Annotated in this window: 116 protein-coding genes, 1 tRNA gene, 2 pseudogenes and 1 riboswitch (1 of these 120 running past the window's edge); of the genes and pseudogenes, 54 read left to right on the plus strand and 65 right to left on the minus strand. The window is 71.9% G+C overall.

The window, feature by feature from the left end; genetic code table 11:
* The first annotated feature begins 306 nt into the window (after positions 1-306).
* Entirely contained in the window at positions 307-1644 is a 1338-nt protein-coding gene (mshA, locus tag AC0B9F_RS18410; protein WP_472003814.1) for a D-inositol-3-phosphate glycosyltransferase, read from the plus strand.
* Positions 1645-1678: 34 nt separating this feature from the next.
* Positions 1679-2239 carry a type III secretion system chaperone family protein gene (locus tag AC0B9F_RS18415; RefSeq protein ID WP_472003816.1) on the plus strand — a complete coding sequence of 187 codons (561 nt, stop codon included), beginning with the start codon at positions 1679-1681 and terminating at the stop codon, positions 2237-2239.
* Positions 2240-2256: 17 nt separating this feature from the next.
* Here the strand turns inward: AC0B9F_RS18415 and AC0B9F_RS18420 are convergent, their stop codons facing one another.
* Genes AC0B9F_RS18420 through AC0B9F_RS18430 form a run of 3 tightly spaced genes read right to left on the minus strand, consistent with a single transcriptional unit; the run spans position 2257 to position 4414 of the window.
* The gene (locus AC0B9F_RS18420) at positions 2257-2865 is read right to left on the minus strand and encodes a hypothetical protein (protein WP_472003818.1); all 609 of its coding nucleotides are present in this window, start codon (positions 2863-2865) and stop codon (positions 2257-2259) included.
* A gap of 60 nt (positions 2866-2925) precedes the next feature.
* Positions 2926-3582, minus strand: a complete 657-nt coding sequence (locus tag AC0B9F_RS18425; RefSeq protein WP_472003820.1) for a class I SAM-dependent methyltransferase — start codon at positions 3580-3582, stop codon at positions 2926-2928.
* Positions 3583-3610: 28 nt separating this feature from the next.
* The gene (locus AC0B9F_RS18430; protein WP_472003822.1) at positions 3611-4414 is read right to left on the minus strand and encodes a helix-turn-helix transcriptional regulator; all 804 of its coding nucleotides are present in this window, start codon (positions 4412-4414) and stop codon (positions 3611-3613) included.
* 49 nt (positions 4415-4463) lie between these two features.
* On the opposite strand from AC0B9F_RS18430, the gene AC0B9F_RS18435 reads away from it, so the two are divergent.
* A complete protein-coding gene (locus tag AC0B9F_RS18435) occupies positions 4464-4892 on the plus strand; it encodes a DUF2000 family protein (protein ID WP_472003824.1) in 429 nt (142 codons plus the stop codon).
* On the opposite strand, the gene AC0B9F_RS18440 is transcribed toward AC0B9F_RS18435, so the two are convergent.
* Complete coding sequence (locus tag AC0B9F_RS18440) at positions 4867-6135, minus strand: MDR family MFS transporter (protein ID WP_472003826.1); 1269 nt, start codon at positions 6133-6135, stop codon at positions 4867-4869. The genes AC0B9F_RS18435 and AC0B9F_RS18440 overlap by 26 nt on opposite strands.
* A 154-nt stretch (positions 6136-6289) precedes the next feature.
* On the opposite strand from AC0B9F_RS18440, the gene AC0B9F_RS18445 reads away from it, so the two are divergent.
* Positions 6290-7051: a phosphoglyceromutase gene (locus tag AC0B9F_RS18445; RefSeq protein WP_472003828.1), complete on the plus strand. Its 762-nt coding sequence runs from the start codon at positions 6290-6292 to the stop codon at positions 7049-7051.
* An 80-nt stretch (positions 7052-7131) separates the two neighbouring features.
* Here the strand turns inward: AC0B9F_RS18445 and AC0B9F_RS18450 are convergent, their stop codons facing one another.
* From AC0B9F_RS18450 to AC0B9F_RS18510, 13 genes are all read right to left on the minus strand, one after another.
* Positions 7132-7428, minus strand: coding sequence for a ribosomal protein L7/L12 (locus tag AC0B9F_RS18450; RefSeq protein ID WP_472003830.1), 297 nt, complete (start codon positions 7426-7428; stop codon positions 7132-7134).
* Positions 7429-7442: 14 nt separating this feature from the next.
* Positions 7443-8684 (minus strand): tyrosine-type recombinase/integrase, encoded by a 1242-nt coding sequence (locus tag AC0B9F_RS18455; RefSeq protein WP_472003832.1) that lies wholly within the window; start codon positions 8682-8684, stop codon positions 7443-7445.
* Positions 8684-8881, minus strand: a complete 198-nt coding sequence (locus AC0B9F_RS18460) for a helix-turn-helix transcriptional regulator (protein WP_472003834.1) — start codon at positions 8879-8881, stop codon at positions 8684-8686. The genes AC0B9F_RS18455 and AC0B9F_RS18460 overlap by 1 nt, the downstream gene beginning before the upstream one ends.
* Positions 8882-8883: 2 nt before the next feature.
* A complete protein-coding gene (gene repSA, locus AC0B9F_RS18465) occupies positions 8884-10257 on the minus strand; it encodes a replication initiator protein RepSA (protein WP_472003836.1) in 1374 nt (457 codons plus the stop codon).
* Positions 10250-10435 carry a hypothetical protein gene (locus AC0B9F_RS18470; RefSeq protein WP_472003838.1) on the minus strand — a complete coding sequence of 62 codons (186 nt, stop codon included), beginning with the start codon at positions 10433-10435 and terminating at the stop codon, positions 10250-10252. The genes repSA and AC0B9F_RS18470 overlap by 8 nt, the downstream gene beginning before the upstream one ends.
* A 90-nt stretch (positions 10436-10525) precedes the next feature.
* The gene (locus AC0B9F_RS18475) at positions 10526-10843 is read right to left on the minus strand and encodes a SpdD-like protein (protein ID WP_472003840.1); all 318 of its coding nucleotides are present in this window, start codon (positions 10841-10843) and stop codon (positions 10526-10528) included.
* A gap of 17 nt (positions 10844-10860) precedes the next feature.
* On the minus strand, positions 10861-11016 hold the full coding sequence (locus tag AC0B9F_RS18480; RefSeq protein WP_103784904.1) for a hypothetical protein: 156 nt from the start codon (positions 11014-11016) through the stop codon (positions 10861-10863).
* A gap of 12 nt (positions 11017-11028) precedes the next feature.
* The gene (locus AC0B9F_RS18485) at positions 11029-11220 is read right to left on the minus strand and encodes a mobile element transfer protein (protein WP_472003842.1); all 192 of its coding nucleotides are present in this window, start codon (positions 11218-11220) and stop codon (positions 11029-11031) included.
* A gap of 19 nt (positions 11221-11239) precedes the next feature.
* The gene (locus tag AC0B9F_RS18490; RefSeq protein ID WP_472003843.1) at positions 11240-11917 is read right to left on the minus strand and encodes a DUF2637 domain-containing protein; all 678 of its coding nucleotides are present in this window, start codon (positions 11915-11917) and stop codon (positions 11240-11242) included.
* Entirely contained in the window at positions 11917-12081 is a 165-nt protein-coding gene (locus AC0B9F_RS18495) for a hypothetical protein (RefSeq protein ID WP_472003845.1), read from the minus strand. The genes AC0B9F_RS18490 and AC0B9F_RS18495 overlap by 1 nt, the downstream gene beginning before the upstream one ends.
* Before the next feature lie 84 nt (positions 12082-12165).
* Positions 12166-13521, minus strand: coding sequence for an FtsK/SpoIIIE domain-containing protein (locus tag AC0B9F_RS18500; RefSeq protein ID WP_472003846.1), 1356 nt, complete (start codon positions 13519-13521; stop codon positions 12166-12168).
* Positions 13522-13523: 2 nt separating this feature from the next.
* Positions 13524-13880 carry an SCO3933 family regulatory protein gene (locus AC0B9F_RS18505; protein WP_472003848.1) on the minus strand — a complete coding sequence of 119 codons (357 nt, stop codon included), beginning with the start codon at positions 13878-13880 and terminating at the stop codon, positions 13524-13526.
* A 139-nt stretch (positions 13881-14019) separates the two neighbouring features.
* On the minus strand, positions 14020-14799 hold the full coding sequence (locus AC0B9F_RS18510) for a GntR family transcriptional regulator (RefSeq protein ID WP_472003850.1): 780 nt from the start codon (positions 14797-14799) through the stop codon (positions 14020-14022).
* An 18-nt stretch (positions 14800-14817) separates the two neighbouring features.
* On the opposite strand from AC0B9F_RS18510, the gene AC0B9F_RS18515 reads away from it, so the two are divergent.
* The gene (locus AC0B9F_RS18515) at positions 14818-15282 is read left to right on the plus strand and encodes an NUDIX hydrolase (protein ID WP_472003853.1); all 465 of its coding nucleotides are present in this window, start codon (positions 14818-14820) and stop codon (positions 15280-15282) included.
* A 325-nt stretch (positions 15283-15607) separates the two neighbouring features.
* Here the strand turns inward: AC0B9F_RS18515 and AC0B9F_RS18520 are convergent, their stop codons facing one another.
* Positions 15608-16759 (minus strand): hypothetical protein, encoded by a 1152-nt coding sequence (locus AC0B9F_RS18520; RefSeq protein WP_472003857.1) that lies wholly within the window; start codon positions 16757-16759, stop codon positions 15608-15610.
* Between the two features lie 283 nt (positions 16760-17042).
* On the opposite strand from AC0B9F_RS18520, the gene AC0B9F_RS18525 reads away from it, so the two are divergent.
* The 5 genes from AC0B9F_RS18525 to AC0B9F_RS18545 all read left to right on the plus strand — a co-directional run bounded on the left by AC0B9F_RS18525 (position 17043) and on the right by AC0B9F_RS18545 (position 19907).
* Positions 17043-17375, plus strand: coding sequence for a hypothetical protein (locus AC0B9F_RS18525; protein ID WP_472003860.1), 333 nt, complete (start codon positions 17043-17045; stop codon positions 17373-17375).
* A 715-nt stretch (positions 17376-18090) separates the two neighbouring features.
* On the plus strand, positions 18091-18312 hold the full coding sequence (locus AC0B9F_RS18530) for a hypothetical protein (RefSeq protein ID WP_472003862.1): 222 nt from the start codon (positions 18091-18093) through the stop codon (positions 18310-18312).
* Positions 18313-18393: 81 nt separating this feature from the next.
* The gene (locus tag AC0B9F_RS18535; RefSeq protein WP_472003864.1) at positions 18394-18564 is read left to right on the plus strand and encodes a hypothetical protein; all 171 of its coding nucleotides are present in this window, start codon (positions 18394-18396) and stop codon (positions 18562-18564) included.
* A gap of 31 nt (positions 18565-18595) precedes the next feature.
* Positions 18596-19501: an EamA family transporter gene (locus AC0B9F_RS18540; protein ID WP_472003866.1), complete on the plus strand. Its 906-nt coding sequence runs from the start codon at positions 18596-18598 to the stop codon at positions 19499-19501.
* A gap of 85 nt (positions 19502-19586) precedes the next feature.
* A complete protein-coding gene (locus AC0B9F_RS18545) occupies positions 19587-19907 on the plus strand; it encodes a GYD domain-containing protein (protein WP_472003868.1) in 321 nt (106 codons plus the stop codon).
* Positions 19908-19982: 75 nt separating this feature from the next.
* On the opposite strand, the pseudogene AC0B9F_RS18550 reads toward AC0B9F_RS18545, so the two are convergent.
* The 3 genes and pseudogenes from AC0B9F_RS18550 to phoU all read right to left on the minus strand — a co-directional run.
* Positions 19983-20093: pseudogene (locus tag AC0B9F_RS18550) on the minus strand (nickel-binding protein); the annotation flags it as partial.
* A gap of 124 nt (positions 20094-20217) precedes the next feature.
* Positions 20218-20382: a hypothetical protein gene (locus AC0B9F_RS18555; RefSeq protein ID WP_472003870.1), complete on the minus strand. Its 165-nt coding sequence runs from the start codon at positions 20380-20382 to the stop codon at positions 20218-20220.
* Positions 20383-20577: 195 nt separating this feature from the next.
* Positions 20578-21255, minus strand: coding sequence for a phosphate signaling complex protein PhoU (phoU, locus tag AC0B9F_RS18560; RefSeq protein ID WP_472003871.1), 678 nt, complete (start codon positions 21253-21255; stop codon positions 20578-20580).
* Between the two features lie 200 nt (positions 21256-21455).
* Here phoU and phoR point away from each other — a divergent pair, with 200 nt between their 5' ends.
* Together phoR and phoP are read left to right on the plus strand one after the other, a co-directional pair.
* Positions 21456-22754, plus strand: a complete 1299-nt coding sequence (gene phoR / locus AC0B9F_RS18565; protein ID WP_472003873.1) for a two-component system sensor histidine kinase PhoR — start codon at positions 21456-21458, stop codon at positions 22752-22754.
* A 5-nt stretch (positions 22755-22759) separates the two neighbouring features.
* The gene (phoP, locus tag AC0B9F_RS18570) at positions 22760-23431 is read left to right on the plus strand and encodes a two-component system response regulator PhoP (protein ID WP_465195177.1); all 672 of its coding nucleotides are present in this window, start codon (positions 22760-22762) and stop codon (positions 23429-23431) included.
* 113 nt (positions 23432-23544) lie between these two features.
* Here phoP and AC0B9F_RS18575 read toward each other — a convergent pair whose 3' ends face one another.
* Positions 23545-24213 carry a copper chaperone PCu(A)C domain-containing protein gene (locus AC0B9F_RS18575; protein WP_472003875.1) on the minus strand — a complete coding sequence of 223 codons (669 nt, stop codon included), beginning with the start codon at positions 24211-24213 and terminating at the stop codon, positions 23545-23547.
* Positions 24214-24927: 714 nt separating this feature from the next.
* Between AC0B9F_RS18575 and AC0B9F_RS18580 the strand changes: the two genes are divergently transcribed.
* From AC0B9F_RS18580 to AC0B9F_RS18605, 6 genes are all read left to right on the plus strand, one after another.
* On the plus strand, positions 24928-25410 hold the full coding sequence (locus AC0B9F_RS18580) for a CarD family transcriptional regulator (protein WP_003953493.1): 483 nt from the start codon (positions 24928-24930) through the stop codon (positions 25408-25410).
* Between the two features lie 345 nt (positions 25411-25755).
* Complete coding sequence (gene ispD, locus AC0B9F_RS18585; protein WP_472003877.1) at positions 25756-26508, plus strand: 2-C-methyl-D-erythritol 4-phosphate cytidylyltransferase; 753 nt, start codon at positions 25756-25758, stop codon at positions 26506-26508.
* A complete protein-coding gene (ispF, locus tag AC0B9F_RS18590; RefSeq protein ID WP_472003879.1) occupies positions 26498-27004 on the plus strand; it encodes a 2-C-methyl-D-erythritol 2,4-cyclodiphosphate synthase in 507 nt (168 codons plus the stop codon). The genes ispD and ispF overlap by 11 nt, the downstream gene beginning before the upstream one ends.
* Before the next feature lie 211 nt (positions 27005-27215).
* A complete protein-coding gene (cysS, locus tag AC0B9F_RS18595) occupies positions 27216-28613 on the plus strand; it encodes a cysteine--tRNA ligase (RefSeq protein ID WP_472003881.1) in 1398 nt (465 codons plus the stop codon).
* Between the two features lie 87 nt (positions 28614-28700).
* Entirely contained in the window at positions 28701-29645 is a 945-nt protein-coding gene (rlmB, locus tag AC0B9F_RS18600) for a 23S rRNA (guanosine(2251)-2'-O)-methyltransferase RlmB (RefSeq protein WP_472003882.1), read from the plus strand.
* A 118-nt stretch (positions 29646-29763) separates the two neighbouring features.
* The gene (locus AC0B9F_RS18605; RefSeq protein WP_472003883.1) at positions 29764-31506 is read left to right on the plus strand and encodes a DoxX family membrane protein; all 1743 of its coding nucleotides are present in this window, start codon (positions 29764-29766) and stop codon (positions 31504-31506) included.
* A 201-nt stretch (positions 31507-31707) separates the two neighbouring features.
* Here AC0B9F_RS18605 and AC0B9F_RS18610 read toward each other — a convergent pair whose 3' ends face one another.
* From AC0B9F_RS18610 to AC0B9F_RS18620, 3 genes are all read right to left on the minus strand, one after another.
* Positions 31708-32439, minus strand: coding sequence for a nucleotidyltransferase family protein (locus tag AC0B9F_RS18610; protein ID WP_472003885.1), 732 nt, complete (start codon positions 32437-32439; stop codon positions 31708-31710).
* Between the two features lie 337 nt (positions 32440-32776).
* Positions 32777-33235, minus strand: a complete 459-nt coding sequence (locus tag AC0B9F_RS18615) for a hypothetical protein (RefSeq protein ID WP_472003886.1) — start codon at positions 33233-33235, stop codon at positions 32777-32779.
* Positions 33236-33439: 204 nt separating this feature from the next.
* Positions 33440-34528, minus strand: a complete 1089-nt coding sequence (locus tag AC0B9F_RS18620; RefSeq protein WP_472003888.1) for an ABC transporter ATP-binding protein — start codon at positions 34526-34528, stop codon at positions 33440-33442.
* Positions 34529-34744: 216 nt separating this feature from the next.
* On the opposite strand from AC0B9F_RS18620, the gene AC0B9F_RS18625 reads away from it, so the two are divergent.
* Positions 34745-34817 (plus strand) — tRNA-Thr (locus tag AC0B9F_RS18625).
* Between the two features lie 42 nt (positions 34818-34859).
* On the opposite strand, the gene AC0B9F_RS18630 is transcribed toward AC0B9F_RS18625, so the two are convergent.
* Positions 34860-35336, minus strand: a complete 477-nt coding sequence (locus tag AC0B9F_RS18630) for a GNAT family N-acetyltransferase (protein WP_472003890.1) — start codon at positions 35334-35336, stop codon at positions 34860-34862.
* A 21-nt stretch (positions 35337-35357) separates the two neighbouring features.
* On the minus strand, positions 35358-36272 hold the full coding sequence (locus tag AC0B9F_RS18635; protein ID WP_472004554.1) for an aminoglycoside phosphotransferase family protein: 915 nt from the start codon (positions 36270-36272) through the stop codon (positions 35358-35360).
* Between the two features lie 22 nt (positions 36273-36294).
* Here AC0B9F_RS18635 and AC0B9F_RS18640 point away from each other — a divergent pair, with 22 nt between their 5' ends.
* Together AC0B9F_RS18640 and AC0B9F_RS18645 are read left to right on the plus strand one after the other, a co-directional pair.
* Positions 36295-36948, plus strand: a complete 654-nt coding sequence (locus tag AC0B9F_RS18640) for a rhomboid-like protein (protein WP_472003892.1) — start codon at positions 36295-36297, stop codon at positions 36946-36948.
* 11 nt (positions 36949-36959) lie between these two features.
* Positions 36960-38357 carry an NAD(P)/FAD-dependent oxidoreductase gene (locus AC0B9F_RS18645; protein WP_472003894.1) on the plus strand — a complete coding sequence of 466 codons (1398 nt, stop codon included), beginning with the start codon at positions 36960-36962 and terminating at the stop codon, positions 38355-38357.
* 9 nt (positions 38358-38366) lie between these two features.
* Here AC0B9F_RS18645 and AC0B9F_RS18650 read toward each other — a convergent pair whose 3' ends face one another.
* A complete protein-coding gene (locus tag AC0B9F_RS18650) occupies positions 38367-39863 on the minus strand; it encodes an MFS transporter (protein WP_472003896.1) in 1497 nt (498 codons plus the stop codon).
* 56 nt (positions 39864-39919) lie between these two features.
* Complete coding sequence (locus tag AC0B9F_RS18655) at positions 39920-40903, minus strand: zinc-binding dehydrogenase (RefSeq protein WP_472003898.1); 984 nt, start codon at positions 40901-40903, stop codon at positions 39920-39922.
* 179 nt (positions 40904-41082) lie between these two features.
* On the opposite strand from AC0B9F_RS18655, the gene AC0B9F_RS18660 reads away from it, so the two are divergent.
* The gene (locus tag AC0B9F_RS18660; RefSeq protein ID WP_472003900.1) at positions 41083-41748 is read left to right on the plus strand and encodes a pentapeptide repeat-containing protein; all 666 of its coding nucleotides are present in this window, start codon (positions 41083-41085) and stop codon (positions 41746-41748) included.
* Positions 41749-42052: 304 nt separating this feature from the next.
* Here AC0B9F_RS18660 and AC0B9F_RS18665 read toward each other — a convergent pair whose 3' ends face one another.
* Complete coding sequence (locus AC0B9F_RS18665; RefSeq protein WP_472003902.1) at positions 42053-42499, minus strand: hypothetical protein; 447 nt, start codon at positions 42497-42499, stop codon at positions 42053-42055.
* Between the two features lie 57 nt (positions 42500-42556).
* Entirely contained in the window at positions 42557-43057 is a 501-nt protein-coding gene (locus tag AC0B9F_RS18670) for a hypothetical protein (protein ID WP_472003904.1), read from the minus strand.
* Positions 43058-43170: 113 nt separating this feature from the next.
* Between AC0B9F_RS18670 and AC0B9F_RS18675 the strand changes: the two genes are divergently transcribed.
* A complete protein-coding gene (locus AC0B9F_RS18675; protein ID WP_472003906.1) occupies positions 43171-44601 on the plus strand; it encodes a M1 family metallopeptidase in 1431 nt (476 codons plus the stop codon).
* A gap of 128 nt (positions 44602-44729) precedes the next feature.
* Here AC0B9F_RS18675 and AC0B9F_RS18680 read toward each other — a convergent pair whose 3' ends face one another.
* A complete protein-coding gene (locus AC0B9F_RS18680; protein WP_472003908.1) occupies positions 44730-45257 on the minus strand; it encodes a GNAT family N-acetyltransferase in 528 nt (175 codons plus the stop codon).
* Positions 45258-45324: 67 nt separating this feature from the next.
* A complete protein-coding gene (locus AC0B9F_RS18685) occupies positions 45325-45900 on the minus strand; it encodes a TerD family protein (RefSeq protein WP_031170907.1) in 576 nt (191 codons plus the stop codon).
* 193 nt (positions 45901-46093) lie between these two features.
* Between AC0B9F_RS18685 and arfB the strand changes: the two genes are divergently transcribed.
* Entirely contained in the window at positions 46094-46534 is a 441-nt protein-coding gene (gene arfB / locus AC0B9F_RS18690) for an alternative ribosome rescue aminoacyl-tRNA hydrolase ArfB (RefSeq protein WP_472003910.1), read from the plus strand.
* Between the two features lie 66 nt (positions 46535-46600).
* On the opposite strand, the gene AC0B9F_RS18695 is transcribed toward arfB, so the two are convergent.
* Both AC0B9F_RS18695 and AC0B9F_RS18700 read right to left on the minus strand, forming a co-directional pair.
* A complete protein-coding gene (locus tag AC0B9F_RS18695) occupies positions 46601-47059 on the minus strand; it encodes a GNAT family N-acetyltransferase (protein ID WP_472003912.1) in 459 nt (152 codons plus the stop codon).
* Positions 47060-47425: 366 nt separating this feature from the next.
* Positions 47426-48010 (minus strand): flavin reductase family protein, encoded by a 585-nt coding sequence (locus AC0B9F_RS18700; RefSeq protein WP_472003914.1) that lies wholly within the window; start codon positions 48008-48010, stop codon positions 47426-47428.
* Positions 48011-48355: 345 nt separating this feature from the next.
* On the opposite strand from AC0B9F_RS18700, the gene cdgB reads away from it, so the two are divergent.
* Both cdgB and AC0B9F_RS18710 read left to right on the plus strand, forming a co-directional pair.
* Positions 48356-50032 carry a diguanylate cyclase CdgB gene (gene cdgB, locus AC0B9F_RS18705; protein WP_472003916.1) on the plus strand — a complete coding sequence of 559 codons (1677 nt, stop codon included), beginning with the start codon at positions 48356-48358 and terminating at the stop codon, positions 50030-50032.
* 141 nt (positions 50033-50173) lie between these two features.
* Positions 50174-51106: a carbohydrate-binding protein gene (locus AC0B9F_RS18710; protein WP_472003918.1), complete on the plus strand. Its 933-nt coding sequence runs from the start codon at positions 50174-50176 to the stop codon at positions 51104-51106.
* 6 nt (positions 51107-51112) lie between these two features.
* On the opposite strand, the gene AC0B9F_RS18715 is transcribed toward AC0B9F_RS18710, so the two are convergent.
* The 3 genes from AC0B9F_RS18715 to AC0B9F_RS18725 form a co-directional block, all read right to left on the minus strand.
* Positions 51113-52042, minus strand: a complete 930-nt coding sequence (locus AC0B9F_RS18715) for a 1-phosphofructokinase family hexose kinase (protein ID WP_472003920.1) — start codon at positions 52040-52042, stop codon at positions 51113-51115.
* A gap of 121 nt (positions 52043-52163) precedes the next feature.
* Positions 52164-53402, minus strand: a complete 1239-nt coding sequence (gene nagA / locus AC0B9F_RS18720; RefSeq protein WP_472003922.1) for an N-acetylglucosamine-6-phosphate deacetylase — start codon at positions 53400-53402, stop codon at positions 52164-52166.
* Positions 53402-54343: an ROK family protein gene (locus AC0B9F_RS18725; protein WP_472003924.1), complete on the minus strand. Its 942-nt coding sequence runs from the start codon at positions 54341-54343 to the stop codon at positions 53402-53404. The genes nagA and AC0B9F_RS18725 overlap by 1 nt, the downstream gene beginning before the upstream one ends.
* 126 nt (positions 54344-54469) lie before the next feature.
* Here AC0B9F_RS18725 and AC0B9F_RS18730 point away from each other — a divergent pair, with 126 nt between their 5' ends.
* From AC0B9F_RS18730 to otsB, 3 genes are all read left to right on the plus strand, one after another.
* Positions 54470-55738: an ABC transporter substrate-binding protein gene (locus AC0B9F_RS18730; protein ID WP_472004556.1), complete on the plus strand. Its 1269-nt coding sequence runs from the start codon at positions 54470-54472 to the stop codon at positions 55736-55738.
* Between the two features lie 124 nt (positions 55739-55862).
* Positions 55863-56111: a DUF3263 domain-containing protein gene (locus AC0B9F_RS18735; RefSeq protein ID WP_472003926.1), complete on the plus strand. Its 249-nt coding sequence runs from the start codon at positions 55863-55865 to the stop codon at positions 56109-56111.
* Positions 56112-56162: 51 nt separating this feature from the next.
* Complete coding sequence (gene otsB, locus AC0B9F_RS18740) at positions 56163-57026, plus strand: trehalose-phosphatase (RefSeq protein ID WP_472003928.1); 864 nt, start codon at positions 56163-56165, stop codon at positions 57024-57026.
* A 27-nt stretch (positions 57027-57053) separates the two neighbouring features.
* On the opposite strand, the gene AC0B9F_RS18745 is transcribed toward otsB, so the two are convergent.
* Entirely contained in the window at positions 57054-58454 is a 1401-nt protein-coding gene (locus tag AC0B9F_RS18745) for an alpha,alpha-trehalose-phosphate synthase (UDP-forming) (RefSeq protein WP_472003930.1), read from the minus strand.
* Between the two features lie 170 nt (positions 58455-58624).
* Here AC0B9F_RS18745 and AC0B9F_RS18750 point away from each other — a divergent pair, with 170 nt between their 5' ends.
* Positions 58625-59398: a hypothetical protein gene (locus tag AC0B9F_RS18750; RefSeq protein ID WP_472003932.1), complete on the plus strand. Its 774-nt coding sequence runs from the start codon at positions 58625-58627 to the stop codon at positions 59396-59398.
* Positions 59399-59518: 120 nt separating this feature from the next.
* Here AC0B9F_RS18750 and AC0B9F_RS18755 read toward each other — a convergent pair whose 3' ends face one another.
* Entirely contained in the window at positions 59519-60463 is a 945-nt protein-coding gene (locus AC0B9F_RS18755) for a glucosyl-3-phosphoglycerate synthase (protein ID WP_472003934.1), read from the minus strand.
* A 168-nt stretch (positions 60464-60631) separates the two neighbouring features.
* Positions 60632-60773, plus strand: a riboswitch (SAM riboswitch).
* Positions 60774-60791: 18 nt separating this feature from the next.
* Between AC0B9F_RS18755 and thrC the strand changes: the two genes are divergently transcribed.
* The 5 genes from thrC (at position 60792) to AC0B9F_RS18780 (ending at position 66338) form a co-directional block, all read left to right on the plus strand.
* Positions 60792-62069, plus strand: coding sequence for a threonine synthase (gene thrC / locus AC0B9F_RS18760; RefSeq protein ID WP_472003935.1), 1278 nt, complete (start codon positions 60792-60794; stop codon positions 62067-62069).
* An 80-nt stretch (positions 62070-62149) separates the two neighbouring features.
* Complete coding sequence (locus AC0B9F_RS18765; RefSeq protein ID WP_472003936.1) at positions 62150-62428, plus strand: MoaD/ThiS family protein; 279 nt, start codon at positions 62150-62152, stop codon at positions 62426-62428.
* Positions 62429-62837: 409 nt separating this feature from the next.
* Positions 62838-63041, plus strand: coding sequence for a cold-shock protein (locus AC0B9F_RS18770; protein ID WP_003949956.1), 204 nt, complete (start codon positions 62838-62840; stop codon positions 63039-63041).
* 332 nt (positions 63042-63373) lie between these two features.
* A complete protein-coding gene (groL, locus tag AC0B9F_RS18775) occupies positions 63374-64996 on the plus strand; it encodes a chaperonin GroEL (protein WP_472003937.1) in 1623 nt (540 codons plus the stop codon).
* A 214-nt stretch (positions 64997-65210) separates the two neighbouring features.
* Complete coding sequence (locus tag AC0B9F_RS18780; RefSeq protein WP_472003939.1) at positions 65211-66338, plus strand: NADH:flavin oxidoreductase; 1128 nt, start codon at positions 65211-65213, stop codon at positions 66336-66338.
* Positions 66339-66365: 27 nt separating this feature from the next.
* On the opposite strand, the gene AC0B9F_RS18785 is transcribed toward AC0B9F_RS18780, so the two are convergent.
* The 5 genes from AC0B9F_RS18785 to AC0B9F_RS18805 form a co-directional block, all read right to left on the minus strand.
* The gene (locus AC0B9F_RS18785; protein ID WP_472003940.1) at positions 66366-66941 is read right to left on the minus strand and encodes a hypothetical protein; all 576 of its coding nucleotides are present in this window, start codon (positions 66939-66941) and stop codon (positions 66366-66368) included.
* An 18-nt stretch (positions 66942-66959) separates the two neighbouring features.
* Complete coding sequence (locus AC0B9F_RS18790) at positions 66960-67166, minus strand: DUF397 domain-containing protein (protein WP_472003942.1); 207 nt, start codon at positions 67164-67166, stop codon at positions 66960-66962.
* On the minus strand, positions 67150-67992 hold the full coding sequence (locus AC0B9F_RS18795; RefSeq protein WP_472003944.1) for a helix-turn-helix domain-containing protein: 843 nt from the start codon (positions 67990-67992) through the stop codon (positions 67150-67152). Before AC0B9F_RS18795 ends, AC0B9F_RS18790 begins: the two co-directional genes overlap by 17 nt.
* A 49-nt stretch (positions 67993-68041) precedes the next feature.
* Positions 68042-68989, minus strand: coding sequence for an N-acetylmuramic acid 6-phosphate etherase (gene murQ / locus AC0B9F_RS18800; RefSeq protein WP_472003946.1), 948 nt, complete (start codon positions 68987-68989; stop codon positions 68042-68044).
* 152 nt (positions 68990-69141) lie between these two features.
* On the minus strand, positions 69142-70029 hold the full coding sequence (locus tag AC0B9F_RS18805; RefSeq protein ID WP_472003948.1) for a MurR/RpiR family transcriptional regulator: 888 nt from the start codon (positions 70027-70029) through the stop codon (positions 69142-69144).
* A gap of 55 nt (positions 70030-70084) precedes the next feature.
* On the opposite strand from AC0B9F_RS18805, the gene AC0B9F_RS18810 reads away from it, so the two are divergent.
* Positions 70085-70468 carry a hypothetical protein gene (locus AC0B9F_RS18810; RefSeq protein WP_472003950.1) on the plus strand — a complete coding sequence of 128 codons (384 nt, stop codon included), beginning with the start codon at positions 70085-70087 and terminating at the stop codon, positions 70466-70468.
* Complete coding sequence (locus AC0B9F_RS18815) at positions 70465-70734, plus strand: DUF4031 domain-containing protein (protein ID WP_472003952.1); 270 nt, start codon at positions 70465-70467, stop codon at positions 70732-70734. The genes AC0B9F_RS18810 and AC0B9F_RS18815 overlap by 4 nt, the downstream gene beginning before the upstream one ends.
* A 54-nt stretch (positions 70735-70788) precedes the next feature.
* Here AC0B9F_RS18815 and AC0B9F_RS18820 read toward each other — a convergent pair whose 3' ends face one another.
* Positions 70789-71856, minus strand: a complete 1068-nt coding sequence (locus AC0B9F_RS18820; protein WP_472003954.1) for a GNAT family N-acetyltransferase — start codon at positions 71854-71856, stop codon at positions 70789-70791.
* A 9-nt stretch (positions 71857-71865) separates the two neighbouring features.
* Positions 71866-72528, minus strand: coding sequence for an HD domain-containing protein (locus tag AC0B9F_RS18825; RefSeq protein WP_472003955.1), 663 nt, complete (start codon positions 72526-72528; stop codon positions 71866-71868).
* A gap of 47 nt (positions 72529-72575) precedes the next feature.
* Here AC0B9F_RS18825 and AC0B9F_RS18830 point away from each other — a divergent pair, with 47 nt between their 5' ends.
* The gene (locus tag AC0B9F_RS18830) at positions 72576-73238 is read left to right on the plus strand and encodes a maleylpyruvate isomerase family mycothiol-dependent enzyme (protein WP_472003957.1); all 663 of its coding nucleotides are present in this window, start codon (positions 72576-72578) and stop codon (positions 73236-73238) included.
* A gap of 207 nt (positions 73239-73445) precedes the next feature.
* Positions 73446-74138 (plus strand): copper homeostasis protein CutC, encoded by a 693-nt coding sequence (locus tag AC0B9F_RS18835; protein ID WP_472003959.1) that lies wholly within the window; start codon positions 73446-73448, stop codon positions 74136-74138.
* 80 nt (positions 74139-74218) lie between these two features.
* On the opposite strand, the gene AC0B9F_RS18840 is transcribed toward AC0B9F_RS18835, so the two are convergent.
* On the minus strand, positions 74219-76207 hold the full coding sequence (locus AC0B9F_RS18840) for a HelD family protein (protein ID WP_472004558.1): 1989 nt from the start codon (positions 76205-76207) through the stop codon (positions 74219-74221).
* Positions 76208-76565: 358 nt separating this feature from the next.
* Here AC0B9F_RS18840 and AC0B9F_RS18845 point away from each other — a divergent pair, with 358 nt between their 5' ends.
* Positions 76566-76781, plus strand: a complete 216-nt coding sequence (locus tag AC0B9F_RS18845; RefSeq protein ID WP_472003961.1) for a hypothetical protein — start codon at positions 76566-76568, stop codon at positions 76779-76781.
* 48 nt (positions 76782-76829) lie between these two features.
* Complete coding sequence (locus AC0B9F_RS18850) at positions 76830-77201, plus strand: hypothetical protein (protein WP_472003963.1); 372 nt, start codon at positions 76830-76832, stop codon at positions 77199-77201.
* Positions 77202-77237: 36 nt separating this feature from the next.
* On the opposite strand, the gene AC0B9F_RS18855 is transcribed toward AC0B9F_RS18850, so the two are convergent.
* Both AC0B9F_RS18855 and AC0B9F_RS18860 read right to left on the minus strand, forming a co-directional pair.
* Positions 77238-78884 (minus strand): DNA repair helicase XPB, encoded by a 1647-nt coding sequence (locus tag AC0B9F_RS18855; RefSeq protein ID WP_472003965.1) that lies wholly within the window; start codon positions 78882-78884, stop codon positions 77238-77240.
* Positions 78885-78973: 89 nt separating this feature from the next.
* Positions 78974-81487, minus strand: coding sequence for a helicase-associated domain-containing protein (locus tag AC0B9F_RS18860; protein WP_472003967.1), 2514 nt, complete (start codon positions 81485-81487; stop codon positions 78974-78976).
* 238 nt (positions 81488-81725) lie between these two features.
* On the opposite strand from AC0B9F_RS18860, the gene AC0B9F_RS18865 reads away from it, so the two are divergent.
* A complete protein-coding gene (locus AC0B9F_RS18865) occupies positions 81726-82700 on the plus strand; it encodes a hypothetical protein (protein ID WP_472003969.1) in 975 nt (324 codons plus the stop codon).
* An 88-nt stretch (positions 82701-82788) separates the two neighbouring features.
* Positions 82789-83442 carry an HAD family hydrolase gene (locus tag AC0B9F_RS18870; RefSeq protein ID WP_472003970.1) on the plus strand — a complete coding sequence of 218 codons (654 nt, stop codon included), beginning with the start codon at positions 82789-82791 and terminating at the stop codon, positions 83440-83442.
* On the opposite strand, the gene AC0B9F_RS18875 is transcribed toward AC0B9F_RS18870, so the two are convergent.
* Positions 83400-83669, minus strand: coding sequence for a hypothetical protein (locus tag AC0B9F_RS18875; protein WP_472003972.1), 270 nt, complete (start codon positions 83667-83669; stop codon positions 83400-83402). The two genes, AC0B9F_RS18870 and AC0B9F_RS18875, sit on opposite strands and share 43 nt — an antisense overlap.
* Before the next feature lie 151 nt (positions 83670-83820).
* Between AC0B9F_RS18875 and AC0B9F_RS18880 the strand changes: the two genes are divergently transcribed.
* A complete protein-coding gene (locus tag AC0B9F_RS18880) occupies positions 83821-84204 on the plus strand; it encodes a cold-shock protein (protein WP_472003974.1) in 384 nt (127 codons plus the stop codon).
* Positions 84205-84229: 25 nt separating this feature from the next.
* Here AC0B9F_RS18880 and AC0B9F_RS18885 read toward each other — a convergent pair whose 3' ends face one another.
* From AC0B9F_RS18885 to AC0B9F_RS18900, 4 genes are all read right to left on the minus strand, one after another.
* The gene (locus AC0B9F_RS18885) at positions 84230-85090 is read right to left on the minus strand and encodes a 1,4-dihydroxy-6-naphthoate synthase (RefSeq protein ID WP_472003976.1); all 861 of its coding nucleotides are present in this window, start codon (positions 85088-85090) and stop codon (positions 84230-84232) included.
* Positions 85080-85778 (minus strand): futalosine hydrolase, encoded by a 699-nt coding sequence (locus AC0B9F_RS18890; RefSeq protein ID WP_472004560.1) that lies wholly within the window; start codon positions 85776-85778, stop codon positions 85080-85082. The genes AC0B9F_RS18885 and AC0B9F_RS18890 overlap by 11 nt, the downstream gene beginning before the upstream one ends.
* A gap of 26 nt (positions 85779-85804) precedes the next feature.
* Positions 85805-86272, minus strand: a complete 468-nt coding sequence (locus AC0B9F_RS18895; RefSeq protein ID WP_472003977.1) for a DUF2771 domain-containing protein — start codon at positions 86270-86272, stop codon at positions 85805-85807.
* 88 nt (positions 86273-86360) lie between these two features.
* The gene (locus tag AC0B9F_RS18900) at positions 86361-87722 is read right to left on the minus strand and encodes an MFS transporter (protein WP_472003979.1); all 1362 of its coding nucleotides are present in this window, start codon (positions 87720-87722) and stop codon (positions 86361-86363) included.
* A 316-nt stretch (positions 87723-88038) separates the two neighbouring features.
* Here AC0B9F_RS18900 and AC0B9F_RS18905 point away from each other — a divergent pair, with 316 nt between their 5' ends.
* Positions 88039-88965, plus strand: coding sequence for a DUF3027 domain-containing protein (locus tag AC0B9F_RS18905; protein WP_472003981.1), 927 nt, complete (start codon positions 88039-88041; stop codon positions 88963-88965).
* Positions 88966-89350: 385 nt separating this feature from the next.
* Positions 89351-92470 (plus strand): sacsin N-terminal ATP-binding-like domain-containing protein, encoded by a 3120-nt coding sequence (locus AC0B9F_RS18910; protein ID WP_472003983.1) that lies wholly within the window; start codon positions 89351-89353, stop codon positions 92468-92470.
* Positions 92471-92597: 127 nt separating this feature from the next.
* Here the strand turns inward: AC0B9F_RS18910 and AC0B9F_RS18915 are convergent, their stop codons facing one another.
* Positions 92598-94994 carry a cation-translocating P-type ATPase gene (locus AC0B9F_RS18915; RefSeq protein ID WP_472003985.1) on the minus strand — a complete coding sequence of 799 codons (2397 nt, stop codon included), beginning with the start codon at positions 94992-94994 and terminating at the stop codon, positions 92598-92600.
* A gap of 70 nt (positions 94995-95064) precedes the next feature.
* On the minus strand, positions 95065-95334 hold the full coding sequence (locus AC0B9F_RS18920) for a DUF2530 domain-containing protein (RefSeq protein ID WP_472003987.1): 270 nt from the start codon (positions 95332-95334) through the stop codon (positions 95065-95067).
* A 114-nt stretch (positions 95335-95448) separates the two neighbouring features.
* Between AC0B9F_RS18920 and AC0B9F_RS18925 the strand changes: the two genes are divergently transcribed.
* A complete protein-coding gene (locus AC0B9F_RS18925; RefSeq protein ID WP_472003988.1) occupies positions 95449-96900 on the plus strand; it encodes an NCS2 family permease in 1452 nt (483 codons plus the stop codon).
* Positions 96901-96923: 23 nt separating this feature from the next.
* On the opposite strand, the gene AC0B9F_RS18930 is transcribed toward AC0B9F_RS18925, so the two are convergent.
* Positions 96924-97106: a ribbon-helix-helix protein, CopG family gene (locus tag AC0B9F_RS18930; RefSeq protein ID WP_110636649.1), complete on the minus strand. Its 183-nt coding sequence runs from the start codon at positions 97104-97106 to the stop codon at positions 96924-96926.
* A gap of 154 nt (positions 97107-97260) precedes the next feature.
* On the opposite strand from AC0B9F_RS18930, the gene AC0B9F_RS18935 reads away from it, so the two are divergent.
* Both AC0B9F_RS18935 and AC0B9F_RS18940 read left to right on the plus strand, forming a co-directional pair.
* A complete protein-coding gene (locus tag AC0B9F_RS18935) occupies positions 97261-97698 on the plus strand; it encodes a MarR family winged helix-turn-helix transcriptional regulator (protein ID WP_472003990.1) in 438 nt (145 codons plus the stop codon).
* A 108-nt stretch (positions 97699-97806) separates the two neighbouring features.
* Positions 97807-99081 carry an MFS transporter gene (locus AC0B9F_RS18940; RefSeq protein ID WP_472004562.1) on the plus strand — a complete coding sequence of 425 codons (1275 nt, stop codon included), beginning with the start codon at positions 97807-97809 and terminating at the stop codon, positions 99079-99081.
* Positions 99082-99088: 7 nt separating this feature from the next.
* Here the strand turns inward: AC0B9F_RS18940 and AC0B9F_RS18945 are convergent.
* Positions 99089-99166, minus strand: a pseudogene (locus AC0B9F_RS18945) (Uma2 family endonuclease); the annotation flags it as partial.
* 61 nt (positions 99167-99227) lie between these two features.
* On the opposite strand from AC0B9F_RS18945, the gene thpR reads away from it, so the two are divergent.
* Positions 99228-99800 (plus strand): RNA 2',3'-cyclic phosphodiesterase, encoded by a 573-nt coding sequence (thpR, locus tag AC0B9F_RS18950; protein ID WP_472003991.1) that lies wholly within the window; start codon positions 99228-99230, stop codon positions 99798-99800.
* 144 nt (positions 99801-99944) lie between these two features.
* On the opposite strand, the gene AC0B9F_RS18955 is transcribed toward thpR, so the two are convergent.
* Genes AC0B9F_RS18955 through AC0B9F_RS18965 form a run of 3 tightly spaced genes read right to left on the minus strand, consistent with a single transcriptional unit; the run spans position 99945 to position 101907 of the window.
* Positions 99945-100940: an aldo/keto reductase gene (locus AC0B9F_RS18955; RefSeq protein WP_472003994.1), complete on the minus strand. Its 996-nt coding sequence runs from the start codon at positions 100938-100940 to the stop codon at positions 99945-99947.
* 2 nt (positions 100941-100942) lie between these two features.
* Complete coding sequence (locus AC0B9F_RS18960) at positions 100943-101146, minus strand: DUF397 domain-containing protein (protein ID WP_472003996.1); 204 nt, start codon at positions 101144-101146, stop codon at positions 100943-100945.
* Positions 101143-101907, minus strand: coding sequence for a helix-turn-helix domain-containing protein (locus AC0B9F_RS18965; RefSeq protein WP_472003998.1), 765 nt, complete (start codon positions 101905-101907; stop codon positions 101143-101145). Before AC0B9F_RS18965 ends, AC0B9F_RS18960 begins: the two co-directional genes overlap by 4 nt.
* Before the next feature lie 122 nt (positions 101908-102029).
* Between AC0B9F_RS18965 and AC0B9F_RS18970 the strand changes: the two genes are divergently transcribed.
* Positions 102030-102461, plus strand: coding sequence for a hypothetical protein (locus AC0B9F_RS18970; protein ID WP_472004000.1), 432 nt, complete (start codon positions 102030-102032; stop codon positions 102459-102461).
* On the opposite strand, the gene AC0B9F_RS18975 is transcribed toward AC0B9F_RS18970, so the two are convergent.
* Positions 102433-103026 (minus strand): Uma2 family endonuclease, encoded by a 594-nt coding sequence (locus AC0B9F_RS18975; protein ID WP_472004002.1) that lies wholly within the window; start codon positions 103024-103026, stop codon positions 102433-102435. The two genes, AC0B9F_RS18970 and AC0B9F_RS18975, sit on opposite strands and share 29 nt — an antisense overlap.
* Before the next feature lie 72 nt (positions 103027-103098).
* Positions 103099-103773, minus strand: coding sequence for an SGNH/GDSL hydrolase family protein (locus AC0B9F_RS18980; protein WP_472004004.1), 675 nt, complete (start codon positions 103771-103773; stop codon positions 103099-103101).
* 100 nt (positions 103774-103873) lie between these two features.
* Here AC0B9F_RS18980 and AC0B9F_RS18985 point away from each other — a divergent pair, with 100 nt between their 5' ends.
* Positions 103874-104842 carry a WD40 repeat domain-containing protein gene (locus AC0B9F_RS18985; RefSeq protein WP_472004006.1) on the plus strand — a complete coding sequence of 323 codons (969 nt, stop codon included), beginning with the start codon at positions 103874-103876 and terminating at the stop codon, positions 104840-104842.
* Positions 104843-104919: 77 nt separating this feature from the next.
* Here the strand turns inward: AC0B9F_RS18985 and serC are convergent, their stop codons facing one another.
* Positions 104920-106038, minus strand: coding sequence for a phosphoserine transaminase (gene serC, locus AC0B9F_RS18990; protein ID WP_472004007.1), 1119 nt, complete (start codon positions 106036-106038; stop codon positions 104920-104922).
* 155 nt (positions 106039-106193) lie between these two features.
* On the opposite strand from serC, the gene AC0B9F_RS18995 reads away from it, so the two are divergent.
* Both AC0B9F_RS18995 and AC0B9F_RS19000 read left to right on the plus strand, forming a co-directional pair.
* Positions 106194-109100 carry an FAD-binding and (Fe-S)-binding domain-containing protein gene (locus AC0B9F_RS18995; RefSeq protein WP_472004009.1) on the plus strand — a complete coding sequence of 969 codons (2907 nt, stop codon included), beginning with the start codon at positions 106194-106196 and terminating at the stop codon, positions 109098-109100.
* 93 nt (positions 109101-109193) lie between these two features.
* A protein-coding gene (locus tag AC0B9F_RS19000) for an EamA family transporter (RefSeq protein ID WP_472004011.1) crosses the window boundary here: on the plus strand, positions 109194-110102 show its 5' portion. Its footprint extends 57 nt past the window's final position; the window shows 909 of its 966 coding nt (coding positions 1-909); its start codon is at positions 109194-109196; the stop codon falls past the right edge of the window.

Raw genomic sequence — 110102 nt, forward strand, 5'->3', positions numbered from 1 at the left:
CGCGACGCACGCCACGACGCAACCGCAACGGGCCGCCGCAGGCACAAAAGGGGCGCGGGGAACTGCGCGACCAGCCACAACGCACCCGCAGACGAAACACGACCCGGCGCCGCAGGCACAGGCACCCGCGACCACCCACAACGAACCCCGCACAGGCCACCGCCCCCCCCCCGACGCCCCCACCCCCCACCCGGTTGACCCGAAACCGATAACGACCAGGCAAAAATCACCCCCACAGGAATGGGAACCCGCCCCCCAACGTTCCCCCTGTCGGAGAACCGTGCCCGCAGCAAGGAGGATCGCCACGTGAGCCACTACGTCAGCAGGCTCGGGCGTCGCTCCCCGACCGCCGCCGCACGGCTCAGACTGCACCGCAGGCCCCGCCGCGTGGCCATGCTCTCCGTGCACACCTCCCCGCTCCACCAGCCCGGCACCGGCGACGCCGGCGGCATGAACGTCTACATCGTCGAGCTCGCGCAGCGCCTCGCCGCGATCAATATCGAGGTCGAGATCTTCACCCGGGCCACCTCCGGCGGCCTCGACCCCACCGTGGAGCTCGCCCCCGGCGTCCTCGTGCGGCACGTCGACGCCGGCCCCTACGAGGGCCTCGCCAAGGAGGACCTGCCCGCCCAGCTGTGCGCCTTCACGCACGGCGTCATGCAGGCCTGGGCCGGCCACCGTCCCGGCTACTACGACCTCGTGCACTCCCACTACTGGCTCTCCGGCCACGTCGGCTGGCTCGCCGCCCAGCGCTGGGGCGTCCCCCTGGTGCACGCCATGCACACCATGGCCAAGGTCAAGAACGCCAACCTCGCCGACGGCGACACCCCCGAGCCCGCCGCCCGCGTGATCGGCGAGACCCAGATCGTCTCCGCCGCCGACCGCCTCATCGCCAACACCGCCGAGGAGGCCGACGAACTGGTCCACCACTACGCCGCCGACCCCGGCAAGGTCGCCGTCGTCCACCCCGGCGTCAACCTCAGCCGCTTCCGCCCCGCCGACGGCCGCGCCGCCGCCCGCGCCCGCCTCGGCCTGCCCCCGGACGCCCTGATCCCGCTCTTCGCGGGCCGTATCCAGCCCCTGAAGGCACCCGACATCCTGCTGCGCGCGGTCGCCGCCCTCCTCGACGAGCGCCCCGAGCTGCGCTCCCGCATCCTCGTGCCCGTCGTCGGCGGCCCCAGCGGCAGCGGCCTCGCCAAGCCGGAGGGGCTGCAGAAGCTCGCCGCCCGCCTGGGCGTCGCCGACGTCGTACGGTTCCGGCCGCCCGTCGGCCAGGAGCAGCTCGCCGACTGGTTCCGGGCCGCGTCCGTGCTGGTCATGCCGTCCTACAGCGAGTCCTTCGGTCTGGTCGCCATAGAGGCGCAGGCGACCGGCACCCCGGTGCTCGCCGCGTCCGTCGGCGGCCTGCCGGTCGCGGTGCGGGACGGCGAGACCGGCTTCCTGGTCCAGGGGCACGACCCGGTGGCGTACGCGCGCGTGCTGGAGCGCTTCGCCGACGACCCGCAGCTCACGCCGCGCCTCGGCGGGGCAGCGGCCCGGCACGCCCAGTCCTTCGGCTGGGACACCGCGGCCGCCGCGACCGCCGACGTGTACACGGCCGCGCTGCAGGCCCACCGCCGTCGCGTACGCTCGCACCATGGGTGATGCACACAAGGCGGCTGACGCTGATGCACACAAGATGGCTGACGCTGATGCACACAACGCAGCCGAAGCGCACAAGCCGGCCGAAGCGCGCAACACAGCCGACGCACACAAGCCGGCCGCACAGATCATCGAGGACGCTCTCAAGGACGCCGAGCTGGAGTGGGAGAGCCCCGAGCCCGGCCACTTCGTCGTCAGGCTCCCCGGCACCCACAAGCTGTCCACGACGGTCTCACTGATCGTCGGCCGCCACTCCCTCTCCCTGAACGCCTTCGTCGTCCGTCACCCCGACGAGAACGAGGCCGCCGTCCACCGCTGGCTGCTGGAGCGCAACCTCAAGCTGTACGGCGTCGGTTACGCCGTCGACGGCCACGGCGACGTGTACGTCACCGGCCGGCTGCCGCTCGCCTGCGTGACCCCCGAGGAGATCGACCGCCTCCTGGGTCAGGTCCTGGAGGCGGCCGACGGGGCGTTCAACACGCTGCTGGAGCTGGGTTTCGCGTCCGCGATCCGCAAGGAGTACGCCTGGCGGGTGTCGCGCGGCGAGTCCACGCGCAACCTGGAGGCGTTCACCCACCTCACACAGCGGCCCAACTGACCAACTGACCAACTGACCTACTTGTGCTTCTTGGGCTTGTCGAGCTCGTCGGCGAGCGCGCGGAGCGCGTCGGCCAGGTCCTTCTTCGTCGGCAACTGGTCGACCTTGTGGTTCAGTTCGTCGATCTTGCGGTTCAGCTCGTCCAGGTCGACCGGCGCCGACGGGGTGGGGCTGGGCGGAGTGGTGTCCGGCGGAGTGGTCGGACTCGGGCCACCGTCGCCCCCACCGGAGGTGGTGACCCCGACGGACCCGCCGTCACTGCCCCCGCCGGACCCGTCGACCCCGCCGGACCCGCTCACGGACCCACCGTCGCCCCCGGCGGAACCCCCGTCCGCGCCGACGCTGTCACCCCCACCGGAGGTGACCCCGACCGACCCCCCGGCCGACCCCCCGGCCGAACCCCCGACCGAACCCCCGTCCACACCGCCGCTGTCACCCCCGGAGGTGTCCGCCGGAGTGCTGTACGACGCGGTGGGCGGGGTCGTGCCGCCGTCGCCGTCGGCCGCGAGCGCGGCGCCGACGGCGAGCGTGACCAGGGCCGCCGCCCCCGCGACGGCGGTCGTGACCCGACGGGCGCGCAGGGATCTGGTGGAAGAGGACGTGCGGGTGTCCTGAGTGTCATCCATGGCCGGAACGCTATCCGAACACACGTCCGGAAGAAGCGCTTCCGTCGATCTCGGTGTCCCTCAACTCCCCGTGTCCGGGAAGAGGTTGCCGTGCAGCGCGTGGTAGCCGACGAAGGTGAACATGCGCTGCCCCGGCGGTAACACCCCCGGCTCGCCGGTGAACCGGTGCTCGCCGACGCCGTAGGGGATGTCCGGGCCGGAGACCCACACCGGGTCGAACCCGCGCTTTTCCAGCCATGCGCACACGTTCGTCTCGTGGTGCCGCGTCCGCGTCCACACCACCGTGCCGCCCTTGCGGCACAGTTGTGTGCAGTGGTCGAGGGTGCGCTCGATGTCGGTGTCGGTGAGGTTGCCGAGCACCCCGCACAGCAGCACCAGATCGGCCGGCGCGCAGGCGGTGTAGTGGTCGGTGAGCGCGGCGTCCCCGCACACCACCTCGACCCCGTCCAGACCGGCCGCAGCGGCCGCCGCGCGGGCGAAGAGCACGTTGCGCTCGTCCAGCTCCACCAGCCGCGCCCGCACGTCGGCGCGCCGTGGGTGCCGGGCCAGGACGCCGATCAGGTCGCGCCCCTGCCCGGCGCACAGACTGACGGCCGTGAGCGGCCCCGGCGGCGCGTCGTCGAGCGCGTGCCGGACCCGCTCCTGGACGAGGGCGAGACGGCGGCCGAGATAGGAGTCGGGTACGTCGTACGCGTCATGCCACGCATGCCAGTCCATGAGCGCAGACTACGGAAGCGTGCCGTTTTCAACCATGGCGCAGAGTGGCGTATTTACCCGGCGTCACTCCGACCAACTTCCGGAAATGACGCGTCAGATGGGCCTGGTCGTAGAACCCGGCGGTGGCCGCCACCGCGCTCGCCGGCTGACCCTCCAGCAGCAGCCGCCGTGCCCGCTCCACCCGCCGGGACGTCAGGTACTGGTGCGGCGCGATGCCGTACGCGCTGCTGAACGCCCGCACCAGATGGGCGGGATGGGCCTGCACCGCCCGCGCCGCCTCCTCCAGGGTGAGCCCCTCGGGCACGCGCGCGTCGAGCAGTTCGCGCAGCCGGCGGGCGAGAACCGGGTCGGGGCGACGCGCCTCCTCGGTCACCGGGCGGGGCCGCAGATGGGCGCGCAGCCGCTCGGCGACGAGGGTCAGCCGGCTCTCCGCCTCCAGTTCCTCGCCGGGCCGGGCGAGCGCCGCGTGCACCTGTCCCACCCGTCGCCGCAGCAGGGGATCGCGCAGGTCGGGGGAGTCCGCGGCGGCCCCGATCAGGTCCTCGCCGAGCCGGGAGGAGTCGAGGTAGAGGACCCGCTTGCGGAAGCCGTCCGCGGTGGCGGGGGCACCGTTGTGCGCGACGTGCGGCGGCAGCAGGGACACCGTGTCGCGCAGGGTGCCGTGCTCGTGCCGCTCGATGTCGTAGCGCACCGCGCCGTCGTCGACGATCAGCAGCGTCCACGCGGCGTGGACGTGCATCGGGTAGGCGTACTCGGTGAAGTGGGCGTGGAAGACCTCGACGACCCCGGGGACGCGGGGCCGCCAGGCGGACACCTCACGCTGCGCGGCCATGCAAAGAACGTACAAGACGGGCCCGTACGACGTCGGCGAGTCTCATTCCATGAACGACGCCGAACCGATCCGCTTCGACACCAAGATCGCCGTCCTGCTGCGCGAGGACCTGGAGCCCTGGCAGCGCCTCAACGTCACCGCCTTCCTGGTCAGCGGCCTCGGCACACAGCTCCCCGAGGTGATCGGGGAGCCGTACGAGGACGCCGACGGGACGGGTTACCTGCCGATGTTCCGCCAGCCCGTCCTGGTCTTCCAGGGCACGAAGGAGACGCTGACGGCGGCCCACGCGCGCGTGCTCTCCCGCGCGCTGCCCCGTGCCGTCTTCACGTCGGACCTCTTCGCGACCGGCAACGACCGTGACAACCGGGCGGCGGTCCGCGCGGTGCCGTCGGCCGATCTGGACCTGGTGGGACTGGCCGTGTACGGGCCGCGCAACGCGGTGGACAAGGTGCTCAAGGGCGCGCGGATGCATCCGTGACCTCGGCGGTGGGCACCGGGGCGGGCTCCGGCTGCTCGCGGGGCAGGCGCCGCATCAGCACGGCGTACCCCGCGCCCGCCGCCGTCCCGACGACCGCGGTGAGCCCCCACAGCCACACCGCCCCGAACCGGTCGATGACCGCACCGGACATCAGCGGCGCGACCAGCGCGGCCAGGGACCACGACAGCGTGTACATGCCCTGGTAGCGCCCCCGCCCGTGCACCGGCGACAGCGCCACGACGAGACCGGTCTGCGTCGGCGCGTTGACGATCTCGGCGAGGGTCCACACGCACACGGTTAGCGCGAAGACGCCGACCGACCCGGCGAAGGCGGTGAGCCCGAAGCCGTACCCGGCGAGCAGGGAGGACACGACGAGCAGCCGCCGCGGGTCGCGGTGCTCGATGAACCGGGTGACGGGGATCTGGAGTACGACGATGAGGACGCCGTTGACCGCGATGGCGAGCCCGTAGTCGGCGGGCGTGAAGCCGGCGGTGCCCATGGCGATGGGCAGTCCGACCGAGCCCTGCTGGAAGATCAGCGCGACGAGGAAGGACAGCCCTACGACCCCCATGAACCGCCCGTCGCGCAGCACGGTCCCGAGGCCGACGTCCGGCGCCTTGGGTCCGTCGGCGCTCTGCACGGGCCGCGACTCGGGCAGCTTGAGGAAGACGACGATCGCGCACACCAGCGTCATCCCGGCCTCGATGAGGAAGCCGGCCAGATAGCTGACCTCGGCGATGAAACCGGCGGCCATGGAGGAGACGGCGAAGCCGAGGTTGATCGCCCAGTAGTTGAGCGAGAAGGCCCGTACCCGGTCCTCGGGCCGCACGATGTCGGCCATCATCGCCTGCACCGCGGGCCGGGAGGCGTTGGAGGCCATCCCGACGAGGAAGGCGACGCCGGCGATGGCGACGGGATCGGTCATGAAGCCGAGCAGCGCGACGCAGGCGGCCGTGGCGGTCTGCGCGACGAGCAGGGTGGGCCGCCGCCCGAGCCGGTCGGCCATGACCCCGGCGCCGAGCGAGGAGACGACCCCGCCCAGCCCGTGCAGGGAGGCGACGAGACCGGCGTAGGAGGCGGAGTAGCCGCGGTCGAGGGTGAGGTAGAGGGCCATGAAGGTGGCCACGAAGGCGCCGAGCCGGTTGACGAGGGTGCTGGTCCACAGCCACCAGAAGGCGCGGGGCAGCCCGGCGACGGACTCCCGTGCGGCACGTCTGAGGTCGGGCAGTGCGGCAGACGGCATGGCGGAGTCCCCCCGAGGGATGTAAGTGGCGCGACAAGTAACCGCAACTTACAAAGCCGATGCCGGGGAGACCACTCGATTAACAAACCCCGTCAACCGTCCGCGGCGCGAGCGCCCGCGTCGCCGCCGAGGGCCTTCGATTACGCTCATCCTTATGGCCGACGCACCGTACAAGCTGATCCTCCTCCGCCACGGCGAGAGCGAGTGGAACGAGAAGAACCTGTTCACCGGCTGGGTGGACGTCAACCTGACCGCGAAGGGCGAGAAGGAGGCGACGCGCGGCGGTGAGCTGCTCAAGGACGCCGGCCTGCTCCCCGACGTCGTCCACACCTCCCTCCAGAAGCGCGCCATCCGCACCGCCCAGCTCGCCCTGGAGTCCGCGGACCGCCACTGGATCCCGGTCCACCGCTCGTGGCGCCTGAACGAGCGCCACTACGGCGCCCTGCAGGGCAAGGACAAGGCGCAGACCCTCGCCGAGTTCGGCGAGGAGCAGTTCATGCTGTGGCGCCGCTCCTACGACACCCCGCCGCCGCCGCTGCCGGACGACTCGGAGTTCTCCCAGGCGCACGACGCCCGCTACGCGACGATCCCGCCGGAGCTGCGCCCGGACACGGAGTGCCTCAAGGACGTCGTCGTCCGTATGCTCCCCTACTGGTACGACGCCATCGTCCCCGACCTCCTGACCGGCCGCACGGTCCTGGTCGCCGCCCACGGCAACTCCCTGCGCGCCCTGGTCAAGCACCTGGACGGCATCTCGGACGCCGACATCGCGGGCCTGAACATCCCGACGGGCATCCCCCTGTACTACGAACTCGACGCCGACTTCCGCCCGGTCACCCCCGGCGGCACCTACCTCGACCCCGAGGCAGCCGCAGCAGCGATCGAGGCCGTGAAGAACCAGGGCAAGAAGAAGTAACCGCCCACGAGTAAGCCCCCTACCTGCGGTTTCTCCGCTGGGAGGGGGCTTTTCGCTGCCTCTGGGCCGTCTCTGGGCCGTCAGGGCGATGGGGCCGTGCGGTCTCCGGGCTCCGGCTCCTGTCTCCACTCCGCTCTGGCTCCGGCGCTTTGGAGTAAAGCGACAGCGGACTGGGCCCTGTACGCAGACAGACCCCCAAGGAGGGTGACGGGCGCTTGGCGCGCCAGGACCCTGCTGTGCCACAAGCTCTGCCCGGTCACCTTGCGCACTGCCAGGATCACATCCATCTCGCGGGGCCCGCAGTCGATGAGCACCACCTCGTGCGACGGGTCGTCGCAGAGCAGCGTGTAGTACTCGGTGGACTCCTCGTCGGACATCTCGCCCTCCTGCCTCAGCGAACGGGAGCGTATGCGCCCTCGAAAACGGCAGCCACGGCTTTTCGGGTGCGCTCCTGGCTGGACGGCATGAGGTGCGCGTACACACGCAGGGTCAGACCCGGGTCCGAGTGGCCGAGGTACTCGGCGAGGGCCTTGATGTTCTCGCCGGCGTCCAGGAGCACCGAGGCGTAGAAGTGCCTCAGGGCGTGCATCCCGTTCTCCCGGGACTCGACGTACGACCCGCCAGGCTTGCGCTCAGGGATCACCCCAGCCGAGGCGAGTGCCCGCTTCCACACCTCCTCATTGAGGGACGTCCGCCAGACATGCCCACCGCGCGGCCCGGTGAAGATCAACCGCTTCGTCACCAGAGGCCCGTCGGCGACCTTCCACGGCAGCGTGATTTCGACCGGCGGAAACCGCTTCATGTGAGACCGGAGGGCGTCGGCCACCGGCCCAGGGAGCGGCACGTCCCGAAGCTTGCCGCCCTTCGGCGGGGCGAAGACGGGCTTGCTGCGGCTCAGCTTGAGCTGCTGGACCACGTGGAGCGTGTCCGAAGCGAAGTCGATCGCGTCGACGGCGACACCCAGGATCTCGCCCTGTCGGAGGCCGCAGCCGGCGCCGAGGTCGACCATGGCTCGGAAGCGCTCGGGCATGCCGTCGCGGACAGCGAAGACGCGCTCAGGCGTCCAAGGGACGATACGCCTGCTGTCGACTGTTGGCGGCCGGACCGATCGGGCAGCGCACGGATTCCGCGGAAGGTGCCCGTCGTCCACGGCCGCGCTCAGGGTGGCGCGAACATTGGAGTAGATGGTCCGGGCGTACGACCCACGCACGCCGTTCTCCTGGAGCTGCCGCACCCAGTCCCGGATGTGAGCAGGCTGGAAGGAGCCGAGCGGCCGTGAGCCCAGGTAGGGGAAGGCATGCAGCCGAAGCTGTGACTCCATCGAGGCCTGAGTGTTCGGGTCGGAGCCTTGGGTGGCCACCCAGCGTTCGGCGTACTGCTGGAAGGTGATCCGTGCCGCACGCGGATCGATGTACTGGCCGCGTGCCATGTCCGCTTCGATGTGGGCGAGCCACTGTTCAGCCAGTCGCTTCTGACGGTCGGGGAAGCTCTTCGACTTCTCGGTGCCGTCGGGACCGACGTATCGGGCGCGGTAACGCATGCCCGTGCCATAGCGCTCGGTCTTGACCTTTCGCGCCTTGCCGTCCGGCCCGGTCTCGGTCCTGTACCAGCGATCTTGGATGTGCCCGGCCATCAGGCAGCCTCCCCGAGCTGGGAGTCAACCCAGGCCCGCACGTCCTCGGGGTCGAAGCGCAGGTGTCGTCCGACCCGGAAGCCCCGAGGGCCGGTGCGCTTCCGGCGCCACTGGTAGACCGTCTCGACGCTGGGCAGCTCGAACATCGCTACCAGGTCCTCGGGGGTCAGGAAGCGGTTTGGCAGTGCTGTCGCCACGGTCACCACTCCCTTCCGTCGGTCATCGTGGCCAGCGCTTCGCGGGCGGTTTCGCGGTTGAGCTGGAGGTCGCGGGCAATGGTGGCGGCGAGGGCGGATTCGCCGGGGGTGTGGCCGTGGCCGGCGTACTGCCAGTCGGCCAGGACCAGGACGGTGTCTGGCTCGGTGTCGTCCAGGCCGAGGGCTTCGCGTTCCTGGACGGCGCGGTAGTCGGCGCGTTCCTGGCGGAGGGTGCCGAGGGTGGTGGAGTAGCGGCGGGACTTGGAGGAGAAGTGGCCGCGGAAGCCGAGCATGTGGGCCCAGGCCCAGAGGCGGCGGTCGGGGTAGAGCGGGTCGAGTTCCTTGCAGGCCGTGATGAGGCGGCGGGTGTGGTCCGGGACTTGGTGGCGGTCGAGTTCGGAGAGTTCGCCGATGCGGCGGTCAAGGGTGCCGGTGTTCTCGGCGGCTTTGGTGGCGTACTTGGCGACGTAGGAGGCGACGGCCTGTTCGGTGATGTCGGAGCCGTCGCCGAATGCCTTCACGGGGCGTACGTCGAGCTGGGTGCCCCAGCGGAAGGTCCGGGCGGGTTGGTCTGCGGCGGCCGGGACGGAGACGGACGTGTAGGAGTGGGCTGCAGCTGCGCGGATGGCGTCGGCGAGGAGGCCGACCGTGGCCCAGGCGGGCGGCGGGGTGTCCGGGCCTTCGGGGCCGTCGAGGCGTATGACTGCGTGAAAGTGCAGGGCTCCGCGCTTCTGGAACTCGGCGACCTTGCCGTAGGAGACGCGGCAGTGATCGGCGAGTTCGCTGCGGGTGAGGCCGGCGCGGGCGGCGATCTCGCGGCGGAGCCGGGTGGTGAAGCGCTGCCAGAGCTGTCCGGCGTGGTTGTTGAACAGGACCGCGCCTGCGTAGTCGTACGTTTCCGGGTCGAGCGCGGTGCCGAGGGCCGGGTCATCGACCGGGTGGCGGGTGCCGCAGCGGCAGGTGCGTCGGTCGGGGCGGTTGTGGACCGGGCCGAAGGACGGGGCGGTGAGGGTGGCGAAGACGCGGGGGTGGTCGCGGACGGTGGCGGGGATGTCGCGGCGGTCGTCTCCGGCGAGGCCGGCGCGGATGAGGTGGTAGGTGTCGCCTGCGTAGGTCCAGGCGCAGGCGGGGCAGCGGGAGGCGCGGCGGTTGCCGCAGGCGAGGCGGAGGCGTCCGCCGGGTTCGTTCTCGGTGGAGTAGTGGTGCAGGGTCTCGCCGGTGGTCTTGTCCTTGTGGAGCACCCAGCCGCGCAGGTGGATGGGGTCGGAGCAGCCGCCGGTGCGGCGGATCTGGTCTTCCCAGCGGGTGTAGTCGGGGGCCGAAGCCACCCTCAGCAGGTCGCCGAGGGTGGTCGGGTCGAGCAGCGTGTCAGGCACGGGCGCCCTCCTGGTCCCGGCGGGCGGGGAGGATGCCGAGGCCGTTGCAGGCCGGGCAGTGGGCGGTGATGGTGCGGAGGTGGCCGTGCCGGTCGCGGCCGCCGAGGGTGACGGCGGCGGAGGCGAAACCGTCGCAGTGGGGGCAGATGCGGGGCGGCGGTGTGGTGCGGTGGGTCATGCTGGGGGTTCCTTCCGGTTGCGAGATCGGACAGGGGTACGGCTCCCGGGCGGCGGATGCTTGGCGGTATCGAGGCCGCCCGGGGGCCGGTCAGCGGCGTTTGGTGTCCGCGTGGACGAGCGAGCGGATCACCAGGGCGCAGATTGCGAGTGAGGCGCCGGTGATGGCGACGGCCAGGAGCATGGAGACGAGGACGGCGCCGACGACCAGGACCACGGCGGTGCCGCCGCCGACGAGGGCGAGCGCGGTGCCGGGGGTGAGCTGGACCGTGGGTCGGGACGGCGTTGCAGGCGCCGGGGTGGCCGGCGGGGCCGGGGCGCTCGGGGTGATGGCAGTCGCCTCGACAACAGCGGGCGGGGTTGCGAGGCCGGTGGCCGTGGGCATGGTGGGGATCTTCGGGCGGAGCATCGGTGATCTCCCTTCGATCACTTGATGAGGCTGTTGATCGCGGGGGCGAGGACGCTGTCGGCGAGGAGGAAGCCGCCGAGGAGCAGTACGGCGATGAGCCAGGCGGGCGGGCGGATGAGCTTGACGCCGAGGTAGCCGACGGCGAGGAGCGCGAACCAGAGCGGGACCTGCATGGCGGTGGCCTCCTAGCGGACCCGGCAGCGGTGGGTACGGGCGGCGAGCTGGGCGGCGGTCTGGCTGGTGTAGTCGGCGGACCAGCCGCAGCCGTCGGAGCTGCACACGGCGGCGTGTTTGGTATGGCCGTGGCGGTCGCGGTGGGTGCCGATCTGGACCGGGCCGATCCGCATCACGGAGTGGAAGTTGTCGCGGGCGGGCATGGCTGGTTCTCCTTCCTGGTCAGGCGAGGTGGGCGGCGATGGCGTCGGCGAGGTGGGGCGGGACGCCGAGGCGGGCGCGGAGGGTGTCGGTGTCGATCGGTGAGCCGGTGCGGACGCGGTACTCGTCGGCGACCTTGCGGGCGTGGTCGACGAGGACGGGGGGAACCGCGGGGGCCGGGGCCGGAAGGGCCGGGGGCTCATCGGGTTGCGGGGTCGGGGGCTCGTCGGTTGCGGGGGCTGGGGGCTCCGGGTCGGGCTCTTGGACCGCGTCCCGTTCGGGGGTGGGATCGGGCTTGGGCTCAGGTGCCGGCGCTTCCGGCTGCGTCCGGTGCTTGGCGGAGTGGGCGAGCAGGGTGCCTCCGAGGAAGGCGAGTGCGGGCCATCCGGCGATGCCGAGGCGGAGCAGGGCGGGCGGGTCGGCCAGATCGAGGAATCCGGCGGTGGCGACGTTGGCGCCGAGCGAGGCGATCAGGGCGATGAGGAACCAGGACCAGGCGAGCCGGGACGGGCCCTCGCTGCGGAGCCGTCGCCAGGCGGCGACCAGGAGCAGGTCGACGCTGACCGGGTAGGCCCAGGCCTTCCAGCCGTCCTGTCCGGCAGCGGCGGCCAGGTCGTGCAGGTGGGCGAAGGACAGGGCTCCGGCGATGACGGCCTGGACCAGGACGGCGTCGACGCGCAGGCCGTGACGGGTGGCCATCAGGAGCCCTCGGCGGCGGTGTTGGGCGGCTCGGGGAGCGAGGCGGCCAGCGAGGGGCTGACGGCTTCGACGAAGTCGAGGTCTGCGCCGTTCATGTCGGCGTAGAGGGCGAGTTGGCCGAGCAGGAGCACGGTGCGGGCGAAGTCCTCGCAATCGGGGCACATGGCGGTCGTTCTCCCTTCATCAGGCATGGCGTGGGTAGGGACTTGGCGCGAAGGTGGTCGCGCCGACCGGAGAGGTGAGGAAGGTCAGGCCGTGACGGGGGCTGTCTTGGACAGCGGCACCGGTGTCGCGGAGGTGCTGGCCAGCGCGGGGCGGAAGCGGGCCAGTTCGGGCAGTTCCGGGGTGCGGTCGGCGTGCCGGTTGCAGATGTTGGCGGCCTGGCGGAGCGAGGTGTGCGGGGCGCGGATGCGGTGCCAGCCGCCGGTCGAGTCACCGGCGATGGCGATTCCTCGCATCTCGGCGGGGATCTGGATGGCGGCCAGGACGGCGTCCGGGGAGATGTCGCCGAAGGCCATGTTGGCGCTGGTCTCGTCGTTGACGCGGTGGGCGGTGCGGCCGGTGAGCTGGGCGCGGAGCATGGTGATGCCCTTGCCGAGTTCGGAGCCGAAGCGCTGTCCGCAGATTTCGAGGTAGATGCCGGCGGCGCGGCCGAGCTGGGCGAGGCGTACCAGGGCGGTGATGATGCGGTCGCGTCGCTTCTCTTCTTCCTTGGTGGTGAAGAGGGCGAGTTCGGCGACCTCGTCGACCAGGACGACGATGGGGGTCGGGCGGAGGTGGTCGGGCAGGTCCCAGATGTCGGCGGCGATCTCGGCGTCGGGGGTGTCGGCGGTGATGCGCTGTTCGGCGCGGATGAGCTGGTAGACGTCCTCCATGCGGGTCACGAGTGCGTCGAGAAGTTCGGCGGCGGTGTCGGGGTTGTCGGCGAGGGCGGAGAAGCGGCGGGCGAGCGGGAAGAGTTCGACGCCCTGTTTGCAGTCGATGCCGACCAGGGCGACGTCCATCGGGGCGAGGCCGGCGACGAGGTTGCGTTGGTAGACGGACTTGCCGGATTCGGTGGCGCCGAGGGTGAGCGCGTGGGGTATCGCGCGGTAGTCGCGGTAGTGGACCGAGCCGTCTTCACGCAGGGCGACCGGGACCCGCATCGGGCGGGTGTCGAGCCGGGCGGGCATCTGCACCCGCTTGAGGACGTCGTAGCCGGTCATGCGCAGTTCGACCACGCCCGAGCGCAGCTCACGGGAGGTGACGCCGTACATCGAAAACGAGTGGCGGAGTCGGTCGGAAGCGGCGGCGAAGTCGAAGGCGTCCTGTCCGGGCCGCAGCTTGAGCCGTAAGACCAGGCCCGTGCGGGTGGACCGCAAGCTGAGGATGCGCGGCGGGCGGGACTCCGGAACCGGCCGGTTGGTCATCCGGGCGAGAGCTAGACGCCAGCGCGAGGGCGGGACGGTCAGTCCGCAGGCGTCCATGACCGAGGCGTACCGGACGAGGACGCGGATCGCGGCGAGGGTGACCCCGAAGGTCAGCCAGTACCAGGCGGGGCGCCGCCACCGCAGGAGCCCCGCAGTGGCGACGACCAGCACGAGCGTGACCGTGAAGGCGGTCATGGTCAGGCCGCCTTCGCCTTCGCGGCCATGTCGGCGAGGGAGGTCACGGCGACCGCGCGGAAGGCGATGCCGTGCCGCTTCTGGCCGTTGAACTCGTTCTCCCAGGGCCGGGCGATGAGCCCGGTCAGGGCGACCGGGGTGCCCATGGCCAGGTCACCGGAGATGCCGGTCTCGGGGACGGTGATGGACAGGATCTCGACCTCCTCGTTGGCGGCGAACATCACGTCGACGGTCATGAGCTTGGCGCCGGTGTCGGCGTCCATGGCGATCTCGCCGGTGCGGCGGTCCTTCACCTTGGGCTGCGGGGTCTTGGCGACCATCATGGTGGCGGCGGTGGTGTCGACGGGGATCTGACGCATGGCAAAGCACTCCTCTACAGAGGTGGGACTCCGTCACTCATGTATATGAGTGACATGAAGAAGAGTGCATCACTCCTATACATGAGTCAACCCGCCGCGGCTCAGAAGTCGCGACGGGTTGCGGGGAGTTGAGTGAGCGTCAGTCGGCAGCCGGGATGCGGTACTCGAAAACGAACTGGTCAGCGGCCATGAGCGTGTCGCAGACCTCGACGACGCGGCCCTCGGTCGTACGTGCCTCGCGGATCAGGTGGACCACAGGTGCACCGGGACTGAGGGCGAGTTCCGACGCCTCCGCCTTGGAGGCTGGCCGGGCCTGCAAGGTCTCGACGTACTCCGCGAACTCGTGACCGTGGTCCTCGAGTCGGGCGTAGATGCCGCCGCCGCCGGGGTTCTCGGCGAACAGCTCCGGGATCTCCTTCACCACGTCCCAGGGGAGGTAGGAGGTTGCGGTCTCGACGGGGGTGCCGTTGCGGAAGTAGAGGCGACGTCGGGCGAGCACCTGGGCGCCGGCGTCGACGCCGAGCCGTTGGGCCGCATCCTGCGGGGCTTCCATGGGCCCGATGTAGAGGACGCTCACCTTGGCAGTGGCGCCGGACTGTGCCGACTCGGCGAGGTAGGCGGCCTTGCCGCCGCGGCGGTGTGAGCGGCGGAAGCGGTCGGAGGAGCGGTGCCGTACCGGCGGCCGGTCCTTCACGATCGAGCCCTTGCCGTGCCGGGTCTCGACGAGCCCGCTTGCCCGGACCTCGACCATGGCTTTGCGGATCGTCCCGCCGGACACGCCGTAGCGGTCGACCAGCTCGGATTCACTCGGCACCATGTCGCCAGGCTTGAGGACACCAGCCCTGATCTGCTGCACGATCTCGTCAGCGATCTGCACGTAGCGAGGTACGGACCGCTCACCTCCTGCTGCGGTTCCCATAGTCCTTCTCTGCCTCCTATGCTCCTGTACATGAGTGAATCACAAGGAGCAACGCCCGCGCCGCTGCACTCGGTATCCGTAGCCGGAGTGGTGGTGCGTGAAGACGGGCGGCTCCTGGCGATTCGCCGCGCCGACAACGGCACCTGGGAGCTCCCGGGCGGGGTGCTCGAACTCGACGAGACCCCGGAGGCCGGCGTAGCCCGCGAGGTCCTGGAGGAGACAGGCATCCAGGTCGAGGTGGACGAGCTGACTGGCGTCTACAAGAACACCACCCGAGGCGTCGTGGCCCTGGTCTTCCGCTGCAAGCCATCCGGCGGGGCCGAGCGCACGTCGAGCGAGTCGACAGCCGTGGAGTGGCTCACGCCCGACGAGGTCAGCGAGCGCATGGCCGAGGTCTACGCGGTCAGGCTCTTGGACGCCTTGGACGGCAACGGCCCCCACGTGAGGAGCCATGACGGGAAGCGCCTCATCACAGCGGGATAAGACTTTCTCTACTTCATCAAGGCCCGCGCACGGCGCGGGCGCGCGCCGCCTCTGCGGCGCGGCCTGCCTCCTGTCTTCGCCCCGGCTGGCCGCGCCCGGCGGCGCGCTCGGCGGCTGCGGGCACGTCGTGGGGAGAAACCCTCTGTGGCTGGGGCGGTCGGCTCCACGGCTTTAGGCAGCCAATTTGGCGCGAGCCTCGAAGATCATGGCCCAAGATCGGGCACTAACGGGCAGGCTCACAAACCTGCCCGATCCGCTGGCTAGCGTAATGGGCCATGATCACTCGTGCCAAATCAGCTCCAGCCCAAAGCCGCTCCTCCGACCTTTACTCATCACCTGCACCTTGCAGCTTCCCCAGAAGGACATCTGGAGAAGCTCCCAACACCTGACTCAACATCTGCGTCAACATGACAGACGTATTGATCAGGTCCGAAATGAGCGGACTTACGTCCCCGTCTCGCTGCAAGATGCGGTTGACTGCATCGCCGGCCTGATGAGCATCTCCACCAGACAGAAAAGCAGACAATACAGCAGCTGCTCTCCTTCCATCCGTAGACATGGAAGGAGGTGGAGGCGGCTCTTCCCCCCGGATTGACTCAAGTGCGTCGTCGCCCTCCGACGCCATCACGACAGATTTCAAGTCGGCTACTGCAGGAAAGGTGCGAAATACGATGTCAAGTGCATCACTTCCTGACCCCCCACGGGAAAGCCGAAACAAAGACGCATTCCCGTGCGCACTAGCATCACCCCACCCCAGAGTCTCTAGCAGTAGGGGAACATTCTTTGCACAGCGCTCCAGAATGATACGGAGCATCTGCTCCTCCACTGCAACGTACCCCTTCATGGCCTCATCGACGAGCGGCATCAGGCTGATCGACTCCGGCCACTTATGAAGCAACGCCCGGGAGTGGCGACTCCAGTGGAAATTAGCTGTCAGCAGGCGCGACTTGTTAAGGGAAACCTCTACCTTTCTGTCAGGCTCTGCCCCCGATACATTAAATTGCCCGGGCGGAATGCCGCAATGCTGCGTAAAGTCCCGGAGATTATAAAGGAAACGGTATCCTTCATAGGCGTCGAACGCAGCGGATGTCGCCAACTTATACTGACCCATGGCATCACTCGTACCGCCGAATTCTCGGAGAATGAAATCGCGCTCATTCTCCAGGTAAAGACGGGTCGCTGCAAGCCAATTTGTCAGCTCGGCCATGAAAGACTTCTTCATGACCTCTCTGTCAACTCGGCGGAACTCACCCCCATACTTCTCAACGCTCGAATAAGTATCAATCATCATCTTCATGTGCGTATAGTTCCTGTTTACGAGCGAGAAGGCACTCCTCTCCACCAAGATCTCATAGGAGTTAATCGCATCTACGCGTTCGCGAAATTCTTCCTCCGAAATCTCGCGGAGGATCTCGATATCCATACCTTTTTGCCCGGGCTGCTGACTCCAGGTGCCAAACGCGTAAGTAATATCCATGTGAGGATGAGATCAGGAAACGGCGAAGTTGGCAATCAACAGCCAGCGATAGGTAGAGGAGCCTGGTGAGTAGCAGAGTCCTCACACAGCGGGCCTCTACACACATGAGAGCGCCCTCCCGGGCCGTCCTCGGGCCGTGGAAGGGCGCTCAATGGTGACCGACGTCGACAACCGCCGACAGCTCGGCAGCAGGTCAGGGCGTTGATCGGTTAGGCGGCCGCAGGTCACGGCCGCCCGTGATCAGTTGTGGCTGTGCAACAGCTCGGCGCGTTCATCATGGAGCATGGGGATTGATCTGGAGCTGCACTCATCACGGCCGGCGCGTAAGAACTGGCGCGCGACGCTCTTGCAAAGCTCCTACGGGCACGGCGACGCTCTAGCCGATGCGCTCGGCTCGCTTCAGCTGCTCGGCGTATCGGGGCGGCTCACTGCCGTCGACCTGTACGGGGATACGTTGATGAACGAGCAGGAGGCCGCAGCCGCCGTTGGGGAGATTGGCAATCTGAAGCAACGGTGCGGTGACGAGCGCCAGCTCGCCGCATTGGTCGACCTCGCAAGGATGCTGGAGGAGTGCGCGGCCACCCCCGGCAGTTACCTATGGTTCGGGGGCGACTGAAGCTCACGTCACGGTTGCCGGATGAGTGTCTAACTGCGTGACAACGCCGACAGACAGCGGCGGACAGGCGTGGACACCTGCGGACCGTCGGAGCAGGTGAGGAGGCAGCGGCCCAAGGTCAGATGCTCGACCAAGTTGCTTCGGGACGAAGAGGTCATCGTGCAAGGCGCCACTTATCCGCTTCCGTCGTAGCGGCCTGTGCTTGTCGACGGCCGACAGCGTGGCTCAGGCCGGCGGGGGCACAGCGAGGCACACGCGTGCCTGCACGGGCGGCTGACCCCTCGTCGTGGCTGACTGTCGTCGGCTGAGGTTCAGACGGGGCGCATCGAGGGTGCTGGCCGTCAGCCGAGCGCGCCGAAGCTGGGCCGTCCCTGGGCCGTCCGAGGTGGCTCGACAGTGGCCAATGATGACCAACGTCGACTACCAGACGCACGTGCCCATTGCTCCCGAACAGCGAAAACGCAGGCCATCAAGATCCCCGGCAAGACCCAGGGCAAGAAGAAGTAGGTTCCACGGTTCAAGCCCTCCACCCGCGGATCTGGCGGGGTGGAGGGCTTGGTGCTGTTGCCGGTCATGTCGGCGAAGGAGGCCGCCGACCGAGTTTCTGCTGTGTCCGGACTCGAAACCGCAGGTCAGCGCTGTGCGGTCGGTTTGGGTGGGCGGGACTGTGCCCGTGGCCACAGCTAATCGCGGGCGCGTAGGCTCATACTGAACCATGACGAAGCCTCTTGCATCGAAGCGTCACCTGCCGACCAGCCCCTTCAAAGCGCCGGTCGCGCCGGCGCCCAAGCACTTCGCCGTGGGCGACCAGGTCACCCATGACGTGTACGGTCTCGGCCGGGTGGTCGGCATCGAGGAGGGGATCGCGGCGCTCGTGGATTTCGGCACGGCGCAGATGCGGATCCTGAGCCCGTACGCAAAGATGACCAAGCTGTAGGACCGCTGTGCCCGGTCACGGCACACCAGGCTCCGCCAGGGGCCTGTGACGAAAGAGAGTCCTCTCATCGAATTGAAACCGATGTTCTCCGCTCCGGACGCGCACACCCGCAGCTCCGGTGCGGCGTCGCCGCATCCCGTGACGAACCCCTTCCAGGCCCCGGACTTCGGGGAAGACGACACCTTCGCGTTCGAGGACGTGGAAGAGCCCGCCGCCACGGGGCCGGTGCGGCGTGGACGTAAATTCGCGTGAGGCGTGGCGGTGAGGCGGCCACAATGCACGGGTGGTCTCAACTGACGACGGTGCGCACGGACTTGGGGCGGTAGACGGAAAGTCCCTGAGGGCGGCGGCCGGGCGGGGTTTCGGCGCCGTCCCGCCCACGGCACTGGTCCTGCTCGGCATCGTCAGCGTTCAGCTGGGTTCGGCGGTGGCCAAGCACCTGTTCGGCGCCGTGGGAAGTTTCGGGACCGTCGCCCTGCGGCTGTTCTTCGCCGCGGTCGTGCTGGTGGCGCTGTGGCGGCCCTCGATGCGCGTGAGCCGTCGTACGGGGGCCGTGGTCGTCGGATACGGGCTGACGCTCGGGCTGATGAATCTCTGCTTCTACCTGGCCCTCGACCGCATCCCGCTCGGCATCGCGGTGACCACCGAGTTTCTCGGGCCGCTGGCCGTCGCCCTGGCCGGATCGCGGCGCTGGCTGGACGCCTCTTACGCCCTGCTCGCCGCCGGCGGCGTCGTCCTGTTGATGGAGGGGCGCGGGGACCTCGATCTCGTGGGGTTCGGGTTCGCTCTCGCCGCGGGGACGTGCTGGGGGCTGTACATCCTCGCCGGGGCCGCGCTGGGCCGCCACACCTCCGAAGGCAACGGGCTGGCCCTGGGCATGGCCGTCGCCGCGCTGGTCGCCGTGCCGTTCGGGGCCGCCGACAGCGGTACGGCGCTGCTGCAGCCGTGGGTGCTGGTCGCGGGGTTCGGTGTGGCGCTGCTGTCGTCGGTGATCCCCTACTCGCTGGATCTCGAGGCGCTGCGCCGGATGCCGCCGCGTGTCTTCGGCATCCTGATGAGTCTCGAGCCGGCGATGGCCGCCCTCGTCGGGCTCGTCGTGCTCCAGGAGTCGCTGCGCTGGTCGCAGTGGGTCGCGGTGCTGTGCGTGGTGGCCGCGTCGGCGGGCGCCACCCGCGGCGCCAACGAGTGAATCCCGTCGCGCCCGGTGTGGGGGCAGGGGCCGGGGCGGGAAGGTCCTTGGCGTATCGGATCAGCTACGGGCCGGGAGTGCCTCCATGCCGAAGTTCCTCGTCCAGGCCAGTTACACGCCCGAGGGCACGAAGGGCCTCCTCAAGGAAGGGGGGAGTGGCCGGCGTGCCGCGGTCGACCGGGTCGTCACCGAACTCGGCGGGACGGTCGAGGCCATGTACTTCGCCTTCGGGGCGGACGACTTCGTGTGCGTCATCGACCTCCCCGACCCGGTCTCCATGGCCGCGGTCAGCCTCACCGTCAAGGCCAGCGGTGCCCTGACGACCCGTGCCACCCCGCTGCTCACCATGGACGAGATCGACCAGGCCACCCGCCGGCAGGTCGGCTTCCGCGCCCCCGGGGCGTAGCGCGCCGCGGGAGCGGAGCGGGACGGGGAGCGGGACGGTGGAGTGGGACGGGGCGCGGGACGGCGGCGTACGGGCTCAGAGCGACACCGGCACCGCGTGGATCTCGTCCGCCTTGTGGCCGGCGCGTTCGTGGATCCGCTGGACCGCTTCGGCCGACGGGCCCTCGGAGAGGCAGTAGACCTCGCCGGTCATGCCGTGGTGGACGTCCATGAACTCGGGCCTGGTCCGCACCCCCGGGCAGGGGAAGGCACGCCGAAGGCCCCGGCGGCGCCGGAGCGGCGGCCGGGGTCCTCGGTGGCGTGTCAGCGGGTCAGCCGCACTGGCACGGGTTGCCCGACTGGCAGCCGCACCCGCAGCCCGAGCCGCAGCCGCAGGCGCCGATCAGGGTGAGGTTCCTGATCTCGGCGGGCTGTTCGGTGGGGCGTTCCCGGGTGGGCTCGGACGTCGTACCGGGTGTGCTGGGGGAATCGGCCATGGTTCCTCCTCGACGAGGCTCGTGCCTGTGCCCATTGCATGCCCGGCCGGTCGGGCGCATCAACGGCGCATACGAGCGCGCACGGTCCGGTGCGCGCCCCCGCGAGCCCCCACGAGCCCCGGGTCAGGCGCGATCCGTGCCCGGCGCGAACCCCGCGTCAGGCAGTCGCCGTGCCCGGCATGGGCCGGAGCCGGCTCAGGCGCCCTCCACTCCCGGCACCGACTGGAGCTCGTCCGCGTGCTCGCCCGTGACCAGGTACACCACCCGCTTGGCGACCGCCACCGCGTGGTCGGCGTAGCGCTCGTAGTAGCGACCCAGCAGGGTGACGTCGACGGCCGTCTCGATGCCGTGCTTCCAGCGGTCGTCGATCAGGTGCTGGAAGAGCGTGCGGTGCAGGAGGTCCATCGCGTCGTCGTCCTGCTCCAGCTGGAGCGCCAGGTCGACGTCCTTGGTGATGATCACCTCGGCCGCCTTGGCCATCAGGCGCTGTGCGAGCTGGCCCATCTCCAGGATCGTGGCGTGGATGTCCTGCGGCACGGCCCGCGCCGGGAAACGCAGCCGGGCGAGCTTGGCCACGTGCTGGGCCAGGTCGCCGGAGCGCTCCAGGTCGGCGCTCATGCGCAGCGAGGTGACCACGATCCGCAGATCCGTGGCCACCGGCTGCTGCCGCGCGAGCAGGGCAATGGCCCGCGCCTCCAGGTCGTGCTGCAGCTCGTCGACCTTCTGGTCGGCCTCGATGACGCTCTCGGCCAGCTTCAGATCGGCGTCCAGGATGGCGGTCGTGGCGCGCCCGATCGCCGACCCGACCAGCCGGGTCATCTCCACCAGACCGTCGCCGATCGAGTCCAGTTCCTCGTGGTACGCGTCCCGCATCAGGTTCCCTCTCGTGCGTGTCGTCCGGGGTTCCGGGCAGGCCTCCCGACCCCACGCTCCCACGTTCCGTCCCGTACGCGTCCGGTTCCGCGACCCCAAATGAACCAATCCTGGCCCCAAGGTGAACTCTGGGCGACGAGTGTTCGAGGTGACACCCGGACGGCTGTGGGCATGTCGTACCCCATGCCTAACCTGGTGGCATGGACGTGAACGCGGCGGTCGCCGCAGCGGCAGCGATCGCCGGAGTGCTCACCGGTGTGATCGCCATGCTGGCGTTCCGCTGGAGCGAGCGGGAGCAGAAGCGCCCCACTCGTACCTCTCTGCACACCGAAGCCGTGCTTCCGCCCGGCGTCGACACCGTCCTGTCCGTTCTCCGCTCCTCCGCCGTCGTCCTCGACGAGGCGGACGCGGTGGTCAAGGCCAGCTCCGCCGCGTACGCCCTCGGGCTGGTGCGCGGCGGCCGGCTCTCCGTCGAGCCGATGCTCCAGATGGCCCGCGACACCCGCAGGGACGGGGAGATACGACAGGTCGAGCTCGACCTTCCCAGGAGGGGCACCGGACGCGGGGAGGCGCTCGCCGTCTCCGCGCGGGTCGCGCCGCTCGGGTCGCGGCTGGTGCTGCTGCTCGTCGAGGACCTCACCGAGGCCCGGCGCATCGAGGCGGTCCGGCGGGACTTCGTGGCGAACGTGAGCCATGAGCTGAAGACGCCGGTCGGCGCGCTCTCCCTGCTGTCGGAGGCCGTCATGGACGCCTCCGACGACCCGGAGGCCGTGCAGCGGTTCGCCGGGCGCATGCAGATCGAGGCGACCCGGCTGACCAACCTGGTGCAGGAACTCATCGACCTCTCCCGGGTGCAGAACGACGACCCGCTGGAGGACGCCGAGCCGGTCCGGGTCGACGAACTGGTCGCCGAGGCCATCGACCGCTGCCGGCACCAGGCGGGCACCAAGCAGATCACCATGGCTGCGGGGGGCACGGCGGACCTGGCCGTGTGGGGCAACCGCGGGCAGCTCGCCGCCGCCCTCGGCAACCTCGTCGAGAACGCCGTCAACTACTCCCCGGCCCGCACCCGCGTGGGCATCGCCGCCCGGCGGCTCACCGCTCCCGGCGGTGACATGATCGAGATCGCCGTGACCGACCAGGGCATCGGCATCTCCGACAAGGACAAGGAGCGCATCTTCGAGCGCTTCTACCGCGTCGACCCGGCCCGCTCCCGTGCCACCGGAGGCACCGGCCTGGGCCTGGCCATCGTCAAACACGTGGCCGCCTCGCACGGCGGGGAGGTCACGGTGTGGAGCGCCGAGGGACAGGGCTCCACCTTCACCCTGCGACTGCCGGAGGCGGGTGCGGGCCGGGACCGCGCCCACCAGCACCCCGACCTCGAAGGCGAGGACGACCCCGACGGGGCCGGCCGGTTCGCCGAGCCGTCGCGCGGCTCGTCCCACACCCCCGACTCATCCGCGTACGAAACGCTTTCCGCCCCGGAGGTCCTTCCGTGACCCGTGTGCTCGTCGTCGAGGACGAGGAGTCCTTCTCCGACGCCCTGTCGTACATGCTCCGCAAGGAGGGCTTCGAGGTGGCTGTGGCAGCCACCGGCCCCGACGGACTCGACGAGTTCGAGCGCAACGGCGCCGACCTCGTCCTCCTCGACCTGATGCTGCCGGGTCTGCCCGGTACGGAGGTGTGCCGTCAGCTGCGCGGCCGCTCCAACGTCCCGGTGATCATGGTGACCGCCAAGGACAGCGAGATCGACAAGGTGGTGGGCCTGGAGATAGGGGCCGACGACTACGTCACCAAGCCCTTCTCCTCCCGCGAGCTGGTCGCCCGCATCCGCGCGGTGCTGCGCCGCCGCGGCGAGCCGGAGGAGGTCGCCCCGGCCGCGCTGGAGGCCGGCCCGGTCCGTATGGACGTCGACCGGCACGTGGTCACCGTCGCCGGCTCCAAGGTCGACCTGCCGCTGAAGGAGTTCGACCTGCTGGAGATGCTGCTGCGCAACGCGGGCCGCGTCCTGACCCGTATGCAGCTCATCGACCGGGTCTGGGGCGCCGACTACGTGGGTGACACCAAGACCCTCGACGTCCACGTCAAGCGGCTGCGCGCCAAGATCGAGCCGGACCCGGGCGCACCGCGCTACCTGGTGACGGTGCGCGGCCTCGGATACAAGTTCGAGCCGTAAACCGCGCCTCGGGCGGCCTCTGCGGTCCTCCGGTGCTTACGGCGAAGGGCGGCACCCCGCGTGGGGTGCCGCCCTTCGCCGTCGTACGGCGGTACGGCCGGGACGGCGACGGCTCAGTGGCCGGCCGACGGCGAGGTGCTCGCGGACGCCTGGTCGGTCGGGGTGCCGGAGGGCGACTGCGACGTGTTCGGCGAGGCAGAGCCGGACGGGGAGCCGGACGGGGATCCGGACGGCTTCTGGGACGGGCTCTGCGCCGGGGCGCTCGGAATGTTGCTCGGGCCCCAGTTGCTGAAGTAGCTGGTGGCCGGGACGACGAACGCGGTCAGCGTCACGTCGCCGGCCTTGCTGAAGGTGAAGGTGACCTTCTGGGCGTTGCCGTCCTGGACCGCCTCGCGGCCGGAGGACAGCATGGCCGTGGCGTTGCCCTTGCCGCCGACGACGACGGAGCCGTGGGCCGGGACGGTCACCTTGCCCTTGCCGCTCGCGGGCTTGATCTCGGCGGTCTTGCCGCCGCCCGCCACCTTGATGGCGTCCAGCGTCTGGGCGGTGCCGCCGCTGTTGAACAGGGTCGCGGAGATCGCGGCCGGGCCGGTGGACTCGCGGTCGGGCTGGGTGATGACGAGCGCGTTCTGGATCTTGATGTCCCCGACGCTCGTGGCGGCGTTGTCCGGCTTGATCTGCAGGGTCTGGGCGTCGTTCCCGGAGCCACAGGCGGCCAGCGAGGCGATCGAGAGGGCGGTGACGGAGGCGGCGAGGGCGCCGCGTCGAAGGCTGCTGCTCACGGCGGCGGCAACTCCTTGAACGCAGGGGCGGCTTTCCTTGTAAAGCCGCCCTAAGGGTCAGTCAGCGCGCTTAGGTTATCGAGCCGTTCCCGCGCCGCCGCACCCGACCCTCCCCGGAGCCCGCGGATCGCCCGGCAGGCGGTACGGCGGGAGGGGCCCCTCGGGGGCGTGCGGAGTGCCGGCCGAGTCGTCAGTGACTCACCAGTCACTTGGATCACTGGCTTCGTACGCCATTCACATAAGTCGCCGCAGGTCTCCGGCGTGCCGCAGGCGAATATTCCGTGAAGAATGCACGGCCGTCGCCGAAATTTGATCACGCCGGATGTGCCGGCCCCCTTCTCGCCGCCTTCCCACTCCCTTCCGGCTGCGTTCCTGATCGCTTCCCGACTCGTTCCGTGGGGGCCGTGATCAATTCCGGATTCGGCGCGTAAGCGCCGCCGGAGGGCCGAACGGAGTAGCGGAAGTCGCACGCACGGAACCGGACATTTGGGGATCTTCGACCTGTCATGGAGGGTTCCCGGAGGTTGTGACAGGCGCGTTTCACGTGCCCCGGGAAGCGCCTCCGACCTGCGAATACCTGCCTCCGCTCGCCCGCCGCAGCACGTCCCCGTCGCTGTTGTCAAGCCCCGAGATATGCCCTGACCTGCGAAAACGCCATTCAGAAGACGCCGTATCCGTGTTACTCTGGATAGCCACGGAAGGGGTACCTGTCACATGACGTTCAAGGTTGGCGACACCGTGGTCTATCCCCATCACGGGGCCGCGCTGATCGAGGCTATCGAAACTCGCCAGATCAAAGGCGTGGACAAGACCTACTTGGTGCTGAAGGTCGCCCAGGGTGACCTGACGGTACGTGTGCCAGCGGACAATGCGGAGTTCGTCGGCGTACGTGATGTGGTCGGTCAGGACGGGCTGGACCGGGTCTTCGAGGTGCTGCGCGCTCCGTATGCCGAGGAGCCCACGAACTGGTCCCGTCGCTACAAGGCAAATCTGGAGAAGCTCGCCTCCGGCGATGTCATCAAGGTCGCGGAAGTCGTGCGTGACCTGTGGCGTCGCGAGCGCGAGCGTGGACTCTCCGCAGGTGAGAAGCGCATGCTCGCCAAGGCGCGCCAGATCCTGGTGAGCGAGCTCGCCCTCGCGGAGAACACGAACGAGGACAAGGCCGAGGCCCTCCTCGACGAGGTTCTCGCGTCCTGACGCGGTCCCGTCCGCCTCAGTTCAGCACGGTGTGAAATGCCGCGGTGCCCGATGACCTGACTGTGTCGCCGGGCGCTGCGGCATGTTCGTTTCCGCCGCCGTGTACGCCTCGCGCTGCGTACGCTACGTCTCGTACGTTTCCCCTATCCGCGCACGTGACGTCGCTGCGGTCCTGCTGTCGTCCCATCGAGCCGTCGTCCTGCCGGGAAAGCCCCCGACACCGATGTGCCGGGGTCGGGCCGCCGGCTCGACCAGGGTCACGGAAGGGTCCGGTCAGAGCGTCGCGCGCCCGGCACGGTGAGGCCATACCCACCGGGGCCGAGCACACAAACCTGACAGGAACCGATGTCTGACGTTTCGCGTCCTTCAGCCACCGAGCCGCGTACGGCCGTGGTGATTCCGGCCGCAGGCCGCGGCGTACGCCTGGGGCCGGGCGCCCCCAAAGCACTGCGCGCGCTGAGCGGCACACCCATGCTCGTGCACGCGGTGCGTGCCATGGCGGCGTCGCGGTTTGTCTCCCTCGTCGTGGTGGTGGCTCCGCCGGAGGGCGCCGGGGAGGTCAGGAGCCTGCTCGACGCGCACGCGCTGCCCGAGCGGACGGACTTCGTCGTCGTGCCCGGCGGGGAGTCGCGGCAGGAGTCCGTGAAGCTCGGGCTGGACGCGCTGCCGGGCGACTACGACATCGTGCTGGTGCACGACGCCGCGCGGCCGCTGGTGCCCGTCGACACGGTGGACGCGGTGATCGAGGCGGTGCGTGCGGGCGCGGTGGCCGTCGTTCCGGCGGTGCCGCTCGCGGACACCGTGAAGGAGGTCGAGCCGGCGGCGGTGGCGGGCGAGCCCGAGCCGGTTCTGGCCACGCCGTCGCGGGCGCGGCTGCGGGCCGTGCAGACGCCGCAGGGGTTCGACCGGTCGACGCTGGTGCGGGCGCACGAGAGCGTGAGCGGGGAGGTGACCGACGACGCGAGCATGGTCGAGCAGCTCGGGGAGCGGGTGGTCGTCGTGCCGGGGCACGAGGAGGCGTTCAAGGTGACGCGGCCGTTGGATCTGGTGCTGGCGGAGGCGGTTCTCGCGCGGCGGAGGTTGAACGATGGGTTCTGAGGCTTCGCAGGCTGTGCCGGTGCTTCCTCGGGTCGGGATCGGTACCGATATTCACGCCTTCGAGGAAGGGCGTGAGTTGTGGTGCGCGGGGCTGAAGTGGGAAGGGGAGGGGCCCGGGCTGGCCGGGCACTCCGACGCGGACGTCGTCGCGCACGCGGCGTGCAACGCCCTGTTCTCCGCGGCGGGCCTGGGGGACCTCGGGCAGCACTTCGGGACCGGCCGGCCGGAGTGGTCGGGGGCGTCGGGGGTCACGCTGCTGGCGGAGGCGGCGCGGATCGTGCGCGAGGCGGGGTTCGTCATCGGGAACGTCGCGGTGCAGGTGATCGGGGCGCGGCCCAAGATCGGGAAGCGGCGGGGCGAGGCGGAGGAACTGCTGTCGTCCGTGGTCGGGGCGGCGGTGTCCGTGTCCGGGGCGACGACGGACGGGCTGGGGTTTCCGGGGCGGGGGGAGGGGTTGATGGCTGTGGCTACGGCGTTGGTGGTTCGGGCGGGGTGAGGTTGTCGCCGGGGTCGGGGGTGTCCGTCCTCGGCCCGGCCGCCCGTTTCCGACGAGGGCGCCCTGCTGCCGGTGCCGGCCGCTGCGGGCGGACACCCCCACCCCGGCCCCTTCCCGCCGCGCGCGGGTGCACCGACGCCGAGGTCACGAAAGCGTCCCCGTAAGCCCGCGGCGGCGTCTGGCACTGGTGTGGGGCCACTACCCTGGATGCGTGACTATTCGCCTGTACGACACCAGCGCCCGGCAGATCCGTGACTTCGCCCCGCTCACTCCGGGTTGTGTCTCGATCTACCTGTGTGGCGCCACCGTGCAGGCGGCCCCGCACATCGGGCACATCCGGTCGGGGCTGAACTTCGACATCCTGCGCCGCTGGTTCGCCTACCGCGGCTACGACGTCACCTTCATCCGCAACGTCACGGACATCGACGACAAGATCATCAGGAAGGCGGCCGAGCAGGGCCGCCCCTGGTGGGCCATCGGGTACGAGAACGAGCGCGCGTTCAACGACGCCTACACGGCGCTCGGATGCCTGCCGCCGACGTACGAGCCGCGGGCGACCGGCCATGTCACCGAGATGGTCGAGATGATGCGCACGCTCATCGAGCGCGGGCACGCCTACGAGGCCGACGGCAACGTCTACTTCGACGTGCGGTCGTGGCCGACGTACCTGGAGCTGTCCCGGCAGGACCTGGACGAGATGCGCCAGCCCGCCGAGGAGGGCGTCACCGGCAAGCGGGACCCGCGCGACTTCGCCATGTGGAAGGCCGTCAAGCCGGGTGAGCCGAGCTGGGAGACGCCGTGGGGGCGCGGGCGCCCCGGGTGGCACCTGGAGTGCTCGGCCATGGCGCACAAGTACCTGGGGTCCGCCTTCGACATCCACGGCGGCGGCCTCGACCTGATCTTCCCGCACCACGAGAACGAGATCGCCCAGGCGAAGGCGTTCGGCGACGACTTCGCCCGGTACTGGCTGCACAACGCCTGGGTCACCATGAGCGGCGAGAAGATGTCCAAGTCGCTGGGCAACAGCGTCCTGGTCTCCGAGATGGTCAAGCAGTGGCGGCCGATCGTTCTCCGCTACTACCTGGGGACCCCGCACTACCGCTCGACCATCGAGTACAGCGAGGAGTCGCTGCGCGAGGCCGAGTCCGCGTTCGCCCGGATCGAGGGCTTCGTGCAGCGGGTCGTGGAGAAGGCCGGCGCGGTGGAGCCCGCCGCCGAGGTGCCGCCCGCCTTCGCCGAGGCCATGGACGACGACCTCGGCGTGCCGCAGGCCCTGGCGGTCATTCATACGACGGTGCGCCAGGGCAACAGCGCTCTGGCCGCCGACGACAAGGACGCCGCCGTGGCGCGGCTCGCCGAGGTGCGGGCCATGCTGGGCGTCCTCGGGCTCGACCCGCTCGGCGAGCAGTGGGCCGGCGAGAACGACCGGGGCGACGACCTGCACGGGGTCGTCGACAGCCTCGTACGCCTGGTCCTGGAGCAGCGCGAGTCCGCCCGGGCGCGCAAGGACTGGGCGACCGCGGACGCCATCCGGGACCAGCTCGCTCAGTCGGGGCTGGTCATCGAGGACAGCCCGCAGGGGCCGCGCTGGAGCCTCGGAGCCCGTTAGAACACCGCGAATGTGCCGCCCGGAGCTACGGGCGGCACACTTGCACTGACGTACGTACACCCAACGCATCACGGAGACAGGTAGGTCATGGCCGCGAACAACCGTCGCATGTCCGGTAAGAAGGGCGCGCAGGTCGGCAGTGGCGGCAAGCGGCGCCGGGGCCTGGAGGGCAAGGGCCCGACTCCGCCCGCCGAGATGCGCAAGGGGCACGCCAAGCAGCGTGCGGCGCAGTCGAAGGCCCGGCGCGCGCAGGGGCGTGCGCCGCAGCGCCGGGGCGGCGGCAAGTCCGCCTCCGAGCTGGTCGTCGGCCGTAACCCGGTCTACGAGGCGCTGCGTGAGGGGGTGCCCGCGACCACGCTGTACGTGCAGCAGTTCATCGACAACGACGAGCGGGTGCGCGAGGCGCTGCAGCTCGCCGCCGAGCGCGGCGGCATCAACCTGATGGAGGCCCCGCGTCCCGAGCTGGACCGGATGACGAACGGGCTCAACCACCAGGGCCTCGTCCTGCAGATCCCGCCGTACGAGTACGCCCACCCCGAGGAGCTCGCCGACGCCGCCGCGGACGTGGGTGAGGACCCGCTGATCGTCGCGCTGGACGGGGTGACCGACCCGCGCAACCTCGGTGCCGTCGTGCGGTCCGTGTCCGCGTTCGGGGGTCACGGTGTCGTCGTGCCCGAGCGGCGTGCGGCCGGTATGACCGCCGGCGCCTGGAAGACGTCCGCCGGTACGGCCGCCCGGACGCCGGTCGCGCGCGCGACGAATCTGACGCGGGCGCTGGAGGCGTACAAGAAGGCCGGGATCGTCGTGGTCGGCCTGGCCGCGGACGGGGACGTCGAGCTCGGTGAGCTGGAGGCGCTCGGGGGCCCGGTGTGCATCGTCGTCGGCAGCGAGGGCAAGGGACTGTCCCGGCTGGTCGGCGAGACCTGTGACTACCGGGTGCGCATCCCGATGCCGGGCGGCGCCGAGTCGCTCAACGCCGGTGTCGCGGCGGGCATCGTGCTCTACGAGGCCTCCTCCCGCCGCCGGGGCTGAATGCCTGTTCGCCGGCATCACCCACACGGGCGGTTCCGGGCTGTCCGGACATCCTTGACGGGGTCCGGACAGATCCACGGGGTCAAGGCAGTGTCCTAAATCCACGTCACTCGGTTAGATGAGTGTGGACACCAGAACACCCCGCACACCCACGGGGGACCGCTCGTCGGGTTACGACGACGCTCCCGCGCTGAGCATGGTGAAGGTGCCGAGCGATCCGGCGCAGATCATCGTGAGCCACGCGAGTTTCCGCGTGCAGTTGGGTGCGTCGTCCGTGCGCACCCGGTCCCCGCGGATCGCGCGGCACTTGAGCGCCACCCCGGACCCCGCCCGCGTCCCCGCCGCCGGCGCCGCCGCCGCCGCTGCCAGAGCCGCCGCGGCCGCCGGGGCCGCCCGCCGGCGGCCCGTCGTCTGGAGCGGCAGGTCCGACCCCGACGACACCGGCGCCCACCGCCTGCTCCAGGCCGTGCGGGCCGGCAGCGTCGGCCACGCCGAGCCCTCCGCCGCCGACGCCGGAGCCACCCAGGTGCTGCCCCGGGTCGCGCCCGGTCACGAGGGCTACATCGACTACGACGACCTCGACCAGACCGTCGAGACGCCCGTCGTCGGCGCCCAGCGCACCTCCGAGGACGACGCGGGCACCCGCCTGCTGCCCGCCATGCGCAGCGTCGGCAGCGTCTACGACGAGCCCGGCGAGCCCGGATACGACGATGCCGGATACGACGGCCCCGGGTACGACGGCGCCGGGTACGGCGGCTTCGGCGAGACGGGCGAGGACGGCGGCGAGGCGGACGTCCGCGGCCGGCGCCACGGGGACGACCCCGCGCGGCACGCGTACTACCCGCACCGCCGGATGAACCTCGGCGTCGTCCTGCTCCCGCTGCGCATCTTCCTCGGCTTCATCTCCCTCTACGCCGGCATGGGCAAGCTGTGCGACCCCGTCTACTTCGACGGCGGCAAGCGCGGCTCCATGGTCAAGTGGCTCAACACCCTGCACCCCTGGGAGGTCGCCGAGCCGCTGCGCCAGTTCGCCCTCCACCACCCCGTCGGCTCCGGCCTGGTCATCGCCTTCCTCCAGGTGGTGGTCGGCGTGCTGACCGTCCTGGGCTGCTGGCAGCGGGTGACGGCCGTGGTCGGCGCGCTGCTGTCGGCCGCTCTCATCGTCACCGTCAGCTGGAAGACGGTCCCCGTCTACGACGCCCCCGACATCATCTACCTCGCCGCCTGGTCCCCGCTGGTCATCGCCGGCGCCCCCGTCTACTCCGTCGACGGCCGCCTCGCCGCGAGCGCCTGGCGGCGGCTCGGACCGCGCTCCGACATCTGGGAGCTGCGCCGCTACGTGCTGCGCCGCGGTGCGCTGATCACCGCGGTCGTCACCGGGCTGACCCTGCTCGTCGGGTCGCTGCTGGGCGGCGCGGTGCGCGACGCCGACCGGGTCGTCGCGCCCGGGCCCGGCGAGGCCCCGCGCAACGAGCTGCCCGGCTCGCCGCTGCCGCAGCAGCCCGGTGAGCACACCCGGCGGCACACGCCGTCCGCGTCCGCCGCGCCGACGCGGGGCGCGGCCTCCTCCGGCCCCCGGCGCGAGACGCACAAGCCGGGCGCGACGCACTCCTCGGGTACGGCGACGACCGGGGCGCCCAGCCAGACGCAGGGCACCGGCGGGCAGGCGCCGTCGCGGCACTCCTCGCCGACCGGGCAGGGGCCGAGCACCAGCTCCGGGCCGAGCTCCGGGGGCGGCGCGTCGGGCGGCACCGGCTCCTCGGGCGGCAGCGGCAGCGGCGGCGGCTCCGGGTCGTCCTCCTCCGGTGGCTCCGGCTCCTCCTCAGGCCAGTCCGGCCTTGTGGGCGGCCTGTTGGGGTAACGGGGCCGGTGGGCGACATGCTCGGGTAGCCCACCGGCCGAATCCTCCGACGATCAGTCACCTGATCACTGGCGCCGACCCGACGGCCAAGACGGCGATGGGGCCCCGCGTGTGGTGTGCGGGGCCCCATCGGTGTGCGCGGTGCGGTACGGCGCGGTGGACTGGAGGCGGTGCCGTGGGCCGCGGTGAGCCGCGGTGGCGTCAGCGGTTCTGGGCCGCCAGTTCCTTGGCCGCCTCGGTCAGGTCCTTCGCCGTATCGATCGCCCGCCAGTAGGCGCCCTGCGGGATCGGGAAGCCGGCCAGACGGAGTTCCCGGGCCAGGTGCGGGAACGTGGTGCGCTCGTGGTCGCCGCGCTCGGGGAGAAGGCCGGCGAAGGCCGGGGAGAAGACGTAGACGCCCGCGTTGATCTCGAACGTGGACGGCGGGGCCTCGATGAAGTCGGTGATGTGGCCGAAGCCGTCCGTCTGCACCGCGCCCCAGGGAATGCGGGGGCGGGCGAGGGCGAGCGTCGCTATGGCGTCCCGCTCGGTGTGGAAGTCGGCCATGTCGCGCAGCGAGAAGCGGGTCCAGATGTCGCCGTTGGTGGCGTACCAGGGACGGTCCGGATGCGGCAGGTGGGCGGCGGCGAACTTCAGACCGCCACCGCGGCCGAGGGGCTCCGCCTCGACGACCGTGGTCACGCGCACGGGCAGGTCGGCCGATGCGAGCCACTGCTCGAGCACGTCGGCGAGGTGGCCGCAGGAGACGACCACGTCGGTGACGCCCTCCTCGGCGAGCCAGGTGAGCTGGTGACCGATGATGGGCGTGCCCGTCCCGGGGATCTCGACCATCGGCTTGGGCCGGTCGTCGGTGTAGGGGCGCAGCCGTGAGCCCTGGCCTCCGGCCAGGATGACGGCTTGGGTGGGGCGGGTCAGGGCGTGCGGATGGGTCATGCCGGAAGGGTACGGGGTGCCTGCGGCGGGCTGCGCGGGTGCCCGCGGCGCCGGTCGTTCTGTGTCCGCGGGCGCGTGGGCGGTTGCCTGCGCCGTTCCCCGCGCCCCTTTTGCGCCTGCGGCGGCCCGTTGCCGTGCAGGGCCGGTTGCTGTCGCGCCCACGGTGCGTCGTGGGTCGGGGCCGCGGTGGGGGGTGTCCTTCCTCGGTCCGGCCGGCCGTTCCCGACGGGCTCACCGCGTGCCGGTGCCGGACGCTGCGGGCGGACACCCCCCACCACGTCCCCTTCCCGCCGGGTGCGGGTGCGGCGACGCCGTGGCATGGGTCCCTCGGCGGGCGTCAGCTGCCGGCCGCCAGGATGCCCGAGGCGTACGACGTGTCGCAGACCGGGCGGGCGAAGGACTGGGCGCGGGACGGGCCGTAGATGCGGACGGCCGCGCGGCCCAGCGCCCGGGCGATGGAGGTGCAGTGCCTGGCCAGCGACGGCTTGTCGTTGACGACCTGCTGGAGGTGGGTCAGGGCGATGCCGGGATCCTTCTGCTGGAGCTCGGTGAGGAGCTGGTCGCGCAGGACGTCCTGGGGAGCGCGGCGGGCGGTGTTCTTGGCGTTCGCCGCGCTCGTGACGTCGGTGGCGGTGAGCACCGAGTCCGCGGGGTTCCCGGACCAGTTGACCCGGGTGACGGCGAGGGTCCCGGAGAGCACCAGGACGACGGGCAGGACGAGGGCGAGGGAGCGGCCGATGCGGCGGGCGGGGCCCTGGTGGCCGCGTCGCGTCTGTTGGGTGGTGGAGTGCTTCACGCGTGTGAGGGTAGCGCCCGGTAATGATTTGGCGACATTTAGTCACCCATTCGGGGGATGAGGGAGGGGGGATTTCGCGGTAGCGGGTTGACGCATGCTGATCGAAACGGTGGGTTTGCCGGGGTATTTGTCGACAACGAGAAGGACCCCGCGGCAGTCCGCGGGGCCCTCTTCGTCAACCTGGGTGAATCATGCGCCGGAAGGTCAGTCCGACAGGCGCGCGCCCGTCGAGGTGGAGAAGACGTGGGTCTCGCCCGAGCGGGGCACGACGTGCAGCGTGCTGCCCTTCTCCGGCACCTCGCGGCCGCCCACGCGGACGACGAGGTCCTTGGTCTCGCTGCCGACCTTCGCGGTGCCGTAGACGAACGCGTCGGAGCCCAGCTCCTCCACGACGTTGACGATGACCGGGACACCGAGGTCGGCGTCGGGGCCGGCCACGTCGAAGTGCTCGGGGCGGACGCCGACGGTGACCGTCTTGTCGGTGGTGGCGGACAGCGCGTCACGGTCGACCGGCACGACGCTGTTGCCGAACTTCACGCCGCCGTCGGTGATCGGGACCTCGACGAGGTTCATCGCCGGGGAGCCGATGAAGCCGGCCACGAAGAGGTTGGCGGGCCTGTCGTACATGTTGCGCGGGGTGTCGACCTGCTGGAGCAGACCGTCCTTGAGGACCGCGACCCGGTCGCCCATGGTGAGGGCCTCGACCTGGTCGTGGGTGACGTAGACCGTGGTGATGCCCAGACGGCGCTGCAGCGAGGCGATCTGGGTGCGGGTGGAGACGCGGAGCTTGGCGTCGAGGTTGGACAGCGGCTCGTCCATGAGGAAGACCTGCGGCTCGCGGACGATCGCGCGGCCCATCGCCACACGCTGGCGCTGGCCGCCGGAGAGCGCCTTCGGCTTGCGGTCCAGGTAGTCGGTGAGGTCGAGGATCTTCGCGGCCTCCTCGACCTTCTGCCGGATCTCCGCCTTGTTGACGCCGGCGATCTTGAGGGCGAAGCCCATGTTGTCGGCGACCGACATGTGCGGGTAGAGCGCGTAGTTCTGGAACACCATGGCGATGTCCCGGTCCTTCGGCGGCAGGTGCGTGACGTCGCGGTCGCCGATGCGGATCGCGCCGCCGTTGACGTCCTCCAGGCCCGCGAGCATCCGCAGGGAGGTGGACTTGCCGCAGCCGGACGGACCGACCAGGACGAGGAACTCCCCGTCGGCGATCTCGATGTCCAGGGCGTCGACGGCGGGCTTGTCGGAACCCGGGTAGATCCGGGTCGCCTTGTCGAACGTGACAGTGGCCATGGTGAATGGGCCCCCTTCTACCGGCAGGAACGTGCCGGACGATCCGTTGTAGGAAGGTGGTTGGTGTAGTCCACGCAGGTGAACTGGCTCAGGACGGTACCTGGCGTTCACCTGGTCTGTCAGTAGGCGAGCCCCTGTGAACTTCGCGGAAATTTTCGATCGGGGCGCCTCGGGAGATAGGTACACTGCACGGGCGTGTCCGTTGTACGGACCCGGGCCTCCTTAGCTCAGCTGGTAGAGCACCGCTCTTGTAAAGCGAAGGTCGTCGGTTCGAATCCGACAGGGGGCTCCGAGGGAGCCCGGGCCGGCCGTTGCCGGCCTGGGCTTTCGTTCATTGCGTGCCGAGCCGGGTCAGGGACTCGTCCGTCAGGCGGTATACCGTCCATTCGTCCTGGGGGCGGGCGCCGAGGGACTCGTAGAAGCCGATCGCGGGTTCGTTCCAGTTCAGGACCGACCACTCCAGGCGCTGGTAGCCGCGGCGGGTGCAGATGCGGGCCAGTTCGGTCAGCAGGGCCTTGCCGTGGCCGGCGCCGCGGGTCTCGGGGCGTACGAAGAGGTCCTCCAGGTAGATGCCGTGCACCCCGCGCCAGGTGGAGAAGGACAGGAACCACAGCGCGAAGCCGACCGCTTCGCCGGTGTCGTCGTCCTCGGCGAGGTGCGCGAAGGCGGCGGGACGGTCCCCGAAGAGGGCGTCGCCAAGCTGCTCGGGTGTCGCTCTGACCTCGTGCGGCGCCTTCTCGTAGGTGGCCAGTTCGTGGATCAGGGTGTGGATGACGGGGACGTCGGCGGGTGTGGCGGGGCGGATCATCGGGCTTTTCTCCTCAGGTCCTCAGGGACGGATCGGGGTGGTTGCCGGCGGGCGCAGACGGCGGGCGATGTCGAGGTGAACCGGGTCCAGGGGGCGGCCGTCCTCGATGTCCCACAGGGCGTTCTGGAGGACGCGGCCCAGGGTCCAGGCGCGGGCGCGGTCCCGGTCGAGGCCCATGACGGCGGTCATCGCGTCGAAGCGCCGGCGGACGGCGTCGGGGTCGTAGCGGCCGGCGAGGGCCGGCCAGAGTTCGAAGCCGGGGTCGCCGGCGAGGGGTTTGGGGTCGATGGCGAGCCAGTCGGCGCGGTCGGCGGCCAGGACGTTCTCGTCGTGCAGGTCCCAGTGCAGCAGACGGTCGCCGGGTTCGGCGACGACCTCGCGTACGGCCGCCGCGCAGTCGGCGACGATCCGGCGGCCCTCCGGGTCGGGGATGCGGGGCAGCGCGCCGGGGGTGCGGTCGAGCATCTTCCGCGCGATGTCGCCGAGGCGGCGCAGGCCCGGTGGGGCGGGGGTGGCGTTGAGGCGGGCCAGCAGGGCGGCGATCACCTCGACCGCCTCGTGGGCGCCGGGGAGGCGGGCCGGCGTCCGGGAGGAGTCGAGGCGTTCCAGGAGCATCGTGCCGGTGGGCTCGTCGTGGCCGATCAGGCGTACCGCGCCGTCGCCGTCCCACCGGCGCAGGGCGACCGGTTCGCCCGCGCTCTCCTCGTCGAGGAGCTGGAGCTTGAGGACGGCGCGCAGTCCGTCGGCGCGGACGACCGGCAGGACCAGGGCGCACACCCCGTGCATCGACGGGCCGTCCAGCCGCAGCTGCCACTGGTCCAGCAAGCGCGCCGCCAGCTCCGGCAGGCGCGCGACGAACGCGCGGCCCGCCTCGCCGTTGTACTCCGCCTGTGACGCCGCCAGCTCGCCCGGAATGTCGATCACCAGGCGGACCATACTGCTGTGCGTGAATCGGCTCATGCGAATTACGCGGGGTCTGCGCCGGGCCGTGGCCTACGTCCGCAGCGCGCCGGGGACGTACGTCTGGCTGACGGTCCTGTTCGTCACCACGGTCGCCCTGCACCACATGTCGCCGGACTTCGAGCGCGAGTTCCTGCGGCAGCGCTCGACGAACCTGGAGGAGCTGTCGCAGAACCCGGTGCGGGTGCTGATCGCCAGCGCGATGTGGATCGACGGCGGACGCTGGCTGCCGTACGCCGTGCTGTACAGCGTCTTCCACGCGCCGGCCGAGCGGTGGCTGGGGACGGTGCGGTGGCTGGTGGTGTGCGTGGCGGCGCATGTGCTGGCCACGCTGCTCAGCCAGGGCGTGCTGCTCGTCGCGATCCGCCGCGGGCTCGCCCCGCACTCGGAGGCCGACGCGCTGGACATCGGGGTGAGTTACGCGCTGGCGGGCGTGGTGGGCGTGCTGACGTACCGGATCCCGGGGCCGTGGCGGTACGTGTACCTGTTCGCGGTGCTGGTCTTCTACGGCCTTCCGCTCGCGGCCGGGCCGACCTTCACCGATCTCGGGCACTTCGCGTCGCTGCTGATCGGCCTCGGGTGTCATCCGCTGACGCGGGGGCGGGAAATTCCACGGAATCCGAAGGAGACAGGCGTCACGCCGACGGGTTAACGTCCGCTCTCATGAGCAGCAGTGTCGTGAACGGCGGCATCTCCTTCTGGTACGCGGACGACGGCCTTCCCCCGGTGCGGGAGCCGCTGCCCGGTGACACGTCCGCCGACGTGGTGATCGTCGGCGGCGGATACACGGGTCTGTGGACGGCGTACTACCTGAAGAAGGCCGCTCCCTTCCTGCGGGTCGTCGTGCTGGAGCAGAAGTTCTGCGGATACGGCGCCTCCGGGCGCAACGGGGGCTGGCTGTACAACGGCATCGCCGGGCGTGACCGGTACGCGAAGCTGCACGGCCGGGAGGCGGCGGCGCGGTTGCAGCAGGCGATGAACGACACCGTCGACGAGGTGATCGCGGTCGCCGAGGCCGAGGGCATCGACGCGGACCTGCACAAGGGCGGTGTGCTGGAGGTGGCGACGACTCCGGCTCAGCTGGCCCGGCTGAAGTCCTTCCACGCGGCGGAGGTCGCCTTCGGGGAGAAGGACCGTGAACTGTACGGCGCGCGGGAGACCGCCGAGCGGATCCGCGTGGCGCACGCGGTGGGCTCGACATGGACGCCGCACGGGGCCCGGCTGCACCCGGTGAAGCTGGTCAAGGGGCTCGCGGCGGCCGCCGAGGCGCTCGGGGTGACGATCCACGAGTCGACGCCGGTGACCGAGATCCGGCCCCGGCACGCGGTGACGCCCTACGGGACCGTGCGGGCGCCGTATGTGCTGCGCTGCACCGAGGGCTTCACGGCCGCGCTGAAGGGGCAGCGGCGTACCTGGCTGCCCATGAACTCCTCGATGATCGCCACCGAGCCGCTGAGCGAGGAGCAGTGGGCGCAGCTCGGCTGGGACGGCCGGGAGACGCTGGGGGACATGGCGCACGCCTACATGTACGCGCAGCGGACCGCCGACGGGCGGATCGCGCTGGGCGGACGCGGGGTGCCGTACCGCTTCGGCTCGCAGACCGACAACGACGGGCGCACGCAGGACGCGACGGTCTCGGCGCTGCGGGAGATCCTCGTGCGGTTCTTCCCGTCGCTGGCGGGTGTGGGCATCGCGCACGCCTGGTCGGGCGTGCTGGGCGTGCCGCGGGACTGGTGCGCGACGGTGACGCTCGACCGGTCGACGGGGCTGGGCTGGGCGGGCGGTTACGTCGGCTCGGGCGTCGCCACCACCAACCTGGCCGCGCGGACGCTGCGGGACCTGGTGCAGCAGGACTCCGGGCAGGGCGGGCGCACCGACCTGACCGAGCTGCCCTGGGTGGGGCACCGGGTGCGCAAGTGGGAGCCGGAGCCGTTCCGCTGGGTGGGCGTGCAGGGGATGTACGCCGTGTACCGGGCGGCGGATCGCCGCGAGCGCACGACGCACAGCGCCGAGTCCTCCCGGCTGGCGCGGCTGGCGGACCGGGTGGCCGGGCGGAGCTGACGGGAACGGTCAGGCCACCGACTCCGGCACCGGTGTCTCCGTCGGCGCCCCGTGGGACGGCGGGCGGGCGGTGACCATCAGGCCCGCCACCAGCCCGGCGAGGAGCATGATCCCGGCCGCGCACCAGATGGCGACCGTGTAGCCGTGGACCACGCCCTCGCGGATGATCAGCGCCCGCCGGCCGGGGTTCGCCAGGTGGGCGGTGATCCAGGCGGCGCTGCTGGTGGTGGCGACCGTGTTCAGCAGCGCCGTGCCGATGGAGCCGCCGACCTGCTGCGAGGTGTTCACGGTCGCCGAGGTGACGCCGGAGTCCTGCGGGGCGACGCCCGCGGTGGCCGTGGAGAACACCGGCATGAAGGTCAGCCCCATGCCGAGGCCCATGAGCAGCAGCGCCGGGAGGATTTCCGTCGTGTAGGAGGAGTCCACCGTCATCTGCGTGAGGATCACCATGCCGCCGGCGGCGAGGACCATCCCGGGGACCATCAGCATGCGCGGCGCCACGTGGTGCAGCAGGCGGGCGGAGATCTGGGTGGAGCCGATGATGATCGCCGCGGTCAGCGGCAGGAAGGCCAGGCCGGTGCGGACGGGCGAGTAACCGAGGATGACCTGGAGGTAGTAGGTCATGAACAGGAACAGCCCGAACATGCCGATCACCGCGAGCATCATGGTCAGGAAGCAGCCCGCGCGGTTGCGTTCCTTGATGATGTGCAGCGGGAGCAGGGGGCTCGGCGCCCGCGTCTGCCACCAGACGAACGTGGCGAGCAGGACGACGCCGGCCGCGAAGAGGGCGAGGACCAGCGGGTCGGTCCAGCCGCGTGGCTGGGCCTCGCTGAAGCCGTAGACGATCGCCACCAGGCCGCCGCAGCCGAGGACGACGCCGGGCACGTCGAGGCGGACGCCGGCGTGGCCGGGGCGGTCGTGCAGCAGGGTGAGCGCGCCGATGACGGCGACGACGGCGATGGGCACGTTGACGTAGAGGCACCAGCGCCAGTTCAGGTACTCGGTGAGCAGTCCGCCGACGATGAAGCCGATCGCCGAACCGCTGCCGGCGAGGGCGCCGTAGATGCCGAACGCCTTGCCGCGTTCCTTGGGATCGGTGAACGTCGTCGTCAGCAGGGAGAGCGCGGACGGGGCGAGGACGGCCGCGAAGACGCCCTGCAGCGCGCGGGCGCCGAAGAGCATGCCGGCGCCGGTGGAGGCGCCGCCGAGCGCGGAGGCGGCGGCGAAGCCGACCAGGCCGAAGACGAAGGTGCGTTTGCGGCCGACGAGGTCGGCGATCCGGCCGCCGAGCAGGAGCAGTCCGCCGAAGGCGAGGGTGTAGGCGGTGATCACCCATTGCCGGTTGGCGTCGGTCATGCCCAGGTCGCGCTGCGCGGAGGGCAGCGCGATGTTCACGATGGTGGCGTCCAGCACCACCATCAGCTGGGCCAGGGCGATGATCACCAGGCCCCACCAGCGGTGCGGGTCCGTTCCCGTCGCGGGTTGGCCTGTTCGGGTGACGGTCACCCGGCCAGAAGACCACGAATCGGGAGGTAGTGCATCCCGGGGTGTGCGGTGCCGGTTCATGGCTCCAGGACCACCTTTCCGGTCGTGCGCCGGCTTTCGAGGGCGCGGTGCGCGGCGGCCGCCCCGGCCAGCGGGAAGCGTTCGACGGCCGGGACGAGCCGGCCCGCGGCGGCCTCGGTGAGCGCGCGCAGTTCGAGGGTGCGCAGGGGGTCGGGGCCGCCTGCCCGGGCGAGCATCACCGGGCCGAGGACCTGCTCGGACACGCCGTCGACGAGGTACGCCCCGCCGTCGCGCAGGCCCTGCGCGGACCAGCCGAAGACCAGGTGCCGGCCGCCGGGGCCCAGCAGGGCGACCGCCTCGCGGGCCGCGTCGCCGCCGACGCCGTCGAAGACGACGGTGGCCGGCCGGCCGCCGAGGAACGCGCGGACCTTGTCCGGCCAGGCGGGGTCGGTGTAGTCGACGGCGAGGTCGGCGCCGTTCGCCTCGACGCGGGCGGTCTTGCGCGGGCCGCCCGCCAGCCCGACGACGGTGGCGCCGGTGTTCCTGGCGTACTGCACCAGCAGCGTGCCGATGCCGCCCGCCGCCGCCGGGATCACCGCCACCGAGCCGGGGCCCAGGTCGTCCGCGAACTGCGCGATCCCCATCGCCGTACGGCCCGTGCCGATCATGGCGACCGCCTGGGCCGCGTCGAGGTTCCCGGGGATCTCGTGCAGACGGGCCGCGTCGGTGACGGCCAGCTCCGCGTAGCCGCCGGGCGCGAACCCGAGGTGGGCGACCACGCGCTTGCCCAGCCAGGACGGGTCAACACCGTCACCGAGGGCGTCCACGGTGCCCGCGACCTCACGACCGGGGACGGTCGGCAGCGTGGGCAGCTCGGGCAGGGGTCCCCGCAGCCCCTCGCGCAGGGCCGTGTCGAGGAGGTGCACCCCGGCGGCGGCCACGGCGACACGGACCTGGCCGGGCGCCGGCACCGGGTCCTCGACCTGCTCGTGGGTCAGGTTCCCGGCGGGGCCGAAGGCGTGAAGGCGGATCGCGTGCATGAGGTTCCCCGTTCGACGACGTGTGCGTGCGAGACCCACTCTTCGACCTCAAGCGCGCTTGAGGTCAAGCGTGCGCCGCTGTCCCAGCGCCGGCGCCACGACCGTCAGCGCGCTGGTGAGCATCGCCCGCGTCCGCGCAGGTCAGCGCGATTGTCAGTGGCCGGGTGCAGCATGGGGGCATGGCAAGGGGAACGGGTGCGAAGGCGGCACGGCGGCCGGAGGTGCGCCTGCCACGACTCGAGCGGTACGACAAAGGGGGGCTGGAACCCGACGGCGACTACGACGGGCTGGAGTTCGCGGGCACCGACCTGACCGGTGAGGACGGCGCGGGCGCCCGCTTCATGGACTGCGCGCTGAGAGGCTGCGCCCTGGACGACACGCGGCTGCGTCACGCACGCGTACTGGACTCGGTGCTGTCCGATGTACGGGGCGTCGGCACGGACCTCGCGGAATCGACGCTGCGGGACGTCGAACTGCTCGACCCACGCCTCGGCGGCGTACAGCTGCACGGCGCGGTCCTGGAACGCGTCCTGATCCGCGGCGGCAAGATCGACTACCTGAACCTGCGCGGGGCCCGTCTGCGGGACGTCGTCTTCACCGGCTGCGTACTGGTGGAACCGGACTTCGCGCGCGCCCGCCTGGAACGGGTCGAGTTCACCGACTGCGCGATCAAGGGCGCGGACTTCACCGGCGCCACCCTGACAGACGTGGACCTGCGCGGCGCGACCCCCCTGGACATCACCCACGGCCTGGAAGGCATGGCCGGCGCGATCATCAGCACGACCCAACTACTGGACCTGGCCCCACAACTGGCAGCGAGCCTGGGCCTCAGAGTAGATCCCTGAGCCCCGCAGTCGCCGACGGCGGGAAGGGGACGGGGTGGGGGGTGTCCGCCCGCAGCGTCCGGCACCGGGCAACGGCGCCCCTCGTCGGGGACGGGCGGCCGGACCGAGGACGGACACCCCCCACCCCGGCCCCGACTCAGAAACCGCCGGTAGGCGCGACGCACGCCACGACGCAACCGCAACGGGCCGCCGCAGGCACAAAAGGGGCGCGGGGAACTGCGCGACCAGCCACAACGCACCCGCAGACAAACGACGACCCGGCGCCGCAGGCACCCGCATCCCCCACAGCCACCGGCAGGCCCCCTCACCCGCCGAGCATCCCCCGCAACCCCTCGATCGTCCGCCGCCGCATCGTCAGAAACGCCAGCCACGACCCATCGCTGTAGTGCACCCGGAACCGCGCCATCAACTGCAGCCGGGGCCGCCGCTCGACACGGACCACCCACGCCCGCGGCACCTCCCACACCGGCGCGCCGTCGGTGGTGCGCACCAGCCCGACGCGCTGATCGGTGACCCGCATCAGCAGCGCACCCGAGGTCGGCGGCAGCTGGCCGGCGACACTGCCGGCTCCCCCGCTCGCGGCGCCGAAGTTCTGCATGAGGTGATCGCCGAGCTGTCCGCCCAGCCTGCCGTGGCCGTGGACGTTCAGTTTGACGCCCTTGGCGCTCTTCACGGGGACGACGACGTGATGGGCGAGAAGCTGCTCGCCGGGCGCGAGCCCGGTGAGCGCGGAGCGATCGTGGAGGGACATGAGCATGACCATAAGGGAGCGAACGCAAGGCACCCTCCGCGAGGGGGCAGGGGCGGCTCAGGACACCCGAGGAAACCGGGCCTGGAGCGTCCAGATCGCCGGATTGTCCGCCAGGTCCTCGTGCAGGTCGCACAGGTCGGCGATCAGATCGTGCAGGAAGTCCCGGGCCTCGCGCCGCAGTTCGGTGTGGGAGAAGGACAGCGGCGCCTCCTCCACGGGCATCCAGTCCGCGGTGATGTCCACCCAGCCGAAGCGGCGCTCGAACAGCATCCGGTCGGTGGACTCGGTGAAGTCCAGCTCCGCGCGCTGCGGCCGGGCGGCGCGGGAGCCGGCCGGGTCACGGTCGACACGCTCGACGATGTCGCACAGCGCCCACGCGAAGTCCAGCACCGGCACCCATCCCCAGGCTGTGGACAACTCCCGGTCGGACTTCGTGTCGGCGAGGTACACGTCCCCGCAGAACAGGTCGTGGCGCAGGGCGCGGACGTCCGCGCGCCGGTAGTCCGTCTGCGGCGGGTCCGGGAAGCGGGTGGAGAGGGCGTAACCGATGTCGAGCACGTAGGCGATGGTGTCACGCCACCGAACGAGTCCCCGCCCGAAACCGGACCGAACCCCACCGCCCCCGCATCGGTCTGTCAGGGAAACAGCCCGACGACCATAGGATTCCCGACGTGTCCCGAAAAGCGCCCGTCGTCCCCGCGCTCCTGCTGGCGCTCGCGCTGTCCGCCTGCACCGGCGGCGGTGTCGACGGCACCCCGGGAGGCGCCGGCCTGCGCGACCCGTACTTCCCGAAGGCCGGCAACGGCGGCTACGACGTCACCCACTACGCGCTGACCCTCGCCTACGACCCCGGCGCCCGCCGCCTCACCGGCCGCGCGGACATCACCGCCCGCGCCACGCAGGACCTGTCCGCGTTCGACCTCGATCTGAAGGGCCTGACCGTCGAGGACGTCACCGTCCAGGACACCGGCACCGGCAACGGCAACGGCAACGGCAACGGCACCGGCGCCCGCGTCAGCCGGGCCGGCCAGGAGCTGACCGTCCGCCCGCACGACGAACTCGACCGGGGGAAGACCTTCCGCGTCACCGTCCGCTACTCCGGCACCCCCGAGACGATCACCGACGCGGACGGCTCCGAGGAGGGCTGGCTGTACACGGAGGACGGCGCCCTGGCGCTGGGCGAACCGGTCGGCTCGATGGCGTGGTTCCCCGGCAACCACCACCCGTCCGACAAGGCGTCGTACGACATCACGGTGACCGTGCCGCACGGTCTGACGGCCGTGTCCAACGGGGAGCTGAGGGGCGAGAGCACCCGGGACGGACGCACCACGTTCCACTGGCGCACCGCCGAACCCATGGCGAGCTACCTCGCCACCCTCGGCATCGGCCGGTACGTCATCCACCGCGGCACCGTCGGCGAGGACCGGCTGCCGGTCTACACCGCCGTCGACCCGGTGAGCGACGAGGACAGCAGGGCGGTGCTGGCGAAGCTGCCGGAGGTGATGGACTGGCTGCGGCTCAACTTCGGCCCGTACCCGTTCTCCTCCACCGGCGTGATCGTCGAACGGGAGGAGGACGCGGCGTACGCGCTGGAGACGCAGACCCGTCCCGTCTTCCCCGGCGCCCCGGACACGGCGACCTTCGTCCACGAGCTGGCCCACCAGTGGTACGGCGACTCGGTCACGCCGAAGACGTGGCGGGACATGTGGCTCAACGAGGGCTTCGCGACGTACGCGGAGTGGCTGTACGCGGAGGACCACGGCGGGCAGAGCGCCCAGCAGCGCTTCCAGGAGCTGTACGACCACGGGGAGGAGGAGTACGAGGACCTGTGGGACTTCCCGCCGGGGCGGCCCGGCAGCGCGGCCGAGATCTCCGCGAACCCGGTCTACCAGCGCGGCGCGATGGTCCTGCACAAGATCCGGCAGACCGTCGGCGACGATGCCTTCTACGACCTCGTGCAGGGCTGGGCCGCGGCCCACCGCCACGGCAACGCCTCCACCGCCGACTTCACCGCGTACGTGGAGCAGCGGGAGCCCGGCAAGGACTTCTCCGGCATCTGGCGGGACTGGCTGTACGGCGACGGGCGGCCGGACCACCCGTGACAGACGCTCACGGGCCCGGACTGCAGGCTGTACTTGAGGCCGGCGGTCGCGGCGGTCAGGCCGTGGCTCATCTCGTGGCCGGCCACGGCGAGCGCGGTGAGCGGCTTGCGGGGGAGCCGCGCGAGGTGTCACACCGTCAGCGCCGTCAGCCCCTTGCGCAGTACCGCGCAGGCGCGGCCGTGTTGCCGGTCGGAGCGGTGGTCGATCACCTCGTAGCCGAGGGAGGTCCAGAAGGCCAGCGCCTTGGGGTTGCCGGCGAGGACGGCCAGCCGGACGGCGGTGCGGCCCGCCCCGCGGAAACGGTCCTCCACGGCCGAGGCGAGCCTGCGGCCGTAACCCTGCCGGTGCACGCCCGCGTCGACCATCAGCAGCCCGATCCACGGATCGGGGTCGGCCGGGTCGGGGTGGTGCGCGAGCGTGATGGCCACGCCGACGAGCCGGCCCTGGCCGCGGGCCAGCAGCACCTCCGTGTCCGGTTGCGCCAACTCGTCGGCCAGCGCGGCCGCCACCTGCTCCGGCCGGATGTCGTCCGGGTCCGGGAAGTCGCCGCTGAGGGCCTGGAACTCACGGTTCGAGGCGTAGAGCGCGGTGAGTTCGGTGAGCAGCGGGGCGGGGATGTCGCGGCCGGGGGTGCGCGGGAGGGGGTCGAGCCTCATGGTGGGACCGTAGTGCGCCGAAGCCCCCGGTGTCCGGCCGGGGGCCTCGGCACTGCATGGCGTCGGATCAGACGTTGACGCCGAAGTCCTGGGCGATGCCGACCAGGCCCGAGGCGTAACCCTGGCCGACGGCGCGGAACTTCCACTCCGCGCCGTTGCGGTACAGCTCGCCGAAGACCATGGCGGTCTCGGTCGCCGCGTCCTCCGACAGGTCGTAACGCGCGATCTCGGCGCCACCGGCCTGGTTGACGATGCGGATGTAGGCGTTGCGGACCTGGCCGAAGTTCTGGCCGCGGTTCTCGGCGTCGTAGATGGAGACCGGGAAGACGATCTTGTCGATGTCGGCCGGGAGGGCGGCGAGGTTGACGTTGATCGCCTCGTCGTCGCCGGCGCCCTCGCCGGTGCGGTTGTCACCGGTGTGGACGATGGAGTTGTCCGGCGTCTGCTTGTTGTTGAAGAAGACGAAGTGGGCGTCGGAGTAGACCTTGCCCTGGCCGTTGACCGCGATCGCGGACGCGTCGAGGTCGAAGTCCGTGCCGGTGGTGGTGCGGACGTCCCAGCCCAGCCCCACGGTGACGGCGGTCAGGCCCGGAGCCTCCTTGGTGAGCGAGACGTTGCCACCCTTGGACAGGCTTACTGCCATGGTCGGGAGTCCTTCCTCGATGCGCTGTGTGTACGAGGCTTCGCACTGGGGACGAAGCTACCGTCATCCCTACGAACGTCGCGGCCCTGCGGTTGGTTCCAGCTCGCTTTACCTTTTTTACCCGGCCCGACGGACCCGCGTGAGCAGCACCTCGCGGGAAATGGGATGACGTGGACCGGGCCCGGACGGGAACATGGACGCCATGTCCGGTCCCCATCTCATCCGCGGTTCCGTCGCGCTCCCCGAGGCCGAGCTGATGTGGCGCTTCTCGCGGTCGTCGGGGCCCGGCGGACAGCACGTCAACACGTCCGACTCCGCCGCCGAGGTCCGCTTCGACCTCGCCCGCACCGAGGCGCTGCCCGAGGTGTGGAAGCAGCGTGCGCTGGAGCGGCTCGGGCCGCGGCTGGTCGACGGGGTGCTCAGCGTGCGCGCCACCGAGCACCGGTCGCAGTGGCGCAACCGGGAGGCCGCCGCGGTGCGCCTGGCGGCCCTGCTCGCCCAGGCGACGGCTCCGCCGCCGAAGCCACGCAAGCCGACGCGCGTGCCGCGGGGCATCAACGAACGCCGGCTCCGCCAGAAGAAGCAGCGCGCCGAGACCAAGCGGGGGCGTACGGGGCGGGACTGGACGGGGTAGGGGCCTCCCGGATCCGGACCGACCCGACGCGGACCTTCCCGGGCCCGGGACGTCGGCGCGCCGCCGTCAGCCGATCTCCAGCACCCCCACCGTCTGACCCCCGCTCACCTCGCCGTTCGGGCGGAAGCCCAGGCCCAGATAGAAGCCCTCCGGGCCGTCGGGGCCGGGGTGCCAGCTGACGTACATCTGCCGGGCGCCCCGGCGGCGCAGTTCCTCCGCCACCGACCGGACCGCGAAGCGGCCGTAGCCGTGGCCCTGGGCGTCCGCCGCGATGTTCAATCGCCACAGGCCCGAGCGGCGCAGGGTGCCGTCGCCGTGCCAGTCGATGTCGACGAAGGCCATCAGGAAGCCGACCGCGCGCTCGCCGTCGACGATCAGCCGGGGCCAGGCGACGCCCGCGGGATGGACGTAGGCCTCGGCGAGGGACTGCATCACCGGCGAGACCGCGTGTTCCTGGCCGGGACGGACCCGGATGCCCACGGCGGCGTCGAAGGTGCGCGGGGTGATCTCTTCGAGGTGCGTCATCGCCGCACCGTAAACGCGCCCGTGAGAGCGGGGCGAAGGATTTTCCCCCGGCGCGCGTCCTGCCCGAAGAGCGCGCCCTTGCCTGATGCGTACGCCCCGCGCCCGTGTGGGGGCCCGCCCCCGGTGCGCGCCTCGCCCCCGTGCGCGGGCCCGCCCCCGATGCGCGCCTGACCCCCGCGTGCGCGAGCCCGCCCCCCGATGCGTCCGCCCCGCGCCCGTGCGCGAGCCCCGCCCCCGATGCGTACGCCCCGCCCCGACGCGCGGCCTGCCCCGTGCGCGGCCCCGCTCCCGATGCGCGCCCCGCCCCGTGCGCGGCCCCCGCCCCCCGACGCGAGCCCCGCCCCCTCCGCCCGGCGCGTTCGTCCGTCACGCCAGATGCCGGTAGCGCCCCTTGAAGTACATCAGCGGTCCGCCGTCGGCGCTCTGGACCCGGGCCGTCAGGACGCGGCCGATCACCAACGTGTGGTCGCCGGCGGCGACGCGCTGCTCGGTACGGCACTCCAGGGTGGCCAGCGCGCCGCCCACCAGGGGCGCGTCGGTCACCTCGCCGCGCACGTAGGGGATGTCCTCGAAGAGCAGGCGGTCGCTGATGCGGCCCTTCATCGCGAAGCGGCCGGCGATGTGGCGCTGGCTCTCGGTGAGGACGGAGACGCCCCACAGCGGCTGCTCGGCGAGCAGGTCGTCCATTCTGGAGCCCTCCCGCAGGCTGACCAGGACCAGGGGCGGCTCCAGGGAGACCGACATGAACGCGGTGGCGGTCATGCCGACGTCCTCGCCGGTGGGCGCGTTCGGGTCGTCCGGATCGAGTGGCGGCTCCTGCGCGGTCACCAGGACGACGCCGGCGGCGAGCCGGGACATGGCGGCGCGGAACTCGTCGTGACTCACCCCCTCAGCATGCCCGGCTGAGGCGGGTGTGAAGGGGGAGGGCACGGCAGGGGAAGTCTTCAGCACGCCGGAAACGCTAGTCTCCGCTCCACAGGCCCCGCATCGGACCTCCGACGGGGCGCGGACCTAGGTCTTCCGCCTGACTTCGGCCCCGAACGGCCGTCGATGGCGCATACTCGCAAAGTGTCCGTGCGGTTAACGCACAGGAAAAACGCAGAAACTCCACTTCATTGTTCACGTTTTGCTGTGACTTGAGTCACAAGGGACAGGAAATGTTGACCCTGTGTACCGAGTGAGCAGCGCGCTGTGATTCAGTGGCGAACGACGCAGTACGACACGCCACGAGGCTCAGACGGCGATACGCCGACGACAACCCTTGATTCGCTGCGAAGTCTCGGGGGGAGGGCGAGCATGGAGACCGAGTCGGAACCCTATGTCCGTCTTGCGTCCCTGCGGCAGCTGCACCAGGTCATGGCGGACATGAACACCGCCCGCAGCCTGGCGGACACCCTGCAGACCGTCGCCGACGGCGTCGTCACCGCCCTCGGTTACGAGCTGGCCTGCGTCAACCTCGTCCGCCCCGACGGCGACCTCGTCGTCGCCGCCTTCGCCGGGAACTCCGCCGCCGAGACCCTGATCACCGGCCGCGTCGGCTCCCGCCCGTCCTGGGACCGCCGCCTGGCGATGGGCGAGCAGTGGGGCGACCTGGTGTTCATCCCGCACACCGAGGGCTGGGTCCTCGACGACGACGACGTCCCGCAGTGGTACACCGACGGGCCCGCGCCCCGCTTCGAGGACGAGTGGCACCCCTCCGACCGGCTCTTCGCCCCCATGTACGCGCCCGGCGCGCAGGGCGGCCCGCGCGGCGAGCTGCTCGGCGTGCTGTCCGTGGACCGGCCGCGCAACGGCCGCCGGCCCGGCGCCTGGGGCCGCGAGGCGCTGCAGATGTACGCCTTCCAGGCCGCGATCGCGATATCCAACGCCCGGCTGCGCGCCAACATGCAGCGCGCCCTGGTCCGCCTGGAGCGCGAGCAGCAGGCCCTGCGCGCCAGCGAGGAATCCTTCCGCCAGGCCTTCGAGTACGCCCCCTCCGGGATGGCCATCGCCGAGATGGGCGGCGACCAGCACGGCCGCATCCTGCGGACCAACGACGCGCTGTGCCGGCTGCTCGGCCGGCCCGCCTCCGCGATGCGCCGCTACTCCTTCTCCGACCTGGTCCACCCCGAGGACATCGGCACGCTGCTGCGCACCTCCGCCGAGGGCGGCCGCGCCGAGCTGCGCCTGGGGCGCCGTGACGGCACCTACGTCTGGGTGTCCCTGCGCAACTCCGTCGTCGCCGACGCCGCCGACGGCCCCCGTTTCCTGCTCACCCACGTCGAGGACATAGAGGAGCGCAAGCGCCGCGAGCTCCAGCTCGCCCACCGCGCCTCGCACGACTCCCTCACCGGTCTGCCGAACTCCGCCGAGCTGCGCTCGCGCCTCGCCGCCCGCCTGTGCCGGCGGCCGCAGAGCGCCCATCCCGCGCTCGACGCGTACGACTCCCACGACATCGCCGAGCCCGCCTACGGGCACCCCGCCGCCTTCGACGCGAACGGCCACGGCTTCGACTTCCGGCCCGCCCCCGACGGCTACGACGCCTACGACCACCATGTGCACACGGTCGCCCCCGAGGGCGAGCGGGACGACGGCGCCAAGGGGCTCGCGGTGCTCTTCTGCGACCTCGACGGCTTCAAGTCGATCAACGACCGGTTCGGGCACAACGCGGGCGACGCGGTCCTCATCGAGGTGGCCCGGCGGCTCAGCAACGGCGTGCGCGACGGCGACACCGTCGCCCGGCTCGGCGGCGACGAGTTCGTGATCCTCGCCGACGGCCTCGGCCGCGCCGACGCCCAGGACCTCGCCGTACGCCTGCGCAACGAGATCATCCAGCCGATCCGGGCCGAGGGACGGGCCGTGCGGGTGGGCGCCAGCTTCGGCATCGGCTGGGCCCACTGCGGCATGACGGCCGACGAGGTCCTCAAGTCGGCGGACGAACGGATGTACGTCGAGAAACGATCTCGTCCCAAAGCGCACAGGCGCGCGGGGTAATCCGCAGGTCAGCGTAGTTGCGGGGGGAGCGGTGCGGTCCCGGTCACCCGTTTGGGTCTTGTGGAGCGGGTAGGCTCGCCCTCTGCCACACCCCACACCAAGGACCCCATCCGCCCCCCACCTGTTGAGGAGAACGAAGGGATGACGCCCGGCAACAACGGCCCGAGCACCCCCGAGGACGACGACCCGTTCGGCTACCTCTACGCCGACGGACAGGCCCGGGGTGCGCAGCCGCCCTCGGGAGGCTACGGCTACCCGAACTCCGTCAGCCGGGTGCGCACGGTCGGGGAACGGCAGTACGGGCAGCAGGCGCCGGCCGCCGCGCCGTACGGCCAGGTTCCGCAGCAGCAGAGTGCCCAGGGTGCCTACGGCAGGACCACCGCGCACTACGCGGCCCCCGAGACGTTCCCCGGCGGCGCGCCCACCAGCCGGCAGCAGCCGGTCGGCGGTTCCGGCGGCCGGGGCCGGGGCCCGAACACCAAGGGTCTGCTCATCGGCGCGATCGCCGTCGTCGCGGCGGTGGTGATCGGCATCGGCGTGGCGATGATGAGCTCCAGCCCGGACGACAAGAAGAACGACCAGGCCGGCACGGCCCCCACCCAGTCCCAGCAGAACACCACCCCAAGCCCGTCGCCGAGCGAGAGCGGCGACACGGCGGCGCAGCTGCCGACGATCGACGCGAAGGCGCTCCGCCTGGAGGGCGGTGCGACGCTGGCGTCGGACGTGAAGGGCGCCAAGGCGGACGGCGGCGTCTATGTGGCCGGTTTCAACACCGTCGGCGCCAAGGTCACCTGGACGGTCAACGGCATCAAGGACAAGGGGTCTTACCGCCTGTATGTGCGGTACGGCATCCCGGGTGCCGACGCGAATGCGACCCTCGTGGTCAACGGCACTCCCAACGCGCAGCCGCTGAACATGAAGAACTTCGGCGGCACCCCTGCGGGCGACTGGGAAAAGGGCTGGCAGACCACCTGGGCCAACGTCAACCTGACCAAGGGCACCAACACCATCGAGATCGTGTGCAACCAGGGCAACCAGTGCAACGCGAATCTCGATCAGCTGTGGCTCCAGTAGGAGCCCCTACGCCGCGCTGACCTCCGCCGTCACCGCCACCTTCGCTCTCAGCTCCTCGTACGCCCGTGTGTCGTAGTCGCCCGCTGTCGGGGCGAGGACTGTGGCTGCGGAGAGGGCTACCGCCCGGGTGAGGCGGTCCGGCCAGTCGAGGCCCTCCACCAGGCCCGACAGCAGGCCCGCGACCGCGGAGTCGCCGGCGCCGGTCGGGTTGCCGTGGACGCGGGCCGGCGGCGTGGCCCGCCAGCGGCCCTCCGGGGTGGCGGCCAGGAGGCCGTCCGCGCCGAGTGACGCGACGACCGCGCGCGCCCCGCGCCGCCGTGTGTCCTGTGTCGCGCGCAGCGGCTCGTGGGAGCCCGTCAGCTCCGCCAGCTCGTCGGCGTTGGGCTTGACGATGTCCGGGCGGGCGGCGACCCCGCGGCGCAGCGGCTCGCCGCTGGTGTCCAGCAGTACGGGGACGCCCGCGGCGCGCGCCGCGCGGATCAGGCCCGCGTACGCGCCCACCGGGACGCCCGGCGGCAGGCTGCCGCACAGGGCCACGGCCGAGGCGGACGCGAGCAGCTCCGCGTAACGGTCCTGGAAGGCGCCCCACTCGGCCGGCGCGACGAGCGGGCCGGGTTCGTTCAGCTGGGTGGTGTCGCCGCTGTGCTCGTCCACGACGGCGATCGTGCGGCGCGTCGCGCCCGCGACGGGCACCAGCGCGTCCCGCACACGGTCCGTGTCCGTCAGCAGGTCACGGACGACGCGCCCGGTGGCGCCGCCCGCGAAACCGGTGACCGTCACCTCGTGGCCGAGCGCCGCGAGGACCCGCGCCACGTTCACCCCCTTGCCGCCCGGCCGTTCCAGGACGTCCGAGACCCGGTGGGAGGCGTGCGGCCGCAGGGAGCGGACGCGGTAGGTGATGTCGAGAGCGGTGTTCAGCGTGACCGTGAGGATCACCTGGGCCGACCTCCCCCGAATACGTGTGCTGACCGTGGACTTCCGGAGGGTCGATCATGCCAAAGAGACGGCGCCCGGCCCACCCCCGGGACCGGCCACCGCCTCCGTACGAGCGGACGGATCAGGCCAGTTGGGGGCCAACCACCCAGGCGCCGCGGCGCATGACGCCCTTCAGGTCGAAATGTTCGTCCAGCAGGACCAGGTCGGCGTCCTTGCCCGGCTCCAGCGAGCCGACGCGGTCGTCGAGGCCGAGCAGCCGGGCCGGGTTGGCCGACAGGGCCCGCACCGCGTCCTCGACCGGCAGCCGGTCCACCGTCACCGCCCGCTTGAACGCACGGTCCAGGGTGAGCGTGGAACCCGCGATGGAGCCGCCCTCCACCAGCCGCGCCACCCCGTCGGCGACCTCCACCTCCAGCGGGCCGAGCATGTAGCGGCCGTCGCCGAAGCCGGCCGCGTCCATCGCGTCCGTGATGAACGCGACCCGGTCCGCTCCCGCGTGATGGAACGCCAGTTCCAGGGCGGCGGGGTGCAGATGGACACCGTCGTTGATCAGCTCGACCGTGATCCGCTCGTCCTCCAGCAGTGCCGTGATCGGCCCCGGGGCGCGGTGGCCGATCGGCGGCATCGCGTTGAACAGGTGCGTGGCGACCGTGGCGCCCGCGTCGATCGCCTCGACGGTCTGCTCGTACGTCGCGTCCGTGTGGCCGATCGCCGCGATCACGCCGTGCTCGGCGAGCAGCCGTACGGAGTCGATGCCGCCCGGCAGCTCGGTGGCGAGCGTGACCATCTTCGCGTGCCCGCGCGCCGCGTCGATCAGCTTGCGCACCTCGGCCGGCTCCGGGTGGCGCAGCAGCTCCTCGGAGTGCGCGCCCTTGCGGCACGGCGAGATGAACGGCCCCTCGAAGTGGATCCCGGCGATGTCGCCCTGCTCGGCCAGCTCGCTCAGCATCCCGGCGCGCCCCGTCAGGAAGTCCATGTCGTCGGTGACGGTGGAGGCGACGAGGGTGGTGGTGCCGTGCAGACGGTGGGTGTGGATGCCCTTCAGGACGTCCTCGACGGTGCCGGAGGTGAAGGAGGCTCCGCCGCCGCCGTGGTTGTGCAGGTCGACGAAGCCGGGGATCAGCCAGTGGTTCCGTACGTCGACGACCTGGGCGTTCCGCGGTGCCGTACCGGCGATGCGGGTGCCGTCCACGACCACGCGGCCGTCGTGGACGACTCCCGTGGGGAGGACGACCGTGGCGCCGGACAGCACCAGGGGGGTGCCGGGCGTCGCGGGGTGCGGCGTCGTCGTGGTTTCTCGCGCCCGCCCGGCGGTAGCCGCGTATTCACCGGGGCCCCGCGCCCCTCTCACCGTTGCCATCAGGGCGTTTCCTCCTTGCCGTTCGTGGTGTCGAGGAGGTCCCAGGCCAGGAGTCCGGCACCGAGGCATCCGGCCGTGTCGCCCAGGGCAGCCGGGACGATCTCCGGCAGTTTCTGGAAGGTGACCCGTCGCGCGACCGCGTCACGCAGCGGTGTGAACAAGGTTTCCCCCGCCTCGGCCAGGCCGCCACCGATGATCAGGGTGCGCGGGTCCAGCAGGGTGAGCGCGGTGACCAGGCCGTCGGCGAGGGCGTCGACCGCCTCCTGCCAGACGCGGACGGCGTCCGGGTCGCCGGAGGCGACGGCCTTGGCGCAGTCCGCGGCGTCGGCGTCCGGGTCGCCGCAGGCCGCGGCCCACGCCTGGCTGACCGCCGACGCGGACGCGAACCGTTCCAGGCAGCCGCGCTGCCCGCACGGGCAGGGGGTGCCGCCGGGCCGTACGACGATGTGGCCGATCTCGCCCGCGAAGCCGTGCGCGCCCGCCTCGACCCGGCCGCCGATGCCGATCGCGCCGGCGATCCCGGTGCCCAGCGGCACGAACAGGTAGCGGTCGGCGCCCCGGCCCGCGCCCAGGCGGCCCTCGGCGAGCCCGCCGGCCCGTACGTCGTGGCCCAGGGCGACGGGCGCGCCGAGCCGTTGCGCGAGCAGGTCGCGCAGGGGCAGGTCGCGCCAGCCGAGGTTGGCGGCGTAGGCGGCGAGGCCGCGCTGTTCGTCGACGATGCCGGGGACGACGACGCCGGCCGCGGCGGGAGGCTCGCCGAGGTGCGCCTCGCCGTGGGCGCGCAGGCCGTCGGCGAAGTCGAGGATGTGCTCGACGACCGCGTCCGGTCCGCGTTCGCGGCCGGTGGGCCGGCGTGCCTGGTGGAGCAGTTCGCCGTCGGCCCCGACCAGGGCGGCCTTCATCCCGGTGCCGCCCACGTCGAGGGCGATGACATGTCTCACGGGGGACAGTGTGGACCGGCTACCTAGGAGAGGTCTAGTCCACTGTGATGGTGTAGACCTTAATCCGTTAATCGGAAAGTGGTGCAGACGTCTTCAGGCGTCTTCGAGGGGTGGGGAGCCGGAGCGGTGCAGCGGCGAAGGACGACGACGATCGCGGGGATCTCCGCGCTGGGCATGGCGGCGGTGCTCACCGGCTGCGGCGTCACCGGTGGGTCCGGTGACGTGACCCTCGAGCTGGTCGCCGCCGACTACGGCGACAACGACACCAACAGCTCCCGGCACTACTGGGACGGCCTCGTCAAGGACTACGAGGCGCAGCACCCCGGCGTGAAGATCGACGTCAGCGTCTACTCGTGGAACGACGTCGACCGCAAGGTCAAGGAGATGGCCGACGCCGGCCGGGCGCCCGACATGGCGCAGATCGGCGCCTACGCCGACTACGCGGCCAAGGACGAGCTGTACCGGGCCGACGACGTCCTGTCCATCTCCACCCAGGCCGACTTCGTCTCCCAGCTGGTGTCGGCCGGGCAGGTCCACGGGGTGCAGTACGGCATGCCGTTCGCGGCCTCCACCCGGCTGCTCTTCTACAACAAGAGCCTGTTCGACAAGGCGCACATCGACCCGCCCAAGACGTGGGCCGAGCTGGCCGCCGACGCGCAGGCGCTCAAGGACGAGGGCGTGAAGTTCCCCTACGCGCTGCCGCTCGGGCCGGAGGAGGCGCAGGCGGAGACCATGCAGTGGCTGCTCAGCGGCGGGGGCGGCTACGTCGACACCGTCGGCACCTACGGCCTGGACTCCGCGCAGAACGTCCAGACCTTCACCTGGCTGAAGAACGAGCTGGTCGGCAAGGACCTCACCGGCCCCGTCGCGCCCGGCAGGCTGAACCGCGCCGACGCCTTCACCGCCTTCGCCGACGGCCAGGTCGGCATGCTCAACGGGCATCCGTCGCTGATGCAGATGGCCGCGAAGAAGGGCGTGAAGTTCGGCATGGTCACCATGCCGGGCGTCAACGGGCCCAGCCGGTCGGTGATGGGCGTCGCCGACTGGATGACGGCCTTCAAGAAGAACGGGCACCGCGAGCAGATCCGCGACTTCCTCGACTTCGTCTACGACGAGAAGAACGTCCTCGCCTTCTCCCGCACCTACGACCTGCTGCCCGTCACCACCTCCGCCTCCGCGACGATGAGCGGCTCCGCCCAGGACAGGGACATCCGGCCCTTCCTGCAGCAGCTGCCGCTCAGCGAGCTGTACCCGGTCGGCAAGACGTCCTGGGCGTCGGTCAGCGCCGACATCAAGAAGCGGATCGGGCAGGCCGTCGACCCCGCCGGCAGCGCCGTGTCGGTGCTCGGGCAGATCCAGTCCGCGGCGGTCGCGGCGGACAGCGCGCAGCCGTAGCGCCTGTCGTTTGGATCAACCCGGCGTCGCGGGCCAGCCCGAAAGGCACCGCACCTCACAGCCGGCCTGATCCAAACGACAGACCCTGGCGGGGCTGTCAGTGGGCGGCGGTACGGTTTCGGGCATGGACGCATCCGATCGGGGCCGGCCGCCGCTGGGCGAGCGTGAGCAGGCCATCCTCGCGCTGGAGCGCCGGGGCTTTGCCGGCCCCGGCGCCAAGGAGCGCGCCGTCCGCGAGGAGCTGGGCCTCGCCCCCGTCCGCTACTACCAGCTGCTCAACGCCCTGCTGGACGACACCCGCGCCCTCGCCCACGACCCGGTGACGGTGAACCGGCTCAGACGGATACGGGAAGCCCGCCGCGCCGAGCGGTGACGAGAGCGTTCTCCAGGTTCGGCGGGGCCCCCTCGGGGATAGGTTCGCGGTATGGGCAGCCATGACACACACGCCACGGACCTTCCCGAACCGGTGACCGCGCAGGGCCGCGAGGGCCTCGACGCCGTCCTCGCCCGCCCCGGCAAGGCGGTGATCGGCCTCGACTTCGACGGCACGCTCGCCCCCATCGTCGCCGACCCCGAGCAGGCCCGCGCCCACCCGGACGCGGTATCGGCCCTCGCCCGCCTCGCGCCCGAGGTCGCCTCGATCGCGGTGGTCACCGGCCGCCCCGCGGGCGTCGCCGTACGCCACGGAGGCTTCGCGGGGGTGCCGGGCCTGGAGCACCTCGTCGTCCTCGGCCACTACGGCGCCGAGCGGTGGGAGGCCGCCACCGGTGAGCTGACCGCGCCGCCGCCCCACCCCGGCGTCGCCGCGGTGCGCGCCGAACTGCCCGGCCTGCTGGACTCGGTCGGCGCCTGGCGCGGCACCTGGATCGAGGAGAAGGGCCGCGCGGTCGCCGTCCACACCCGCCGCGCCGAGGACCCGCAGGCCGCGTTCGAGGCGCTGCGCGAGCCGCTGGCGGACCTGGCGGCGCGGCACGGGCTGATCGTCGAGCCGGGCCGCCTGGTCCTGGAGCTGCGCCCGCCCGGCGTCGACAAGGGCGTGGCGCTGACGGAGTACGTCCGCGCGGTGGGCGCCGAGTCCGTCGTCTACGCCGGCGACGACCTGGGCGACCTGCCCGCCTTCGCCGCCGTCGACGCCCTGCGCTCCGAGGGCGTCCCGGGCCTGCTGGTGTGCAGCGGCAGCACGGAGGTCACGGAGCTGTCGAAACGGGCCGACGTGGTGGTCGACGGCCCGCAGGGAGTCGTACGGCTGCTGTCGGCGCTGGCGGACCGGGTGACCCGGCCCGTCTAGCGGGCGAGACGCCCCGGCCGCGCGGGGTCAGGCCTGCTGCAGCGCCTGGAGCTGTTCCAGGAACCACTTGGCGGGCGGCAGCGCGGTCGCCGCTGCCGCCAGCCGCTTCGCGCGGTCGTTGCGCTCGCTCGCCGGCATGCTCAGCGCCTCGTGCAGCGCGGCCGCCGTACCGGTCACGTCGTACGGATTGACCGCGATCGCGTCCTCGCCCAGCTCCTCGAACGCCCCGGCCTCCCGCGACAGCACCAGCGCGCAGCCCTCCTCGGAGACGAGCGGCACCTCCTTGGCGACCAGGTTCATTCCGTCCCGGATCGGGTTGACCAGCGCCACGTCCGCGAGCCGGTACGCCGCCAGCGAGCGCGCGAAGTCGTCCTCGACGTGCAGCACGACGGGCGTCCAGCCGTCCGTGCCGTAGGCGGCGTTGATCTCCTCGGCCACCCGCTGCACCTCGGCGGTGTAGTCCCGGTAGACGGCGAGGTCCTGCCGGGACGGGTAGGCGAACGCCACGTGCACGACCCGCTCGCGCCACTCGGGGTGGTCCTCCAGCAGCTGCCGGTACGCCAGCAGCCCGCGCACGATGTTCTTCGACAGCTCGGTGCGGTCCACGCGCACGATCGCCCTGCGGCCCGCGCCGATCTGCTCCCGCAGCGCCGCCATCCGCTCACCGACGTCCTCCCGGTGCGCGCGTTCGCGCAGGAAGTCGGCGTCCGCGCCGAGCCCGTGCACCCCGATCCGGGTGTCCCCGAGCCCGTCCGCGAACTGCTCGCAGCAGGCCGTGAACGCGTCCGCCCAGCGGCGGGTGAGGAAGCCGAGCCGGTCCGCGCCCAGCATCCCGTCGAGCACCTGCCGCGCGATGTCGTCCGGCAGCATCCGGAAGTACTCCGGCGGCGCCCACGGGGTGTGCGAGAAGTGCCCGATGCGCAGATCGGGCCGCAGCTCGCGGAGCATCCCCGGGACCAGGGTGAGGTGGTAGTCCTGCACGATGACCACCGCGCCCTCGGCCGCCTCCTCGGCCAGCGCCTCGGCGAAGGCGCGGTTGTACGTCTCGTACGACGCCCACTGCCGGCGGAACTCCGCGTCGAAGACCGGCTCCAGGGGTGTCTGGTAGAGCATGTGGTGCACGAACCACAGCACGGAGTTGGCGATGCCGTTGTAGGCGTCGGCGTGCACGTCGGCCGGGACGTCCAGCATCCGCACGCCCTGCTCGCCGACCCCGCGCCGCACCGCCTCGCGGTCGCCGTCGGACAGCGCGGAGCACACCCACAGCGCCCCCGCCTCCGGCCCGATGGCCGACAGCCCGGACACCAGCCCGCCACCGCCCCGTCTGGCGATGAGCGAGCCGTCGTCGCCCACCGCGTACGAAACCGGGCCGCGGTTGGACGCGACCAGCACCCGAGCCCTCTGATCAGCACCGTGCGTGGAAGCCATACGCCTCAACCTAGCCCGCACCGGAAACCCTCAAACGTGTGGCCGGATCCGGTGGCCGGTCGTATACGCCCCGTTCACACGACTCTTGCGCCAACCGCTTGTGAAGATCCTGTGAACCGTACAAGATGCCGGATACACGAATCGACACGTACGCCAGGGGGGCGGATCTCATGATCGGTACACGTGGCCACAGACGCCTGCGCGGAAGCGGAGCCCGCGGACTCGCCGCACTCGTCGCGGCCGCCGCGCTCGTGCTCACCGGCTGCCAGGCCGACGACACCGACGGCAAGGCCGTCCAGCAGACGACGCCGGCGACCAGCGCCGCGCCGAGCACCTCCGCGCCGGCGCCCGAGCCGTCACCGGCGAGCAGCAGCCCGGCACCGGCGGCCGAACCCACCGTCGTCACGATCAGCGACCACACCGGGACGGCGGTCGGCCGGGCCGTCGCCGCCGCCCGCGCGAGCGGCCTGCGCTACGCCGTCTACCTCCAGGGCACCGGGGCGTCCCTCGACGGCGGCGGACGGACGGCCTCCTCCTGGGGCGCGAGCGAAAAGGTCTGCGAGCAGATCGACGACCCCGACGACCGCGCCCCCTCCTTCGACGTCGCCTTCGTCATCGCCCGGGACGGGCGGGACTGCGGCGGCCGTCTGCTGCACACCCCCGAGCCGACGAAGACCGCCGCCGGCGGGGGATCGAGCGGCGGGACGAGCGGAGGATCGAGCGGCGGGACCACCGGCGGGACCAGCGGCGGGACCAGTGGCGGGTCCGGCGGCGGCAGCAAGACCTGCGCGATCACCAGCCCCGCGGGCAACTGCTACGCCGACGGCCAGTTCTGCGCCAACCGCCACCACGGCCTGAGCACCTACGGCAAGGGCGGCGAGTACCTGACCTGTGAGCAGGACGCGGCGGGCCGCTGGCGCTGGTCCGACGGCCACGCCGGCTGACGGACGCCCGCCCCGCGCCACCGTCCGCGGACGTCCGCCTCACGCCACCGTCCGCGGACGTCCGCCTCACGCCACCGCCCGTGGACGCCCGCCCCGCGCCACCGTCCGCGGACGTCCGCCTCACGCCACCTTCCGCGCCGCGTACTCCGCGATCTCCGTCATCGGGGGGCGTTCCTCCGTGTCCACGGAGTACGTGCGCGGCTCGAACCCGTCCTCGCCCCGCTCGAACTGGGTCAGGGACGGCCGGATCAGGTGCCCGCGGGCCAGCCGGAGCTGGGCGGTGCGGTAGATCGCCGCCGCCATCCGGCCGAGGGCCTGGCCGTCCTGGTGGCGGTGGATGCGCACACCGACGTCGACCTGGGCGAGGGCGTCCAGACCGACCAGGTGCAGGGCGTCGACCAGCATGCCCAGCTCCACGCCGTAGCCGACGGGGAAGGGCAGCTGTTCCAGCAGGGAGCGGCGGGCCGCGTACTCGCCGCCGAGCGGCTGCACGAAGCCGGCCAGCTGCGGCCAGTGCATGTTCAGCAGCGGGCGGGCCATCAGCTCGGTGACCCGGCCGCCCTGGCCGCTCGCGCCGGCCAGCGGACGGTCGTACATCGCCTTGACCAGCTGGACGCCGGGGTCGGTGAGGAGCGGGCCGACGATGCCGGTCACGAAGTCGGAGGAGAACTCCTTCAGGTCCGCGTCGACGAAACACACGATGTCGCCGGAGGTGACCAGCAGGGAGCGCCACAGCACCTCGCCCTTGCCGGGGACGGCCGGGACGCGTGGCAGGATCTCGTCGCGGTGGACGACGCGGGCGCCCGCCGCGGCCGCCACCTCGGCGGTACGGTCGGTGGAGCCCGAGTCGACCACGACCACCTCGTCGACGAGCGGGACCTGCCGCATGAGGTCGTGCCGGACGACCGCGACTATGTCGCCGACCGTCTCCTCCTCGTTCAGCGCGGGCAGCACGACGGAGACCGTCTGCCCCGTGGCGCGTTTGGCGGCCAGGATCTGGTGCAGCGGCCGATCGCTCACGGACCAGGAGCGGGTGCTCAGCCAGCGCTCGACTTCTTCAAGCACGGTGTGCGGCTCCTCACTGTCGTGATCACACCGGCTCACATCGGGTGATCGTGTGATCCATCTCGCGGTTCGGACGGCTATCTCAACTGTCCTGGCCTTCGGTTACAGTCTTGAACAACGCTGATGACCATCGCATGTCGGGGGTCGCACGCGTTCACAACCGAATACCGCTCATCCAGAGGGGCAGAGGGACACGGCCCGGTGAAGCCCCGGCAACCACCCTGATTCCGGACTCGTTCACGCGAGGCTCCCGGCCGGGGAAGGTGCCAATTCCGTCTCACGGCGAGATGCGTCGTGGGGAAGATGAGGAGAAAGGGCCTCGCCTCACATGGCTGCGCAGACAGTTACCAGCACCTCCACCGTCGACCTCGGTCCCGCCGCGGCCCTGAGCTGCCGCGAGTGCGGTCACCGCGTCCCGCTGGGCCCGGTTTTCGCCTGCGAGGAGTGTTTCGGCCCGCTCGAGATCGCCTACGACTTCTCGGCCTACGACACCGAGGAACTCCGCAAGCGTATCGAGGCGGGCCCCGCGAACATCTGGCGTTACGCCCCGCTGCTGCCCGTCCCCGCGGACGTGGCCGACAAGCCGAACATCAACCCGGGCTGGACCAAGCTCGTCAAGGCCGACCACCTGGCCGCCGAGCTCGGCGTGACCGGCGGTCTGTACGTCAAGGACGACTCCGGCAACCCGACCCACTCCTTCAAGGACCGCGTCGTCGCGCAGGCCCTGGAGGCGGCGCGCGCCTTCGGCTTCACCACCCTGTCCTGCTCCTCCACCGGCAACCTGGCCGGCGCCGTCGGCGCCGCCGCCGCGCGGGCCGGCCTGCGCTCCTGCGTGTTCATCCCGCACGACCTGGAGCAGGGCAAGGTCGTCATGGCCGCGATCTACGGCGGCGAGCTCGTCGGCATCGAGGGCAACTACGACGACGTGAACCGCTTCTGCTCCGAGCTGATCGGCGACCCGGCCGGCGAGGGCTGGGGCTTCGTCAACGTCAACCTGCGGCCGTACTACGCCGAGGGTTCCAAGACGCTGGCCTACGAGATCTGCGAGCAGCTCGGCTGGCAGCTGCCCGACCAGCTCGTCGTCCCGATCGCCTCCGGCTCGCAGCTCACCAAGGTCGACAAGGGCCTGCAGGAGCTGATCAAGCTGGGGCTGGTCGAGGACAAGCCGTACAAGATCTTCGGCGCGCAGGCCGAGGGCTGCTCGCCGGTGTCCACGGCCTTCAAGGCCGGGCACGACGTGGTGCGCCCGCAGAAGCCGAACACCATCGCCAAGTCGCTCGCCATCGGCAACCCGGCCGACGGGCCGTACGTCCTGGACATCGCGCGCCGCACGGGCGGTGCGGTGGAGGACGTCACCGACGAGCAGGTCGTCGACGCGATCAAGCTGCTGGCCCGCACGGAGGGCATCTTCGCGGAGACCGCCGGCGGTGTGACCGTGGGTGTCACCCGCAAGCTGATCGAGAACGGTGTTCTCGACCCGACGAAGACGACGGTCGTGCTGAACACCGGCGACGGCCTGAAGACCCTGGACGCGGTCGCCGGCACGGGCCTGACCGCGACGATTCGTCCCAGCCTCGACTCGTTCCGTGAGGCCGGGCTCGCCTAGGGCCTGCATCGTTGAGTTGTGTCTGCGGGCCGGCGGGGGCCGGTCGCGCAGTTCCCCGCGCCCCTATCGGAGGTTTCCCCGTGAGTGTCACCGTTCGCATCCCCACCATCCTGCGCACCTACACCGGTGGCCGGGCCGAGGTGCCCGCCGACGGGGCGACCCTCGCCGAGGTCATCGCGGACCTGGAGAAGAACCACACCGGCATCGCCGCCCGCGTCCTGGACGACCAGGGCAAGCTGCGCCGGTTCGTCAACGTGTACGTCAACGACGACGACGTGCGTTTCGAGCAGGGCCTGGAGACGGCCACCCCGGACGGCGCGGGCGTGTCGATCATCCCGGCGGTGGCCGGCGGCTGCTGACACGAAGAGTTCATCTGATTGCCCCCTCCGTGAGAGAAACGGAGGGGGCAATTCCATGTGGTTAGACGCGGTAGAGTTGGGGAACGCGCCCCGCAATCCTTTCGGCGCGATCTTCGGAACCTGCTGCACGGGCGATAAGAAGTAGCCAAAGTACGCAGGTTTTTTGTCTTTTTTGCACCCCTTTGTGGGGCCCGACTTGCTCGGAATTCAGGTGAATTCTCGCGAGATTCCGGACCGGCCCCGTCCAGATTTCTCGTCCGATTGACCTGTTGCAGACGGCAGTTGGACAGATACATTCAGCCGCGGTCGACGCGTTCCGGCGCACGCCCCCACCCATCCGGGGGGCGAGGTCTGACCCGGATCCGCGAAGTGCGGATCTGTGCAAGGGCCAGTAATAGGGGAGTTAGGCATGGCTCAGGGCACCGTCAAGTGGTTCAACGCGGAGAAGGGCTACGGCTTCATCGCGGTCGACGGTGGTGCGGACGTCTTCGTCCATTACAGCGCCATCCAGATGGACGGCTACCGCACCCTGGAAGAGGGCCAGCGGGTCGAGTTCGAGATCTCGCAGGGCCAGAAGGGTCCGCAGGCCGACATGGTTCGCGTCGCCGCCTGAACGTTCATTCACGCACGAAGGGCCCGCACCTCGCACAGGGTGCGGGCCCTTCGGCGTGCCCCGGCGCCGTCCCGGATGCCGTCCGGACGCCGTCCCGGCCGTGTTCGCGGGCGGCTGATCGACCGGCCCGACCCCCGAGAGGCGCTTGCACTCACCATGCCCGAGTGCTAATCATTGCGTTAGCACTCTGAAGGTGAGAGTGACAACGTAAGGACCGGGTCGGTGAGGCCAGGGCCGGGCGGAGCAAGGAGCTTCCTCCGGTCGGGGCCGTCCGTCGCGGGCGCGGGCGCGGTCCGAAGTAATCACCCCCAGTCCTGGAGGGACCACTTCACATGGCCAAGATCATCGCGTTCGACGAGGAGGCGCGGCGCGGCCTCGAGCGCGGCATGAACCAGCTCGCGGACGCCGTGAAGGTGACGCTCGGCCCCAAGGGCCGCAACGTCGTCCTCGAGAAGAAGTGGGGCGCGCCCACGATCACCAACGATGGCGTCTCCATCGCCAAGGAGATCGAGCTCGAGGACCCGTACGAGAAGATCGGCGCCGAGCTGGTCAAGGAAGTCGCCAAGAAGACGGACGACGTCGCCGGTGACGGTACGACCACGGCGACCGTGCTGGCCCAGGCCCTGGTCAAGGAAGGCCTGCGCAACGTCGCGGCCGGCGCCAACCCGATGGCTCTGAAGCGCGGTATCGAGAAGGCCGTCGAGGCCGTCTCCGCCGCCCTGCTGGAGCAGGCGAAGGACGTCGAGACCAAGGAGCAGATCGCCTCCACGGCCTCCATCTCCGCCGCCGACACCCAGATCGGCGAGCTGATCGCCGAGGCGATGGACAAGGTCGGCAAGGAAGGCGTCATCACCGTCGAGGAGAGCAACACCTTCGGCCTCGAGCTCGAGCTCACCGAGGGCATGCGCTTCGACAAGGGCTACATCTCCGCCTACTTCGCCACCGACATGGAGCGCATGGAGGCGTCGCTCGAGGACCCGTACATCCTCATCGCGAACTCCAAGATCGGCTCCGTCAAGGACCTGCTCCCGCTGCTGGAGAAGGTCATGCAGTCGGGCAAGCCGCTGCTGATCATCGCCGAGGACGTCGAGGGCGAGGCCCTGTCGACCCTGGTCGTCAACAAGATCCGCGGCACCTTCAAGTCCGTGGCCGTCAAGGCCCCGGGCTTCGGCGACCGCCGCAAGGCCATGCTCGGCGACATCGCCATCCTCACGGGCGGCGAGGTCATCTCCGAGGAGGTCGGCCTCAAGCTGGAGAACGCGTCCCTGGACCTCCTGGGCCGCGCCCGCAAGGTCGTCATCACCAAGGACGAGACCACCATCGTCGACGGTGCCGGCTCCTCGGACCAGGTCGCGGGCCGCGTGAACCAGATCCGCGCCGAGATCGAGAACAGCGACTCCGACTACGACCGCGAGAAGCTGCAGGAGCGCCTGGCGAAGCTCGCCGGCGGTGTCGCGGTCATCAAGGCCGGCGCCGCCACCGAGGTGGAGCTCAAGGAGCGCAAGCACCGCATCGAGGACGCCGTCCGCAACGCCAAGGCGGCCGTCGAGGAGGGCATCGTCGCCGGTGGTGGCGTGGCCCTGCTGCAGACCACGCACGTCTTCGACAAGCTGGAGCTCGAGGGTGACGAGGCGACCGGCGCTCAGGCCGTGAAGCTCGCGCTCGAGGCCCCGCTGAAGCAGATCGCGGTCAACGCCGGCCTCGAGGGCGGCGTCGTGGTGGAGAAGGTGCGCAACCTGACCCCGGGTCACGGCCTGAACGCCGCGACCGGTGACTACGTCGACCTGGTCGCCGAGGGCATCATCGACCCGGCCAAGGTGACGCGCTCCGCGCTGCAGAACGCCGCGTCGATCGCCGCGCTGTTCCTCACCACCGAGGCCGTCATCGCCGACAAGCCGGAGAAGGCCGCGGCCCCGGCCGGCGGCGGCATGCCGGGCGGTGACATGGACTTCTGATCCTTCCCGGATCACCTGTCCTTCCGGGTCTTCGCGAAGACCTTTCCGAGGGCGGCACACCCAGCTTCCGGCTGGGGGTGCCGCCCTCGGGCGTGTCCGGGGTCACAGCGGCAGGGGGCCGGTGCGCGGAATCGGGGGAGGGGTGGCAGTGGTTGTTTCAGCGAGTGCAACAATGCGCGCGCACATACCCACTGGTCACCTGAGGAGCCTTCCCATGACCCTCGCCGAGCCCGCCGCCTCCCGCGCGGCCGCCCTGCTCTCCCGTCCGACGACGATCAACGGCCTGACCGTCCCGAACCGCATCGCGATGGCGCCGATGACGCGGATGTTCTCCCCGGGCGGCATCCCCGGCGAGGACGTGGTGTCGTACTACGCCCGCCGTGCCGCCGCCGGTGTCGGCCTGATCGTCACCGAGGGCACCTACGTCGGGCACGCGTCGGCCGGGCAGAGCGACCGGGTGCCGCGCTTCCACGGCGAGGAGCAGCTGGCCGGGTGGGCGAAGGTCGCCGAGGCCGTGCACGCGGCCGGCGGCACGATCGTGCCGCAGCTGTGGCACATCGGCATGGTCCGCAGCCAGGGCGAGCCCCCCTTCCCGGACGCCCCGGCCGTCGGCCCCTCCGGCCTGGTCACCGCCGGCGCCGAGCCCACGGGCAAGGCCATGACCCAGAAGGACCTGGACGACGTCGTCGCCGCGTTCGCCCAGGCCGCCGCCGACGCCGAGCGCATCGGCTTCGACGGCGTGGAGATCCACGGCGCCCACGGCTACCTCGTCGACCAGTTCCTGTGGGAGGGCACCAACCGCCGCACCGACGCCTACGGCGGCGACCCGGTGGCCCGCACCCGGTTCGCGGCGGAGATCGTCGCGGCCGTCCGGGAGAAGGTCTCGCCCGAGTTCCCGGTCATCTTCCGCTACTCGCAGTGGAAGCAGCAGGACTACACCGCCCGCCTCGCCGAGACCCCCGAGGAGCTGGAGGCGATCCTCACGCCGCTGTCCGCCGCCGGTGTCGACGCCTTCCACGCCTCCACGCGCCGCTACTGGCTGCCGGAGTTCGACGGCTTCGACCTCAACCTGGCCGGCTGGACCAAGAAGCTGACCGGCAAGCCCGTCATCACCGTCGGCTCGGTCGGCCTCGACGGCGACTTCCTCAACGCCTTCCGTGGCGAGGGCTCCCCGGTCAAGGGCATCGACAACCTCCTGGACCGCCTGGAGGCCGACGAGTTCGACATGGTCGCCATCGGCCGCGCGCTGCTCCAGGACCCCGAGTGGGCGGCGAAGGTGCTGGCCGGCCGCTTCGACGAGCTGGCGCCGTACGACGCGGCGGCGCTGAAGACGCTGAGCTGAGCCGAACTGAGCTGAGCGAGCGGCGTGCTACATGTTGCCCATGGGCTCGATGTCCACCTTCACCGGCGTGCCCCACACCCGCAGCACCTCGTAGTCGGTGAACTCGTGCACCAGCCGGTACGCCATCGCCGGCCGGGGTCCGCGCCGCTGGGCGGTCAGATACAGCTCGGCCTCCCGGCGGTCGTGGCGCGGCGTGCCGCACAGCTGCCACTCCCGCCCGTTCCACGCCTCCGGCAGCCACCGCTGCTGCGGCTGCGGACGGTCCTCACGCACGCCGTAGCGGGACGGCATCCGCTCCGCGGTGTCCGCGGGCCGCGGCCGGCTGTAGCCGCCGACCTCGGCCCGCCGCGCCGTCCGCCGCCGCGTCTCGCACAGCAGGCACAGGTCGGGCGCGCTCTCGTCCACGGGGCCCTGCGGGTGCTCGGCGCAGCGGGTCGTCGGCGGCGCCGACGTCACGCTCTCCTCCAGCAGGTCCAGCGCCCGCCGCAGGTCCGTCTTCACCTCGTGCAGCTTGGCGTCCGGGGAGTCGGCGGTGAGCGCCTCCCCGTGCTCGCCGAGGAGCCGGAGGGCGCGCCCGAGGGCGGTGAGCTGCGCGTGGTTCATGTACCCGAGGGTAAGCCGCTACAGCCGCTTCGCGTGCGCGAGGAAGGCGGACCAGGCCTCCGGCCGGAACGTGAGTTTCGGACCGTGGGGGGTTTTGGAGTCACGGACGGGGACGACGGCGGGGATGTCGTGGGTGACTTCGAGGCAATCGCCTCCGCTGCCGCCGCTATAGCTCGACTTGCGCCAGGTGACAGCGTTCAGGTCGAACTCAGGAGTGCTCTTCATGGGCGTAATCCTCGGCCATCCGCTCCATGAGGGCCAGGGACTTCTGTGGAGAGAGCGCACACGCAGTGAGGAGTTGGAAGGTGTGCCGCTGGTAGCCCACGGTGGCCGGGTCGTCTTCCAGTCGGCCGGTGCCGACCCCCTCGAAGTAGACCAAGGGAGGACCGTCGTCGAAGTCCATCAGCTTGATCGCCCCCTCCATCGACGCGTGTGCTCCGGCGTCGAAGGGGAGTACCTGCACGATGACCCGATGCTGCCGGGCCAACCTGCTGATGTGGCTCAGGGCCTCAGCCATCACCTCCCGGCCGCCGGTCGCCCGGCGCAGAGCGGCCTCGTCGATCACGGTCCACAGCAGAGGGTGGGGTGGATCGTCGAGGATGCGGGCTCGCTCCACCCTGGCTGTCACCAGCTCGGTGATCGCCTCGCTGGTCGCCGTTGGCTGGTATGCCCGGAAGACGGCTTCGGCGTAGTCGCGCGTCTGGAGCAGTCCCGGGATCAGCAAGGGTGAGTACTGCCGGATCTCCGTAGCCGTCGCCTCCGCCTCCGCCGCCTCGGCGAAGTGCTCCGGATACCGGGACTTCGCCGCCGCCCCGCAGTGCCGCTGAAAGAAGTCCCCCGTGTTCAGTACTCCGTCCAGCACTCTCGCGTACTCGGGCATCAGCCTCCGCATCCCGGCCTCCAGTAGGCCGATGAACGCCCCGCTGACGAAGAGCCGTTGGCCCACTTCCTCCTGGCTCAGGCCCGCCTTCTCGCGGGCGTGGCGGAGTTCGGCGCCCAGGAGCGCCCGGGGTGAGGAGCCGGGGTCGAGTTCCTTGAGTGGTCGCGGCATACGGCCAGGCCAGGACGGCCGCGACCACGCTGTGTGCGGAACTCGGAACTCAGCGTCCTCGGGCCGCGTGCGCGGCCGCCAGCGCAGCGCGCAGGTGGCCGTCGGACTCGGTCAGCAGGCGGGCCGCCGTCGGGCCGTCGACCTCGGCGAGCAGGGCCAGGATCGCGTTCTTCACCTCGCCGTCGGTGGCCGTGAGCGCCGCCTCGATCTCGGCCTCGTCCGCCCCGGTGGCGAGCGCGACGATCCGGCGGGAGCGGGCGCGCAGCTTGGCGTTGGAGGCGCGCACGTCGACCATCAGGTTCCCGTAGGTCTTGCCGAGGCGGATCATCGTGATCGTCGAGAGCATGTTCAGGACGAGCTTCTGCGCCGTGCCGGACTTCAGCCGGGTCGAGCCGGTGATCAGTTCCGGCCCGGCGACGATCTCGATGCCGTGGTCGGCGGCCGCCGCGAGCGCGCTGCCCGCGTTGCAGGCGAGCCCGATCGTCAGCGCGCCCCGCGAGCGGGCGTGCTCGACGGCGCCGACGGCGTACGGGGTACGGCCGGACGCGGAGACGCCGACCACGCTGTCGTCCGGTGTCAGCCCCAGCGCGTCCAGGTCGGCCCGGGCCAGCTCCCGTGAGTCCTCGGCGCCCTCGACGGAGGTGACCATGGCGTCGGGGCCGCCGGCGATCAGCCCGACGACCTGGCCGGGCTCGGTGTTGAAGGTGGGCGGGCACTCGGAGGCGTCGAGCACGCCGAGCCGGCCGGCGGTGCCGGCGCCGGCGTAGACGAGGCGACCGCCGCGGGACATCCGTTCGGCGACCGCGTCGATGGCGGCGGCGATCTGCGGCAGACAGGCGGCGACGGCGCCGGGCACTTTGGCGTCCTCGGCGTTCATCAGCCGGGCGATCTCCAGGGTCGGCAACTGATCGATCCCGGCCAGCTCGGGCCGGAACGCCTCGGTGGTCAAGGAGTCGAGCTGGGCGCGCAGGTCGTGGGAGTGGGGGGCGGAGGTCATGAGAGGAACGGCTCTTTTCGGCTCGGGATGCGGTGTCCAACTCAGGGGCGCGGGGCTCTGTTCGATATGCGGCTCCGCCGCGTGGGCGCGACCAACCACGACGAGTCCGCAGTCAGCCACGACCATCAGCCCTACGGTCTTGAACGGCTCAGTTACCGCCGGTGCCGGTGTGCCAGCGCCTCGTAGGACGCCGCCAGCGCCGGCCCCGCCGTGTCGTACGTGCGCTGCGCGACGCCCACGAACAGGCAGTCCACGACCAGCAGTTGGCTGGTCCGGGAGGACATCGCCGCCGGGCGCAGCTCGCTCTCCCGGGACGTGGACGTGGTCAGCACGTGGTCGGCGTACTGCGTGACCGCGCTGTTCGGGCGCCCGGTGATCGCCACGGTGGTGGCGCCGTGCTCGAAGGCGACGCGCAGGGGTTCTATGACGTCGCCGGTGGAGCCGGAGTGGGTGATGGCGATCGCCACGTCCCCGGCGCGCAGCTGCACCGCGTTGGTGACGGCGAGGTGCGGGTCGCTGTGGGCGTGCGCGATCAGCCCTATGCGCAGGAGTTTCTGGGTGAGGTCCTGCGCGACGAGGCCGGACGCGCCGATGCCGTACACATCGGTGCGGCGGGCGGCGGCGAGCGCGGTGACGGCCGCGCCGAGCTGCCCGGTGTCGAGGCCGGCGGCGGTGTCGGCGAGGGTCTGCTGCTCGTCGTAGGCGAGTTTCGTCACGACGTCGGCGATCGGGTCGTCGACCGCGATGTCGGTGGTGATGGCCGGTGCGCGGCCGGACTGCTGGTGTGCGGCGAGGCCGGCGAGAGCCAGGCGCAGGTCGCGGTAGCCGGGGTAGCCGAGCAGGCGGGCGGTGCGCACGACCGTGGCCTCGCTGGTGCCGGTGCGTTCGGCGAGGCCGGTGACCGTGAGGGCGGCGCAGCCGGCCGGGTCGCTCGCGACGGCCTCGGCGACGCGCTGCATGGAACGGGTCATCGACGGGGCGAGCGTGCGCACCTTGGCGGCCAGCGCGCCACCGAAAATTTCCTTCACATCCTGGCTCACCCCTGAAAGATATTTCCGGCTCGGTGCTCGGGGCAAGAGTGCGCACAATGGGGACATGGATCCCATCAGCCCCCTGGAGCAGGCGCTGCACGCGGCCCGCGCGCGTGTGATGGCCGACCTGATCGCGCGTGAGGTCGCCGACGCCGACGTGGTGTCACTGGTCGAGGACTCGATAGCCCAGCGCCGCTGGTGGGTGGAGCAGTGGCCGGACGGGGTGGCCTATGTCGCCGGGCTGGTCGCGCAGGACGTGCAGGACGCGCTGCTGGAGCGGTACGGCCGGTGGCCGCTGTGCCCGGTGTGCGGCTCCGGCGACCCGCACGCCCTCGACGTCGAACCCGAACTGGGGCCCGATCCGCACTGGGTGTGCCACAAGGCGGGCGTGAAGGTCGCCGCGGTGGGCGGCCTCGGCGGGGCCGCGGGCGGGACGCACGCCTCATGACCGTGTACATCGACCCGCCGGCCTGGCCCGGCCACGGGCGCTTGTGGTCACATCTGGTGAGCGATGTGTCGTACGACGAACTGCACGCGTTCGCCGACGCGTTGGGCGTGCCGCGGCGGGCCTTCGAACGCGACCACTACGACGTCCCGTCCCACCGGTACGCGGACGCGGTCGCCGCGGGGGCGGTCGAGGTCGGCAGCCGTGAGGTGGTCCGGCTGCTGACGCAGTCGGGACTGCGGCGGCGCAAGCGGCGAGCGCGGGCGTAGGGGCGAGCGCGGGCCCAGCGGCGAGCGCGGGCGCAGGGGCGGGGGTCGCGCGGGCTACCGGCGGAGCACATACGCGACCTGCGTGCCGTCGTCGCTGACCTGGGTGAAGCCGGCCCGGGTGACCACCGCACGGGAGGGCTTGTTGTCCCGGTCCACGGTCGCGAAGACCACCCGTACCTCCTCGCGGTCCAGCGCCCAGTGGGCCAGCGCCCGCAGCGCCTCCGTCGCGTAGCCCTGGCCGCGGGCGGAGGGGACGAGGTCGTAACCGACCTCCACCCGGCCCTCCTCGTCCGGCACGCCGTGGAAACCCATGCCGCCGACCGCGCGGCCGTCCTCCGTGCGGACGAGGACGAACATGCCGAACTCCGGCCGGTGCCCACCCGCCTCGTACGACTGCGCCACCATCCCGGCCGCGTCCCGCGTGCCCTCGTACGGCCCGTCCTCGTTCCACGTGAAACCGCCGTCGCCGCCCAGGTTCAGGTCCCGCGCGGCGGCGGGGCGCACGCCGGTCAGCGTCAGCCGCTCGGTCGCGATGACCAGGTTGTTGCGCCAGTGCCAGCCGGTGACCGGAGCACGGTCCGGCAGTTCGCCGCGGCCGGTGGCCCACAGCAGGGTCGGCCAGGGCGCGGGGCCCGGCTTGACGTGCGGGAACAGCAGCGGGAGCAGACCCTCGCACAGCTCGACGGGCGGCTCGTAGACGAAGCCGAGGCCCTCGGCGATGTCATGGGTGTGCAGCAGCACCTCGGCCACGCCCATCGCCGCGAACCCCTCCCGGTCGGCGCTGCCGAACGGGTACGGGTGGAAGGCGCGCACCCCGGGCGGCGTCGCGCGCACGGTGGTGGCCAGCAGCACGCCCATCGTCTCGATGATCTGGAGCAGCCCGGAGTTGTCCGGGTCGCCCTCGAGGACCAGCTCGACGGGCACGTAGTCCTCCTGGGCGCGCCCCGCCAGCTGACCGGCGTAGGCGAAGAGGTCCTCGGCGATGTGGAACGCCGTGGAGCGGCAGTTCCACTCCAGCCGGCCGGCCGTCACCGCCGCCCAGTCCCGGTCCGCCACCGGCCGCAGCGCCGCGAGACAGCTCGCCACGGCCGCGTCCACCTGGTCCCCGCCCCATGTCTTCATGCGCGCACCCTAGGCATCCGGCTGCGCCGGGGTCGACAGCATTTCCAGCTCGGAGCGGAGGTTGTACCGGGCTGTCGCTTCCCAGTGCTCCTGCCCGTACGGCGTGCTGAACAGCCGCGGCAGTGCGAGCAGATGCCGCAGGACGTCCGAACGCCCCGCGCGGAAGGCGTCGTTCGGCACGAAGTGGTACTCCTCGCGGACGGCCGCGGTGTAGGCGGCGTACGCCGACGGCGGCGCGGCCAGGATCGCCAGATCGGCGTCGCACAGCACCTGTCCGTTGCGGTCGGCGTCGGCCGGGTCGTGCCCGACGGTCAGCCGCACCAGCCGGGCCACCTCGGCGGTCTTCTCCTCGCCGAGGCCGGCCTCCGGCAGGGCGCGCTCGGCGAGGCGGGCGGAGCGCTCCTCGTTCTCGGAGCGGTCGGGCAGATAGACGGCGTCGTGGAACCAGGCGGCGAGGCGGACCAGGTCCGCGTCGCCGGCGTACGTCTCCAGCGTGTCGACGTGGTCGAGCAGCGCGGTGAGGTGCGCGAGCGTGTGGTAGTGCCGCTGCGGCTCCTGCCAGCGGGCCAGCAGGCGGTCGGCGTACGGCGCCGGGTCCGGGTCGGCGGCCCCGCCTCGGGCCGCGGTCAGGGTGCGGGTGAAGCGGGCGCGCAGGGCATCGGGATCGGACATGCCGACATTCTCCCGTCCACGGGGGTACGCACCCTAGCGTGGACGACATGACGACTGACGTACGTGACCCGGAACTGCCCGGACGGCTGCTGAGCGCCGAGCGCGACGCGCTGATCCCGCTGCTGCGTTCCCGCCCCGACTCCGACTTCGCGCTGCCGACGGAGGCCTGTCCGGGCTGGTCGGTGCGGGATGTGCTGGCGCACTGTTCGGCCGCGCTGACCCGGGTGGTGGAGGGCCGCCTCGAGCAGGGCGTGTTCTCGCCGGAGTCCAACGACCGGGACATCGCCGAGCGCGCCGAGTGGACCAACCGGCAGGTGGTGGACGAACTGGAGCGCGGCATGACCGAGGCCGGCCCGCTGATCGCCGAGGCGGGCGGACCGCTGGACGGGCTCGCGCTGGGGGAGTGGGTGCACAGCGGTGACGTGCGGGACGCCCTCGGCGAGCCCGGCGCGTACGGCGGCCCCGGGCTGCCGTACGCCCTCGCGCTGCTGGTGCGGCGGACGCAGGAGCGGGAGCACCTGGCGCTCCATGCGGACCTGGACGACGTCGACGAGCCGCTGCGGCTGGGCGCGATCGTGCCGCAGCAGCCGCCCGCCCGTTTCATCGGGGACTCCGCGACGCTGATCCGGCTGTACACGGGCCGGCCGGTGAAGGCGGGCGGGTACGAGCTGGCGGGCGCGCGGGAGGAGGAGCTGAACATGTACGGCTGACGCGCCGCTCGGCTGACGCGTCGTTCGGGTGAGGTGTCGTTCGGGTGAGGTGTCGTTCGGATGAGGTGTCCTTTCGGCTGCCGCGTCCCGCGAGGTTTCCGGCCGGGGCCGGCGCTCGGTGGCGACGGGCTCCGCGGGCGCTGCGGGGCGTATCCTAAAATTGGACTAGACCTGTAGTAGCCCGTCCGAGCCGACGAATGGGGTCCCATGAGCAAGCGCGCAGTCCTGGAGGTGATCGCCCTCGACACCGCGGACGCCGTCGCCGCCCAGGCCGGAGGCGCGGACCGCCTCGAGCTGGTCACCGACATGGCCGCCGACGGGCTCACCCCGCCCGTGGACACCTTCACCGCGATCCGCGCCGCGGTCGACATCGACCTGCGGGTCATGCTGCGGCTCGCGGACGGCTTCGCGGCGGGGGACGTCCGGCGGCTGGTGGACACGGCGGGGGAGCTGCGTGCGGCCGGCGCCGACCAGTTCGTGCTCGGGTTCCTCGACGCGCACGGCGGGGTGGACCTGGCGGCCGTCGAGCGGGTGGTGGCCGTGCTCGACGGCTGCGCGTGGACCTTCCACCGGGCGATCGATCACTGCGCGGACCGGGACGCGTTGCGCAAGACGCTCGACGGGTTGCCGGGGCTGGACGCGTTTCTCACCGCCGGTGCGGCCGGGGGTGTCGACGCCGGGTTGCCCGTTCTCCTCGCCGAGGCGGGGAGAGTGGGCGGACCCGGGTACGAGCAGCGGATTCTTGTGGGCGGGGGGCTGCGCTTGGACCACGTTCCCGCGTTGCGCTCCGCGGGGATCGATGCGTTTCACATCGGCGGCGCGGTTCGCTCCGCGGGGTGGGCGGGGCCGGTGTCCGAGGGGGCCGTTCGTGAGTGGCGGAGGGTGCTGGACGCGGGGTAGCGCCGTGGGGGTGCTGGCGGTGCTGTCTCATCGCCGGGTGCGGGCGGTTCGTGGCTGGTCGCGCAGTTCCCCGCGCCCCTTCAGGGGGTTGCCGTGCCCGCCAGCTGATCAGGCAGCGGTGCCGCGTGCGTGACGATCAGGCCGGAGACCGCCCTCGTCAGGGACACGTACAGGCGGCGCAGGCCCGTGCGTTCGTCCGGTTCCCCGTCGACCACCGCCCGGGGCTCGTCCAGCACCACGTAGTCGTATTCGAGGCCCTTGGCGAGGGAGGCCGGGACCAGGGTCAGGCGGGTGTCCGGGGTGGTCTCCTCGCCCGGGGCGAGATACGTCAGGCCCGCCGCCGTCAGCGCCTCGGCCAGCGCCGGGACGCGCGCGTCGGCGGCGATGAGGCCGACGGAGCCCTCGTGGCGCAGCAGTTCCCCGCAGGCGGCGACGACGCCGGAGTCCGCGTCGTCCCCGTCGAGCGGGCGGACCTCGAAGAAGCCCGGGTTCTCGCGGACCGACGCGACCGGGGTCAGACCGGGCGCGATGTGGGGCAGCAGCCGGGAGGCGTAGGCGATGACGTCCGTCGGCACACGGAAACCGGCGGTCAGCTCCTCCACGACGGCGTCGGACTTGCCCAGGTGCGCCAGCGCCTCGGCCCAGCTGCGGGTCGCCCACGGCGTGGTGCCCTGCGCCAGGTCGCCGAGGACGGTCGCCGAGCCGGTGGTGCAGCGCCGGCCCACCGCCCGGTACTGCATGGGTGACAGGTCCTGCGCCTCGTCCAGCACCACATGTCCGAGGGAGTGCGTGCGCAGGATCAGATCGGACGCCTCGTCGATCAGCACGGCGTCGGCCGCGGACCACTTCGCCGACTTCGCGCTGCGGGCCGGCTTCGCCCACAGGACCGCCTTCTGCTCCTCGTCGGTGAGGACGCCGGCCGCGTGCTCCGCGAGGAACTCCGCGTCGGACAGCAGCCGCAGCACCAGCTTCGCCGGGTCGACGGCCGGCCAGATCGTCTTCACGGCCGCCTTGACCGCGCTGTTGCGGGCCACCGCGTCCTGCACCCGGTCGTCGGGGGCCTCCCCGGAGCGTTCCATCTGCACCAGCACCGCGTGCGCGATCCGCTGCGGCAGCGCCTCACGGGCGGCGCCGTAGCGGATGCCGCGCTCCAGCAACTCCCGTACCAGTTCCTCGATCTCGTACGCCGGCACCCGCCAGCGCCGGGAACCGCGCACCACGACGACCGGCTCGGTGGGCGTCGTCACATGGGAGTACAGGGCGCGCCGCAACACCTCGGCCATCCGGGCGTCGCCCTTGACCACGGCGGCCTCGGCGTCGTCGGAGCCCCGGACGTCCACGTGGGAGACCAGGTCGTCCACGGTGGCCTGCTGCACGGTCAGCTCGCCCAGCGCGGGCAGCACCTGCTCGATGTAGTGCAGGAAGCTCTTGTTCGGCCCGATGACGAGGGTGCCGGTGCGGGCGAGGCGCTCCCGGTGGGCGTACAGCAGATAGGCGACGCGGTGCAGGCCGACGGCGGTCTTCCCGGTGCCCGGACCGCCCTGCACGCACACCGTGCCGCTCAGTCCGCTGCGGACGATCTCGTCCTGCTCGGGCTGGATGGTGGCGACGATGTCCCGCATCGGACCGACACGCGGCCGCTCGATCTCCTGCTGGAGCAGCCGGCTGGTCCGCGCCTCCTCGGCCGGGTCCGACAGGTGCTCGTCCTCGTACGCGGTCAGCTCGCCGCCGGTGTAGCCGAAGCGGCGGCGCAGCGCGATGTCCATCGGGTCCTTCTTGGAGGCCCGGTAGAACGGCTGCGAGACGGGCGCGCGCCAGTCGATGACCATGGGGTCGCCGGCCGCGTCGTGCACATGCCGCCGCCCGATGTAGAAGCGCTCGCCCTGAGCGCCTTCGGCCTGCTCGGCGCCGGGCGCGTGCCGGTAGTCGAGGCGGCCGAAGAAGAGGGGGGTGTCGCTGAGGTCGGCGAGCGCCTTGATGCGGTCGTCTATCTGGCGGGCGAGGACCTGGGCGTTGACCCAGTTCGCGGCGACGTCGGTGATGTCGAGGGCCTCGACGTCCTCACGCATCGCACGCAACGCGGCACGGGAAGCGGCGAGATGAGCCCGCTCCCGGGCGAGGGGGTCGTCGGCGGGGACGGACACGGACGTGGACAAGGGGGTGCCTCCGGAAGGACCTGCGCGGGGGTGACGTGACTCCTGGACTTCCTGGACTTCTCCGGCCGGTTGCCGACCGGCCGGCGGCACTCCGCGAGGGGAGGCGGGCAAGAGCGGAGATTCTAGGCGACGGCCGGGGGAGCGGGCCACCGAATATCCCGGGCCGCCCTTTCGTCTCCCGGCCCCTAGGGGGCGGAGGCCGCCCGGACTAGGGGAAACGGCAGCCCGCAGACCGACGACAGCCTTATGTCCGTAATCGCACCATGGAGACATGACCACAGCGACGTTCAGCCCAGCCCCCGGGCGCCCCTCCGGCGCCACCCCGCTAGCCGCCGGCCACCGCCACCCCCTCGGCGACGCCCTGCGCGCGGTACGGGTCTACGCCCGCGCCGCCTTCGACGTGATCATCCTCGGCGAGTACGGAGAGGAGGCGGGCGTCCACCGCCGCTACGGCCCGCAGGTGAGTATGCGAACACCGCCGGGCTGAGTACCCGCGCCGGTGTCCCGGGCCCGCCCGGCGGCTTGACTGCGTCCCATGACCACACCGCACGTCGCGGCCCGCCCGGCCCACTTGCCCGACCGGGACCCGCGGGCCTGGATCGCGCCGACCGTCGCCACGGTGCTGCTGATGCTCCTCGGCCCGCCCGCGGCCCTCTTCGGCATGCTGTCGGCCATGGCCACCGACAGCTGCGGCCCCGACGACTGCTCGCAGTCGCTGGAAACCTCGCTGACGCTGATCTACGGCACCCTCTTCCTCGGCGGCTTCCTCACCTTCGGGACCTGGCTCACCGCCTGGCTGCTGCCCTGGCGGCGCCGCTGGTCGGCCCTGCGCGCCTGGATGGCGGCCGCGTCCGTGCTGCCGCCGCTGTTCGTCCTGCTGCTGGTGTTCACGCTCCCCAGCGGCTGACCGGGCCGGCCACTCGGCCGCTGGGCCCGGCGCCCGTCAGACGTCCTCCGCCAGCAGTTCGTCCGCGTCCATGATCCGGTAGGCGTAGCCCTGTTCGGCCAGGAAGCGCTGGCGGTGGGCGGCGAAGTCCTGGTCGAGGGTGTCGCGGGCGACGACGGAGTAGAAGTGGGCCTGGTGGCCGTCCGCCTTCGGCCGCAGCACGCGGCCCAGCCGCTGCGCCTCCTCCTGCCGCGACCCGAACGTGCCGGACACCTGGACGGCGACCGTCGCCTCCGGCAGGTCGATGGAGAAGTTCGCGACCTTCGACACCACCAGCACGTTGATCTCCCCGGCCCGGAAGGCGTCGAAGAGCTTCTCGCGCTGCGCGTTGGACGTCTCACCCTTGATCACCGGCGCGCCCAGGTGCTCGCCCAGCTCGTCGAGCTGGTCGATGTACTGCCCGATGACGAGGATCTGCTGACCGGCGAACCGCCGCACGATCGCCTCGGTCACCTTCCGCTTGGTGTCCGTCGTCGCGCAGAACCGGTACTTCTCCTCCGCCTCGGCGGTCGCGTACGCCAGCCGCTCGGCGTCGGTCAGGTTCACCCGGACCTCGACGCAGTCGGCGGGCGCGATGTAGCCCTGCGCCTCGATCTCCTTCCACGGCGCGTCGAACCGCTTCGGCCCGATGAGGGAGAACACGTCCGACTCCCGGCCGTCCTCGCGCACCAGCGTCGCCGTCAGCCCGAGCCGACGGCGCGCCTGGAGATCGGCGGTGAACTTGAACACCGGCGCCGGCAGCAGGTGCACCTCGTCGTAGACGATCAGCCCCCAGTCCCGGGAGTCGAACAGCTCCAGATGCGGATAGACGCCCTTCCGCCGGGTCGTGAGCACCTGGTACGTGGCGATGGTGACCGGCCGGATCTCCTTGCGGGTCCCGCTGTACTCGCCGACCTCCTCCTCGGTCAGCGAGGTCCGCTTCACCAGCTCGTGCTTCCACTGCCGGGCCGAGACCGTGTTGGTGACGAGGATCAGCGTCGTCGACTTGGCCTGGGCCATCGCCCCGGCCCCCACCAGCGTCTTGCCGGCGCCGCACGGCAGCACCACGACGCCGCTGCCGCCGTGCCAGAAGTTCTCCACGGCCTGCTTCTGGTACGGCCGCAGCGCCCAGCCGTCCTCGTGCAGCTCGATCGGGTGCGCCTCGCCGTCGACGTACCCGGCGAGGTCCTCGGCGGGCCAGCCCAGCTTCAGCAGCGTCTGCTTGATCTGCCCGCGCTCGGAGGGGTGCACGGCGACGGTGTCGGGGTCGATCCGCGTCCCCACCAGCGGCGCGATCCGCTTGGAGCGCAGCACCTCCTCCAGCACCGGCCGGTCGGTGCTGGAGAGCACCAGCCCGTGCGCCGGATGCTTGAGCAGGGTCAGCCGCCCGTAGCGGTCCATGGTCTCGGCGATGTCGACGAGCAGCGCGTGCGGCACCGGATACCGGCTGTACTGCACGAGCGCGTCCACGACCTGCTCGGCGTCGTGCCCGGCGGCGCGCGCGTTCCACAGGCCCAGCGGCGTCAGCCGGTAGGTGTGGATGTGCTCCGGCGCCCGCTCCAGCTCGGCGAACGGCGCGATGGCCCGGCGGCACTCGCCGGCCTGCTCATGGTCGACCTCCAGGAGCAGGGTCTTGTCGGACTGGACGATCAGCGGTCCGTTCACGCGCGGCACACACCCTTTCCACAACGGCCGAAGCAACGGCCCAAACGTCCAGTGTGCCCCACCGGCGTGTCACTCGTCCGCGAGCGCCGTCACTCGTCCGCCAGCTCCGCCACGCCCGTGATCCGGTGGAGCGGGAACGTGCGCACTTCGTCCGCGGTGTGGTCGTACGCCGTCACGAAGCCGCCCTCGACGCGGACCGGGGCGATGACGCGCTGGCTGGCGGCGCCCTCGGCGTTGACGAAGCCGATCCACACGGCCTCGCCGGTCAGGCAGGCGGCCTGCATGGTGGCGAGGGTCTCCGCGGAGGAGGTGCGCGGCAGCTCACCGGGCGCCACCGCGCCCTCGCTCGGCTTGCGCGGCGCCGTGGAGGCGAGGTCACCGGCCCGGATGGCGCGGATCGCCGCCGTCAGCAGCGTCGCGTCCGGCACGGGCGGCCCGTCCGGCACCGGCTCCGGGGCGGTCCGCGGCGGCGTGCGGTGCGCATCGGCCCGCGCGATCAGCACATCGCCCTCCGCGGACTCGGCGGCCGGTGCGAACCCCATCGCCCGCAGCCCCTCCAGCAGCGCCGCCGGGTCGGCCTGCGTGGCCAGCACGGTCGGCGCGAGGCGCCGCAGCCGCAGTCCGGCGGCCCGCCGGTCGGCAAGGATCTCGTTCAGCAGGGCGTCGTCGTCGCAGCGCACATACGCCGAGGCGGCCCCCACCCGCAGATGCCCGTGCTTGCGGGCCACGTCGTCGATCAGATACGCCAGCGGCTGCGGCACCGGCGTACGCGAGTGCGCGGTGAGGAAGGCGTGCAGGTCGGCCGCGGTCCGGCCGGCGTCCAGCGCCCGCCGCACGGAGCCGGGCGTGAACCGGTACACGGTCGCGCCACCCTTCGACTCCACGTCCGCGAGCACACCGAGCATGTCCGCGAGCGGCCGCTGCAACGGCCCCGGCGCCACCGCCGTCAGATCGGCCTGCAACAGCACGTGGTCCAGGGGCTCGGGCAGCAGGGGCGCGAGCAGCCGGGCGGCAGCGGCGGTGGCGGCGGCCTGCTCGCCCGCCGTGAGAGGGGAGACGGCCCGGGGCCGGTGGTGGTGGACGGGCAGCTTGTCCCCCGGCCCCTCGGGTTCCTCCCGCGTGACCTCGGCCGCGGGCAGCCCCAGCAGCGCCCGCCCGTGAGCCGACAGCGCCCCCCGCCCGGTCACCCCGATCAGTTCGGCCTCGTTCAGCGTCCACTGGGCGATCCGCGCCCGCAGATCCTCCTCGCGCCGCTGCGGACGCTCCCAGCGCAGCCGCTCCAGCAGCGACTCGGCGACCGGCGCCGCGCCCTCCGGCAGGGCGGCGAGCAAGGTCAGCACCCGGTGCCGTACCTCGGGGGCCGCGGAGCGGTCGAGTCCCGGACCGAGCGCGGCCAGGGCCCGCTCCTTGACGTCCCGGCCGCCGACCAGCCCGGACGTCCGCGTCGCCGCCAGCCACGCCTCGGCGAGCCGCCCCCACCGCTCGGCGGGCGGCAGCTCCCGCCACTCGTCGAACGCCGGCGTGGCCGCGTACCGCTCGTCGGCCTCCCCGTCGGAGGCGACCAGGCCGGCCGCGTAGGCCAGCTCCACCCAGAACGCGGCCACGGGCTCGGACACGTCCAGCGCGACGGCGGTCCGCTTCAGATCCCGCACACTGAGCCCACCGGCCCGCAGGACGGCCGGCCCGCCCTCGTCCCACTCCTTCAGCAGTTCCTCGACGGTCGCCAGGGCGCTGAGCGCCTGCCCCGCGGCCGTACTGTCCACAACCTGTGGACGGTGCACGGCGCCGGCCGCGACCACCGGCGGCACCGGCTCCGGTTCTTGGTGCGCCCGCCCGCCGCGCAGATGCAGGGCCACCTCCCGGGGCAGTACGACGGTGCCCGGCGCCGTCGGCAACAGCAGCCCGCGATCCAGCAGCCACCGCAGATGCGCCGCGGGATCGGCCGTGACCTGCCCGTACGGCGGCCCCCACACCAGCCGCTCCAGCACCTCGCGCGCCTGAGCGGGGGCCTGGGACAGCAGGCGGGCCATCCGCTTGCGGTGGCCGAACAACCCGGCCAGCGAGGACACGGCGGACACCGAGTCGTGCGTGGAGGGCAGCCCGGCGGCGGTGACGATCTCCTGGATCCGCCCCGGCGACATCCCGGCCGTCGCCTCCTGCACGGTCGGCCCCAGACCGGTCGGCGACGGATGCTGCGGCGAGGGGGACAGCAGCTCACGGGCGGTGCGCACCAACCGCAGCCGGTCGTCGGCGCCCCACACCAGCGCCTGCTCACGCAGCACCCCGAGGGCGTGCGGCAGCGCGGCGACGACGGCCGCGTCCCGCTCGTCACCGGCCATCAGCCCGAGCAGCTCCTCGTACGTCGCCGGGTCGCCCGCGACGGCCAGCGCCTGGGCGCTCTGCAGCGCGAACCGGTCCAGCCGCTCCAGCGCCCGCACGACGCTCGCCCGCGTACCGGCGCGGGTGGCGAGCTGCGTGAGGTCGGTGGGGACGGGGGTGATCAGATCGGGACGGCTGCGCAGGAGGGCGGCGAGGGAGGCGTCATCCCGCCCACGGAGCGCTTCCGCGAGCGAGCGGGGGGCCGGAGTGTCCTCGGTGCTCATCCGAACCACGTTAGCGGGTCCCCTCCGGCGGCAGCCGGTTGCTGCGGCATGGGAACCCGCGCCGTGAGACACCGGCTGCATGCGCCTGCCGGGGGGCGCGGGGCTGTGTCGATACGCGGCTCCGCCGCGTGGGCGCGAGCAACCCCCCACCCACCCCGCGGACGAACGACCACCGCGCAGAACGCGATACTTTCGTCCAACGGGGCATCAGAAACACACGCACCCCCGGAGGGGCTTCGTGGGGATCGAGAGCGACAAGGTCGTCTACGAGTACTTGAGCCGCGTCGGCGACGTGGCGCAGCAGCGTCAGCTGCCGTCCGCCACCCGCATGCGCCTCGTCGCCACCCTGCGCGACGAGATCGACAAGGGCCGCGCCCGGGCCGTCGTCGACAGCCCGGCCGCCGTACGCCGCATCATCGAACGCCTCGGCACCCCCGACGAGATCGTCTCGGCGGCCGGCGGCACCCCCGCCCCCACACCGCCCCCCGCGGCCGTGCCCGAACAGCCGGGCGGCGACAGCGGCGCCGACCGGCTCAGCCGTACCGGACTGTCCAGGCGCCGCGCGCGTGTCGTCCCCCGGCCGCGCCCCGCCGCCCCGCCGACGGCCCCCGCCGCCGCCTCCCCTCCCCACCTGGCGAGCGCCGCCGAGCTGGGCGGTCCCGCCGTAGCCCCCGACTGGTGGCGGACGGGCCTCAGCGACGAAGTCCCCGGCTTCACCGGCGGCGTCGAGATCCCCGACCTCCTCAAGCCGCCGCCACGGCCCGGGCAGGACAAGCAGGACGCCCAGGAGGAGCCGGCCGAAGCGGCGCCGGAGGAGCAAGCGGCCGACGACCCGGGTGCGCCCGTGCGCCGCCGCCTGCGCGCACTGCCCTCCCGCCGCTGGAACAACCCCCTGCTCGTCCTCGCCGCGGCCGCCCTGCTCGCCGGCGCGGTGCTCGGCAACTGGTTCGCGCTGCTGCTGGGCTGGCTGATCGCCTATGCCTCGCGCCGCCTGACGCAGGCGGAGACGAAGTGGGCGGTGATGGGCCTGCCCGGCGCGGCCGTCGCCGCGGGCCTGGTGTGGCTGTGGGGCCGCACCCAGGGCCGCTGGGGCACCCCCATCGCCGACGGCCACATGAGCGAGGCGGTCGCCGGGACCTGGCCCTGGGTCGTGCGGGGCGCGGCGGTGGCGTCGGCGCTGTTCCTGCTCTGGCGCTCGCAGAAGGAACGGTGAGCGGGGGCGCTCACAGACGGAACGGTGACCCGGGGCCGGGAAGGACGCTGACCCGGGGCCACGGCGGCCACCCGGCACAATGTCCCCCATGACTGCCCCCGCCCCCGCCGCCCCGACCGTCGGCTTCGACCTGGACATGACCCTGATCGACTCCCGCCCCGGCATCCGCGCCTGCTACCTCGCGCTGTCCGAGCGGACCGGCACCTACGTCGACGCCGACCTCGCGGTGACCCGTCTGGGGCCGCCGCTGGCACAGGAGCTGGCGAACTGGTTCCCGGCGGAGGAGGTGGCACAGGTCGCCGACCTGTACCGGGCGATGTATCCGACGTACGCCGTGGCCGCCACCCCCGCGCTGCCCGGCGCGCGGGAGGCGATCACCGCCGTGCAGAAGGCCGGCGGACGCGCGATCGTCGTCACGGCGAAGCACGAGCCGAACGCGAAGCTGCACGTCGGCCATCTCGGTCTGGAGCCCGACGCGGTGATCGGCGACCTGTGGGCGGAGGGCAAGGCCGAGGCGCTGCGCGCGCACGGCGCGAGCGTCTACGTCGGCGACCACCTCGGCGACGTGCGCGGAGCGCGCAGCGCCGGGGCGCTGTCGGTGGCGGTGGCGACCGGCCCGTGCGCGCCGGAGGAACTCCGCGCGGCCGGCGCGGACGTGGTCCTCGCCGATCTCACGGAATTCCCGCAGTGGCTCGCGGCCTACCTCGACGACGCCCCGGAGGCGGAGCCGGCCCGCGCCTGACGCCGTCCCGCGGCCACCGAGCGCAGCACGCCCGCTCCCGCGAGAACGAACCCGACGGCCATGAGCATGCTCAATCCGAACATGTAGGTCGGAAAAGGCGATGTTCCGAAGAACAACGGGGCGACGGTGACCACTGTGGCCACCGCGCCGATGAAGAAGACGATCGCACCGGCACGGATCAGCCGATCACCGGGCGCGGCGGAATTCGGTTGGGTTTTGTCACGCACCCGACCAGGGTAGTTCCCAGCGCGAAGGAACAACCGGGGGACGTCTTGTCAGCCGCCCCAAGACCATTAGCCTGGGACCGGGCGGGTCAAGGACGACCCGCCCGGGTTGTTATTGAGCAGCTTTCCGACGAGTACGAGGACGAGGACGGACGTGCCTACCGGCAAGGTCAAGTGGTTCAACAGCGAGAAGGGCTTCGGCTTTCTCTCCCGCGACGACGGCGGTGACGTCTTCGTTCATTCCTCGGTCCTCCCCGCCGGAGTCGAGGTCCTCAAGCCCGGCCAGCGCGTGGAGTTCGGCGTGGTCGCCGGACAGCGCGGTGACCAGGCACTGTCCCTGACCGTACTCGACCCGACCCCGTCGGTCGCGGCCGCCACCCGCAAGAAGCCGGACGAGCTGGCCTCCATCGTCCAGGACCTGACGACCCTGCTGGAGAACGTCACCCAGACCCTGGAGCGCGGCCGCTACCCCGAGAAGACAGCCGGCAAGAAGGTCGCCGGCCTGCTCCGCGCGGTCGCCGACCAACTCGACGTCTAGCCTCTGCCGGAACCGGGAAAACCGGTCAGGGGAAGTCCAGCGCGTCCGGGCCGAGGGGCGGCACCAGCCCCTCGGCCGCCGCGCGCGTGAGCAGCCCGCGTACGGCCGCGTAGCCGTCCTCGCCGAGGTCGGCGGTGAACTCGTTGACGTACAGCCCGATGTGCTGGTCGGCGACGGCCGGGTCCATCTCCTGGGCGTGGGCCATGACGTACGGCCGCGACGCCTGAGGGTCGTCCCACGCCCTGCGGACCGAACCCCGGATCGACTCGGCGATCAGCTTCAGCGCGTCCGCGCCGAGCGAGCGCCGGGCGATGATCGCGCCCAGCGGGATGGGCAGCCCGGTGGTGTCCTCCCAGTGCTCGCCCATGTCGGCGAGCTTGTGCAGCCCGTAGTTCTGGTACGTGAAGCGCGCCTCGTGGATGACGAGCCCCGCGTCCACCTTGCCGTCCCGCACGGCCGGCATGATCTCGTGGAACGGCATGACGACGATCTCGCCGACCCCGCCCGGCACGACGTCCGCGGCCCACAGCCGGAACAGCAGATACGCCGTCGACCTCTCGCTCGGCACGGCGACGGTACGGCCGCTCAGGTCGAGGCCGGCCTCCCGGGTGAGCACCAGCGGCCCGCAGCCCCGGCCCAGCGCGCCCCCGCACGGCAGCAGCGCGTAGTCGCCGAGCACGTACGGCAGGACGGCGTACGACACCTTCAGGACGTCCAGCTCACCGCGTTCGGCCATGCCGTTGGTGACGTCGATGTCCGCGAACGTCACGTCCAGGGCGGGGGCACCGGGGACGCGGCCGTGGGCGAGGGCGTCGAAGACGAAGGTGTCGTTGGGGCAGGGGGAGTAGGCGATCTGCACGGTGTCGGGCAGGGGCTCACCGGTCATGCGGGTTCCAGCTCCTCAGGACGGGCGCCAGCTTCCCGAACCCCTCGGTCAGCGCGGTGAGCGCGTCCGCGATGCGCCACGCGGCACGGTCGCGCGGGCCGACGGGGTTGGAGACGGCGCGGATCTCCAGGACGGGCACGCCGTGCGCGGCGGCGGCCTCGGCGACGCCGAAGCCCTCCATCGCCTCGGCGAGGGCGCGGGGGTGGCGCTCGCGCAGCGCGGCGGCGCGGGCGGCGGTGCCGGTGACCGTGGACACGGTCAGTACGCATCCGGCGGGCGCGCCGAGGGTGTCCGCGGCCTGCCGGACCAGGCCGGCGGGCGGGCGGTGGGTGACGGTGCCGAAACCCAGGTCGGTGACGGGCAGGAAACCGTCGGGGGTGTCGGCGCCCAGGTCGGCGGCGGTGATCTCGTCGGCGACGACGAGGGAGCCGAGCGGGGCGAGCGGCGGGAAACCGCCGCCGATGCCGGCGGAGACGACCAGGTCGTAAGGGGTGCCCGCGAGGGCGGCGGCGGTCAGCGCGGCGGCCGTGGACGCGGCGGCGAGCGCCGGACCGACACCGGCGGCGACGAGGTCGAGGGCGGCGGACCGGTGCAGCGTCACGCCGGGAAGGCGCAGCTCCTCGACCGGACCGGCGAAGGCCAGTGCCACCGCGTCCCGCTCCACGGGGACGGCGGTGGCCACGAGCAGTCGTGCCGGGGTGGGCGAGGACGTGATCAGGCGCCCTTCTTGAGCTTGAAGGACCAGATGCCCTCCACGTCCTTCTGGCCCGCCTTGATGGAGACGAAGGTGGTGTCGCCGCTGGCGCCGTACTGGGCGTTGAAGAAGACGCTGCCGGGGATGGTGCGGTAGGTCTTCTTGCTGGCGTCGGTCAGCGGCTGACCGTTCATGAGGATCGTCCAGCTCTTGTCCGCGATGTCCGGATCGACGCCGAAGCGCACGGTCTCGTCCGGGTCGACGGTGATCGACTTGTCCGCCTTCAGGCACTTGGCGAGGTCGGAGGTCTTGATCGCCTTGCCGTCGTTGTAGCAGGTCGCCTCGGAGTTGACCGAGCTCCTGCCGACGGTGATCGTCGACATCGGCGTCGGCTTGTCGCAGGCCGAAAGGACGAGCAGTCCGGCGGACACGGCGCCGGCGGCGGCGACGGCGCGGCGGCGTCGCACGACGGAATGCAGGATGGTCATGGCCGAAGGCTATCGTCTGGCGCGGCCGCCGCAGGTTCGGGGGTCGCGGCGGGGCGGTCGTACGTCCACGGGTGCGTCGCGGCCGGAGTCAGGCCACCCGCGCCCGTGACCCGCTGCCGTGCCGGGCCGAGGACAGCAGCCCCCGCAGCGTCGCCAGCCAGCCCGCCCCCACGATCACCGCGCCCGTGCACAGGCCCAGCGTGCCGTTCAGGGGCATCACGATGCCGACCGCGCCGCCGAAGACCCACGACATCTGCAGCAGCGTCTCGGAGCGCGCGAACGCCGAGGTGCGGACCGCCTCCGGCACGTCCCGCTGGATCAGCGCGTCCAGCGCCAGCTTGGCCAGCGCCTGCGCGAACCCGGCGACGGCCGCCAGACACGCCACGAGGACCGCGCCGAAGAAGACCGCCGCCGTGACCGCCGCGGCGAGCACCACCGCCAGCACGCCGACGATGATGATCTCCGGCGGCTTGGACCTGAGCCAGGCGCCCACGGCCGTACCGAGCGCGTTGCCGACGCCGGCCGCGGCCGCGACCATGCCGAGGGACACCGCGGCGCTCTGCCCGGTCATCGGGTGCTCGCGCAGCAGGAACGCCAGGAAGAAGATCAGGAAGCCGGTCAGGCAGCGGATGGCGGCGTTGGCGCCGAGGGCGTGCGTGACGGCCGGGCCGACGGTGCGCAGGCCCGGGCGTTTCGCGGCCTTGCGGTGCGGGCCGTGCAGATGCTGTTCGTCCGCCGCCAGCAGCGCGGTGTCCTCCCCCTTGGCGGAGTCCACCTTCCGCGGCAGGGAGAACGACAGGAACGTTCCCGCGACGAAGATCACGAACGCGCCGAAGAGCGGCCAGCGCGGCCCCAGGGCGTGCAGGGCGCCCCCGATGGGCGCGGCGACACCCGTGGCGAGCAGCCCGCCGAGCGTGACCCGCGAGTTCGCCTTGACCAGCGACAGCCCCGGCGGCAGCAGCCGCGGCACGACCGCGCTTCTGACCACGCCGTACGCCTTCGACGCGACCAGCACGCCGAGCGCCGCCGGATACAGCTGCAGGCTCCCGGCCACCACCGCCCCGCTCAGCACCAGCGCCAGCAGCGCCCGCGCCAGCATCGCGCCCGCCATCGCGGCGCGCCGCCCGTGCGGCAGCTTGTCCAGCAGCGGGCCGATCACGGGAGCCAGCACCGTGAACGGCGCCATGGTGATCGCCAGGTACAGCGCGACCCGGCCGCGCGCCTCGTCCGTCGGCACCGAGAAGAACACCGTGGAGGCCAGCGCCACGGTGATCATCACATCGCCGGCGCCGTTCACGGCGTGCAGCTCGATCAGCTTGCCGAGGCCCGACTCGCCGGCCCCCTGCGCGTGCGTGGCCCTGCGGATGCCGCGAGCGGCTCCGGTCACCGGGAAGTGCAGGGCACGCCCGACCGCGCGGACGGACCCTCCGAACCGGCCCGAACCGCTCACTTGGGACGTCCTCGCGGCTGCCACCTCGTCATAGTGCCCCGAGTACGGGGTGGATAGTGCCGTTACCGCACGTATGGGCCTGAGTTTCCCGCCGGGCCGGACGGGTGGGTGCGCGGGAAACAAATCGCCGCGAAGCGGCGAAAGAAAACGACCGGTGTAGGCCCAGCGCCGACGAACAGGCAGAATGGTCGGGAGGAAGGTGCGCCCGAGCGTGAGCGCGCGCAGACGTCGAAGCGGTCCCGTTGTCCGCTCCGTCCGCGCCGTCGCCTCAAGGCGCCCGCACCCGGACACGGCGTACTGGAGAGAAGCGATACCTGTGAGCGCAGCGACCACGCGAAGCCGCACCCCTGACCGCCTGTGCGCCGAGGCCGTCGACCTCGCCCGTGGTGCCGCCGAGGAGGCCGCCGCACCCGGCGTCGTCGGCGAACACGCCGGAGTGGTCGGCGAGGGCGACCGCGTTGTCACGCACTTCTTCGAATGCCGCGAGCTGGGCTACCGCGGCTGGCGGTGGGCCGTGACGGTGGCCCGCGCCTCGCGCGCCAAGGTCGTCACCCTCGACGAGGTCGTGCTGCTGCCCGGCCCGGACGCCGTGCTCGCCCCGGAGTGGGTGCCGTGGAGCGAGCGGCTGCGCCCCGGGGACATGGGCCCGGGCGACCTGCTGCCCACGGACGCCGAGGACCTGCGCCTGGAGCCCGGCTACACCGGCGAGGACACCCCGCCGCCGAACTCCGCCGTCTCCGAGGAGATGGCCGACCTCGTCGAGGCCGAGGACGTCGAGGTCACCGAGGGCCCGTCGCGGAACCTGCCCACCGCGCCCTCGCGCGGCTCGATCGCCGCGCTCGCCGAGGAACTGGGCATGCGCCGCGCCCGGGTGCTGTCCCGCTACGGCCTGCACACCGCCGCCGACCGCTGGGAGGAGGCGTACGGCGCGAAGACCCCGATGGCGCAGGCCGCCCCCGCCGCCTGCGTCAGCTGCGGCTTCCTGATGCCGCTCGGCGGCTCGCTGGGCCAGGCCTTCGGCGTGTGCGCCAACGAGTTCGCCCCGGCCGACGGCCGCGTGGTCTCCCTGGCCTACGGCTGCGGCGGCCACTCCGAGGCCGCGGTCATGCCGAAGACCCCGCGCCCGGCTCCGCCGGTGATCGACGAGACGAGGGTCGACCCCTTCCCCCTGCGCCCCTCCCCGGACTCCGGCTCGGTCCCCCCGGCCCCGGACGAGGAAGCAGCGGAACTGGGCCACTCGTAACGACGCCCCGCAAGCACCGCACCCGACGACGGCCGGCACCCGACGACGGCCGGCACTCGCCGACGGCGGGAAGGGGACGGGGTGGGGGGTGTCCGCCCGCAGCGTCCGGCACCGGGCAACGGCGCGCCCGTCGGAAGCGGGCGGCCGGACCGAGGACGGACACCCCCCACCCCGGCCCCGACTCAGAATCCGGCCGTAGGCGCGACAGCAACCACCCACCGGACAGCAACGGGCCGCCGCAGGCATATAAGGGGCGCGGGGCTGTGTCGATATGCGGCTCCGCCGCGTGGGCGCGACCAGCCACAACGCACCCGCAGACGAAACACGACCCAGCGCCGCAGGCAACCCGCGGTACTTTCAGTCGTCGCCGATGAGGAGAGTGAACGTGAGCAAGTTCGTGCGGCCGGCTGCCGAAGGCGCTGACCCCTTCGGTACGGCGAGGCTCCGGCGCGGCGTGCTCGACGCCTGGGCCACCAGCCCCGCCCGGTTCCGGGAGGACGCGAACGCCGAGGAGGACCTGGTCCTCGGCGGCTACCGCGACCGCCTCGTCGTCGAGCTCGCCCAGAACGCCGCCGACGCCGCCGCCCGCGCCACCGTGCCCGGCCGGCTGCGCCTCACGCTGCGCGACGGCGTCCTCGCCGCCGCCAACACCGGCGCCCCGCTGGACGCCGCCGGCGTGGAGTCACTCGCCACCCTGCGTGCCTCCGCCAAGCGCGACACGCCGTCCGTGGGCCGTTTCGGCGTCGGTTTCGCCTCCGTCCTGTCCGTCACGGACGAGCCCGCCGTGGTCGGCCGGCACGGCGGTGTGCGCTGGTCCCTCGCCGAGGCCCGGCACCTCGCCGAGGAGACCGCCCGGCACAGCCCCGGCCTGGGCGACGAGATCCGCCGCCGCGACGGCCACGTCCCGCTGCTGCGCCTGCCGTTCGCCGCCGAGGGCACCGCCCCCGGCGGCTACGACACGGTCGTCATCCTCCCGCTGCGCGACACGGCCGCCGCCGACCTCGCCGAACGGCTCCTGAACGCCGTCGACGACGCCCTGCTGCTGGCCCTGCCCGGCCTGGAGGAGGTCGTCGTCGAGACCGGCGACACCACCCGCACCCTGCGCCGCCGCACCGAGGACGCCCTCACCGTCGTCGAGGACTCGCGCGAGGGCGCCACCCGCTGGCGTACGACCTCCGCGCACGGCGCGACCGCGCCCGAACTGCTCGGCGACCGGCCCGTCGAGGAACGGCTGCGGCCGCACTGGTCGCTCACCTGGGCCGTCCCCGTGGACGGCGACGGGCGGCCCGTGCGCCCCCCCACCAGCCCCGTCGTGCACGCGCCCACCCCCAGCGACGAACCGCTCGGCGTGCCCGCGCTGCTCATCGCGTCCTTCCCGCTGGACACCACCCGCCGCCACGCCGCGCCCGGCGCGCTCACCGACTTCCTGATCCAGCGGGCCGCCGACGCCTACGCCGCACTGCTCGCCGACTGGCGGCCGGTGACGGACGGGATCATCGACCTCGTGCCCGGGCCGCTCGGCAAGGGCGAGCTGGACGGCGCGCTGCGCCAGGCCATCCTGGACCGGCTGCCGCGCACCGCGTTCCTGCCGCCCGCCGTACGGCCGAGCGGCGAGGAGGACGGCGACGACCTGCCCGAGGCGCTGCGCCCGCGGGACGCCGAGGTCGTCGAGGGCGCGGGCGCCGACACCGTCCGCGTGCTCGCCGCTGTGCTGCCGACGCTGCTGCCCGCCGGCCTGGAGCGCCGCGTCGAGCTGCGCACCCTGGGCGTCGCCCGGCTCCCGCTGACCGACGCGATCGACCGGCTGGCCGGCCTGGAGAAGGACCCCGGCTGGTGGCACGAGCTGTACGAGTCGCTGGCGGGCGTGGACCCCGACCGGCTCACCGGCCTGCCGGTGCCGCTCGCCGACGGGCGGACCACGATCGGCCCCCGGCAGGTGCTGCTGCCCACCCCCGACGCCCCCCGCATCGACCCGGAGGTCCTCGCCCGGCTCGGGCTGAAGGTCGCCCACGAGGACGCCGCGCACCCGCTGCTGGAGAAGCTCGGCGCGCTGCCCGCCACCCCGCGGGCCGTGCTGAGGACCCCGCAGGTGCGGGCCGCGGTGGCCGCCTCCCTCGACGACGACGGCGGGTCCTGGGACGAGGACGGCCTGGACGCCGAGGAGCTGGCCGACACCGTCCTGGCCCTGGTGCGCGACGCCGGCCCGGAGCCCGGCGAGGAGCCGTGGCTGGGCGCGCTCGCCCTGCCCGACGAGGACGGCGAACTCGCCCCGGCCGGTGAACTGGTCTTCCCCGGCAGCGCCTTCCACCGGGTCATGCGGGAGGGCGAACTCGCCACCGTGGACGCCGACCTGGCCGCCAGGTGGGGCGAGCAGCCCCTCGCCGCGTGCGGGGTGCTGGCCGCGTTCGCCCTGGTCCGCGCCACCGACGTGGTCCTCGACCCCGACGAACTCGAGCCCCGCGAGGGCGAGTACGCGCAGCCCGACGACCCGGGCCTGCTGGACGCCGTCGACGTGTGGTGCGAGGACATCCTCGACCGCTTCCCCGACACGCCCGTCCCGCCGGTCGCCACGGAGATCGTCGCCGTGCGCGACCTGGACCTGGTCGACGACGACGCCTGGCCGCAGGCCCTGGCGATGCTCGCGCGGCCCCCGCTGCGGGACGCCCTGGTGCAGCCGGTGCGCGTCCTGCTGCCCGACGGCACCCACGAGGTCGTACGGCCGTACACCGCCTGGTGGCTGCGCGGCCACCCGGTGCTCGACGGCCGCCGCCCCGCCGGCCTGCTCGCGGCGGGCGGCGACCCGCTGCTGCGCGGCCTTTACGACGAGGCCGACGCGACCGGTTTTGACGACGAGCAGGTGCTGCGGGCGCTGGGCGTACGGACGTCGGTGGCGGCCCTGCTGGACGAGCCGGGCGGCGCCGCCGAACTCCTCGACCGCCTCGCCGACCCCGACCGGCACGTCAGCGCAGCCCAACTGCACGGTTTGTACGGGGCGTTGGCGGAGCTGGACCCCGACCGGGTCACGCTGCCGGACGAGCTGCGCGCGGTCGTCGACGGCGAGGTGCGGGTCGTGGACGCCGCCGACGCCGTGGTCGTCGACTCGCCCGACCTGCTGCCCTTCACCGAGGGCGTGCCGCTGCTGCCGGTGCGGCCCACCCGGGCGGCCGACCTCGCGGAGCTGTTCCAGGTGCGGCGGCTGAGCGAGTCCGTCACCGGCGAGGTCACGTCCGAGGGCGCCGAGCACGACGTACCGGAGTCCGTGCGGGTGCTGCTCGGTCCGCGCACCCCCGAGGCGTACGTCGAGCACGACGAACTCGTCGTCGACGGTGTGGAGATCGACTGGCGTCTGACCGACGACGGCGTCCTGCACGCGGCCACCCTGGAGGGTGTGGCCGCCGGTCTGGCCTGGGCGGCGGGCCAGTGGCCCCGCCGCTTCGAGGTGGCGGCCCTCCTGGAGGACCCGTCCCGGACGGCGGAACTGGCCCGGGACCGCTGGTTCGACTGACCCGCCAGGACCCGCCAGGACCGCAGGAGCGTCAGCCCCCCAGGACCCGCCAGGACCACAGGACGCGTCAGGCCCCCAGGACCCGCCTGGACCCGGACCCGCCTGGACCCGAGGACCCGAGGACCCGCTAGGTGGGGAACCGCCGCCCCACCCAGCGCCAGGACAGCTCCAGCAGCGCCGATCCCGCCACCGCGATCCCGACCGCCGTCCACGGCATCTGCAGGCCGACCAGCTTCAGCGCGAAGAAGCGCTGGAGCGACGGCACGGCCAGGACCAGGACGAACGCCGCACCCATCGCCACGACCAGCGCCACCCGCCACCATGTGTACGGGCGGGCGATGATCGCCAGGACCCACATCGACACCACGAACAGCGTCAGCGTCGCCGCGCTGGTCTCCGCGTTCAGTGAGCCGGGGCCCGTGTAGTGGTGCCGGGCCAGCAGATACGTCAGGAAGGTCGCCGCCCCCGCCACCACCCCGCCCGGGATCGCGTACCGCATCACGCGGCGCACGAAGTGCGGGCGGGCCCGCTCCTTGTTGGGCGCGAGGGCGAGGAAGAAGGCGGGCACGCCGATGGTGAGCGTGGACAGCAGGGTCAGATGGCGCGGCAGGAACGGGTACTCCACCCGCCAGCACACCACGAGGACCGCCAGCAGCACCGAGTACACCGTCTTCACCAGGAACAGCGTCGCCACCCGGGTGATGTTGCCGATGACCCGCCGGCCCTCCGCGACCACCGACGGCAGGGTGGCGAAGCTGTTGTTCAGCAGCACGATCTGCGCGACCGCGCGGGTGGCCTCCGAGCCGGAGCCCATGGAGACCCCGATGTCGGCGTCCTTGAGCGCGAGGACGTCGTTCACGCCGTCGCCGGTCATCGCGACGGTGTGCCCGCGCGACTGGAGCGCCCCGACCATGTCCCGTTTCTGCTGCGGGCTGACCCGGCCGAACACCGTGCCCTCGTCCAGCTCCCGGGCCATGTCCTCCCGCTCGGCGGGCAGCCGCCGCGCGTCCACCGCCGCGCCCTTCAGGCCCAGCTTGGCGGCGACCGCGCCGACGGAGACCGCGTTGTCGCCGGAGATCACCTTGGCGCGTACGTCCTGCTCGGCGAAGTAGTGCAGGGTGTCGGCGGCGTCGGGCCGCAGCCGCTGTTCCAAGACGACCAGGGCGGCGGGGCGGGCGTCCTGCGCGACCCGGGCGTCGTCGAGGTCGCGGGCGGCGCGGGCGAGCAGCAGCACGCGCAGCCCGTCCTCGTTGAGCCGCCCGGTCTCGGCGAGCGCCGGGTCGTCCTCGGCGAGCAGCACGTCCGGCGCGCCCAGCAGCCAGGTGCTGCTCTCGCCGTCGTCCTCGCTGAAGGTGGCGCCGCTGTACTTGCGGGCGGAGGAAAAGGGCAGCGACTCGGTGCAGCGCCACTCCTCGGTGTCCGGGTAGGCGTCGATGATCGCCTTGAGGCTGGCGTTGGGACGCGGGTCGGACTCGCCGAGCGCGCCGAGCACCTGGCGGACGTAGGTCTCGTCGTGGCCGTTCAGCAGACGCAGACCGGTGACGTCCATGCCGCCCTCGGTGAGGGTGCCGGTCTTGTCGAGGCAGACCGTGTCGACCCGGGCGAGCCCCTCGATCGCGGGCAGCTCCTGCACCAGGCACTGCTTGCGGCCGAGCCGGATCACCCCGATCGCGAAGGCGACGGAGGTCAGCAGCACCAGGCCCTCGGGGACCATGGGGGTGATCCCGCCGACCGTGCGGGCGATGGAGTCCTTGACGCCGTGCTGTTTGACCACGAGCTGGCTGATCACCAGGCCGATCGCGGTCGGCACCATCATCCAGGTGACGTACTTCAGGATCGTGGAGATGCCGGTGCGCAGCTCGGAGTGGACCAGCGTGAACCGGGACGCCTCCTCGGCGAGCTGCGCGGCGTACGCCTCGCGGCCGACCCGGGTGGCCTGGAAGGCGCCGCCGCCCGCGACGACGAAGCTGCCGGACATCACCGGGTCGCCGGGGTGTTTGAGGACCGGGTCGGCCTCGCCGGTGAGCAGCGACTCGTCGATCTCCAGGCCGTCGGCCTCCACGCACACCCCGTCGACCACGACCTTGTCGCCGGGACCGATCTCCAGCAGGTCGTCGAGCACGATCGCGGAGGTGCTGATCTCGGCGGCCGTGCCGTCGCGCCGCACGGTGGGCCTCACCTCGCCGATCACGGCGAGCGAGTCGAGGGTCTTCTTCGCCCGCCACTCCTGGACGATGCCGATGCCGGTGTTGGCGAGGATCACGAAGCCGAACAGGCTGTCCTGGATGGGCGCGACGACCAGCATGACCAGCCACAGCAGACCGATGATCGCGTTGAACCGGGTGAAGACGTTCCCCCGGACGATCTCGGCGAGCGAGCGGCTGGAGCGCAGCGGCACGTCGTTGACCTGGCCGCGCGCCGTCCGCTCGGCGACCTGGGCGCCGGTCAGCCCGGTCGGCGGCACGGACGGCACCGGAACGGGGTGCGCAGGGTCGAGTGCGGCGCCCGCGTCGAGGTGCGTCATGCAATCGACGGTACGTGGGGACGCGGACGTTCACCCCTCGGGCAGGGGCCCACCGGGGGCATCCGGGGCGTCAGCCCTCCAGCGCGGTCCCCTGCCGGGCCGCCGCCCGCTTGAGGGCCGCGTCGCGCTTGCGGACGTACCAGATGCCGATCAGGCCGAGTCCGCCGCCGGCCAGGCAGGTCCACAGCCACCAGGTGTGCCCGTGGTCGTCGTACCAGCCGTAGAAGGGCAGCTGGGCCAGGAAGAGGGCGAACCACAGGATTGTGCCGCCGGTGATGGTCGCTACTACCGGGCCCTCGAGGGGTTCCGGCGCCTCGTGCCTGGGGGTCCACTTCGCCATGACGCACAGCTTACGAGCCGTTCCGGTCTACGCGCGGAGATGGCAATCATGGAACTCATATGTTCATACTGAAACCGTTTGTCTGTGTCCCTTTCTAGTCGTAGGAACCCACAAATGTCCACCTCGGCACCTGCCAAGGTCCCCGCGCCCGAGCAGCCGGGCAAGGCGCCCGCTTACGGCGCCCTCGACCGCTACTTCAAGATCTCGGAGCGTGGCAGCACCCTGGCGCGCGAGGTCCGTGGTGGTCTGGCCACCTTCTTCGCGATGGCGTACATCATCGTGCTGAACCCGATCATCCTGGGCAGCGCGAAGGACATGTACGGCCATCAGCTGGACAACGGCCAGCTGGTCACCGCGACCGCCCTCACCGCCGCGTTCACCACGCTGCTGATGGGCGTCATCGGCAATGTGCCGATCGCGCTCGCCGCCGGTCTCGGCGTGAACTCCGTCGTCGCCCTCCAGCTCGCCCCGCGCATGTCCTGGCCGGACGCGATGGGCATGGTCGTCCTCGCCGGTTTCGTGGTGATGCTCCTCGTCGCCACCGGTCTGCGCGAGCGCGTGATGACCGCCGTCCCGTACGGCCTGCGCAAGGCGATCTCGATCGGTATCGGCCTGTTCATCATGCTGATCGGCCTGGTCGACTCCGGTTTCATCTCCCGTATGCCGGACGCCGCCCACACCACCGTCCCGCTCCAGCTGGGCGCCACCGGTCACCTCAACGGCTGGCCGGTGCTGGTCTTCATCCTCGGGGCCCTGCTCACGCTCGCGCTGATCGTGCGCAAGGTGCCCGGCGCGATCCTGGTCTCGATCGTCGTCATGACGATCACCGCGATGGTCATCGAGGCCGTCGCCAAGGTGCCGAGCTGGGGTCTGACCACCCCGAAGTGGCCCGGCAACCCGGTCGCCACGCCCGACTTCGGGCTGGTCGGCAAGGTGAGCCTGTTCGGCGGCTTCGGCAAGGTCGGCGTGCTGACCGGCGTCCTGTTCGTCTTCACCGTCCTGCTGTCGTGCTTCTTCGACGCCATGGGCACGATCATGGGCGTCTCCGACGAGGCCAAGCTGACCGACGCCAAGGGCCAGATGCCCGGCATCAACAAGGTCCTCTTCGTCGACGGCATCGCCGTCGCGGCGGGCGGCGCCAGCTCCTCCTCGGCCACCACCTGCTTCGTGGAGTCCACGGCCGGTGTCGGCGAGGGCGCGCGCACCGGCCTGGCGAACGTCGTGACCGGCGGTCTGTTCGCCGTGGCGCTGTTCCTCACGCCGATCGCCACGATGGTGCCGTCCCAGGCGGCCACCCCGGCGCTGGTCGCCGTCGGCTTCCTGATCCTGGCCGGCTCGATCAAGGAGATCGACTGGGCCGACTACACGATCGCGATCCCGGCCTTCGTGACGATGCTGATGATGCCGTTCACGTACTCGATCACCAACGGCATCGGCATGGGCTTCATCACCTTCGTGCTCCTGCGGCTGGCGGCCGGCCGCGCCAAGGAGGTCCCGGTGGCGATGTACATCGTCTCGGCGGTCTTCGCCTTCTACTACCTGATGCCGGCCCTGGGTCTCACCTGATCCGCACCTGAGCCCCTGGGGGCCTACGTCAGCCCGTAGAACTTCTCCGTCTCCTCGACGGCGGCCTGGAACCGCTCGTCGAAGTCATCACGAATGAGCGTCCGGACGACATAGTCCTGGACGCTCATTCCTCTTTTCGCCGCATGGTGCCGGAGCCTTTCGAGCAGCTCCCCGTCTATCCGCAGGCTGAGCACGCTGGTCCCCATGCACACGAGGGTCGCCGCAGCTTTCCGGCCGGTGCGTCACGTTCCGCTCCCGGATCACCCATATGAGTGATCTTTCGCATCAGTGACCGGGGTCACGGGCATACCGGAGTGCGTCCGGCGGTTGTTAGTCAGAGTAATGAGTTACGCTAAAGACATGCCGGACCTCTCCCATGGCGACAACGCGGCCGCCGTGAACTCCCTTCGCTCCGCCGTGATGCGGTTGTCCCGTCGGCTCAAGCACCAGCGGGTCGACGAGTCGCTCAGCCCCACCGAGATGTCGGTGCTGGGCACCCTCTTCCGCTGCGGGAGCGCCACACCCGGCGAGCTGGCCCGCAGGGAACACGTCCAGCCGCCGTCGATGACCCGCATCGTCGCGCTGCTGGAGGCCAAGGGCCTGGTGCGGCTGGAGCCGCACCCCGAGGACCGGCGCCAGAAGGTCGTCACCCAGACCGAGCAGGCCGAGGCGATGCTCGCCGAGAGCCGCGCCAAGCGCAACGCCTTCCTGGCCGCCCTGGTCGACAACCTCGACGAGGACGAGTGGGCGACGCTGCGCGCGGCCGCCCCCGTGCTGGAGAAGCTCGCACATCTGTAAGCAGTCGTGAACGACCAAACGAAGGGAAGGCGAACGCTTTTGAGTACGGGACCCGGAACACCTTCCGCCCCCGCACCGAAGACCACCCACTACCCCCGCACGTCCTCGATGTTCAGCTCGCTGAAGATCCGGAACTACCGCCTCTTCTTCCTCGGCCAGGTCGTCTCCAACACCGGCACCTGGATGCAGCGCATCGCGCAGGACTGGCTGGTGCTCAGCCTCACCGGCTCCGCCACCGCCGTCGGCGTCACCACCGCGCTGCAGTTCCTGCCGATGCTGCTCTTCGGCCTCTACGGCGGCGTCCTCGTCGACCGGCTGCCCAAGCGCCGCACACTGCTGTTCACGCAGGCCGCGATGGGCGTCACCGGTCTCGTGCTGGCCGCCCTCACCCTCACCGGGCACGTCCAGGTCTGGCACGTCTACGTCGCCGCGTTCCTGGTCGGTCTCGCCACGGTCGTCGACAACCCGGCCCGGCAGTCCTTCGTCTCGGAGATGGTCGGCCCCGACCAGCTCCAGAACGCGGTCAGCCTGAACTCCGCGAACTTCCAGTCCGCCCGCCTGGTCGGCCCCGCCGTCGCCGGACTGATGATCACCGGTGTGGGCACCGGCTACGCCTTCCTCTTCAACGGCCTGTCCTTCGCCTTCACCATCGGCTCACTGCTGCTGATGCGCGCCCGTGAACTGCACGTCGTCCAGCGCGCGCCGCGCGGCAAGGGCCAGTTGCGGGAGGGCCTGCGTTATGTTGCCGGCCGGCCCGAGCTGATCTGGACGATCGCGCTGGTCGGGTTCATCGGCACCTTCGGCTTCAACTTCCCGGTGTACCTGTCGGCCTTCGCCGACGACGTCTTCCACGCCGGGGCCGGCTCCTACAGCCTCTTCAACACCGTCATGGCCGTCGGCTCCCTGGCCGGCGCGCTGCTCGCCGCCCGCCGCGGCACGTCCCGGATGCGGGTGCTGATCGGGGCGGCCCTGATGTTCGGCGTCCTGGAGATGGTGGCCGCGGTGGCGCCGTCGCTGTGGCTGTTCGCCCTGCTGATGGCCCCCATCGGCATGTTCGGCATGACGGTCAACGTCACCGCCAACACCAGCGTCCAGATGACCACCGACCCGGCGATGCGGGGCCGCGTGATGGCGCTGTACATGATGGTCTTCATGGGCGGCACCCCCATCGGCGCGCCCATCGCCGGCTGGGTCACCGACACCTACGGCGTCCGCGCCGGCCTCGCGGCCGGCGGCGCGATCTCCGCGGTCGCGGCCACCGGCATCGCCCTCACCCTGGCCCGCGTGGGCGGCCTGCGCCTGTCCGTCGGCTGGAACCACGGCCACCCGGAGGTCCGCTTCGTGCCGCGCGAGCGGCGGGAGGAGCTGGCGCGCGCGGCGTAGCCGTCCGGGTATAGAGATGCCACTCGCCGGTGTACGGGTCCACGATCAGGTACACCGGCACTTCGGCTGCGGCGTAGGTGTCGCGGTCATCGTGGCGCTCCTCCCCGGCTGCTCCACCAACAGGCACAGCCGCGCAGACTGGATTCATGAGACTCTTCGCCGCCGTCCTGCCCCCCGACGACGTCACCCGGGGACTCGCCGCCGAGGTCGACGCCTTGAAGAGGCTGCCCGGCGCGAACGGACTGCGCTGGACGGGCCGCCCCGGTTGGCACTTCACGCTCGCCTTCTACGGCGAGGTCGGCGAGGACGTCGTACCGGAGCTGTCGGAGCGGCTGGCGCGCGCCGCGCACCGCACCGCCCCCTTCGGGATCGCCCTGCGCGGCGGCGGCCAGTTCGGGCACGGCCGCGCCCTGTGGACCGGCGCGGACGGCGACGTGGAGACCCTGCGGCTGCTGGCCGAGCGCGCCGAGGCCGCCGGCCGCAAGGCGGGCGTGGCGATGGGGGAGCACCGCCGGTACAAGGCCCACCTGACAGTGGCCAGGAGCCGGGCGGGCGCGGACGTACGGCCGTATCTCGCGGCCCTGGACTCCTTCGCCTCCCCGCGCTGGACGGTCGGCGAGCTGGTGCTCATGCGCAGCAGCCTGCCGCGCTCGGGCGTCCCCGGCGAGCAGCCCCGCTACGAGCCGGTCGAACGCTGGTCACTCGGCGTGTCCGGCTAGGCTCGACGCCGTGGACCCGAAGACCCGTAACCGGATCATGGCCGGTGTGCTCGTGCTGATGTTCGTGGTGGTGATCGTGGCGGCGGTGGCCGGGAAGTAGCCGGCCACCGCCCCGCACGCCTGCCGTACGGCCGCTCGGGCCTGCTACCAGGCGAACGCCTCCGGCGACGGACCCGGACCCGGGAAGATCTCGTCCAGCCCCGTCAGCAGCTCCTCGCTCAGCTCCAGCCCGGCCGCCTTGATCGCCGACTGAAGCTGCTGCGCGGTGCGCGGACCGACGATCGGGCCGGTGACGCCGGGGCGGGTCAGCAGCCAGGCCAGCGCGACCTCGCCCGGCTCCAGGCCGTGCTTGTCGACCAGGTCCTCGTACGCCTGGATCTGTGCCCGGGAGGACGGGTCCTTGAGGGTGTCCGCCGCGCGGCCGGAAGCCCGGCGTCCGCCCTCGGCCTCCTTCTTGATCACACCGCCCAGCAGACCGCCGTGCAGCGGCGACCAGGGGATCACCCCGAGGCCGTACTCCTGCGCGGCCGGGATGACCTCCATCTCGGCGCGCCGCTCGGCGAGGTTGTACAGGCACTGCTCGCTGACCAGGCCGATCGTCCCGCCGCGCCGGGCGGCGATCTCGTTGGCCTGGGCGATCTTGTAGCCGGGGAAGTTGGAGGAGCCGACGTAGAGGATCTTGCCCTGCTGGATCAGGACGTCGATGGCCTGCCAGATCTCCTCGAACGGGGTGTCCCGGTCGACATGGTGGAACTGGTAGACGTCGATGTGGTCCGTCCGCAGCCGCTTCAGGCTGGCGTCCACGGCCCGCCGGATGTTCACGGCCGAGAGCTTGTCGTGGTTCGGCCAGGGTTCACCGCCGTCGGTGGCCATGTTGCCGTACACCTTGGTGGCGAGGACGACCTTGTCGCGCCGTCCCTCACCCTTGGCGAACCAGTTGCCGATGATGCTTTCGGTACGGCCCTTGTTCTCGCCCCAGCCGTAGACGTTGGCGGTGTCGAAGAAGTTGATCCCCGCGTCCAGCGCCGCGTCCATGATGGCGTGACTGTCGGGTTCGTCGGTCTGGGGCCCGAAGTTCATCGTGCCGAGAACGAGTCGGCTGACCTTGAGTCCGGTGCGTCCGAGCTGCGTGTACTTCATGACTACTTAGCCAACGGCTTGAAGTGCGCTCGAAGCAAGGGGCTGCCGAGGAAGGTGGTCCAGGCGGCGGGGGAGAGGGTGAGGCGGGGGGTGGCGGGGGTTTTGGAGTCGCGGAGGTGGATGGTGGTGGGGCCCACGGCGACTTGGAGGCATTCGCCCTGGTCGCCGCTGTAGCTGCTCTTGAACCAGTGCAGATCCGCGCTCATAGTCCCTGTGCCACCTCATCGATCAGCTTCGCGGACTCGTCGGGGTTGAGAGCCTGCGCTCGCAGAATGCCATACCGTGCGAACAGCTCTGCGAGGTCCGGTTGTTCACTGACGAAGTAGCCACCGCTCGGGCCCTCGACGTAGGCGAACTGGCGGTGTTCCGGCGTCTCCAGCAAGATCATGGGCCCGTTGAGGCCGGCGTGCGACTGCCGGTCGTGCGGCATCACCTGGATCTCGACGTGGCGCAGCCGTCCGATGGTCAGGATGTGCTCCAACTGCTCCTTGAGCGTTTCCGGCCCGCCCAACGGCCGGGTGAGTGTGCTCTCTTCGAGTACATAGCCGACGAGCGGCCGGGGCTTGCGCTCGAAGAGCTGCTGGCGTTCCAGCCGCGCGGCCACGCGCCGGTCGATCTCGTCGTCGTCCAGCGCTGGGACATGACAGTTGTAGACGGCCCGTGCGTAGGCCTCGGTCTGGAGCGAACCCGGGATCACGTGGTTCTGGTACACGTGCAGGGCTGCGGCCTTGCGCTCCTCCACCAGGTAGTCCTCGGTCCAGGGCGGCAGCCCACCCTTGAACTCCTTTTCGGCCACCACCAGCAGTGCACCCTGTGCACCCACCACCCCGTCCGCGATCTCGACGAAGCTGCCCCTCGGGTAGCGCTCGCCCCGCTCCACCATGGCCACCTGGGACTTGGAATAGCCGACGTGCTTCCCCAGGCCCTCCTGCGTCAGTCCGGCCCGCTCTCGATAGAACCTCAGCAAGGCGCCGAACGTAGCCGACCCCCGTTCACCGGAGTACACAACCGCCTCCCCAAGTGCACAGCCCCGCACGGACGTTACGAACCCCTGGTCACAGTATGTGACGACCCGCAACCCTTTGCTGCATGAACGAGAGAATCGACGCCCCCTGGATCCCGGCCTGGATCCCCGCCTCCGGTCACGCGCTCCGCCACGCGGGCGTGCACTTCGACGCCGTACGGATCCGGGGTGACCAGGGCGAGCGCGTCGCCACGGAGTTGATGGTGTGCGCGGACTTCGACGCGGGCCCGATCGTCCGCGAGGTCAGCGGCGACCGGAACCTGTACTTCCTGTTGCCCCCGCAAACCGCGTCGGTGTTCCGCTGGCCCCCGGGTGTCCGCGCGCTGACCCGCCGTCACGGCACGCTCGCGTACGTGGGCGTCCCCGCGCTGACCGGTATGACGTGGCCGCTGTCATGGCGCTCGGCGCCCTCGCAGAAGGCGCTGTTCGTGACGGGGGAGCTGTTGCGGGAGGTGGTGGAGGGTGTCGTCAGTCGCGGGGGAAGCCGGCGGTCTTGAGGACGAGGTCGACGACGGTGCCGGTGAGGTCGATGTCGGTGCCGAAGTCCACCAGGGTCCTGGTTGCGTAGTCGCCGTCCTTGGGATCGGTGTAGACGTGACAGCGGCCTTGATATGGGTCGGCGACGACGTACAGGGGGACCTCGGCCACCGCGTAGGCGGTCCTCTTGGGCCCGTAGTCGTTTTGCGCTGTTCCCTTGGAGATGACCTCGGCGACGAAGTCGACGTCCTGGTAGCGCCAGTGGCCCTTGTCGTCCTTCTTCGCCGAATCCTTGAGCATGGCGATATCCGGGCAGAAGCCGTTATGGTCCCCCGGAAAGTCGATCCGGACGTCCGTGAACACCCTGACGCCCCTCCCGAACCTGTCCTCGAGGGCCCACAGGAACCGGCGGATGATCTCCCAGTGAATGTCCCGTTGCGGCGTCATGTAAACGTTGCCCCCGACGATCTCGACCCTGTATCCCTCGGGGACGGGCATACGCTCAAGCCGCTCGAACCATTCGTCCAGACTGATGGTGCTGGCGTCGGCGTCGGCCATCTCGATCCTGTCTTCGGCGACGGTCATCGTGGCGCTCCTCCCCGGCTGCCCCACGAACCGACACAGCCGCGCAGTACAACGATACGCACGGTGACCGTGTCACGGGCCGTACGGCCCGCCGACCCCCCACGCCTGCCACATGGCCTCCGCGAACGCCCCGGCAATCTTGTGCTCCCCGCTCGCGCTCGGGTGCGTCCCGTCGTAGGTGTCGGTGTGGAGGTCGTAGTCCCTCGGGGGTGAGGCGAGGAGGAGGGGTGAGGCCGGGGCGTCCAGGTCGGCGACGGCCTTCCCCAGCAGCTCGTTGAAGCGGGCGACCTCCCCCGCGAAGGGCTCGTCCGCCGTGGCGCGCACGTTGGGGATGACCGGCAGCACCACCATCCGCACCCGGCGGTTGGCGGCCCGGGCCCCCTCCACGAAGGCGGCCACGTTCTCGGCGGTCTGCTCGGCGTTGGTGTAGAAGCCGAGGTCGATCAGGCCCAGGGAGACGAGAAGGACGTCGGCCCGGCAGGTCCGCACCGCCTCCTCGATCAGCGGAGCCATGTGCAGCCAGCCCTCGCCCCAGCCTGCCAGGTGGGCGCGCGGGAACTCCGGGTCGGCGTAGGCGTACGACACGGGCGCGCCGGCGTGCTGGTCGTACAGTGTCTCGCGCGGGCCGACGATCTCGAAGGGGCCGCCGTATGTCGCGCACAGGTGCTGCCACATGCGGTAACGCCAGGTGTGTTCACCGGCGCTGCCGATCGTCTGGGAGTCACCGACGGGCATGAACCTGAGCATCCGCTCATCATGGATGATCGGCGCCCGGACGGCCCCCGGCGTGGGGTGTGAGACCGGCCACGGATCGGAGAACCGCCGCCCGGGATGGCACGCTGGGGGCATGCGCCGACCGTTCGCCCTGCTCGCCGGGGCCCTGCTCGTGGGTGCGCTCGCCGCGCCCGCCTCCGCCGCCGACGGCGACCAGGGGTTCACCCTTCAGGACCCGCGCATCACGGAGTCCAGCGGCCTCGCCGCCTCCCGGCTGCACCCCGGGATCTACTGGACGCACAACGACAGCGACGACGGGCCGTACCTGTACGCCGTGGACAGCTCCACGGGCCGTACCGTCGCCCGGCTCACCCTCAAGGGCATCGGCTCGCCCCGGGACGTCGAGGCCATCTCCATCGGGCCCGGCAACGAGATCTACGTCGGTGACATCGGCGACAACTTCGGCGGCCGCTGGCCGTATGTGTGGATCTACCGGCTGCCCGAGCCGAAGGAGCTGAGGGACCAGACCGTCAAGGCGACGCAGTACGTCGTGAAGTACCAGGGCGGTCCGCGCGACGCCGAGTCGCTGGTCGTGCACCCGAAGACCGGCCGCGTCTACATCATCGACAAGAACGAGGACGGCGGGCACCTCTTCGAGGGTCCGGCCAGGCTGTCCACTTCCGGGACCAACCTGTTCCGGCCCGTCGCCCCCGTCGACCTGTGGGCGACCGACGCCGCCTTCTCGCCGGACGGCGAACACCTCGCCGTACGCGGCTACTTCGGCGGCATCGCCTACGACTGGAACGGCGGGAAGATCCGCAAGACCGGCCGGCTGAACGTGCCCCTGCAACGGCAGGGCGAGGGCGTCACCTACTCCGTCGACGGCAAGAAGCTGCTCTACAGCAGCGAGGGCGCCGGGAGCGAGGTCGTCGCCCAGGACGCGCCGGGCGGCTCCGCCGGCTCCGGTGCGGGGCACGGCCCTTCGGCGGCGGGCGAGGGCGGCGGGGGCGGCCGGAGCATCACTGTGACGACCGGCGCGCTGGCCGTGGCCGCCGCCTGCCTGGCCTTGTTGGGGCTGCGGCGGCTGTTCCGGCGGGGCTGACGGCGACCGGTTGCGTGAGACGCGCGAGGGGCGCCCGGTGTGACACCGGGCGCCCCTCGTCGTCGTAGCGACTGCTGCTACAGCTTCTCGATCACGTAGTCGACGCACTTCGTCAGCGCCTCGACGTCCGCCGGGTCGATCGCCGGGAACATCGCCACGCGCAGCTGGTTGCGGCCGAGCTTGCGGTAGGGCTCGGTGTCGACGATGCCGTTGGCGCGCAGCACCTTGGCGACGGCGGCCGCGTCGACCTCGTCGGTGAAGTCGATCGTGCCGATGACCTGCGAGCGCTTGGCCGGGTCGGTGACGAACGGCGTCGCGAACTTCACGTCCTCGGCCCAGCCGTACAGGGTGCGCGCGGAGGTGGCCGTGCGGCGCACCGCCCAGTCCAGGCCGCCCTGGCCGTTGAACCACTCGAGCTGCTGGTTCAGCAGGAAGAGCGTGGCGAGCGCCGGGGTGTTGTACGTCTGGTTCTTGCGGGAGTTGTCGATCGCGGTCGGCAGGGAGAAGAACTCGGGGACGTGCCGGCCGGAGGCGTGGACGCGCTCGGCGCGCTCGATCGCGGCGGGGGAGAAGACGCCGATCCACAGGCCGCCGTCGGAGGCGAAGGACTTCTGCGGCGCGAAGTAGTAGACGTCCGTCTCGCTGATGTCGACGGGCAGGCCGCCCGCGCCGGAGGTGGCGTCGACCAGGACGAGGGCGCCCTCGTCGGCGCCGGCGACGCGCTGGATCGGCATGGCGACACCGGTCGAGGTCTCGTTGTGGGTGAACGCGTACACGTCCACGCCCGCCTCGGCCCGCGCCTGCGGGTGCGTGCCCGGGTCGGCGGAGACGACGGTCGGCTCGTCCAGCCACGGCGCCAGCTTGGCGGCCTTGGCGAACTTGGAGCTGAACTCGCCGAAGCTGAGGTGCTGCGACTTGTTCTCGATCAGACCGTGGGTCGCGATGTCCCAGAACGCGGTGGAGCCGCCGTTGCCCAGGATGACCTCATAGCCGTCGGGCAGCTGGAACAGCTCGGAGATGCCCTCGCGCACCTTGCCGACCAGGTTCTTCACGGGCGCCTGGCGGTGGGAGGTGCCCAGCAGGGATGCACCGGTGGCGGCGAGGGCGTCCAGCGCCTCGGTCCGCACCTTGGAGGGACCCGCGCCGAAACGTCCGTCGGCGGGCTTGATGTCAGCGGGAATCTGGATGTCGGCCACGAGTCGGAGGGTATCGGCTGGGCGAAACCGGACGGAAACGTGTCCGTCCGATGAGACAAGATCGCCAGCGGTGGACTTGTGAGGTTGTACGACTGGAGGGGTGCCGCTGTGGACAACTTCCGGTGACTGTCGGTGATCGGATGCATCCTGGACGCATGACGGATCTGGCAGGGCTTCAGACGCTTCGGGCACAGCTGCGGGGGGCCGTCCGGGGCGAGGTCGGCTTCGATGCGACCGCCCGGGCGCTCATGACCATGGACGCGTCCAACTACCGGCGGGTCCCGCTCGGCGTCGTCGCGCCACGGGACGCGGACGACGTGGCCGCCGCGCTGGAGATCTGCCGGCGGCACGGCGTGCCGGTCGTCGCCAGAGGAGGGGGCACGTCGATCGCGGGGCAGGCGACGGGCACGGGCGTGGTCCTGGACTTCACCCGGCACATGAACCGGCTGCTGGAGCTCGACGCGGGCACGCGGACGGCGGTGGTGCAGCCGGGGCTCGTCCTGGACCGGCTCCAGGAGGCCGCCGCGCCGCACGGACTGCGGTTCGGCCCCGACCCCTCCACACACAGCCGCTGCACGCTCGGCGGCATGATCGGCAACAACTCCTGCGGGGCGCACTCGGTGGCCTGGGGCACCACCGCGGACAGCGTGCGCGAAATGGACGTCATCACCGCGCGCGGGCGGCGGCTGCGGCTCGGGCAGGGCTGGGCGGGCGCCCCGGACGGCCTGCGGGAGCTGGTGGACGGCGAGCTGGCACGGCTGCGGACCGGCTTCCCGCAGCTGCCCCGCCGCATCTCCGGGTACGCGCTGGACGCGCTGCTGCCGGAGAAGGGCGCGGACGTGGCGCGCGCCTTCTGCGGCAGCGAGGGCACCTGGGGCGTGCTGACCGAGGCGGTCGTACGGCTGGTTGAGGCGCCGCGCGCCCGGGCGCTGGCCGTGCTGGGGTACGCCGACGAGAGCGCCGCCGCCGAGGCCGCCGCCGGGCTGCTCCCGCACGGGCCGCTGACCGTGGAGGGCATGGCCGCCGACCTGGTGCCGTCGACGGCGGGGCTGCCGCGGGGCGGGGCGTGGCTGTTCGTGGAGACGGGCGGGGAGTCCCCGCACGAGGCACGTGCGGGTGCGGAGGCGATCGTGCGCGCGGCGGACGTGCTGGACGCCCTGGTGGTCACCGACCCGGCCGCGCAGCGTGCGCTGTGGCGTGTGCGGGAGGACGCGAGCGGCACGGCGACGAGGATGCCCGACGGCTCGGAGGCGTGGCCCGGCTGGGAGGACTGCGCGGTCCCACCGGCCCGGCTGGGCCCCTACCTGCGGGAGTTCCGCGCGCTGCTGTCGGCGCACGGGCTGCGCGGCACGCCGTACGGGCACTTCGGGGACGGCTGCATCCACGTCCGCATCGACTTCGACCTGCTCACCGAGGCCGGCGTCGGCCGCTTCCGCCGCTTCTCCGAGGAGCTCGCCCACCTGGTGGTCGCGCACGGCGGCTCGCTGTCCGGGGAGCACGGCGACGGGCAGGCGCGCGCGGAACTGCTGCCGGTGATGTACGGCACGGAGATGGTGTCGGTGTTCGAGCGGGCCAAGGCGGTGTGGGACCCCGACGACCTGCTCAACCCCGGCATGCTGGTCCGCCCCGCCCCGCTGGACGCCGGTCTGCGCTTCTCGGTGCTCCCGCGCGAGCCCGTGGACGTGGCCTTCGGCTACCCGGCCGACGGCGGCGACTTCTCCGCGGCGATCCGCCGCTGCGTCGGCGTCGCCAAATGCCGTACGACGGAAGTGTCCGGACCGGCCGTGATGTGCCCGTCGTTCCGGGTCACCGGCGAGGAGGAGCACTCCACGCGCGGACGGGCCCGGCTGCTGCACGAGATGCTCGCCGGGGAGGTGGTCACCGACGGCTGGCGTTCGCCGGAGGTGCGTCAGGCGCTGGACCTGTGCCTGTCCTGCAAGGGCTGCCGCTCCGACTGCCCGGTGGGTGTCGACATGGCCACCTACAAGGCGGAGTTCCTGCACCATCACTACGCGGGCCGGCGCCGGCCCGCGGCGCACTACACGATGGGGCGGCTGCCTCAGTGGCTGCGCTGGGTGGCGTCACTGCGCGCGGCGGGCGCGGTGAACGCGGCGGCGTCGGTGCGGCCGCTGGCCCGGGTGGGCAAGCGGCTGGGCGGCATCGCGGACGAGCGGGAGATACCGCGGGTGGCCCGGGAGACGTTCAGCCGGTGGTGGCGGGGGCGGCCGCCACGCACCGGGGGCGGCGATCTGGTCGTGCTGTGGCCGGACACCTTCACCGAGCATCTCTCGCCCTCCGTCGGCCGGGCTGCGGTGCGGGTGCTGGAGGCGGCCGGGCTGCGGGTGGTGCTGCCGCCGACCCTGCGGATGCGGGGGCGGCCGGTGGGGGACGGGCGCTCGCGCTCGGCGGCCGCGCTGCTGACGGCCCGCCGGGGCCGGGTGTGCTGCGGGCTGACCTACCTCTCCACCGGCCAGCTCGACCGGGCACGTGCGGTGCTGCGGCGCACGCTGGAGCTGATGGCGCCGGTGCTGGAGACGGACGCGCCGGTCGTGGTGCTGGAGCCGAGCTGCGCCGCCGCCCTGCGCGGCGACCTGCCCGAGCTGCTGCACGACGATCCCCGGGCCGCCCGCCTGGCGAAGCGGGTGGTGACCTTCGCGGAGGCCCTGGAACGCCACGCGCCCGACTGGGCGCCGCCGGTCCTGGACCGCCCGGTGACCGGCCAGACCCACTGCCACCAGCACGCGGTACTGGGCGACGCGGCGGACCGCCGGCTGCGCGAGGCGGCCGGGCTGACGGGGGAACTGAGCGGTGGCTGCTGCGGACTCGCCGGGAACTTCGGATTCGAGCGCGGGCACTACGAGGTGTCCAGGGCCTGCGCGCAGGAGCAGCTGCTGCCGTCGGTACGAAAGGCGCCGCAGGACGCGGTGGTCCTGGCGGACGGATTCTCCTGCCGGACGCAGCTGGAGCAGCTCGGCGGGGTGCGAGGGCGGCACCTGGCGGAGGTGCTGGCGGCGGCGCTGGACAGGAATCCCTCCCTCCGGGACAGTGGCAAGAGGGCCTGACACCCCTGACCGGGTTCAGTATGCTGGACTCAACAGTCCATCGTAGTGAACACTGATGGAGTCCTCCCGCCGAACGAGCACCTGGAATTGCCCGTGACCCGCCCCGACGCCGTCCGCTCCGCCTCGGTGACGTCCGCCGCCACCGCGGCGACCCCCGAGGCCGCACCCGCCACGGCCGCAGCCGCCCAGCACCCCCGCCGGATCGACTCGCTCGGCCCCGTCGGCCTGGTGCTCGCCGGCGGTGTCTCGGTGCAGTTCGGCGGCGCCCTCGCGGTGACGCTGATGCCGCGGGCGGGCGCCCTCGGCGTGGTGTCGCTGCGGCTGCTCGTCGCGGCCGTGGTGCTGCTGCTGGTCTGCCGGCCCCGGCTGCGCGGCCACTCCCGCGCCGACTGGGGCACGGTGGTCACCTTCGGGATCGCGATGGCCGCCATGAACGGCCTGTTCTACTCGGCCGTCGCCCGCATCCCGCTGGGCCCCGCGGTCACCCTGGAGGTACTGGGCCCGCTGGCCCTGTCGGTGCTGACCTCCCGCCGTGCGCTCAACCTCGTCTGGGCCGGTCTGGCGCTCGGCGGCGTCTTCCTGCTCAGCGGCGGAGGGTTCGGCGACCTCGACCCGGCGGGCGTCGCCTTCGCGCTCGGGGCGGGCGCGATGTGGGCGACGTACATCACCTTCAGCGCGCGCACCGGGCGCCGCTTCCCGCAGGCGGACGGGCTGGCGCTGGCGATGGCCGTCGGCGCGGTGCTGTTCCTGCCGCTGGGCGTCGCCGAGGCCGGCACGCGACTCGTCGACCCGGTGACCCTCGGGCTCGGTGCGGCCGTCGCGCTGCTGTCCTCCGTCCTGCCCTACACCCTCGAACTGCTCGCGCTGCGCCGCCTGCCCGCCCCCACCTTCGCCATCATGATGAGCCTGGAGCCCGCCATCGCCGCGACGGCCGGCTTCCTGATCCTCGGCCAGGCCCTCTCCCCGGTCGAGTCGGTCGCGATCGCCCTCGTCATCGCGGCG

The organism is Streptomyces sp. NPDC097129, assembly GCF_055668065.1.

Coding starts and splice junctions, on each gene's coding strand:
- AC0B9F_RS18415 (WP_472003816.1), top strand. CDS start 1,679: ATGGCTGACGCTGATGCACACAACGCAGCCGAAGCGCACAAGCCGGCC.
- AC0B9F_RS18420 (WP_472003818.1), bottom strand. CDS start 2,865: ATGGATGACACTCAGGACACCCGCACGTCCTCTTCCACCAGATCCCTG.
- AC0B9F_RS18425 (WP_472003820.1), bottom strand. CDS start 3,582: ATGGACTGGCATGCGTGGCATGACGCGTACGACGTACCCGACTCCTAT.
- AC0B9F_RS18430 (WP_472003822.1), bottom strand. CDS start 4,414: ATGGCCGCGCAGCGTGAGGTGTCCGCCTGGCGGCCCCGCGTCCCCGGG.
- AC0B9F_RS18435 (WP_472003824.1), top strand. CDS start 4,464: ATGAACGACGCCGAACCGATCCGCTTCGACACCAAGATCGCCGTCCTG.
- AC0B9F_RS18440 (WP_472003826.1), bottom strand. CDS start 6,135: ATGCCGTCTGCCGCACTGCCCGACCTCAGACGTGCCGCACGGGAGTCC.
- AC0B9F_RS18445 (WP_472003828.1), top strand. CDS start 6,290: ATGGCCGACGCACCGTACAAGCTGATCCTCCTCCGCCACGGCGAGAGC.
- AC0B9F_RS18450 (WP_472003830.1), bottom strand. CDS start 7,428: ATGTCCGACGAGGAGTCCACCGAGTACTACACGCTGCTCTGCGACGAC.
- AC0B9F_RS18455 (WP_472003832.1), bottom strand. CDS start 8,684: ATGGCCGGGCACATCCAAGATCGCTGGTACAGGACCGAGACCGGGCCG.
- AC0B9F_RS18470 (WP_472003838.1), bottom strand. CDS start 10,435: ATGACCCACCGCACCACACCGCCGCCCCGCATCTGCCCCCACTGCGAC.
- AC0B9F_RS18475 (WP_472003840.1), bottom strand. CDS start 10,843: ATGCTCCGCCCGAAGATCCCCACCATGCCCACGGCCACCGGCCTCGCA.
- AC0B9F_RS18480 (WP_103784904.1), bottom strand. CDS start 11,016: ATGCAGGTCCCGCTCTGGTTCGCGCTCCTCGCCGTCGGCTACCTCGGC.
- AC0B9F_RS18485 (WP_472003842.1), bottom strand. CDS start 11,220: ATGCCCGCCCGCGACAACTTCCACTCCGTGATGCGGATCGGCCCGGTC.
- AC0B9F_RS18490 (WP_472003843.1), bottom strand. CDS start 11,917: ATGGCCACCCGTCACGGCCTGCGCGTCGACGCCGTCCTGGTCCAGGCC.
- AC0B9F_RS18495 (WP_472003845.1), bottom strand. CDS start 12,081: ATGTGCCCCGATTGCGAGGACTTCGCCCGCACCGTGCTCCTGCTCGGC.
- AC0B9F_RS18500 (WP_472003846.1), bottom strand. CDS start 13,521: ATGACCGCCTTCACGGTCACGCTCGTGCTGGTCGTCGCCACTGCGGGG.
- AC0B9F_RS18505 (WP_472003848.1), bottom strand. CDS start 13,880: ATGCGTCAGATCCCCGTCGACACCACCGCCGCCACCATGATGGTCGCC.
- AC0B9F_RS18510 (WP_472003850.1), bottom strand. CDS start 14,799: ATGGGAACCGCAGCAGGAGGTGAGCGGTCCGTACCTCGCTACGTGCAG.
- AC0B9F_RS18515 (WP_472003853.1), top strand. CDS start 14,818: ATGCTCCTGTACATGAGTGAATCACAAGGAGCAACGCCCGCGCCGCTG.
- AC0B9F_RS18520 (WP_472003857.1), bottom strand. CDS start 16,759: ATGGATATTACTTACGCGTTTGGCACCTGGAGTCAGCAGCCCGGGCAA.
- AC0B9F_RS18525 (WP_472003860.1), top strand. CDS start 17,043: ATGGGGATTGATCTGGAGCTGCACTCATCACGGCCGGCGCGTAAGAAC.
- AC0B9F_RS18530 (WP_472003862.1), top strand. CDS start 18,091: ATGACGAAGCCTCTTGCATCGAAGCGTCACCTGCCGACCAGCCCCTTC.
- AC0B9F_RS18535 (WP_472003864.1), top strand. CDS start 18,394: ATGTTCTCCGCTCCGGACGCGCACACCCGCAGCTCCGGTGCGGCGTCG.
- AC0B9F_RS18545 (WP_472003868.1), top strand. CDS start 19,587: ATGCCGAAGTTCCTCGTCCAGGCCAGTTACACGCCCGAGGGCACGAAG.
- AC0B9F_RS18555 (WP_472003870.1), bottom strand. CDS start 20,382: ATGGCCGATTCCCCCAGCACACCCGGTACGACGTCCGAGCCCACCCGG.
- phoU (WP_472003871.1), bottom strand. CDS start 21,255: ATGCGGGACGCGTACCACGAGGAACTGGACTCGATCGGCGACGGTCTG.
- phoR (WP_472003873.1), top strand. CDS start 21,456: ATGGACGTGAACGCGGCGGTCGCCGCAGCGGCAGCGATCGCCGGAGTG.
- AC0B9F_RS18580 (WP_003953493.1), top strand. CDS start 24,928: ATGACGTTCAAGGTTGGCGACACCGTGGTCTATCCCCATCACGGGGCC.
- ispD (WP_472003877.1), top strand. CDS start 25,756: ATGTCTGACGTTTCGCGTCCTTCAGCCACCGAGCCGCGTACGGCCGTG.
- ispF (WP_472003879.1), top strand. CDS start 26,498: ATGGGTTCTGAGGCTTCGCAGGCTGTGCCGGTGCTTCCTCGGGTCGGG.
- rlmB (WP_472003882.1), top strand. CDS start 28,701: ATGGCCGCGAACAACCGTCGCATGTCCGGTAAGAAGGGCGCGCAGGTC.
- AC0B9F_RS18605 (WP_472003883.1), top strand. CDS start 29,764: ATGAGTGTGGACACCAGAACACCCCGCACACCCACGGGGGACCGCTCG.
- AC0B9F_RS18610 (WP_472003885.1), bottom strand. CDS start 32,439: ATGACCCATCCGCACGCCCTGACCCGCCCCACCCAAGCCGTCATCCTG.
- AC0B9F_RS18620 (WP_472003888.1), bottom strand. CDS start 34,528: ATGGCCACTGTCACGTTCGACAAGGCGACCCGGATCTACCCGGGTTCC.
- AC0B9F_RS18630 (WP_472003890.1), bottom strand. CDS start 35,336: ATGATCCGCCCCGCCACACCCGCCGACGTCCCCGTCATCCACACCCTG.
- AC0B9F_RS18635 (WP_472004554.1), bottom strand. CDS start 36,272: ATGGTCCGCCTGGTGATCGACATTCCGGGCGAGCTGGCGGCGTCACAG.
- AC0B9F_RS18640 (WP_472003892.1), top strand. CDS start 36,295: ATGCGAATTACGCGGGGTCTGCGCCGGGCCGTGGCCTACGTCCGCAGC.
- AC0B9F_RS18645 (WP_472003894.1), top strand. CDS start 36,960: ATGAGCAGCAGTGTCGTGAACGGCGGCATCTCCTTCTGGTACGCGGAC.
- AC0B9F_RS18655 (WP_472003898.1), bottom strand. CDS start 40,903: ATGCACGCGATCCGCCTTCACGCCTTCGGCCCCGCCGGGAACCTGACC.
- AC0B9F_RS18660 (WP_472003900.1), top strand. CDS start 41,083: ATGGCAAGGGGAACGGGTGCGAAGGCGGCACGGCGGCCGGAGGTGCGC.
- AC0B9F_RS18665 (WP_472003902.1), bottom strand. CDS start 42,499: ATGTCCCTCCACGATCGCTCCGCGCTCACCGGGCTCGCGCCCGGCGAG.
- AC0B9F_RS18680 (WP_472003908.1), bottom strand. CDS start 45,257: ATGAGGCTCGACCCCCTCCCGCGCACCCCCGGCCGCGACATCCCCGCC.
- AC0B9F_RS18685 (WP_031170907.1), bottom strand. CDS start 45,900: ATGGCAGTAAGCCTGTCCAAGGGTGGCAACGTCTCGCTCACCAAGGAG.
- arfB (WP_472003910.1), top strand. CDS start 46,094: ATGGACGCCATGTCCGGTCCCCATCTCATCCGCGGTTCCGTCGCGCTC.
- AC0B9F_RS18695 (WP_472003912.1), bottom strand. CDS start 47,059: ATGACGCACCTCGAAGAGATCACCCCGCGCACCTTCGACGCCGCCGTG.
- cdgB (WP_472003916.1), top strand. CDS start 48,356: ATGGAGACCGAGTCGGAACCCTATGTCCGTCTTGCGTCCCTGCGGCAG.
- AC0B9F_RS18710 (WP_472003918.1), top strand. CDS start 50,174: ATGACGCCCGGCAACAACGGCCCGAGCACCCCCGAGGACGACGACCCG.
- nagA (WP_472003922.1), bottom strand. CDS start 53,402: ATGGCAACGGTGAGAGGGGCGCGGGGCCCCGGTGAATACGCGGCTACC.
- AC0B9F_RS18735 (WP_472003926.1), top strand. CDS start 55,863: ATGGACGCATCCGATCGGGGCCGGCCGCCGCTGGGCGAGCGTGAGCAG.
- otsB (WP_472003928.1), top strand. CDS start 56,163: ATGGGCAGCCATGACACACACGCCACGGACCTTCCCGAACCGGTGACC.
- AC0B9F_RS18745 (WP_472003930.1), bottom strand. CDS start 58,454: ATGGCTTCCACGCACGGTGCTGATCAGAGGGCTCGGGTGCTGGTCGCG.
- AC0B9F_RS18750 (WP_472003932.1), top strand. CDS start 58,625: ATGATCGGTACACGTGGCCACAGACGCCTGCGCGGAAGCGGAGCCCGC.
- thrC (WP_472003935.1), top strand. CDS start 60,792: ATGGCTGCGCAGACAGTTACCAGCACCTCCACCGTCGACCTCGGTCCC.
- AC0B9F_RS18770 (WP_003949956.1), top strand. CDS start 62,838: ATGGCTCAGGGCACCGTCAAGTGGTTCAACGCGGAGAAGGGCTACGGC.
- groL (WP_472003937.1), top strand. CDS start 63,374: ATGGCCAAGATCATCGCGTTCGACGAGGAGGCGCGGCGCGGCCTCGAG.
- AC0B9F_RS18780 (WP_472003939.1), top strand. CDS start 65,211: ATGACCCTCGCCGAGCCCGCCGCCTCCCGCGCGGCCGCCCTGCTCTCC.
- AC0B9F_RS18785 (WP_472003940.1), bottom strand. CDS start 66,941: ATGAACCACGCGCAGCTCACCGCCCTCGGGCGCGCCCTCCGGCTCCTC.
- AC0B9F_RS18790 (WP_472003942.1), bottom strand. CDS start 67,166: ATGAAGAGCACTCCTGAGTTCGACCTGAACGCTGTCACCTGGCGCAAG.
- AC0B9F_RS18795 (WP_472003944.1), bottom strand. CDS start 67,992: ATGCCGCGACCACTCAAGGAACTCGACCCCGGCTCCTCACCCCGGGCG.
- murQ (WP_472003946.1), bottom strand. CDS start 68,989: ATGACCTCCGCCCCCCACTCCCACGACCTGCGCGCCCAGCTCGACTCC.
- AC0B9F_RS18810 (WP_472003950.1), top strand. CDS start 70,085: ATGGATCCCATCAGCCCCCTGGAGCAGGCGCTGCACGCGGCCCGCGCG.
- AC0B9F_RS18815 (WP_472003952.1), top strand. CDS start 70,465: ATGACCGTGTACATCGACCCGCCGGCCTGGCCCGGCCACGGGCGCTTG.
- AC0B9F_RS18820 (WP_472003954.1), bottom strand. CDS start 71,856: ATGAAGACATGGGGCGGGGACCAGGTGGACGCGGCCGTGGCGAGCTGT.
- AC0B9F_RS18825 (WP_472003955.1), bottom strand. CDS start 72,528: ATGTCCGATCCCGATGCCCTGCGCGCCCGCTTCACCCGCACCCTGACC.
- AC0B9F_RS18830 (WP_472003957.1), top strand. CDS start 72,576: ATGACGACTGACGTACGTGACCCGGAACTGCCCGGACGGCTGCTGAGC.
- AC0B9F_RS18835 (WP_472003959.1), top strand. CDS start 73,446: ATGAGCAAGCGCGCAGTCCTGGAGGTGATCGCCCTCGACACCGCGGAC.
- AC0B9F_RS18840 (WP_472004558.1), bottom strand. CDS start 76,207: ATGCGTGAGGACGTCGAGGCCCTCGACATCACCGACGTCGCCGCGAAC.
- AC0B9F_RS18845 (WP_472003961.1), top strand. CDS start 76,566: ATGACCACAGCGACGTTCAGCCCAGCCCCCGGGCGCCCCTCCGGCGCC.
- AC0B9F_RS18850 (WP_472003963.1), top strand. CDS start 76,830: ATGACCACACCGCACGTCGCGGCCCGCCCGGCCCACTTGCCCGACCGG.
- AC0B9F_RS18860 (WP_472003967.1), bottom strand. CDS start 81,487: ATGAGCACCGAGGACACTCCGGCCCCCCGCTCGCTCGCGGAAGCGCTC.
- AC0B9F_RS18870 (WP_472003970.1), top strand. CDS start 82,789: ATGACTGCCCCCGCCCCCGCCGCCCCGACCGTCGGCTTCGACCTGGAC.
- AC0B9F_RS18885 (WP_472003976.1), bottom strand. CDS start 85,090: ATGACCGGTGAGCCCCTGCCCGACACCGTGCAGATCGCCTACTCCCCC.
- AC0B9F_RS18895 (WP_472003977.1), bottom strand. CDS start 86,272: ATGACCATCCTGCATTCCGTCGTGCGACGCCGCCGCGCCGTCGCCGCC.
- AC0B9F_RS18915 (WP_472003985.1), bottom strand. CDS start 94,994: ATGACGCACCTCGACGCGGGCGCCGCACTCGACCCTGCGCACCCCGTT.
- AC0B9F_RS18920 (WP_472003987.1), bottom strand. CDS start 95,334: ATGGCGAAGTGGACCCCCAGGCACGAGGCGCCGGAACCCCTCGAGGGC.
- AC0B9F_RS18925 (WP_472003988.1), top strand. CDS start 95,449: ATGTCCACCTCGGCACCTGCCAAGGTCCCCGCGCCCGAGCAGCCGGGC.
- AC0B9F_RS18930 (WP_110636649.1), bottom strand. CDS start 97,106: ATGGGGACCAGCGTGCTCAGCCTGCGGATAGACGGGGAGCTGCTCGAA.
- AC0B9F_RS18935 (WP_472003990.1), top strand. CDS start 97,261: ATGCCGGACCTCTCCCATGGCGACAACGCGGCCGCCGTGAACTCCCTT.
- AC0B9F_RS18940 (WP_472004562.1), top strand. CDS start 97,807: ATGTTCAGCTCGCTGAAGATCCGGAACTACCGCCTCTTCTTCCTCGGC.
- thpR (WP_472003991.1), top strand. CDS start 99,228: ATGAGACTCTTCGCCGCCGTCCTGCCCCCCGACGACGTCACCCGGGGA.
- AC0B9F_RS18955 (WP_472003994.1), bottom strand. CDS start 100,940: ATGAAGTACACGCAGCTCGGACGCACCGGACTCAAGGTCAGCCGACTC.
- AC0B9F_RS18960 (WP_472003996.1), bottom strand. CDS start 101,146: ATGAGCGCGGATCTGCACTGGTTCAAGAGCAGCTACAGCGGCGACCAG.
- AC0B9F_RS18970 (WP_472004000.1), top strand. CDS start 102,030: ATGAACGAGAGAATCGACGCCCCCTGGATCCCGGCCTGGATCCCCGCC.
- AC0B9F_RS18975 (WP_472004002.1), bottom strand. CDS start 103,026: ATGACCGTCGCCGAAGACAGGATCGAGATGGCCGACGCCGACGCCAGC.
- AC0B9F_RS18980 (WP_472004004.1), bottom strand. CDS start 103,773: ATGCTCAGGTTCATGCCCGTCGGTGACTCCCAGACGATCGGCAGCGCC.
- AC0B9F_RS18985 (WP_472004006.1), top strand. CDS start 103,874: ATGCGCCGACCGTTCGCCCTGCTCGCCGGGGCCCTGCTCGTGGGTGCG.
- AC0B9F_RS18995 (WP_472004009.1), top strand. CDS start 106,194: ATGACGGATCTGGCAGGGCTTCAGACGCTTCGGGCACAGCTGCGGGGG.